This is a genomic window from Streptomyces sp. NPDC047081 (assembly GCF_040643775.1).
Lineage (GTDB): Bacteria > Actinomycetota > Actinomycetes > Streptomycetales > Streptomycetaceae > Streptomyces.
The window spans coordinates 1-114,536 of record NZ_JBEYUY010000025.1 but is presented as its reverse complement, the minus strand read 5'-3'; the positions used below and the strand labels follow the sequence as shown (position 1 = coordinate 114,536).

The 114,536-nt window shown below is 71.1% G+C and carries 101 protein-coding genes and 1 pseudogene (1 of these 102 running past the window's edge); 67 read left to right on the top strand and 35 right to left on the bottom strand.

Annotated elements, in window-relative coordinates; genetic code table 11:
- From ABZ848_RS36325 to ABZ848_RS36290, 8 genes are all read left to right on the top strand, one after another.
- Positions 1–291, top strand: the final stretch of a protein-coding gene (locus ABZ848_RS36325; protein ID WP_360838865.1) for an enhanced serine sensitivity protein SseB C-terminal domain-containing protein. The gene continues 498 nt to the left of window position 1, outside the view; 291 of the gene's 789 nt are visible here — the last part of the coding sequence; its start codon lies off the left edge, out of view; the stop codon is at positions 289–291.
- 353 nt (positions 292–644) lie between these two features.
- On the top strand, positions 645–1,643 hold the full coding sequence (locus tag ABZ848_RS36320) for an ABC transporter permease (protein ID WP_360838863.1): 999 nt from the start codon (positions 645–647) through the stop codon (positions 1,641–1,643).
- 31 nt (positions 1,644–1,674) lie between these two features.
- A complete protein-coding gene (locus ABZ848_RS36315; RefSeq protein ID WP_360838862.1) occupies positions 1,675–3,426 on the top strand; it encodes an ABC transporter substrate-binding protein in 1,752 nt (583 codons plus the stop codon).
- A 90-nt stretch (positions 3,427–3,516) separates the two neighbouring features.
- Complete coding sequence (locus ABZ848_RS36310) at positions 3,517–4,527, top strand: ABC transporter permease (RefSeq protein WP_360838860.1); 1,011 nt, start codon at positions 3,517–3,519, stop codon at positions 4,525–4,527.
- Positions 4,524–5,606 carry an ABC transporter ATP-binding protein gene (locus ABZ848_RS36305; protein ID WP_360838858.1) on the top strand — a complete coding sequence of 361 codons (1,083 nt, stop codon included), beginning with the start codon at positions 4,524–4,526 and terminating at the stop codon, positions 5,604–5,606. The genes ABZ848_RS36310 and ABZ848_RS36305 overlap by 4 nt, the downstream gene beginning before the upstream one ends.
- Positions 5,603–6,844 (top strand): dipeptide ABC transporter ATP-binding protein, encoded by a 1,242-nt coding sequence (locus tag ABZ848_RS36300; protein WP_360838856.1) that lies wholly within the window; start codon positions 5,603–5,605, stop codon positions 6,842–6,844. Before ABZ848_RS36305 ends, ABZ848_RS36300 begins: the two co-directional genes overlap by 4 nt.
- Before the next feature lie 93 nt (positions 6,845–6,937).
- Complete coding sequence (locus tag ABZ848_RS36295) at positions 6,938–8,329, top strand: M1 family metallopeptidase (protein ID WP_360838854.1); 1,392 nt, start codon at positions 6,938–6,940, stop codon at positions 8,327–8,329.
- Between the two features lie 23 nt (positions 8,330–8,352).
- Positions 8,353–9,009 (top strand): trimeric intracellular cation channel family protein, encoded by a 657-nt coding sequence (locus ABZ848_RS36290; RefSeq protein ID WP_360838852.1) that lies wholly within the window; start codon positions 8,353–8,355, stop codon positions 9,007–9,009.
- On the opposite strand, the gene ABZ848_RS36285 is transcribed toward ABZ848_RS36290, so the two are convergent.
- Positions 8,918–10,141, bottom strand: a complete 1,224-nt coding sequence (locus ABZ848_RS36285; RefSeq protein WP_360838940.1) for an alpha/beta hydrolase-fold protein — start codon at positions 10,139–10,141, stop codon at positions 8,918–8,920. The genes ABZ848_RS36290 and ABZ848_RS36285 overlap by 92 nt on opposite strands.
- 164 nt (positions 10,142–10,305) lie before the next feature.
- On the opposite strand from ABZ848_RS36285, the gene ABZ848_RS36280 reads away from it, so the two are divergent.
- A complete protein-coding gene (locus tag ABZ848_RS36280; RefSeq protein WP_360838851.1) occupies positions 10,306–11,169 on the top strand; it encodes a thioesterase family protein in 864 nt (287 codons plus the stop codon).
- On the opposite strand, the gene ABZ848_RS36275 is transcribed toward ABZ848_RS36280, so the two are convergent.
- Complete coding sequence (locus ABZ848_RS36275) at positions 11,156–11,752, bottom strand: TIGR03086 family metal-binding protein (RefSeq protein WP_360838849.1); 597 nt, start codon at positions 11,750–11,752, stop codon at positions 11,156–11,158. The genes ABZ848_RS36280 and ABZ848_RS36275 overlap by 14 nt on opposite strands.
- 120 nt (positions 11,753–11,872) lie before the next feature.
- Between ABZ848_RS36275 and ABZ848_RS36270 the strand changes: the two genes are divergently transcribed.
- Positions 11,873–12,850 (top strand): YafY family protein, encoded by a 978-nt coding sequence (locus tag ABZ848_RS36270; protein WP_360838847.1) that lies wholly within the window; start codon positions 11,873–11,875, stop codon positions 12,848–12,850.
- A gap of 150 nt (positions 12,851–13,000) precedes the next feature.
- Entirely contained in the window at positions 13,001–13,399 is a 399-nt protein-coding gene (locus tag ABZ848_RS36265; protein ID WP_360838845.1) for a hypothetical protein, read from the top strand.
- A gap of 80 nt (positions 13,400–13,479) precedes the next feature.
- On the opposite strand, the gene ABZ848_RS36260 is transcribed toward ABZ848_RS36265, so the two are convergent.
- Positions 13,480–14,106, bottom strand: coding sequence for a TetR family transcriptional regulator (locus ABZ848_RS36260; protein ID WP_360838844.1), 627 nt, complete (start codon positions 14,104–14,106; stop codon positions 13,480–13,482).
- Positions 14,107–14,251: 145 nt separating this feature from the next.
- Between ABZ848_RS36260 and ABZ848_RS36255 the strand changes: the two genes are divergently transcribed.
- The 3 genes from ABZ848_RS36255 to ABZ848_RS36245 all read left to right on the top strand — a co-directional run bounded on the left by ABZ848_RS36255 (position 14,252) and on the right by ABZ848_RS36245 (position 15,986).
- On the top strand, positions 14,252–14,407 hold the full coding sequence (locus tag ABZ848_RS36255) for a hypothetical protein (protein WP_360838842.1): 156 nt from the start codon (positions 14,252–14,254) through the stop codon (positions 14,405–14,407).
- A gap of 36 nt (positions 14,408–14,443) precedes the next feature.
- The gene (locus ABZ848_RS36250; RefSeq protein ID WP_360838840.1) at positions 14,444–14,722 is read left to right on the top strand and encodes a DUF4190 domain-containing protein; all 279 of its coding nucleotides are present in this window, start codon (positions 14,444–14,446) and stop codon (positions 14,720–14,722) included.
- 100 nt (positions 14,723–14,822) lie between these two features.
- Entirely contained in the window at positions 14,823–15,986 is a 1,164-nt protein-coding gene (locus ABZ848_RS36245; protein WP_360838839.1) for a cysteine desulfurase family protein, read from the top strand.
- Between the two features lie 94 nt (positions 15,987–16,080).
- Here the strand turns inward: ABZ848_RS36245 and ABZ848_RS36240 are convergent, their stop codons facing one another.
- Positions 16,081–17,850 (bottom strand): multicopper oxidase domain-containing protein, encoded by a 1,770-nt coding sequence (locus ABZ848_RS36240; protein WP_360838838.1) that lies wholly within the window; start codon positions 17,848–17,850, stop codon positions 16,081–16,083.
- Between the two features lie 185 nt (positions 17,851–18,035).
- Positions 18,036–18,719, bottom strand: a complete 684-nt coding sequence (locus ABZ848_RS36235; RefSeq protein WP_360838837.1) for an N-acetylmuramoyl-L-alanine amidase — start codon at positions 18,717–18,719, stop codon at positions 18,036–18,038.
- Positions 18,720–18,779: 60 nt separating this feature from the next.
- On the opposite strand from ABZ848_RS36235, the gene mnmA reads away from it, so the two are divergent.
- Positions 18,780–19,916: a tRNA 2-thiouridine(34) synthase MnmA gene (gene mnmA / locus ABZ848_RS36230; RefSeq protein ID WP_360838835.1), complete on the top strand. Its 1,137-nt coding sequence runs from the start codon at positions 18,780–18,782 to the stop codon at positions 19,914–19,916.
- Between the two features lie 17 nt (positions 19,917–19,933).
- On the opposite strand, the gene ABZ848_RS36225 is transcribed toward mnmA, so the two are convergent.
- Both ABZ848_RS36225 and ABZ848_RS36220 read right to left on the bottom strand, forming a co-directional pair.
- Positions 19,934–20,719, bottom strand: a complete 786-nt coding sequence (locus tag ABZ848_RS36225) for an alpha/beta hydrolase (RefSeq protein WP_360838834.1) — start codon at positions 20,717–20,719, stop codon at positions 19,934–19,936.
- Between the two features lie 37 nt (positions 20,720–20,756).
- Complete coding sequence (locus ABZ848_RS36220) at positions 20,757–21,080, bottom strand: DUF427 domain-containing protein (RefSeq protein ID WP_360838832.1); 324 nt, start codon at positions 21,078–21,080, stop codon at positions 20,757–20,759.
- Positions 21,081–21,130: 50 nt separating this feature from the next.
- Here ABZ848_RS36220 and ABZ848_RS36215 point away from each other — a divergent pair, with 50 nt between their 5' ends.
- From ABZ848_RS36215 to gatB, 9 genes are all read left to right on the top strand, one after another.
- Positions 21,131–21,670: a TIGR00730 family Rossman fold protein gene (locus ABZ848_RS36215; RefSeq protein WP_360838831.1), complete on the top strand. Its 540-nt coding sequence runs from the start codon at positions 21,131–21,133 to the stop codon at positions 21,668–21,670.
- Positions 21,671–21,717: 47 nt separating this feature from the next.
- Positions 21,718–22,407 (top strand): SDR family oxidoreductase, encoded by a 690-nt coding sequence (locus ABZ848_RS36210; RefSeq protein WP_360838830.1) that lies wholly within the window; start codon positions 21,718–21,720, stop codon positions 22,405–22,407.
- 38 nt (positions 22,408–22,445) lie between these two features.
- Complete coding sequence (locus tag ABZ848_RS36205; protein WP_360838939.1) at positions 22,446–23,402, top strand: methionine synthase; 957 nt, start codon at positions 22,446–22,448, stop codon at positions 23,400–23,402.
- A 15-nt stretch (positions 23,403–23,417) separates the two neighbouring features.
- Positions 23,418–25,610: an NAD-dependent DNA ligase LigA gene (gene ligA / locus ABZ848_RS36200; protein ID WP_360838829.1), complete on the top strand. Its 2,193-nt coding sequence runs from the start codon at positions 23,418–23,420 to the stop codon at positions 25,608–25,610.
- Positions 25,611–25,870: 260 nt separating this feature from the next.
- On the top strand, positions 25,871–28,111 hold the full coding sequence (locus ABZ848_RS36195; RefSeq protein WP_360838828.1) for a bifunctional diguanylate cyclase/phosphodiesterase: 2,241 nt from the start codon (positions 25,871–25,873) through the stop codon (positions 28,109–28,111).
- Positions 28,112–28,297: 186 nt separating this feature from the next.
- Entirely contained in the window at positions 28,298–28,594 is a 297-nt protein-coding gene (gatC, locus tag ABZ848_RS36190) for an Asp-tRNA(Asn)/Glu-tRNA(Gln) amidotransferase subunit GatC (protein WP_007384860.1), read from the top strand.
- Between the two features lie 6 nt (positions 28,595–28,600).
- Positions 28,601–30,097 (top strand): Asp-tRNA(Asn)/Glu-tRNA(Gln) amidotransferase subunit GatA, encoded by a 1,497-nt coding sequence (gatA, locus tag ABZ848_RS36185; RefSeq protein WP_360838827.1) that lies wholly within the window; start codon positions 28,601–28,603, stop codon positions 30,095–30,097.
- Positions 30,094–30,336 (top strand): hypothetical protein, encoded by a 243-nt coding sequence (locus ABZ848_RS36180; RefSeq protein ID WP_242766457.1) that lies wholly within the window; start codon positions 30,094–30,096, stop codon positions 30,334–30,336. Before gatA ends, ABZ848_RS36180 begins: the two co-directional genes overlap by 4 nt.
- A 15-nt stretch (positions 30,337–30,351) precedes the next feature.
- A complete protein-coding gene (gene gatB / locus ABZ848_RS36175) occupies positions 30,352–31,866 on the top strand; it encodes an Asp-tRNA(Asn)/Glu-tRNA(Gln) amidotransferase subunit GatB (RefSeq protein WP_360838825.1) in 1,515 nt (504 codons plus the stop codon).
- A gap of 58 nt (positions 31,867–31,924) precedes the next feature.
- Here gatB and ABZ848_RS36170 read toward each other — a convergent pair whose 3' ends face one another.
- Positions 31,925–32,734 carry a methyltransferase domain-containing protein gene (locus ABZ848_RS36170; RefSeq protein WP_360838824.1) on the bottom strand — a complete coding sequence of 270 codons (810 nt, stop codon included), beginning with the start codon at positions 32,732–32,734 and terminating at the stop codon, positions 31,925–31,927.
- Positions 32,735–32,920: 186 nt separating this feature from the next.
- Between ABZ848_RS36170 and ABZ848_RS36165 the strand changes: the two genes are divergently transcribed.
- From ABZ848_RS36165 to ABZ848_RS36135, 7 genes are all read left to right on the top strand, one after another.
- Positions 32,921–33,223: a hypothetical protein gene (locus ABZ848_RS36165; RefSeq protein ID WP_360838822.1), complete on the top strand. Its 303-nt coding sequence runs from the start codon at positions 32,921–32,923 to the stop codon at positions 33,221–33,223.
- Between the two features lie 179 nt (positions 33,224–33,402).
- Positions 33,403–35,631: an MMPL family transporter gene (locus ABZ848_RS36160; protein WP_360838820.1), complete on the top strand. Its 2,229-nt coding sequence runs from the start codon at positions 33,403–33,405 to the stop codon at positions 35,629–35,631.
- Positions 35,609–36,181 (top strand): GNAT family protein, encoded by a 573-nt coding sequence (locus tag ABZ848_RS36155; RefSeq protein WP_360838818.1) that lies wholly within the window; start codon positions 35,609–35,611, stop codon positions 36,179–36,181. The genes ABZ848_RS36160 and ABZ848_RS36155 overlap by 23 nt, the downstream gene beginning before the upstream one ends.
- A gap of 71 nt (positions 36,182–36,252) precedes the next feature.
- Positions 36,253–36,825, top strand: coding sequence for a hypothetical protein (locus ABZ848_RS36150; RefSeq protein WP_360838817.1), 573 nt, complete (start codon positions 36,253–36,255; stop codon positions 36,823–36,825).
- A 196-nt stretch (positions 36,826–37,021) separates the two neighbouring features.
- A complete protein-coding gene (locus ABZ848_RS36145) occupies positions 37,022–37,189 on the top strand; it encodes a hypothetical protein (RefSeq protein WP_360838816.1) in 168 nt (55 codons plus the stop codon).
- 218 nt (positions 37,190–37,407) lie between these two features.
- Positions 37,408–40,455 carry an AAA family ATPase gene (locus tag ABZ848_RS36140; protein WP_360838937.1) on the top strand — a complete coding sequence of 1,016 codons (3,048 nt, stop codon included), beginning with the start codon at positions 37,408–37,410 and terminating at the stop codon, positions 40,453–40,455.
- A gap of 30 nt (positions 40,456–40,485) precedes the next feature.
- Complete coding sequence (locus tag ABZ848_RS36135; protein WP_360838815.1) at positions 40,486–40,695, top strand: DUF6191 domain-containing protein; 210 nt, start codon at positions 40,486–40,488, stop codon at positions 40,693–40,695.
- A gap of 6 nt (positions 40,696–40,701) precedes the next feature.
- Here the strand turns inward: ABZ848_RS36135 and ABZ848_RS36130 are convergent, their stop codons facing one another.
- Together ABZ848_RS36130 and ABZ848_RS36125 are read right to left on the bottom strand one after the other, a co-directional pair.
- Positions 40,702–41,853 carry a PQQ-dependent sugar dehydrogenase gene (locus ABZ848_RS36130; RefSeq protein ID WP_360838935.1) on the bottom strand — a complete coding sequence of 384 codons (1,152 nt, stop codon included), beginning with the start codon at positions 41,851–41,853 and terminating at the stop codon, positions 40,702–40,704.
- Positions 41,854–41,997: 144 nt separating this feature from the next.
- Positions 41,998–42,996 carry an aldo/keto reductase gene (locus ABZ848_RS36125; RefSeq protein ID WP_360838814.1) on the bottom strand — a complete coding sequence of 333 codons (999 nt, stop codon included), beginning with the start codon at positions 42,994–42,996 and terminating at the stop codon, positions 41,998–42,000.
- A gap of 75 nt (positions 42,997–43,071) precedes the next feature.
- Between ABZ848_RS36125 and ABZ848_RS36120 the strand changes: the two genes are divergently transcribed.
- The 6 genes from ABZ848_RS36120 (at position 43,072) to serA (ending at position 53,110) form a co-directional block, all read left to right on the top strand.
- Complete coding sequence (locus ABZ848_RS36120; RefSeq protein WP_360838812.1) at positions 43,072–44,022, top strand: 2-hydroxyacid dehydrogenase; 951 nt, start codon at positions 43,072–43,074, stop codon at positions 44,020–44,022.
- Between the two features lie 451 nt (positions 44,023–44,473).
- A complete protein-coding gene (locus ABZ848_RS36115; RefSeq protein ID WP_360838810.1) occupies positions 44,474–47,470 on the top strand; it encodes an EAL domain-containing protein in 2,997 nt (998 codons plus the stop codon).
- Positions 47,471–47,713: 243 nt separating this feature from the next.
- Positions 47,714–49,561, top strand: coding sequence for an acetolactate synthase large subunit (locus tag ABZ848_RS36110; RefSeq protein WP_360838808.1), 1,848 nt, complete (start codon positions 47,714–47,716; stop codon positions 49,559–49,561).
- A 21-nt stretch (positions 49,562–49,582) separates the two neighbouring features.
- A complete protein-coding gene (gene ilvN / locus ABZ848_RS36105) occupies positions 49,583–50,107 on the top strand; it encodes an acetolactate synthase small subunit (RefSeq protein WP_242766471.1) in 525 nt (174 codons plus the stop codon).
- A 116-nt stretch (positions 50,108–50,223) separates the two neighbouring features.
- The gene (gene ilvC, locus ABZ848_RS36100) at positions 50,224–51,222 is read left to right on the top strand and encodes a ketol-acid reductoisomerase (protein ID WP_360838806.1); all 999 of its coding nucleotides are present in this window, start codon (positions 50,224–50,226) and stop codon (positions 51,220–51,222) included.
- 298 nt (positions 51,223–51,520) lie between these two features.
- Positions 51,521–53,110, top strand: coding sequence for a phosphoglycerate dehydrogenase (gene serA, locus ABZ848_RS36095; protein ID WP_360838805.1), 1,590 nt, complete (start codon positions 51,521–51,523; stop codon positions 53,108–53,110).
- 144 nt (positions 53,111–53,254) lie between these two features.
- Here the strand turns inward: serA and ABZ848_RS36090 are convergent, their stop codons facing one another.
- Complete coding sequence (locus ABZ848_RS36090; protein ID WP_360838803.1) at positions 53,255–54,802, bottom strand: MFS transporter; 1,548 nt, start codon at positions 54,800–54,802, stop codon at positions 53,255–53,257.
- A gap of 97 nt (positions 54,803–54,899) precedes the next feature.
- Here ABZ848_RS36090 and ABZ848_RS36085 point away from each other — a divergent pair, with 97 nt between their 5' ends.
- Positions 54,900–55,487: a TetR/AcrR family transcriptional regulator gene (locus tag ABZ848_RS36085; protein WP_360838802.1), complete on the top strand. Its 588-nt coding sequence runs from the start codon at positions 54,900–54,902 to the stop codon at positions 55,485–55,487.
- Here the strand turns inward: ABZ848_RS36085 and ABZ848_RS36080 are convergent.
- From ABZ848_RS36080 to ABZ848_RS36060, 5 genes are read right to left on the bottom strand one after another with little or no spacing between them, the layout of a single operon-like run.
- Complete coding sequence (locus tag ABZ848_RS36080; protein WP_360838800.1) at positions 55,441–56,151, bottom strand: dipeptide/oligopeptide/nickel ABC transporter ATP-binding protein; 711 nt, start codon at positions 56,149–56,151, stop codon at positions 55,441–55,443. The genes ABZ848_RS36085 and ABZ848_RS36080 overlap by 47 nt on opposite strands.
- Positions 56,148–57,170: an ABC transporter ATP-binding protein gene (locus tag ABZ848_RS36075; protein ID WP_360838799.1), complete on the bottom strand. Its 1,023-nt coding sequence runs from the start codon at positions 57,168–57,170 to the stop codon at positions 56,148–56,150. The genes ABZ848_RS36080 and ABZ848_RS36075 overlap by 4 nt, the downstream gene beginning before the upstream one ends.
- Entirely contained in the window at positions 57,160–58,914 is a 1,755-nt protein-coding gene (locus ABZ848_RS36070) for an ABC transporter permease subunit (RefSeq protein WP_360838797.1), read from the bottom strand. Before ABZ848_RS36070 ends, ABZ848_RS36075 begins: the two co-directional genes overlap by 11 nt.
- Positions 58,911–60,416 carry an ABC transporter substrate-binding protein gene (locus ABZ848_RS36065; RefSeq protein ID WP_360838795.1) on the bottom strand — a complete coding sequence of 502 codons (1,506 nt, stop codon included), beginning with the start codon at positions 60,414–60,416 and terminating at the stop codon, positions 58,911–58,913. The genes ABZ848_RS36070 and ABZ848_RS36065 overlap by 4 nt, the downstream gene beginning before the upstream one ends.
- Positions 60,417–60,455: 39 nt before the next feature.
- On the bottom strand, positions 60,456–61,661 hold the full coding sequence (locus ABZ848_RS36060; protein WP_360838794.1) for an MFS transporter: 1,206 nt from the start codon (positions 61,659–61,661) through the stop codon (positions 60,456–60,458).
- A gap of 47 nt (positions 61,662–61,708) precedes the next feature.
- On the opposite strand from ABZ848_RS36060, the gene ABZ848_RS36055 reads away from it, so the two are divergent.
- Entirely contained in the window at positions 61,709–63,121 is a 1,413-nt protein-coding gene (locus tag ABZ848_RS36055) for a PLP-dependent aminotransferase family protein (protein ID WP_360838793.1), read from the top strand.
- Here ABZ848_RS36055 and ABZ848_RS36050 read toward each other — a convergent pair.
- Together ABZ848_RS36050 and ABZ848_RS36045 are read right to left on the bottom strand one after the other, a co-directional pair.
- Entirely contained in the window at positions 63,118–63,768 is a 651-nt protein-coding gene (locus ABZ848_RS36050) for an HAD family hydrolase (RefSeq protein ID WP_360838791.1), read from the bottom strand. The two genes, ABZ848_RS36055 and ABZ848_RS36050, sit on opposite strands and share 4 nt — an antisense overlap.
- Positions 63,753–65,003 carry a helix-turn-helix domain-containing protein gene (locus ABZ848_RS36045; RefSeq protein WP_360838789.1) on the bottom strand — a complete coding sequence of 417 codons (1,251 nt, stop codon included), beginning with the start codon at positions 65,001–65,003 and terminating at the stop codon, positions 63,753–63,755. The genes ABZ848_RS36050 and ABZ848_RS36045 overlap by 16 nt, the downstream gene beginning before the upstream one ends.
- A 128-nt stretch (positions 65,004–65,131) precedes the next feature.
- Between ABZ848_RS36045 and ABZ848_RS36040 the strand changes: the two genes are divergently transcribed.
- The 3 genes from ABZ848_RS36040 (at position 65,132) to ABZ848_RS36030 (ending at position 68,634) form a co-directional block, all read left to right on the top strand.
- On the top strand, positions 65,132–66,058 hold the full coding sequence (locus ABZ848_RS36040; protein ID WP_360838788.1) for a proline dehydrogenase family protein: 927 nt from the start codon (positions 65,132–65,134) through the stop codon (positions 66,056–66,058).
- A 38-nt stretch (positions 66,059–66,096) separates the two neighbouring features.
- Positions 66,097–67,728, top strand: coding sequence for an L-glutamate gamma-semialdehyde dehydrogenase (gene pruA / locus ABZ848_RS36035; protein WP_360838786.1), 1,632 nt, complete (start codon positions 66,097–66,099; stop codon positions 67,726–67,728).
- A gap of 75 nt (positions 67,729–67,803) precedes the next feature.
- Positions 67,804–68,634 (top strand): alpha/beta hydrolase, encoded by an 831-nt coding sequence (locus tag ABZ848_RS36030; RefSeq protein ID WP_360838784.1) that lies wholly within the window; start codon positions 67,804–67,806, stop codon positions 68,632–68,634.
- A gap of 204 nt (positions 68,635–68,838) precedes the next feature.
- On the opposite strand, the gene ABZ848_RS36025 is transcribed toward ABZ848_RS36030, so the two are convergent.
- Both ABZ848_RS36025 and ABZ848_RS36020 read right to left on the bottom strand, forming a co-directional pair.
- A complete protein-coding gene (locus tag ABZ848_RS36025) occupies positions 68,839–69,039 on the bottom strand; it encodes a DUF5988 family protein (RefSeq protein WP_360838783.1) in 201 nt (66 codons plus the stop codon).
- Positions 69,040–69,090: 51 nt separating this feature from the next.
- The gene (locus ABZ848_RS36020; protein WP_360838781.1) at positions 69,091–70,038 is read right to left on the bottom strand and encodes an NADP-dependent oxidoreductase; all 948 of its coding nucleotides are present in this window, start codon (positions 70,036–70,038) and stop codon (positions 69,091–69,093) included.
- 345 nt (positions 70,039–70,383) lie between these two features.
- Here ABZ848_RS36020 and ABZ848_RS36015 point away from each other — a divergent pair, with 345 nt between their 5' ends.
- Positions 70,384–70,515: a hypothetical protein gene (locus tag ABZ848_RS36015; protein WP_107056436.1), complete on the top strand. Its 132-nt coding sequence runs from the start codon at positions 70,384–70,386 to the stop codon at positions 70,513–70,515.
- A 53-nt stretch (positions 70,516–70,568) separates the two neighbouring features.
- Here the strand turns inward: ABZ848_RS36015 and ABZ848_RS36010 are convergent, their stop codons facing one another.
- Positions 70,569–72,137, bottom strand: coding sequence for a metallophosphoesterase family protein (locus ABZ848_RS36010; RefSeq protein WP_360838780.1), 1,569 nt, complete (start codon positions 72,135–72,137; stop codon positions 70,569–70,571).
- Between the two features lie 142 nt (positions 72,138–72,279).
- Between ABZ848_RS36010 and ABZ848_RS36005 the strand changes: the two genes are divergently transcribed.
- From ABZ848_RS36005 to ABZ848_RS35990, 4 genes are all read left to right on the top strand, one after another.
- A complete protein-coding gene (locus ABZ848_RS36005) occupies positions 72,280–73,323 on the top strand; it encodes a 3-isopropylmalate dehydrogenase (protein ID WP_360838779.1) in 1,044 nt (347 codons plus the stop codon).
- Positions 73,324–73,578: 255 nt separating this feature from the next.
- Positions 73,579–74,667, top strand: a complete 1,089-nt coding sequence (locus ABZ848_RS36000) for a branched-chain amino acid aminotransferase (RefSeq protein ID WP_360838778.1) — start codon at positions 73,579–73,581, stop codon at positions 74,665–74,667.
- Between the two features lie 59 nt (positions 74,668–74,726).
- A complete protein-coding gene (locus ABZ848_RS35995) occupies positions 74,727–77,816 on the top strand; it encodes a CHAT domain-containing protein (RefSeq protein ID WP_360838777.1) in 3,090 nt (1,029 codons plus the stop codon).
- Positions 77,813–78,304 carry a hypothetical protein gene (locus tag ABZ848_RS35990; protein ID WP_360838776.1) on the top strand — a complete coding sequence of 164 codons (492 nt, stop codon included), beginning with the start codon at positions 77,813–77,815 and terminating at the stop codon, positions 78,302–78,304. Before ABZ848_RS35995 ends, ABZ848_RS35990 begins: the two co-directional genes overlap by 4 nt.
- On the opposite strand, the gene ABZ848_RS35985 is transcribed toward ABZ848_RS35990, so the two are convergent.
- The gene (locus ABZ848_RS35985; protein WP_360838774.1) at positions 78,247–79,686 is read right to left on the bottom strand and encodes a cytosine permease; all 1,440 of its coding nucleotides are present in this window, start codon (positions 79,684–79,686) and stop codon (positions 78,247–78,249) included. The two genes, ABZ848_RS35990 and ABZ848_RS35985, sit on opposite strands and share 58 nt — an antisense overlap.
- Positions 79,687–79,821: 135 nt before the next feature.
- On the opposite strand from ABZ848_RS35985, the gene ureA reads away from it, so the two are divergent.
- From ureA to cimA, 7 genes are all read left to right on the top strand, one after another.
- Complete coding sequence (gene ureA / locus ABZ848_RS35980; RefSeq protein WP_360838773.1) at positions 79,822–80,517, top strand: urease subunit gamma; 696 nt, start codon at positions 79,822–79,824, stop codon at positions 80,515–80,517.
- Positions 80,514–82,223 (top strand): urease subunit alpha, encoded by a 1,710-nt coding sequence (locus tag ABZ848_RS35975; RefSeq protein ID WP_360838772.1) that lies wholly within the window; start codon positions 80,514–80,516, stop codon positions 82,221–82,223. The genes ureA and ABZ848_RS35975 overlap by 4 nt, the downstream gene beginning before the upstream one ends.
- An 8-nt stretch (positions 82,224–82,231) precedes the next feature.
- Positions 82,232–83,245: an agmatine deiminase family protein gene (locus tag ABZ848_RS35970; protein ID WP_360838770.1), complete on the top strand. Its 1,014-nt coding sequence runs from the start codon at positions 82,232–82,234 to the stop codon at positions 83,243–83,245.
- Between the two features lie 10 nt (positions 83,246–83,255).
- Complete coding sequence (locus ABZ848_RS35965; RefSeq protein ID WP_360838768.1) at positions 83,256–83,861, top strand: TetR/AcrR family transcriptional regulator; 606 nt, start codon at positions 83,256–83,258, stop codon at positions 83,859–83,861.
- Between the two features lie 121 nt (positions 83,862–83,982).
- Entirely contained in the window at positions 83,983–85,266 is a 1,284-nt protein-coding gene (locus ABZ848_RS35960; protein WP_360838766.1) for a hypothetical protein, read from the top strand.
- Between the two features lie 13 nt (positions 85,267–85,279).
- Entirely contained in the window at positions 85,280–86,578 is a 1,299-nt protein-coding gene (locus tag ABZ848_RS35955) for a hypothetical protein (RefSeq protein ID WP_360838764.1), read from the top strand.
- Positions 86,579–86,923: 345 nt separating this feature from the next.
- Complete coding sequence (cimA, locus tag ABZ848_RS35950; RefSeq protein WP_360838762.1) at positions 86,924–88,528, top strand: citramalate synthase; 1,605 nt, start codon at positions 86,924–86,926, stop codon at positions 88,526–88,528.
- A 22-nt stretch (positions 88,529–88,550) separates the two neighbouring features.
- Here cimA and ABZ848_RS35945 read toward each other — a convergent pair whose 3' ends face one another.
- Genes ABZ848_RS35945 through ABZ848_RS35935 form a run of 3 tightly spaced genes read right to left on the bottom strand, consistent with a single transcriptional unit; the run spans position 88,551 to position 91,416 of the window.
- Positions 88,551–89,036, bottom strand: coding sequence for a hypothetical protein (locus tag ABZ848_RS35945; protein WP_360838761.1), 486 nt, complete (start codon positions 89,034–89,036; stop codon positions 88,551–88,553).
- Positions 89,030–89,515, bottom strand: coding sequence for a hypothetical protein (locus ABZ848_RS35940; RefSeq protein ID WP_360838759.1), 486 nt, complete (start codon positions 89,513–89,515; stop codon positions 89,030–89,032). Before ABZ848_RS35940 ends, ABZ848_RS35945 begins: the two co-directional genes overlap by 7 nt.
- A 35-nt stretch (positions 89,516–89,550) precedes the next feature.
- Positions 89,551–91,416 carry a ricin-type beta-trefoil lectin domain protein gene (locus tag ABZ848_RS35935; protein ID WP_360838758.1) on the bottom strand — a complete coding sequence of 622 codons (1,866 nt, stop codon included), beginning with the start codon at positions 91,414–91,416 and terminating at the stop codon, positions 89,551–89,553.
- A 137-nt stretch (positions 91,417–91,553) separates the two neighbouring features.
- Here ABZ848_RS35935 and ABZ848_RS35930 point away from each other — a divergent pair, with 137 nt between their 5' ends.
- Positions 91,554–94,565: a glycoside hydrolase family 3 N-terminal domain-containing protein gene (locus tag ABZ848_RS35930; RefSeq protein ID WP_360838757.1), complete on the top strand. Its 3,012-nt coding sequence runs from the start codon at positions 91,554–91,556 to the stop codon at positions 94,563–94,565.
- A 46-nt stretch (positions 94,566–94,611) separates the two neighbouring features.
- Positions 94,612–95,979: a hypothetical protein gene (locus ABZ848_RS35925; protein WP_360838756.1), complete on the top strand. Its 1,368-nt coding sequence runs from the start codon at positions 94,612–94,614 to the stop codon at positions 95,977–95,979.
- 5 nt (positions 95,980–95,984) lie between these two features.
- On the opposite strand, the gene ABZ848_RS35920 is transcribed toward ABZ848_RS35925, so the two are convergent.
- On the bottom strand, positions 95,985–96,425 hold the full coding sequence (locus ABZ848_RS35920) for a MarR family transcriptional regulator (RefSeq protein ID WP_360838755.1): 441 nt from the start codon (positions 96,423–96,425) through the stop codon (positions 95,985–95,987).
- Positions 96,426–96,547: 122 nt separating this feature from the next.
- Between ABZ848_RS35920 and ABZ848_RS35915 the strand changes: the two genes are divergently transcribed.
- Together ABZ848_RS35915 and ABZ848_RS35910 are read left to right on the top strand one after the other, a co-directional pair.
- Positions 96,548–97,621, top strand: coding sequence for an FUSC family protein (locus tag ABZ848_RS35915; RefSeq protein WP_360838753.1), 1,074 nt, complete (start codon positions 96,548–96,550; stop codon positions 97,619–97,621).
- Positions 97,599–98,159, top strand: a complete 561-nt coding sequence (locus tag ABZ848_RS35910; RefSeq protein WP_360838752.1) for a hypothetical protein — start codon at positions 97,599–97,601, stop codon at positions 98,157–98,159. The genes ABZ848_RS35915 and ABZ848_RS35910 overlap by 23 nt, the downstream gene beginning before the upstream one ends.
- 6 nt (positions 98,160–98,165) lie before the next feature.
- On the opposite strand, the gene ABZ848_RS35905 is transcribed toward ABZ848_RS35910, so the two are convergent.
- Together ABZ848_RS35905 and ABZ848_RS35900 are read right to left on the bottom strand one after the other, a co-directional pair.
- Complete coding sequence (locus ABZ848_RS35905; protein ID WP_360838751.1) at positions 98,166–98,834, bottom strand: response regulator transcription factor; 669 nt, start codon at positions 98,832–98,834, stop codon at positions 98,166–98,168.
- Entirely contained in the window at positions 98,831–99,973 is a 1,143-nt protein-coding gene (locus tag ABZ848_RS35900) for a sensor histidine kinase (protein WP_360838934.1), read from the bottom strand. Before ABZ848_RS35900 ends, ABZ848_RS35905 begins: the two co-directional genes overlap by 4 nt.
- A gap of 197 nt (positions 99,974–100,170) precedes the next feature.
- On the opposite strand from ABZ848_RS35900, the gene ABZ848_RS35895 reads away from it, so the two are divergent.
- From ABZ848_RS35895 to ABZ848_RS35885, 3 genes are read left to right on the top strand one after another with little or no spacing between them, the layout of a single operon-like run.
- Entirely contained in the window at positions 100,171–101,121 is a 951-nt protein-coding gene (locus ABZ848_RS35895; protein WP_360838750.1) for an ATP-binding cassette domain-containing protein, read from the top strand.
- The gene (locus tag ABZ848_RS35890) at positions 101,118–102,662 is read left to right on the top strand and encodes a DUF1349 domain-containing protein (RefSeq protein WP_360838749.1); all 1,545 of its coding nucleotides are present in this window, start codon (positions 101,118–101,120) and stop codon (positions 102,660–102,662) included. Before ABZ848_RS35895 ends, ABZ848_RS35890 begins: the two co-directional genes overlap by 4 nt.
- On the top strand, positions 102,659–103,402 hold the full coding sequence (locus ABZ848_RS35885; RefSeq protein WP_360838748.1) for an ABC transporter permease: 744 nt from the start codon (positions 102,659–102,661) through the stop codon (positions 103,400–103,402). Before ABZ848_RS35890 ends, ABZ848_RS35885 begins: the two co-directional genes overlap by 4 nt.
- On the opposite strand, the pseudogene ABZ848_RS35880 reads toward ABZ848_RS35885, so the two are convergent.
- Positions 103,383–103,550: pseudogene (locus tag ABZ848_RS35880) on the bottom strand (DUF397 domain-containing protein); the annotation flags it as partial. The gene ABZ848_RS35885 and the pseudogene ABZ848_RS35880 sit on opposite strands and share 20 nt — an antisense overlap.
- A gap of 17 nt (positions 103,551–103,567) precedes the next feature.
- Positions 103,568–104,389 (bottom strand): helix-turn-helix transcriptional regulator, encoded by an 822-nt coding sequence (locus tag ABZ848_RS35875; protein WP_360838746.1) that lies wholly within the window; start codon positions 104,387–104,389, stop codon positions 103,568–103,570.
- 112 nt (positions 104,390–104,501) lie between these two features.
- Between ABZ848_RS35875 and ABZ848_RS35870 the strand changes: the two genes are divergently transcribed.
- The gene (locus ABZ848_RS35870; RefSeq protein WP_360838744.1) at positions 104,502–104,906 is read left to right on the top strand and encodes an ATP-binding protein; all 405 of its coding nucleotides are present in this window, start codon (positions 104,502–104,504) and stop codon (positions 104,904–104,906) included.
- Positions 104,907–105,004: 98 nt separating this feature from the next.
- Here ABZ848_RS35870 and ABZ848_RS35865 read toward each other — a convergent pair whose 3' ends face one another.
- Positions 105,005–105,580: a PH domain-containing protein gene (locus ABZ848_RS35865; RefSeq protein ID WP_360838743.1), complete on the bottom strand. Its 576-nt coding sequence runs from the start codon at positions 105,578–105,580 to the stop codon at positions 105,005–105,007.
- 123 nt (positions 105,581–105,703) lie between these two features.
- Positions 105,704–106,291, bottom strand: coding sequence for a hypothetical protein (locus ABZ848_RS35860; RefSeq protein ID WP_360838742.1), 588 nt, complete (start codon positions 106,289–106,291; stop codon positions 105,704–105,706).
- A gap of 124 nt (positions 106,292–106,415) precedes the next feature.
- Here ABZ848_RS35860 and ABZ848_RS35855 point away from each other — a divergent pair, with 124 nt between their 5' ends.
- Positions 106,416–107,261, top strand: coding sequence for an SDR family oxidoreductase (locus tag ABZ848_RS35855; RefSeq protein ID WP_360838740.1), 846 nt, complete (start codon positions 106,416–106,418; stop codon positions 107,259–107,261).
- Positions 107,262–107,450: 189 nt separating this feature from the next.
- The gene (locus tag ABZ848_RS35850) at positions 107,451–108,896 is read left to right on the top strand and encodes an ATP-binding protein (RefSeq protein ID WP_360838738.1); all 1,446 of its coding nucleotides are present in this window, start codon (positions 107,451–107,453) and stop codon (positions 108,894–108,896) included.
- A gap of 2 nt (positions 108,897–108,898) precedes the next feature.
- Here the strand turns inward: ABZ848_RS35850 and ABZ848_RS35845 are convergent, their stop codons facing one another.
- Positions 108,899–109,582, bottom strand: a complete 684-nt coding sequence (locus tag ABZ848_RS35845) for a DUF899 family protein (RefSeq protein WP_360838737.1) — start codon at positions 109,580–109,582, stop codon at positions 108,899–108,901.
- Positions 109,583–109,705: 123 nt separating this feature from the next.
- Here ABZ848_RS35845 and ABZ848_RS35840 point away from each other — a divergent pair, with 123 nt between their 5' ends.
- The gene (locus ABZ848_RS35840) at positions 109,706–110,302 is read left to right on the top strand and encodes a YdeI/OmpD-associated family protein (RefSeq protein WP_360838735.1); all 597 of its coding nucleotides are present in this window, start codon (positions 109,706–109,708) and stop codon (positions 110,300–110,302) included.
- Here ABZ848_RS35840 and ABZ848_RS35835 read toward each other — a convergent pair.
- Together ABZ848_RS35835 and ABZ848_RS35830 are read right to left on the bottom strand one after the other, a co-directional pair.
- A complete protein-coding gene (locus ABZ848_RS35835; protein ID WP_360838733.1) occupies positions 110,259–110,897 on the bottom strand; it encodes a hypothetical protein in 639 nt (212 codons plus the stop codon). The two genes, ABZ848_RS35840 and ABZ848_RS35835, sit on opposite strands and share 44 nt — an antisense overlap.
- A 103-nt stretch (positions 110,898–111,000) precedes the next feature.
- Positions 111,001–111,555, bottom strand: coding sequence for a YceI family protein (locus ABZ848_RS35830; RefSeq protein WP_360838732.1), 555 nt, complete (start codon positions 111,553–111,555; stop codon positions 111,001–111,003).
- Between the two features lie 163 nt (positions 111,556–111,718).
- Between ABZ848_RS35830 and ABZ848_RS35825 the strand changes: the two genes are divergently transcribed.
- Both ABZ848_RS35825 and ABZ848_RS35820 read left to right on the top strand, forming a co-directional pair.
- On the top strand, positions 111,719–114,025 hold the full coding sequence (locus tag ABZ848_RS35825; protein WP_360838730.1) for a polysaccharide lyase 8 family protein: 2,307 nt from the start codon (positions 111,719–111,721) through the stop codon (positions 114,023–114,025).
- 154 nt (positions 114,026–114,179) lie between these two features.
- A partial coding sequence (locus ABZ848_RS35820) for a carboxyl transferase domain-containing protein (protein ID WP_360838729.1) occupies positions 114,180–114,536 on the top strand: 357 nt, incomplete at its 3' end.

The following is a 114,536-nucleotide window of genomic DNA, read 5'->3' as shown; positions in this document are numbered from 1 at the left end:
CTGCGCCGCGCCTGGGTGCAGCCGGCGCTCGGGGCGCCGTATCTCGCGATCGGTCTGGATGTATACGACACCAGCCCGCCGGCGGTCGATTCGGTGCGCGCGATGATGCAGCAGTCCATCGGCGCGGTCCCGGACGGCCTGCCCGTGTCGACCGTCGCGATGTCCGACGAGTACGACCCGGTGGCCCTCTGGATGCGGGCCGGCGCCCGTCCGTTCTACGACCGCGAGGCGCATGCTCCGGCGGCCCCGGCGGCCGGGTACGGATACCCGCCGGCCCAGGGCGGTTACTGATCAGAGGTCAAGGAACAGGAAAATCTGTTGTCGGCGATCGATCTTCGCGCGTAGACGTCCGGCCGTTACGGTCGACTCGCGCCCCACCCGTCCCACGGACTCCGTCCGGCACCCGTAAATGGCCGTCCGGATAACGGAATCCCCCAGTCGTCATCACGGTTGCGCATACTTTCTCCATCAGACCTGGCGCGTGATCGCGAGCGCGTTGAAGACTCCCCTCCAGACACGAGGTCATCGATCCTGTGAAGCGGGTACCGACCGGTATCGATCCAGGGATCAGCAGGTAAGAGAACCAAGCCGCCCACCGCGGCGGACAAAGGCCGGTCACCACCGGCGAGAGGGGTCAGGTCATTGTGACCGCACCGATCGAGACCACGGGGGCGGAAGCCGGAGCGCAGCCCGAGGCCGTGCTCGCCGGGGCCAAGAAGGGCCAGATCGAAGGCCGTTCGCTCAGCCAGATCGCCTGGACCCGGTTCAAGCGGGACAAGGTCGCCGTCGCCGGCGGCATCGTCGTCATCTGCCTGGTGCTGATGGCGGTCCTCGCCAAGCCGATCGAGTGGGTCTTCGGACTCGACCCCGACAAGTTCAACCAGGACCTCATCGACCCCGCGCTGCTGTCGCCCAAGGGCGGCTGGGGCGGCATGAGCTGGGACCACCCGCTCGGCGTCGACCCGCAGTACGGCCGCGACATGCTCGCCCGCATCATCGACGGCTCCTGGGTGTCGCTCCTGGTCGCGGGCGGCGCCACCCTGCTGTCGGTGATCATCGGCACCGTGCTCGGCATCATGGCCGGCTACTACGGCGGCTGGATCGACAGCATCATCAGCCGCCTGATGGACACCTTCCTGGCCTTCCCGCTGCTCCTGTTCGCCATCGCCATCTCGGCCTCGGTGCAGGACGGTTTCTTCGGCCTCAACGGCCTGCCGCTGCGCATCAGCGTCCTGATCTTCGTGATCGGCTTCTTCAGCTGGCCGTACATCGGCCGCATCGTGCGGGCCCAGACGATGACCCTGCGCCGGCGGGAGTTCATCGAGGCCGCCCACAGCCTGGGGGCGCGTGGCCCGTACGTCCTGTTCCGGGAGCTGCTCCCGAACCTCGTCGCGCCGATCCTCGTCTACTCGACGCTGATCATCCCGACGAACATCCTCTTCGAGGCGTCGCTGAGCTTCCTCGGAGTCGGCATCGCTCCGCCGCAGGCCTCATGGGGCGGCATGCTCAGCAACGCCGTGGATCTCTACACAGCGGATCCGCAGTACATGTTCGTGCCCGGTCTGGCGATCTTCATCACCGTCCTGGCATTCAACCTGCTGGGTGACGGGCTGCGTGACGCACTCGACCCTCGCAGCAAGTGATCCACCGATAGAGATAGAGGGGCTTCCTCACGTGAAGACGAGAAGGGTGACCGCCGCCGTCGCGTCGGTCCTGGCGCTCTCGCTGGGCGCCGCCGCATGTGGCGGCGGTGGCGGAAACAACAGCAGTGGTGGTGGCAACGCCAAGAAGGACGCGGCGCTGACCTCCATCGTCAACGCGTCGAGCAAGAAGGGAGGGACGGTCAGCCTCGAAGAGTCGGACGTGCCGGACTCGCTCGACCCGGGCAACACGTACTACGGCTTCGTGCAGAACTTCTCCCGCCTCTACGCGCGTACGCTCACGACGTTCAAGCCGGCCGCCGGCAAGGACGGCCTCACGGTCGTCCCGGACCTCGCCGACTCCCTCGGCAAGGCCAGCGCCGACGCCAAGACCTGGACGTACCACCTGCGCTCCGGCCTGAAGTACCAGGACGGCACGCCGATCACGTCCAAGGACGTCAAGTACGCGATCGAGCGCTCCAACTTCGCGCCCGAGGCCCTCTCCAACGGCCCCACGTACTTCAAGCAGTACCTGGTCGGCGGTGACAAGTACCAGGGTCCCTACAAGGACAAGTCGGCCACCGGCCTGAAGTCCATCGAGACCCCGGACGACCAGACGATCGTCTTCAAGCTGAACCAGCCGTTCGCCGACTTCGACTACCTGGCGACGTTCTCGCAGACGGCCCCGGTGCCGCAGGCGAAGGACGACGGCGCCAAGTACGTCCAGCACATCGTGTCCTCGGGCCCGTACCAGTTCCAGTCGTACGAGGAGGGCGCCAGCGCCGTCCTGGTCCGCAACAAGAACTGGGACCCGAAGACGGACCCGATCCGCAAGGCGTACCCGGACAAGATCTCGGTCAAGTTCAAGGTCAACGCGGTGACGGTCGACAACGACCTGCTCGCCGACAAGATCACGGCCGACCTCGCCGGCACCGGTGTGCAGCCGCAGACCCAGCCGAAGGTGCTGACCGGCAAGAACGCCAAGTCGACGGACAACTCCTACGCGGGCGCGCTGCAGTACCTGGCGCTGAACGTGAACGTGAAGCCGTTCGACAACATCAACTGCCGCAAGGCCGTGCAGTACGCGGTGAACAAGCAGTCCGTCCTCGACGCCGTGGGCGGCTCGCCCAAGGGTGACGTGGCCTCGACGCTGCTGCCGCCGTCGGTCAACGGCTACACCAAGTTCGACACCTACCCGTCGGCCGGCAACAAGGGCGACGTCGCGAAGGCCAAGGAAGCGCTGAAGGCCTGCGGTAAGCCGAACGGCTTCTCCACCACGATGACGGCCCGTTCGGACCGTCCCGCCGAGGTCGCGGCCGCCACGGCCGTCCAGAACTCGCTGAAGGCCGTCGGCATCAAGGTCGACATCAAGCAGTTCCCCTCCGGCAAGTACTTCTCCAACTTCGCCGGTGTCCCGAGCTACGTGCACGACCACAAGCTCGGCATCCTGTCGATGGCGTGGGGCGCCGACTGGCCGACCGGCTACGGCTTCCTTGAGCAGATCGTCGACGGCGGCGCCATCAAGCCCTCCGGTGGCACCAACCTGATGGAGCTGAACGACCCGGCCATCAACAAGGCCCTGTCCGAGGCGATCGCCAACACCGACACCGCCGCCCGCACCAAGGCCTGGGGCGACATCGACAAGATGGTCATGGACAACGCGTCCGTGGTCCCGCTGTTCTACCGCAAGAACCTGCTGTACAGGCCGGCGTCCGCGACGAACGTCACGGTGACGCAGGCGTACCTCGGCATGTACGACTACCTGCTGCTCAGCTCCTCGAAGTAGCAGCAGTCCGGATACCCCTGAAAGGCAGGTGAAGGCACCGGGTGGCCGGGACGGACACACCCCGTCCCGGCCACCCGGAGCCGGACAGCTGTGGCTGCGTACATCATCCGACGCGTCTTCGGCGCCTTGGTACTGCTGCTGGTGGTCAGCGCAGTCACCTTCGGCATCTTCTTCCTCGTCCCCCGCCTGGGCGGACAGACGGCCACCCAGCTGGCCACCCAGTACGTCGGCAAGGACGCCAACCCCGAGTCCATCGCCGCGATCAAGAAGAACCTGGGCTTCGACCAGCCCATCTACATCCAGTACTGGGACTACCTCAAGGGGCTCTTCGTCGGCGCCGACTACAAGTTCGGCCCCGATGCGACGCACTGCAGCGCGCCTTGCTTCGGGTACTCCTTCAAGAGTCACATCGAGGTCTGGCCGCAGCTCACGCAGCGCATCCCGGTCTCCTTCTCGCTGGCCGTCGGTGCGGCCGTGATCTGGCTGATCTTCGGTGTCACCATCGGTGTCGTCTCCGCGCTGCGCAAGGGCAAGCCGGTCGACCGCATCGCGATGTTCATCGCGCTGGCAGGCGTCTCCCTTCCGATCTTCTTCACCGGTCAGATCCTCAGCGGGCTCTTCGTCTATCAATGGCCCGTCTGGGAGAGCACCGACTACGTCCCCTTCACCCAGAACCCGGCCGACTGGGCCTGGCATCTGCTGCTGCCCTGGATCAGCCTCGCGTTCCTCTTCTCCGCCCTCTACGCCCGGCTCACCCGGGCGGGCATGCTGGAGACCATGGGCGAGGACTACATCCGTACGGCCCGGGCCAAGGGACTCAAGGAGTCGGTGGTCGTCTCCAAGCACGGCCTGCGGGCCGCGCTCACCCCCATCGTCACCATCTTCGGCATGGACTTCGGCACCCTCGTCGGCACCGCCGTCCTGACCGAGACCGTCTTCTCCCTGCAGGGCATCGGGGCGTACTCGATCCAGGCGATCCGCGACAACGACCTGCCCATCGTGATGGGCGTGACCCTCGTCGCCGCGTTCTTCATCGTCTTCTGCAACTTGATCGTCGACCTGGTGTACGCCGCCATCGACCCCCGCGTGAGGTACTCGTGAGCAAGCTCGAAAAGGCGGCCCTCGGCGAAGTCGCCACCGACGCCGCCCCGCCCGACGCCGACGCGTTCCTCTCCGTCCGCGATCTGCGCATCCACTTCGACACCGACGACGGCCTGGTCAGGTCGGTCGACGGGGTCAGCTTCGACGTGCAGCGCGGCAAGACGCTGGGCATCGTGGGCGAGTCCGGCTCCGGCAAGTCGGTCACCTCGCTCGGCGTGATGGGCCTGCACCGCTCGGCCAACGCCAAGGTCACCGGCGAGGTCTGGCTGGACGGCCAGGAGCTGATCGCCGCCGACCCGGACGACGTCCGCCGGCTGCGCGGCCGCAAGATGGCGATGATCTTCCAGGACCCGCTGTCCTCGATGCACCCGTACTACACGGTCGGCGCGCAGATCGTGGAGGCGTACCGGGTCCACCACGACGTCAACAAGAAGGTCGCCCGCACCCGGGCGATCGAGATGCTGGACCGGGTGGGCATCCCCGAGCCGAACCAGCGCGTGGACAGCTACCCGCACGAGTTCTCCGGCGGTATGCGCCAGCGCGCGATGATCGCGATGGCGCTGGTGAACAACCCCGAGCTGCTCATCGCGGACGAGCCGACCACCGCCCTGGACGTCACCGTGCAGGCGCAGATCCTCGACCTGATCCGGGACCTGCAGAAGGAGTTCGGCTCCGCGGTCATCATGATCACGCACGACCTCGGTGTCGTCGCCGAGATCGCCGACGACCTGCTCGTCATGTACGCCGGGCGGCCCGTGGAGCGCGGTCCGGCCGAGTCGGTCTTCGCCGAGCCCCGCCACCCCTACACCTGGGGCCTGCTCGGCTCGATGCCGCGGCTCGACCGCGAGGACACCGACCGGCTGATCCCGATCCAGGGCGCCCCGCCCTCGCTGATCAACGTCCCGGACGGCTGCCCCTTCAACCCGCGCTGCCCGTACGCCGACATCCCCAAGGACAACGTCACCCGCACGGTCCGCCCCGAGCTGACCGAGGTGGGCAGCCGGCACTGGGCGGCCTGCCACATGACGCAGGAGCAGCGGGAGCGTATCTGGACCGAAGAGATTGCGCCGAAGCTGTGAGCGACGAAAAAGAAGCGACCATCCCCGCGCAGAGCGACGCCGCCACCCTCACCAAGGGCACCGCCGACGGCGAGACCCTGCTGAAGGTCACCGGGCTCCAGAAGCACTTCCCGATCCGCAAGGGCCTGTTCCAGCGGCAGACCGGCGCCGTGCGCGCCGTCGACGGCCTCGACTTCGAGGTCCGCAAGGGCGAGACCCTCGGTGTCGTGGGCGAGTCCGGCTGCGGCAAGTCGACCATGGGCCGGCTGATCACCCGGCTGCTCGAACCGACCGGCGGCAAGGTCGAGTTCGAGGGCCAGGACATCACGCACCTCGGCGTGGGCGGCATGCGTCCGCTGCGCCGCGATGTGCAGATGATCTTCCAGGACCCGTACTCCTCGCTGAACCCGCGGCACACGATCGGCACGATCGTCAGCGCCCCCTTCAAGCTTCAGGGCGTCGAGCCCGAGGGCGGGGTGAAGAAGGAGGTCCAGCGGCTGCTGTCGGTGGTGGGCCTCAACCCCGAGCACTACAACCGCTATCCGCACGAGTTCTCCGGCGGTCAGCGCCAGCGCATCGGCATCGCCCGCGCGCTCGCCCTGAACCCGAAGCTGGTCGTCGCGGACGAGCCGGTCTCGGCGCTCGACGTGTCGATCCAGGCCCAGGTCGTCAACCTGCTGGACGACCTCCAGTCGGAGCTCGGCCTGACGTACGTGATCATCGCGCACGACCTCTCGGTGGTACGGCACGTCTCGGACCGGATCGCGGTGATGTACCTCGGCAAGATCGTCGAGCTGGCCGACCGGGACTCGCTGTACAAGGCGCCGATGCACCCGTACACCAAGGCCCTGATGTCGGCGGTGCCGATCCCGGACCCGAAGCGCAAGGCGGCCAAGAGCGAGCGCATCCTGCTCCGCGGTGACGTGCCCTCGCCGATCTCTCCGCCGAGCGGCTGCCGCTTCCACACGCGGTGCTGGAAGGCGACGGAGATCTGCAGGACGACGGAGCCGCCGCTCCTGGAGCTGAAGCCGGGCCAGCAGGTCGCCTGCCACCACCCGGAGAACTTCGAGGACCAGGCCCCGCAGGACACGGTGCTGCTGAGCGTGGCCAAGGAGGCGGCGTCGCTGGTCGCCGACGAGGTGCTGGCCGAGTCGGCGGCGACGTCGGCGGCGGTGGCGGCCGAGGTCGGCACCAATGAAGTGAGCGACGAGCCGACCGCCGAAGCGGAAGCCGACGGTCAGGAGTCAACCGACAAGTAACGCATGACAAGTTGGCAAAGTCATGCACATGACCGAGCGGGAGAGTAAAGAGTCGTCCGTGCCCGACTTATCGGCACACCGAAGGGACGACCCGTGAAACTCTCCCGTTCGGCACGCTTAGGAGCCGTCGTCACCGCGGCGGCTTCTTTCATGGTCATCGCGGCCTCCTCCGCCCCGGCCCCCGGCGCCCCCGGCCTCGGTGACCCCTACTTCCCGCTCCTCGGCAACGGCGGCTTCGACGCCCGCCACTACGACCTCGACGTGGCGTACAACCCGGACACCGACCGCCTGGACGGCCGTACCACCCTGACCGCCCACGCCACCCAGAGCCTCACCTCCTTCGACCTGGACCTCCAGAAACTGGAGGTCACCAGAGTCGAAGTCAACGGCAGACGCGCTGAGTTCACGCGCGACGGCGACGAACTGCGCATCACCCCCAAGGGAGTTCTCCCCAAGGGACGCGACTTCAAGGTCGCCGTCACCTACGGCGGCGTCCCCGAACCCCTCAACGGCCCCATCGTGTTCGGCTCCGACTACGGCTGGATGAAGACCACCGACGGCGTCTTCGTCGCCTGCGAACCCAACGCCGCCTCCACCTGGTTCCCGTCCAGCGACCACCCCGACGACAAGGCCACCTACGACATCCGCATCAAGGCCCCCAAGGGCCTGACCGGCGTCTCCAACGGCCGGCTCGTCTCGACGTACGACAAGGGCGACTCGACGTACGCCCACTGGCGCGAGAGCCGGCCGATGGCGACCTATCTCGCGACCGCCACCATCGGCAAGTTCGACGTGAAGACCGGCAAGACCCCGGCCGGGACGCCGATCTACGTGGCCATCGACCCGGTGCTGGCGAACAGCAACACCGTGGACGTGTACGCCGTCACCGCCGCCGCCACCGACTACTGGTCGCAGGTCTTCGGCCCGTACCCCTTCGAGGAGACCGGCGCGATCGTCGACGACATGCCCCAGGCCGGCTTCTCGCTGGAGGTGCAGACCAAGCCCGCGTACTCGGCGGTCCGCAGCGAGACGACCATCGTGCACGAGCTCGCCCACCAGTGGTTCGGCGACTCCGTGTCGGTGGAGCGCTGGAAGGACATCTGGCTCAACGAGGGCTTCGCCACCTACGCCCAGTGGCTGTGGGCCGAGCACCAGGGCACCCGCAGCGCCCACGACTCCTTCCTGGCCGCGTACAACGCCCGCGCCGCCGACAACCCGTTCTGGCAGATCACCGTCGCCGACCCGCAGCGCGACACCATGTTCGCCTCGGCGGTCTACCAGCGCGGCGCGATGACCCTGCAGGCCCTGCGGGAGCGGATCGGCGACACCGCGTTCTTCAAGCTGCTGCCCACCTGGACGAAGATCCACCGGTACGGCAACGCGAACACGGCCGACTTCATCGACCTCGCCGAGAAGATCTCCGGACAGCAGCTGGACGACCTGTTCCAGACGTGGATCTACACCACGGGCAAGCCCGCCCTGTAGTCACCCCCGAGTAAGAATGTGGGGTGCTTCAGCAACTGTTCAGCCCCTCCGTCCAGCACACGCTCGACCTCGTCGGCATCTTCGTGTTCGCCATCTCCGGCGCGCTGCTGGCCGTCCGCAAGAACTTCGACGTCTTCGGCATCGCCGTCCTCGCCGAGGTCACCGCGCTGGGCGGAGGGCTGTTCCGGGACCTGGTGATCGGCGCCGTACCGCCGGCCGCCTTCACGGATCTCGGCTACTTCCTCACCCCGATGCTCGCCGCGCTCCTGGTCGTCTTCCTGCACCCGCAGGTGGAGCGCATCCAGGTCGCGGTGAACGTCTTCGACGCGGCCGGCCTCGGCCTGTTCTGCGTCGCCGGGACGACGAAGGCGTACGAGTACGGGCTGAGCCTCACCTCGTCGGCCACCCTCGGCCTGGCCACCGCGGTCGGCGGCGGCGTTCTCAGGGACGTACTGGCCAACGAGGTCCCGTCCCTGCTGCGCTGGGACCGTGACCTCTACGCGGTCCCCGCGATCGTCGGCGCCACCATGGTCGTCCTGTGCATCCGTTACGACGCCCTCACCCCGGTCACCAGCGGGCTCGCGGTGGTCACCGCCTTCGTCCTGCGCCTGCTCGCGATGAAGTACCACTGGCGAGCGCCGCGTGCGTGGAACCGCCGGTCGACGGTTCGAGAGGAGTAGAGCTCCCGGCGTGCGCCCGGTGCTGGCCCATCTCGACCGACAGCCAGCGGAAGGAGGGGACCACCTGCGGCCGCCACAGCGCCATGGTGTGCCCGCCCGCGCTCTTCGGGATGAAGACCACGTGCACGGTCGTCGGCGCCTTCGCGGTCTCCTCCAGGGCGACGGCGGCCTCGTAGCCGTCGTGCGGCTGGCCGGAGAGGTACAGCGCGATCTTCGGCGGGGTGAGCTTCTTCTTCAGCAGCAGATAGGGGTTGTTCTCCTCGCGCAGGGTCAGGTTCTGCGCGGCCAGCGAGTTGCGCTCGCCGATCGGGTCGTTGTAGCCGGACATGCTCACCGCCGCCATGTACCGGTCGGGGTGCGCCACCGCCAGCTTCACCGCGCAGTGCGCGCCCGCCGAATAGCCGGACACCGCCCAGCCGCCCGGCGCCGGCAGGGCCCGGAAGTTGTCCATGACCATCTTCGGTACGTCGATGCTGAGCCAGCTGTCGGCGTTGACCGTGCCCGGGATGTTCGCGCAGCCGGTGTCCACGCCGGCCAGCAGGTTGGTGCGCGGGGCGACCAGGATGAACGGGGCCACCTCGCCGCTGCGCATCAGCGGGGCCAGCTGCCGGGTCGCGTGCATCGACCCGAACCAGGCCTTCGCCGAGCCGGGGTAGCCGGGCAGCAGCTCCACGACCGGGAACCTGTGGTGCGCGTACTTCGGCTCGCTGTACTGCGGCGGCAGCCAGACGTAGACCTCGGCGTTCACGCCCGAGACCCGGCCCTTGAGCTGGGTCTCGCGCACCCCGCGCATCCCCGGCCCGCTCGCCGCGGTGAACTGCTGCTTCACCTTGGGCAACCGTTTCAGCGCTATTCCGCCGGTGCCGTCGGCGCCCAGGTCGGCCGCCTGCTGCACATGGTTGCCCGTGCCGAGCAGGTCGGCCCAGTTGTCGTAGAGACTGTTGGCGTTGTTGACGAGGACGAAGACCAGCGCGACCGCCGTCCCCTGGGCGAACAGCAGCATCAGCATGCGGGCCGCCAGGCGCAGGGCTTTTGGCCCGCGCATCCGTGACCACAGGATCAGCGGTACGACGAGCGCGATCGCGAACAGCACGACCAGTGTGTAGAGGAACGGAGTCCCGGTGAGGCTCATGTCCCCATAGAGGGGCGGGGCGGGCTCCGGGTTGAGGACGAGTTCGGACACTTACCAAGAAATTGCCGGGATCTCACCCGGGCGATGGCCCCGGGACGGCAGTGTTCATGCGGCCGTAATCGTCAAAGCTACCGCTTAGTAATTTCCTGTTGTACCGTTCATCCATGCCAGAAGCAGCCACCGCCGCGCACGTCACGCGGGCCACGATCGGCGACAGCGAGTTCGACCGGGACACCGCGCTCACCCGGCGCGCGCCCGGCGTGTACGACATCGACCTCTCCGCGGGCTGGACCATCATCAACGCCGTGAACGGCGGCTATCTGCTGGCGGTCCTCGGCCGCGCCCTCGCGGACACCCTGCCGCACGCCGACCCGTTCACCATCTCGGCGCACTACCTGACCGCGTCCCAGCCGGGCCCGGCGGTCGTCCGCACCGAGGTGGTCCGCACCGGCCGCACCCTCTCCACCGGCCAGGCCTCGCTCTTCCAGTTCGACGACGAGGGCCACGAGGTGGAGCGCATCCGCGTCCTCGCCTCCTACGGCGACCTGGACGCCCTCCCGGACGACGTCCGTACGACGGCCGTGCCGCCGGCGTTCCCGCCGATCGAGGAGTGCTTCGGCCCCCAGGACGGGCCCGCCCCGGTCTCCGGCAGCTCGGCCATCGCCGACCGCCTCATGATCAAGCTGGACCCGGCCACCCTCGGCTGGGCGGTCGGCGCGCCCTCGGGCAAGGGCGAGATGCGGGCCTGGTTCGGCCTCGCCGACGGCCGTGACGCGGACCCCCTCTCCCTCCTGCTGGCGGTGGACGCGCTGCCGCCCACCGCCTTCGAGATCGGCCTCAAGGGCTGGGTCCCCACGGTGGAACTGACGGTCCACGTCCGCTCCCGCCCGGCTCCCGGCCCCCTCCGCGTCTCCATCACCACCCGCAACCTGGCCGGCGGCTTCCTGGAGGAGGACGCGGAGGTCTGGGACAGCGAGGACCGTCTGGTGGCCCAGTCGCGCCAGCTGGCGCGGGTCAGGCTGGGCTGAGGGCGACCGGATCCCGGCCCAGCCAACCCGCCAACTGCCGGTAGCTGTCGGCCCCTTCGGGGACCGGTCGGGCGGACGCGAAGGGGAAGTCCGCGCCCTCGCGGACCGGGTCCGGCAGTACCTGCCGGGCCGTCGCGAGGGCGAACTCCGCCAGTTCCGGGTCGAGTTCCACCGGGTGGCCGAGCGCGTCCGACAAGTCCCAGGTGTGGGTGACCAGTTCCATCACGTAACCGGCGAGAGCCGCCGCGCCCGGCACCTCGCCCCACGGCACCCGCACCGCCGCCGTCATCCGCTCGTCGCTCTCCCAGGCCCGCAGCACCCGCACCCGCACCTCGTCGTACGCGGCCGGCCAGCCGTCGTCGGGCACCCCCTCGACGAACGGCCGCACCTCGCCCCCGTCACCCGTCTCACCCGCCACCGCGATCCGCAGGGTGCCCCCGACGATGTGCGAGAGCAGTGTGCGTACGTCGAACTCGGTGCACGGGGTGGGGCTGTTCAGCCGCTCCGGCGTCACCGTCTTGATCAGTGCGGCCGTCTGCTCGGTGGCGCGGGTGTATATCGGGCGGGGATCCGTCACGTCCATGGTGGACCTCTCTGCTCTGTGATCCGTCTCGGTGATCCGTCGCCCAGAGGTTCCCCCACATAACCTGACAGTATCCGTCAGCATTTGCGGCGGGCCCGGACACGGCGGGATTCTGGTGCCGTGAAGTCCGACCGTCTGCTCTCGATCCTGCTGCTCCTGCAGACCCGCGGCCGCGTCCCCGCGCACGAACTCGCCGACCGGCTGGAGGTGTCGGTGCGCACGATCTACCGGGACGTCGAGGCCCTGTCGGCCTCCGGCGTGCCGGTCTACGCCGAGCGCGGCCGGCACGGCGGCATCGAACTGCTCGCCGGCTTCCGCACGGACGTCACCGGCCTCACCGCCGACGAGTCCCGCGCCCTGTTCATCCTGGCCGCCCAGGGCGCGCACGCCGCGCTCGGCCTGGACGCCGCCCTCGGCTCGGCCCTGCGCAAGGTGATGGCCGCGCTGCCGGCGCCGTACCGCCCGGCCGCCGAGGTGACCAGCCGCCGCATCCTGGTCGACGCCACCCGCTGGAAGGGTGGCCCGCAGAAGGCGGTCGACCTGGACGTCCTGCAGGACGCGGTCTTCGCCGACCGGCGCCTGAGGCTGCGCTACCGGCACAGCGGCGAGCAGGAGCCGCGGACGTACACCGTGGACCCGTACGGCCTGGTCTCCAAGGCGGGCGTCTGGTACCTGGTCGCCGACCGCCGTACGAAGCCGCAGCTCTTCCGCGCCGACCGGGTGCGCTCGGCCACCGTGCTGGCGGAGCCGGTACGGCGGCGGGCGGGCGTCGAACTCGCCGACGTCTGGGAGGTGTTGCGCCGCCAGGTCGAGGAGCGGCCCGGCGGACTCGACGTCACGGTCCGCGTCCGGCGCGACCGTCTCGACATGTTCCTGCGCCTGACCGCCGCGCAGTTGGCCGAGCTGCCGGACACCGAGGGCGAGGGGGAGTGGGTGACGGTGAAGCTGTCGTACGGCTTCCTGCGCGAGGCCCGCCCGCTCCTCCAGTTCGCCGACAACGTGGAGGTCCTCGCGCCTCCCGAACTGCGTGAGGAACTGGCCGCCGCGGCCGCTTCTGTCACGGACTTGTACCAGCGAGTAGTTCCGGTCGATTTCTGAAGTCGCAGGTGAGCGCGGTTTCTTGAGATCCTCTTTACCCGAATCACAGGCCGGGGACAGACCGCCCCCAAGGAAGCCCTAAGCGCCGTTGATTGAGTGCCCGCCTCAAGGCTCCCTCATCTTCCTTCATCCTCCTTGGAGTTGTTTCTCATGAAGCGTGTGCGTCTCGTCCCCGCAGTGGCCCTGCTGGCGCTCTCGCCTCTGGTCCTGGCGGCCTGCGGTTCGAGCGACTCCTCGTCGTCCTCGAACACCGGCAACTCCGGGCAGCAGCAGGCCTGTTCGGCACCGTCCGGCAACGCGTCCGGCATGCCCAGCGGCGCGCCCTCGGGTGCTCCGACCGGCAACTCGACCGCCAGGCCCACCGGCACCCCCTCGGGCATGCCGACCGGCTCGACCGGCGGCGGCCCCGGCGCGGGCCAGGGCGGCCAGGGCGGTCCCGGCGGTGGCATGGGCGGCGGCTGCGGCGGCGGCCAGGGCGGTCCGGGCGGCGGCGCGGCCCCCAGCGGAGCGCCGAGCGGCCAGCCGTCGGCCGCGTCGACCAAGAGCTGACGCGTTCCGTCGTGCGACAGGGGCGGCACTCCCGGTGAACGGGGGTGCCGCCCCTGTGTGTTGCCGTCTCGTGCTCGGTGTCAGTCCAGCCAGTGGTGGCGGCCGATGCTGATCAGCCGCATCTGGCGGGTCGCGACCTGCGTGACGCGCTCGCGGTCCTGTGCCGTGCCCTCCAGCGCCTCCAGGAAGAGGGAGGCCGTGATCAGCATCTGGTCCACGTAGAGATGGGCCAGCATGAGCAGGTCGTCCTCGCTCCAGCCCCTGGACTCCGGGTCCTTGGCGAGCTCGGCGCCCACCTCCTGGGCGAACCGGACGAGTTGGTCGCAGATCGCCTCCCGTACCGGCTGAACCCCGCCATGTCGCTCACGGGCGATAAACCGGACATGTGCGGGGTACGCGTCCACATGACCGGCGATCAACTGAATGGCGCGCGCTATCCGTTCCTCGCTGCTGTCCGCCGCGGTCACCGTCGTGCGGATCATCGGGTGCAGGCTGCCCAGCGCCTCCTCGACCAGGGCCACGCCGAGATCCGCGATGGAGCGGAAGTGCCGGTAGAAGGCGGTGGGGGCGACCCCCACGGCGCGGGTGACCTCGCGCAGGCCCAGGCTGCTCAGGCTCTGCTCCTCCAGCAGACCCAGCGCCGCGTCGAGCAGCGCCTGCCGGGTCTTCTGTTTCTGGGCCTGCCGGATGCCGAGGGTGTGACTCATGTCATCCAGTTAACAACTGTTCTCTGGATTTGGGAAGCCGGGTGGCGCGCTAGACTCTGTAGTCAGTGAACAAGTGTTACTACAACTGTTCACCCAACCGTAACGAGAGACGCCCACGGGACGTCTCGGAGGGGGATCGAATCCCATGCTGTTCCTCGTCGCCGCGCTGCTGCTGTTCGGTGCCGTGCTCGGCACCGTGGCCCACGCGCCGCTCACCTTCACCCTCGTCGCCGCCGTCCTGATCGCCGCCTGGCTCGGCATCTTCGCGCTCCGCGAGCGGCACGGCCGCCGCGCCCACTGACCGCACACCCCAGCGACTTCCAGGAGCTGACCCGTCATGCAACTCACCGCCCCTGCCACCGCCCGCCCGAACGCCGCCCCGACCCGCCGCGACGCCGACGGCATGGCCGTCGCGTCCTTCATCCTGGGCCTCATCGGCCTGCTGGTCCTGAACGTCTTCCTCGGCCCGATCGCCATCGCCCTGGCCGCGGCGGCCCTCTGGCGGGGCACCAAGCGCCGTGGCCGCGCCTTTCTGGGTCTGACCCTCGGCGTCGCCGACCTCGTGGTCCTGGCGATCGTGATGCAGATGTCCAACACGGTCTCGTGGAGCCTGTGACACCGGGGAAAACACGTTGAACGACGCCGGCCAAGGACCCTGAGGACGACAGGGCACGGCCGGGAGGCCCATCACCTCGGCCCCGTACAATCGTCGCACCATGGCATACCTCGACCACGCCGCGACCACCCCGATGCTCCCCGAGGCAGTCGAGGCGATGACGGCCCACCTGAACATCACGGGCAACGCCTCCTCCCTCCACGCATCCGGCCGCAGAGCCCGCCGTACGGTCGAGGAATCCCGCGAGACCCTCGCGGAAGCGCTCGGCGCCCGCCCCAGCGAGGTGGTGTTCACCTCCGGCGGCACCGAGGCCGACAACCTCGCGGTCAAGGGCCTGTACTGGTCCCGCCGCGACGCCGACCCGAACCGCACCCGGGTCCTCGCCAGCCCCGTCGAGCACCACGCCGTCCTCGACGCCGTGCACTGGCTCGGCGAACACGAGGGCGCCACCGTCGAGTACCTCCCGGTGGACCCCTACGGCCGGGTCCACCCCGACGCCCTGCGCGAGGCCGTCGCCCGCAACCCCGACGACGTCGCCCTCGCCACCGTGATGTGGGCCAACAACGAGATCGGCACGGTCCTGCCGGTGCGCGAACTGGCCGATGCGGCAGGGGAGTTCGGCGTCCCGCTGCACGCCGACGCGGTCCAGGCCTTCGGCCAGGTCCCGGTCGACTTCGCGGGGTCCGGCCTCGCCGCGATGACGGTCTCCGGCCACAAGATCGGCGGCCCGTACGGCATCGGTGCCCTGGTCCTGGGCCGTGAGCACACCCCCGTACCGGTCCTGCACGGCGGCGGCCAGGAGCGGCACGTCCGCTCCGGCACCCTCGACGTCCCCGCGATCGCCTCCTTCGCGGTCGCCGGCCGGCTCGCCGCCGAACAGCGCGAGTGGTTCGCCCGCGAGATCGGCGCCCTGCGCGACAGCCTGGTCGAGGCGGTGCGTACGGCCGTCCCGGACGCGATCCTCGGCGGCGACCCGGTCGACCGGCTGCCGGCCAACGCCCACTTCACCTTCCCGGGCTGCGAGGGCGACTCCCTGCTCCTGCTGCTCGACGCCCAGGGCATCGAGTGCTCCACCGGCTCCGCCTGCACCGCGGGCGTGGCCCAGCCCAGCCATGTCCTGCTGGCCACCGGCACCGACCCGGACCTCGCCCGCGGCACCCTCCGCTTCTCCCTCGGCCACACCTCCACTGAGGCCGACGTCGAAGCGGTGGCGAAAGCGATCGGCCCGGCGGTGGAGCGGGCCCGCGTGGCGGGGCTGAGCTGAACCGACGACGGGCCGGGGAGAGTCCGCCGACTCTCCCCGGCCCTTGACGAGGGGTCCGGCGCCCACGGGGGAGGCCGGCGTCGGACCCGTGGGACTAACCGTCCGTCGCGTCGGCGCTCGCGGACGCCGTCGCGGTCGAGTCGTCCGTCGCGTCCGCGGACGCCGACGCGCTCGCACTGGCCGTTGCGGTGGCCGTCGAGTCGGTGCTGTCGGACGTGTCCGTGGTGGTACTGGTCGAACCGTCGTCCGTGATCATGAGGGACGCCATCATTCCCTCGTCCTCGTGCTGCAGAAGGTGGCAGTGCAGCATGTACATGTACGTGTCGTCGGCGAAGTCGGTGAACTCCATCGCGATCACGATGGAACCGCCGCCGACCACCTCGTAGGTGTCGTACCAGCCGAGCTGGACGCCGGTCGGATCCTCTCCGTTGATGGAGATCAACTGGTAGGGGACGTCATGCAGATGGAACGAGTGCTCCAGCTGTGTGCTGTTCTTGATCGTCCAGATCTCCTTGGACCCCAGCGTGGTGCTGATCATGGCCATGGAGTCCATGCTGGTCCCGGCCGAGCCGTTGATCAGCATGGTGGCGCCGGAGTTGCCGAGGGTGATCGTCCGGGCGGTGAAGTCGCTGGTGTCGTACCGGTCGATGGTGTTGAGGGTGCTGGGCAGGTCGTCCGGGGTGTCGGTGCCACTGGCCGTGACCGCGAGGACGTCGAAGGTGCCGGAGCCGCCACGGATCCAGCCGGTGGTGACGACGGCCTGCAGGGTGACGTCGTCGGTGAGGTCCAGGACGAACTCGGCGCGGGCGCCGGCGACCAGGCGGATCGTGGTGACGTCGGCCGCTTCGGCGAGGTAGCCCTGGTCGGTGGCGATCTGGGTCAGGTTGCCGCCGTCGCTGCGCTGGATGGTGATGATGTCCGACGGGGAGGCGTTCAGACAGCGGAACCGGGTCCGGGTCTTGGTGGCGGTGAAGGTGAGGGTCGTGTCGTCGACGTTGGTCCCGTTCAGGAGCAGGGGGAATTCGGTGTCGGACTCGCGGTAGCCGGTCGCGTCGTACTTGATGTCTCCCGTGGTGTCCACGGCGAGGCACTGGAAGATGAGCGGGACGTCGTCCACGCCGTAGTCGCTGGGCAGCGCCGCGGAGGTGTCCGTGTCGTCCTCGACGATGATCATCCCGGCCAGGCCGTGCACGGCCTGCTGGGCGGTGGTGCCCAGGGCGTGCGGGTGGTACCAGAGAGTGGTCGCCGGGTCCTTGACCGTGAAGGTGGGGGACCAGGTCTCGCCGTCGGCGAAGGCGACCTGGGGGCCGCCGTCCATCTTGGGCGGGACGTGGGCGCCGTGGAAGTGCACGGTGGTGTCCGCGCCGATGCTGTTGGTGATGTTGAGCAGGACCACGTCCCCGTTGGTCCACTTCATGGTGGGACCGAGGAAGTCCTGGTTGTAGCCCATCGTGTCGCTGGTGACCCCGGAGAGCACCTCGTGGGTGCCGGTCTTGGCCTCCAAGGTGTACGTGGTGACGCTGTCGGAGGTGGTGCCCTCCAGCAGGTCCGGGATGGTCAGGGTCGCGGTGTTGGTCGCCGCGCCCGCCTTGTTCTTGCTTGCGTCGCTCAGCAGCGAGAAGGCCGCTCCGCCCGCGACGACGGCTCCGATCCCGGCCCCGGCCACGCCACCGAGGAACTGACGCCGGTGCAGGCCCTTGCCCCGGCGCCGTCCCGACTGGTCGGCCTTGCCGTGCTCGCTCTTGGCGGGAGCCGCCTTGCGGTGCCCGCCCTTGTCCTGCCTGTCCTTGCGGTGCCGGTCCTCGCTGCGATCGGGTTCGCTCTCTCTGTCCGCCTCGAAGGCGGGGTCCGTGGTGTGAGTCATGGGGCGGATCGTTGAACCAAGGACTGTGTAAGTACTGGGGCGTAGTTAGGAGGAAGCCGCGCGGGCTGTGAACGAGCCGTGAAACCTGAAGTGCTCCAACTCCCTTGAAGAAAAGCCAAGTTGAGGAAGTCCTGATCGCACGTGGAGCGAGGGACGCAACGGACAGGTCGTCACCCCGGAAGGCTTTACGACTTCGTTGTCGTCTTCGTTGACACCGCGGACCGCACGAGTCGTATATATCTCTCCCAGTCCCAGTAGGGCCCGGGGTCGGTGTGGTCCGTCCCCGGCACCTCCACGTGCCCGATGATGTGCTCCCGGTCCACGGATATCTCGTACCGCGCGCAGATCCCCGCCGTCAGCCGCGCCGAGGCGGCGTACATCGCGTCCGTGAACGAGGACCTGCGCTCCACGAAGCCCTCGTGCTCGATGCCGACGCTGCGTTCGTTGTACTCCCTGTTGCCCGCGTGGAAGGCCACGTCGAGCTCGCGGATCATCTGGGTGACGCGGCCGTCCTTGCGGACGATGTAGTGGGCCGCGGCCCGGTGGCCGGGGTCCTGGAAGACCTTCACCGCGCTCGCGTAACCGCCCTGGGTGACATGGATGACCACCCGGTCTATCGCGTAGTCGTCCGGGCGGTCCGCGCGCCGGTAGTTCGCCGGCGAGGCCGCGATCCAGCGCGCGCCCCGGAAGTCCACCGCGCCCGCCACCCGCGGCCGCTCCACGCCCGGCAGCCGCCACCACAGATGGGCCAGCTCGTCGCGCGCGAGCGCGGCCGTGCCGACGGCCGCCGCCGCGCCGCCGACGATCAGCGCACGGCGCCCGAGCCGCCGGTCGGCATCCCGCTCCGAGTCCCGTTTCGTGTCCCCCATGTGATCGTCAACGGATACTCGTGGGCTCCGGTTCCCGCGGGCCTTTACTCTTGAAGGGCTATGACTGACACCCCGCAGCGCCCCCGCCCCCTTCGCGTACTCGCCGCCATGTCCGGCGGGGTGGACTCCGCCGTCGCCGCCGCCCGCGCCGCGGACGCCGGCCACGACGTGACCGGCGTCCACCTCGCGCTCTCCGCGAACCCGCAATCGTTCCGGACCGGCGCGCGGGGCTGTTGCACCATCGAGGACTCCCACGACGCCCGCCGCGCGGCCGACGTCATCGGCATCCCGTTCTACGTCTGGGACCTCGCCGACCGCTTCAAGGAGGACGTGGTCGACGACTTCGTCGCCGAGTACGAGGCCGGCCGCACCCCGAACCCCTGTCTGCGCTGCAACGAGAAGATCAAGTTCGCCGCCCTGCTCGACAAGGCCCTCGCCCTCGGCTTCGACGCGGTCTGCACCGGCCACTACGCCCAGGTGATCGTGAACGACGACGGCACGCGCGAGCTGCACCGCGCCTCCGACATGGCCAAGGACCAGTCGTACGTCCTCGGCGTCCTGGACGAGCGCCAGCTGGCCCACGCGCTCTTCCCGCTGGGCGACACGGTGACGACCAAGGACGAGATCCGTGCCGAGGCCGAGCGCCGTGGCCTCGCCGTCGCCAAGAAGCCCGACTCGCACGACATCTGCTTCATCGCCGACGGCGACACCCAGGGCTTCCTCGCGAACCGCCTCGGCAAGGCCGAGGGCGACATCGTCGACGAGTCCGGCACCAAGGTCGGCACCCACGAGGGCGCGTACGGCTTCACCATCGGCCAGCGCAAGGGCCTGCGCATCGGCACCCCGGCCCCCGACGGCAAGCCGCGCTACGTCCTGGACATCTCACCGGTGGACAACACGGTGACGGTCGGCCCGGCCGCCGCCCTCGACGTCACCGCCCTCACCGCGATCAAGCCCCGCTGGTGCGGCACGCCCCCCTCGGGCCCCGGCACCTACACCGCCCAGCTCCGCGCCCACGGCGGCGAGACCGAGGTGACCGCCGAACTGATCAACGGCACCCTGGAGGTCACCTTCACGGAGCCGGTCCGCGGAGTGGCCCCCGGCCAGGCGATCGTCCTGTACGACGGCACGCGTGTCCTGGGCTCGGCGACGATCGCGACGACCACGCGCGCGAGGACGACGACTTCGGTCGCCTGACGGGGGCCCGGGCTTCCTCAAGTCGCGCTGAGGAAGAACTCCGCCAGCACCGGCGCGAGGGCGTTCGGATCGACCATGTGGGTCTGCCCTTCCAGCACTTCGTACGTCCCCCGGGGCGCGGTTTCGGCCACGGCGCGGGCGGCCTCGCGCAGCCACTCCGGGCTCGCGCCGCCCGCGACGGACAGCACGGGCACGCCGATGGCGGCCAGCCGCTCGCGCGGCACCAGTCCCCCCGCCATCACCGCGTCGTCGTACGCCAGACTCGGCGCGATCGCCTCCATGCCGGGCCACATGGGGGAGTTGCGGGCGCCCTGGATCATCTCCTCGGCCAGACCCGTGAGCCGCAGGAAGTGCTCGACGGCGTCGCCGGGCCGGCCCTGGGCGAGCGCCGTCGTGAGGTTCTGCGTGTACTCGGCGCGCTCCTTGGCGCCGGTGTCGTCCAGGGCGAACGGCACCTCGTACACGGCGACGGAGCGCAGCGGCAGCCCGCTCGCCGCCGCCTCCAGGACGAGCGCGCCGCCGGACGAGATGCCGTACAGCGAGGCCTCGCCGCCCACCGCGTCGACGAGCGCGGCCAGGTCCTCGACCTCGCGGGCCACCGCGTACGGAGCGGTGTCACCGCTCGCGCCACGGCCCCGGCGGTCGTAGGCGACGACGCTGAAACGGTCCCCGAGGAGCCCCGCGAGGGGCGCCACGGTGGCCCCCGTCGACATGGCCCCGCTCACCAGGATGATCGCGGGGCCCTGACCGGTGCGCTGGTACGCGATGGGGGTGCCGTCGCGCGAAAGGGTCTTCTTGTCCATGTCTGAGGAGACTCCCCCATGGCGGGGATTTAATCGCTCACGACACTTCGACTTCGTAGAAGCAGAGGTGGTCCTTGATCTCCGCGACGTCCGGCTTCGGGTCCGGGTACGCCCACACCAGGTCCGGTGCGTCCGGCAGCGACCAGTAGGACGCCGTGCCCTTGAACGGGCAGTAGGTGTGGGTGTCGGAAGGGCTCAGCAGATCGAGTCGTACGTCCTCGGCGGGTAGGTAGTAACGCACCGGACTGCCCGTCTCCCTGAGCACGAGGGGCCGTTCGCTCTCCGCGAGGATCTGGTCGCCGTGCACCACGCGCACGTGCTGGTCGCCTTGCTCGATGGTGATCGTGTGTCCTTGGGCCATACCGGAAAAGCGTTCGCGGGGCCCCGGTTCTTCCCGCGTACGGTGGCCTCATGCGAATCTGCGTCTTCCTCTCCGCCGCCGACCTCGACGAGCGATACACGCGCCCCGCGCGCGAGTTCGCGAAACTGCTGGGCAAGGGCGGGCACACGCTCGTGTGGGGCGGTTCGGACGTCGGGCTGATGAAGGTGGTCGCGGACGGCGTGCAGGAGGCCGGAGGGCGGCTCGTGGGGGTCTCGGTGGAGTTCCTGGCCGCGAAGGTGCGCCCGGGCGTCGACGAGATGGTGATCGCCAAGGACCTCGCCGAGCGCAAGAAGCTGCTCCTGGAGAAGGCCGACGCCGTGGTGATCATGGTGGGTGGCGCGGGGACGCTCGACGAGGCGACCGAGATCCTGGAGCTGAAGAAGCACGGGCACACGGACAAGCCGGTGGTGCTGCTGAACACCGCGGGCTTCTACGACGGCCTCAAGGAGCAGTTCCGGCGCATGGAGGACGAGGGCTTCCTGCCCGTGCCCCTGACCGAGCTCGTGTTCTTCGCGGAGGAGCCGGTGGGGGCGCTGGCCTACCTGGAGGAGAGCCGGGGAGTCGAGTAGGCGACCTGGGGAGCCGCGCGGGTGCCGGCGGGTGCGAGCATGGCCGCATGGCTACACATGTGATCACCGGAGCCGGCTCCGGCATCGGCGCGGCCGTCGCCCGCCGCCTCCACGCGCGCGGGGACGAACTCGTCCTGCACGCGCGCGACGCGGGCCGCGCCAAGGAGCTGGCCGCGGAGTTCCCCGGCGCCCGGACGCTGGTCGGCGACCTGGCCGACCCCGACAAGCTGTCCTGGGCCTTCTCGCACCAGACGCTGCCGGACCGCGTGGACTCGCTGCTGCACATCGCCGGTGTGGTCGACCTGGGCCCGGTCGGCGAGCTCACCCCGAAGACCTGGCGCCACCAGCTCAACGTCAACCTGATCGCGCCCGCCGAGCTGACGCGCCACTTCCTGCCGCAACTGCGCGCCGCGCGCGGGCACGTGGTCTTCGTCAACTCCGGCGCCGGTCTGAACGCCCACGCCGACTGGTCCGCGTACGCCGCCTCCAAGCACGGCCTCAAGGCCCTCGCGGACTCGCTGCGCCACGAGGAGCACGGCAACGGCGTCCGCGTCACCTCGGTCTACCCGGGGCGCACGGCGAGCCCGATGCAGGCCAAGGTCCACCAGCAGGAGGGCAAGGAGTACGACCCCTCGAAGTGGATCGACCCCGAGTCGGTCGCCACGGCCGTCCTCATGGCCGTCGACCTGCCCAGGGACGCCGAGGTCAACGACCTGACGGTGAGGCCGGGGAAGTGAGCGAGTTCGGCTTCGGCGGCGCCACCGGCGTCGGCTCCATGCCCGGAGGGGACGCCCGGGAGGCCGCGAAGACGGTCACCGGCACCTTCGAGGACTTCCCCTTCCTGCCCGAACTGCCCGCCCGCGGCCCCGGCGCCGACATGATCGGACGCACCGCCGGCATGCTCGTCGAGCTGTACGCGCGCGTGGAGCCCAGCGGCTGGCGGCTCGGCGACCGGCCCGGCCGCGACACCAAGCGCGCCCGCTCCTGGCTCGGCGAGGACCTGGACGCGCTGGAGGAGTTCACGCAGGGGTACGAGGGGCAGCTGAAGGTGCAGGCGGTGGGTCCCTGGACCCTGGCCGCCGCCCTGGAGCTCAGGAACGGCGAGGTCGCCCTCTCCGACCCCGGCGCCTGCCGCGATCTGGCCGGCTCCCTCGCCGAGGGCCTGCGGCTGCACCTCGCGGAGCTGCGGCGCCGCGTGCCCGGCGCCCAGCTGGTCCTCCAGCTCGACGAGCCCTCCCTGACCTCCGTCCTGCGCGGCCAGGTGAAGACGGCCAGCGGCTACCGCACCCACCGTGCCGTCGACCGCCAGGTCGTCGAGGCCGCCCTCCGCGACGTCGTGGGGGTTCACGGCGACGGCCCGGTCGTGGTCCACTCCTGCGCACCGGACGTCCCGTTCGCCCTGCTTCGGCGGGCGGGCGTGGCGGCGATCTCCTTCGACTTCACGCTCCTCACCGAGCGTGACGACGACACGATCGGCGAAGCGGTGGAAGGGGGTACCCGGCTCTTCGCAGGTGTCGTGCCGGGCACGGACGACCGATTGTCAGACCCTGCCGGTAGCGTCATGGGTGTCAGGACGCTGTGGCGCAGGCTGGGGCTGCAACCGGGGCTTCTCGCGGAGGCGGTCACGGTCACGCCGTCGTGCGGACTCGCGGGGGCTTCCCCCGACTACGCGCGCAGGGCACTCGCCCACTGCGTCCGGGCGGCGAGATCCCTCGCGGACAACCCAGAGTAACGGGAGGACAACACGGTGGCCGGCGAAAAGCAAGCGGAGACGACGGTGCCCGCCGAGGCACGGGAGCAGCACGCGCAGCTCGCTGAGCAGATCGAGGAGCACCGCTTCCGGTACTACGTGAACGACGCCCCGGTCATCAGCGACGCGGACTTCGACAAGCTCCTGCGCTCCCTGGAGGCGCTGGAGGAGAAGCACCCCGAGCTGCGGACGCCGGACTCGCCGACCCAGAAGGTCGCGGGGGCGTACGAGACCGAGTTCACGGCGGTCCAGCACCGCTCGCGCATGCTCTCCCTGGACAACGCCTTCAGCGACGAGGAGCTGGCCGCCTGGGCCGAGCGCGTCGCCAAGGACGTCGGCGGGCCCGACTACCACCTCCTGTGCGAGCTCAAGGTCGACGGCCTCGCCGTCAACCTCACCTACGAGCACGGCCGTCTCACCCGCGCGGCGACCCGAGGCGACGGCCGCACCGGTGAGGACATCACCCCAAATGTACGCACAATCAAGGAGATTCCGGACAGGCTGAAGGGTGACAAGGTCCCCGACGTCGTGGAGATCCGCGGCGAGGTCTACTTCCCGATGGAGAAGTTCGAGGAGCTCAACGCCCGCCTGGTGGAGGCCGGCGACAAGCCCTTCGCCAACCCGCGCAACGCTGCGGCGGGTTCACTGCGCCAGAAGGACCCGCGCGTCACCGCGGGCCGCCCCCTCCACATGGTCGTGCACGGCATCGGCGTCCTGGAGGGCTTCGAGGGCCTGACCCGCCTGTCCCAGGGCTACGACCTGCTCAAGACCTGGGGCCTGCCCACCTCCACGCACAACAAGGTGGTCGACGACCTCGACGGCGTAAGGGAGTTCATCGCGTACTACGGCGAGAACCGCCACTCCGTGGCGCACGAGATCGACGGCGTGGTCGTCAAGCTCGACGAGATCCCGCTCCAGGGCCGCCTCGGCTCCACCTCCCGCGCCCCCCGCTGGGCGATCGCGTACAAGTACGCGCCGGAGGAGGTCAACACCAAGCTCATCAACATCCGCGTGGGCGTGGGCCGCACGGGCCGGGTCACTCCGTACGCCCAGGTCGAGCCGGTGACGGTGGCCGGCTCGGAGGTCGAGTTCGCCACCCTGCACAACCAGGACGTCGTCAAGGCGAAGGGCGTCCTGATCGGCGACACGGTCGTGCTGCGCAAGGCCGGTGACGTCATCCCGGAGATCCTCGGCCCGGTCGTCGACCTGCGGGACGGCAGCGAGCGCGAGTTCGTGATGCCGGCCGAGTGCCCCGAGTGCGGTACGGCGCTCCGGCCGATGAAGGAGGGCGACGTCGACCTGCGCTGCCCCAACGCCCGCACCTGCCCGGCCCAGTTGCGCGAGCGCCTGTTCTACCTGGCAGGACGCAAGGCGCTGGACATCGAGCACTTCGGTTACGTCGCCGCGGCCGCCCTGACCAAGCCGCTGGAGCCGGCCGACCCGCCGCTGACCGACGAGGGCGACCTGTTCGACCTCACCGTCGAGCAGCTGCTGCCCATCAAGGCGTACGTCCTCGACCAGGACAGCGGCCTGCCCAAGCGCGACCCGAAGACGGGCGAGGAGAAGGTCGCCACGGTCTTCGCCAACCAGCAGGGCGAGCCGAAGAAGAACGCGCTCGCCATGCTGGAGAACATCGCCGCGGCCAAGGAGCGCCCGCTCGCCCGCGTCCTGACCGGTCTGTCGATCCGTCATGTCGGCCCGGTCGCCGCCGAGGCGCTGGCCCGCGAGTTCCGCTCGATCGAGCGCATCGAGCAGGCCTCGGAGGAGGAGCTGGCCAACACCGACGGGGTCGGCGGGATCATCGCCGCCTCCCTCAAGGAGTGGTTCGCCGAGGAGTGGCACCAGGAGATCCTCCGCAAGTGGCGGGCGGCCGGCGTGCGCATGGAGGAGGAGGGCTCCGGCGAGGACGAAGGCCCGCGCCCGCTCGAGGGGATGACCGTCGTCGTCACCGGCACTCTCGAGCACTTCACGCGCGACGGGGCCAAGGAGGCGCTGCAGAGCCGGGGAGCGAAAGTGACCGGTTCGGTTTCGAAGAAGACCTCTTTCGTTGTCGTGGGTGACAATCCTGGTTCGAAGTACGACAAGGCGATGCAGCTCAAGGTGCCTGTTCTGAACGAGGAAGGGTTCAACGTCCTGCTGGAACAGGGACCCGAAGCGGCGGCCGAAGTGGCACTCCCCACAGAGGAGTAGCGGTTGAAGGTCACCCGATCGGCGCATACCAGATGCATACGGGTGGCCGGGTCGCATTCGGGCAACCGTGGACGACCGCTGCCCGTGGAAGCCTTCTGCGGCCTACTGTTGAGGTGTGCGCCTGCCGTGCCCAGCTGCGGTCGGGGCATCCCCTTGCTCCTGATGAGCAAGGGGAAGGGTTTTCCAACGCGGCCGACGTTGATGGATGTCGGGCATCGGGCCGCGTGGCGTGGGCACCGCCGGCTGTGAGAGGGACGGGAATGGAACCGACCGAGAGCGCCGCCCCTGACTCACGGCTGCGCCGCCTCAGGGTCGCCGGTGCCTGGCGGGCGAGCCGGTGGACCGTGCGGCCCCCGGCGCGTCCGGCCGCCGAGGGGCGGGGCACCGGACAGTACACCGTGACGGACACCCGCGGTGTGCCGCCGCTCACCTCCGGACACAACCACGGCCTGCCCGACGCGGAACACGAACGGCACCTGTCCTGGCCCGCGCTGCCCGCGGCGGTCGTCGGCTCGGCCGCCTTCGTCCTCGGCGCCGGCTTCTACCGCGCCTTCACCGGCACGCACGCGCTCTTCCCGTCCGGCAGCGTCGGCTGGTCCCTCGCGGTCCTCACCGGCATCATCGTCGGCCACCTGGTCATGCTCGGCCGCTCCCGCTGGTGGGGCGGCACCGGCTCCGGCGCCGCCCTCACCCTCGCCGTCCTGCTGCTCTACGGCTGGGTGCCGGCCGGCATGGTCAGCCTCACCGTCGTCGTGCTGGTCGGCATAGCCCGGCGCAACCGCTGGCGGCAGGGCGTCCTGCACGGCGCCGTGGACATCCTCGGCATCGCCGCCGGCGCCCTCGTGCTCGGCGTCTTCGGCCGCGTGCCGTCCGTGGAGAAACCCTGGAACCCGGACGCCTGGACCCTCTACACCGCCCCCGAGGTGGTGCTGGTCGCCGCCGCCTACCTCCTGGTCACCCGCGCCCTGCTCTGGTACCTGCACGCCCCGCGCCACCGCGGCCTGCCCACCGTCGCCCGCACCGCCCTGGTCAGACAGGGCCTGGTCGCGGTCGCGCTGCTCGGCATCGCCCCGCTGGTCTGCGTCGTCGCCGTCGCCCAGCCGGTGCTGCTGCCGCTGTTCTCCATCCCGCTGGTCGCCCTCGACTCCACCCTGTGGATTGCCCGCGCCCGCGCCGAGGAACAGCTGCGCGACCCGCTGACCGGACTGCCCAACCGGCAGTGGCTCCTCGAGCGCATCTGGACCGCGCTGGACGACGCCGAGCGGATCGGCGCCCGCGCCGCCCTGATGCTCATCGACCTGGACCGCTTCCGGTCCGTCAACGACACGCTCGGGCATCTCGCCGGCGACCGGCTGCTGCTGCAGATCGCGGACCGGCTGCGGGCCGCCCTGCCGCGCGGGGCGGAGGCCGCGCGGCTCGGCGGCGACGAGTTCGCCGTGCTGCTGCCGGTCGCCGACTCCACGACGTCCGCGACGCGGGTCGCCCGCGGCCTCGTCGCCGAGCTCAGCTCACCCCTCGACCTGGACGGGCTCACGCTCGTCCTGGAGGCCAGCGCGGGCGTCGCGGTCTTCCCCGACCACGCCCTGGACGCGGAGGGGCTGCTGCGGCGGGCCGATGTCGCGATGTACCAGGCGAAGCGGGACCGTACGGGCGTCGAGGTGTACGAGTCGAAGCGGGACTCGAACACCCCGGACCGGCTGGGGCTCCTCGGCGATCTGCGGCGGGCGCTGGACGCGCACGAGGTGCAGCTGCACTACCAGCCGAAGGTCCGCTTCGACGGACAGGTCGCCGGCCTGGAGGCACTGGTCCGCTGGGTGCATCCCGAGCGGGGGAAGGTGCCGCCGGACGAGTTCATAGCGATCGCCGAGTCGTCGGGGCTGATGCCCCATCTCACCGAGTACGTGCTGGAGACGGCGCTCGGGCAGGTCGCCCGGTGGCGGGCGCAGGGGCTGCATGTGCCGGTCGCGGTCAACGTGTCGCCGCGGGACGTCCACACGCCGGGGTTCGCCGGGTCGGTGGCGGCGCGGCTGGCGCGGCACGGCGTCCCTGCCGGGGCCCTGCAGCTGGAGATAACCGAGCACGTCCTGCTGGAGGATCCGCAGCGGGCGGCCGACACCCTGGCCGGGCTGACCGGGCACGGCGTGAAGATGTCCCTGGACGACTTCGGTACGGGCTATTCGTCGCTGGTGCACCTGCGGCGGCTGCCGGTCAGCGAACTGAAGATCGACCGGTCCTTCGTGGCGCGGCTAGCGGTCGACGCCGAGGACGCGGAGATCGTGCGGTGCACGGTCGACCTGGCGCACTCGCTGGGCCTGCTGGTCGTCGCGGAGGGCGTCGAGGACGACGAGACGTGGGAGCGCTTGCGCGACCTGGGCTGCGACGCCGTACAGGGCTGGCTGGTCGCGGCCGCGATGCCGGCCGAGGAGACGACGGCGTGGCTGCGGGCGCGGGGGTCGCGGGGTTGGCAGCGGCCAAGGGCGGCTTTGCCGGCGGCGGAGTGAACGCCCCCTAGGGGCGCAGGCTGTATCGATCTGCGGTCCGCCGCGCGGGCGCGACGAGCCACAAGGGACCCGCAGCCGCCGAACAACGCAGTCCCGGCACCCCCTCCGAATTCGTTTAACGGCCGGAGGCCCTCGCCCCCTAGGATTGGGCCCAAACCACACACACTCACCCCAGAGGAACGCTGCATGCCTGGCATCACGCGCGAGGAGGTCGCCCACCTCGCCCGGCTGGCGCGTCTGGAGCTGAAGCCCGAAGAGCTCGAACACTTCGCGGGACAGCTGGACGACATCATCGGCGCGGTGGCCCGCGTCAGCGAGGTCGCCGACCAAGACGTACCGCCGACCTCGCACCCGCTCCCGCTGACCAACGTCATGCGGGCGGACGAGGTCCGTCCGTCGCTCACCCCCGAGCAGGCGCTCTCCGGCGCCCCGGCCCAGGAGCAGCAGCGTTTCAAGGTGCCGCAGATCCTGGGGGAGGACTAAGAAGTCATGACGGACAACATCATCAAGCTCACCGCCGCCGAGACCGCCGCGAAGATCGCTTCCGGTGAGCTCACCGCGGTGCAGGTCACCGAGGCCCACCTGGCGCGGATCGAGGCCGTCGACGAGAAGGTGCACGCCTTCCTGCACGTCGACCGCGAGGGCGCCCTCGCCCAGGCCCGTGCCGTCGACGAGAAGCGCGAGCGCGGCGAGAAGCTCGGGCCGCTCGCCGGTGTCCCCCTCGCGCTCAAGGACATCTTCACCACCGAGGGCATCCCGACCACGGTCGGCTCGAAGATCCTCGAAGGCTGGATTCCGCCGTACGACGCGACCCTCACCAAGAAGCTGAAGGCCGCCGACGTCGTCATCCTCGGCAAGACCAACATGGACGAGTTCGCCATGGGGTCCAGCACCGAGAACAGCGCGTACGGGCCCACCGGCAACCCGTGGGACCTCACCCGCATCCCCGGCGGCTCCGGCGGCGGCTCCTCCGCCGCGCTGGCCGCGCACATGGCGCCCCTCGCCATCGGCACCGACACCGGCGGCTCCATCCGCCAGCCGGCCGCCGTCACCGGCACGGTGGGCGTGAAGCCGACGTACGGGGCGGTCTCCCGCTACGGCATGGTCGCCTTCTCCAGCTCCCTCGACCAGGGCGGCCCCTGCGCCCGTACTGTCCTGGACGCGGCCCTCCTGCACGAGGTCATCGCCGGGCACGACCCGCTCGACTCCACGTCGATCGACGCACCGGTCCCGCCGGTCGTCGAGGCCGCCCGCAACGGCAGCGTCGAGGGCATGCGCGTCGGTGTCGTCAAGCAGTTCCGCGGCGAGGGCTACCAGGCCGGTGTCATCCAGCGCTTCGACGAGTCCGTCGCCCTGCTGAAGGACCTCGGCGCCGAGATCGTCGAGCTGGACTGCCCGTCCTTCGACCTGGCGCTCTCCGCGTACTACCTGATCGCGCCCTCCGAGTGCTCCTCCAACCTCGCCCGCTTCGACGGCCTGCGCTACGGCCTGCGGACCGGCGACGACGGCACCCACTCGGCCGAGGAGGTCACCTCCCTCACCCGTGAGGCGGGCTTCGGCCCCGAGGTGAAGCGCCGGATCATGCTCGGCACGTACGCGCTGAGCAGCGGTTACTACGACGCCTACTACGGCAGCGCGCAGAAGGTCCGCACGCTCATCACGCGCGACTTCGAGAAGGCCTTCGAGCAGGTCGACGTCATCGTGTCGCCGACCACGCCGACCACCGCCTTCCCGATCGGCGAGCGCGCCGACGACCCGATGGCGATGTACCTCGCGGACCTCTGCACCATCCCGACCAACCTCGCGGGCAACGCGGCGATGTCGCTCCCGTGCGGTCTGGCGCCCGAGGACAACCTCCCGGTGGGTCTGCAGATCATCGCCCCGGCGCTGAAGGACGACCGTCTTTACAAGGTCGGCGCAGCCGTCGAGGCCGCCTTCGTGGAAAAGTGGGGGCACCCGCTGCTCGAGGAGGCTCCGTCGCTGTGACCAAGGCACTGACCAAGGCCCAGGACTTCAAGAAGTCCAAGTCCGGTACGTACGTGTCCATCGCCACCACCGCCTTCGGCGCGATCGGTGTCGCCAAGAGGATCAAGAAGGCCCGTGCCGAGCAGGACACCCTGCGGCTGATCGACGCCACCGTCTCCGCGGTCGCGATCGTCACCGGCCTCGCCATCCTGTACCGCGAGCTGAAGCGGCTGGGCGACGACGACGTCCTGCTGGGCTGAGAGGGAAGTTTCACCGTGACCACCACGACCGACCTGGTGTCGTACGAGGACGCGCTGGCGTCGTACGACCCCGTCATGGGCCTTGAGGTCCATGTCGAACTCGGCACCAAGACCAAGATGTTCTGCGGCTGTTCGACCGAGCTCGGTCAGGACGCCAACACGCAGACCTGCCCCACCTGCCTCGGCCTGCCCGGCGCGCTCCCGGTCGTCAACGCGATCGGCATCGAGTCGGCGATCAAGATCGGTCTCGCGCTGAACTGCGAGATCGCCGAGTGGTGCCGCTTCGCCCGGAAGAACTACTTCTATCCGGACATGCCGAAGAACTTCCAGACCTCCCAGTACGACGAGCCGATCGCCTTCAACGGCTACCTCGACGTACAGCTGGAGGACGGCGAGACCTTCCGCGTGGAGATCGAGCGCGCCCACATGGAGGAGGACACCGGCAAGTCGACCCACGTGGGCGGCGCGACGGGTCGTATCCACGGCGCGTCCCACTCCCTGCTGGACTACAACCGCGCAGGCATCCCGCTCATCGAGATCGTCACCAAGCCGATCGAGGGCGCGGGCAAGCGCGCTCCCGAGGTCGCGCGGGCGTACGTTCGTGAGCTCCGCGAGGTCATCCGGGCGCTCGGCGTCTCCGAGGCCCGCATGGAGATGGGGCAGATGCGCTGCGACGTGAACCTGTCGCTGCGTCCGAACGGCACCGAGAAGTTCGGCACGCGCTCCGAGACGAAGAACGTCAACTCGCTGCGTTCCGTGGAGCGTGCGGCCCGCTTCGAGATCCAGCGGCATGCCGCGGTGCTCAGCAGCGGCGGGACGATCATCCAGGAGACCCGGCACTTCCACGAGGACACGGGGTCGACGACCTCGGGCCGCGTGAAGGAGGAGGCCGAGGACTACCGGTACTTCCCGGAGCCCGACCTGGTCCCCGTGGCCCCCTCGCGCGAGTGGGTCGAGGAGATCCGCGCCGGACTGCCCGAACTGCCGCTGGCCCGCCGCAACCGGCTGCTCGCCGAGTGGGGCGTCTCCGCCACCGACATGCAGGCGATCCTCAACGCCGGCGCCCTGGACCCGATCGTCGCCACCATCGACGCCGGTGCCGACGCGGCCTCCGCGCGCAAGTGGTGGATGGGCGAACTGGCCCGCAGCGCCAACGAGTCGGGCAAGTCGCTGGACGAGCTGGCCATCACGCCGGTCCAGGTCGCCCGCGTCTCCGAGCTGGTCTCGAAGGGTGACCTGAACGACAAGCTGGCCCGCCAGGTCATCGAGGGCGTCCTCGCGGGCGAAGGCACCCCGGACGAGGTCGTCGACAAGCGCGGTCTGAAGGTCGTCTCCGACGAGGGTGCTCTCGGCGCCGCCGTCGACGAGGCCATCGCCGGCAACCCGGGCATCGCCGACAAGATCCGCTCCGGCAAGGTCGCCGCGGCCGGCGCCCTGGTCGGCGCGGTCATGAAGGCCACCCGCGGCCAGGCCGACGCGGCCCGCGTCAAGGAGCTGATCCTGGAGAAGCTGGGCGTCAGCGAGGGCTGAGCAGCAGCACACGGTACGGCCCCGGAGGGATCCCCTCCGGGGCCGTAACGCTTTCTGCCTACTTCTCCTTACGGCGTCCCACGACGCGTACGAAGCCCAGCGTGCGGCCCTCGTCGGCGCGGACCATCTCGCCGACCCGGCGGGCCATCGTGCGGTGGAACTCCTCCGGGCTCTCGTCGGCGACGATCTCGCACCACAGCAGCCAGTGCTTCCAGCCGTCCGGCTGCCAGTCGGCCGTCTCGACCTCGACGGCGCCGCTGCGGGTCCAGTGGCGGCGCCACCAGTCGGCCGAGTGGAAGCACCAGAAGTCGGGCTCCCACCAGGACTTGAGGTGCTCCGGCGGTTCGGCACCCGTCAGTTCCTCCCGAACCGCCGGCATGACGACGCCGATCCGGCCGCCGGGCTTGAGCAGCCGGGCGAGGGTGGGCAGGTAGAGGTCGGCGGTGCCGAAGTACTGGTACGCGTCGATGCTCACGATCGCGTCGAAGGTGCTCTCCGCGAAGGGCAGGTCGTGCGCCTCGGCGTGGACCGGCTGCACGCGGTCGGCGAAACCGGCCTCGGCGATGCGCCCGGCGTTCTCGTCGGGCTTGACCCACAGGTCGGCCGCGGTGACCTGGGCGTGGAACTCCCGGGCCAGGAAGACCGAGGTCATCGCCCGGCCGCAGCCCAGGTCGAGCACGCGCGCACAGGGGCGCAGGGTGTCCAGGCCGAGGGCGGGGGCCAGCCATTCCAGCAGCCACAGGGCGTTCGGGCCCATCTGGTTGTCGACGGTCCAACGGGCGTCGTACTGGCTGCTGCGCGGGTAGTCCGGGTGCGTCACCCGGTCAGTCAGAGGGTCGTTCGAGGTCCTGGCGGTGATGTCGGACATCGGTGAACGGGCTCCTTGGGATCTTCGTAGTGGAAGTCGATGCGTAGGAGCTCGGTCGGACCTTCAAACAATGCACCCGCTTCGGTCGTCGGCGAGGGGCCGGTGACGGCTGACCAGCGGAAGCTAGCAGTTGTGTGGTCCGGGCCGCAGCCGGTTTCTCAGGAGGACGCGCTAGGCTCGCCCGCCATGAGCGGACGAGATGATTCCGAGATACGGGACGTCGAGGACGTGATGGACACGGCCTACGACGCCCGCCGGGCCCGCTGGACGGCGGCCGGCACGGGAACGCTGCTGACTCTGGCGGGCCTTGCCGCGTCCCTGCTCCGGCTGACCGGGTCGGCCCCGGCCGTGGTGCCGGGCGCCTACGGCTTCGGCGCCGCCATCTGCGCGCTGGCCGCGGTGCTCGGCTCCCGGGGGCGCACCCGGCGGGCACTGTGGCTGCTGATCGTCGGGGTGATGGTGATGGCGCTGGGGGACCAGTTCGACTGATTCGGCCGAGGTGACAGAGTCGCCGTTACTGTCCTGTGATCTGCCTCCCACTCTTGTGAATCGGCGCACGAATGGCGTAAACGATCTTTTCTGCCTGCAAGAGTGTTCTCTCCTTGCTCATGCGTTCTTTGCGGGCTGTTCCCGGTCAAAGATCCATATTTCGCCCCGGGAGCTGGTTCGTGGCAGCCCTTGCACGCTGGTGTGTTCGGCACCGTCTCGTCGCGGTCGCGATGTGGCTTCTCCTGCTCGTCGGGGTCGGCGCGGCCGCCGCTGTCACCGGCTCGGCGTACTCGAACGACTACGAGGCCCCCGGCACCGAGTCCGGCGCCGCCACCAAGCTGCTGCAGCAGGGCTTCCCGGGACTCGGCGGCGACAGCGACACCGTCGTCTGGCACACCGCCTCCGGCAGCGTCCGCGCCGCCGACGTCGAGCAGACGATGACCGACACCCTCGACAAGATCGCGGACCTGCCCGGGGTCGCCTCCGTGAGCAGCCCCTACGACGGTCAGGGCGCCGGCCGGATCAGCGCCGACGGGCACACCGCGTACGCCACCGTCACCTTCGAGGACCGGGCCGAGGACATCGACAAGTCCGAGGCGGAGGCCGTCGTCCGCACCGCCGAAGCCGCCGACGCCGACGGGCTCCAGGTGGAGCTCGGCGGCAGCGCCGTCGCCCTCACCGAGTCGTCCGGCGGGCATGTGGCGGAGATCGTCGGTGTGGTCGTGGCCGCCGCCGTACTGTTCCTGGCCTTCGGCTCGCTCGCCGCCTCCGTGCTGCCCATCGCCACCGCGCTGGTGAGCGTCGGCACCGCCTACGGCGCGATCGTGCTGCTCGGGCACGCCATGACGGTCGCCGACTTCGCGCCCATGCTCGGCATGCTGATCGGGCTCGGCGTCGGCATCGACTACGCCCTGTTCATCGTGACCAGACACCGGCGCGGGCTGAAACGCGGGCTGTCGGTCACCGAGGCCGTCACCAACGCCGTGGCGACGACCGGACGGGCCGTGGTCTTCGCGGGTGCCACCGTTTGCATCGCCCTGCTGGGGATGCTGATCCTGCGGCTCAGCTTCCTGAACGGCGTCGCGATAGCCGCCTCGCTCACGGTCGTCCTGACAGTCGCCGCCTCCGTGACGCTGCTGCCCGCCCTGCTGTCCTTCATCGGCATGCGCGCCCTCAGCCGGCGCGAGCGGCGACGGCTGGACGAGCACGGGCCGCAGCCCGAGCTGCCGACCGGGTTCGCGCACCGCTGGTCGGCGTTCGTGGAGCGCCACCCCAAGGTGCTCGGCGTCGTCGCGCTGGTCGTGATGACCGTCCTCGCGCTGCCCACGCTCTCCCTCCACCTGGGCACCTCCGACCAGGGCAACGACCCCAAGTCGTCCACCACCCGGCAGGCCTACGACCTCCTCGCCGACGGCTTCGGACCCGGCGTCAACGGGCCGCTGACGGTGGTGACGCGCGTCGACGGCGCCGAGGACAAGCTCGCCCTCGACAACCTCGACGCCACCATCCGCACCACCGAGGGCGTCGCCTCGGTGACCCCGGTGACCTACGACACCGGCGGCGACACCGCGTACTTCACGATCGTCCCGACCTCCGAACCCCAGTCGCAGAAGACCAGCGACCTCGTCGACCGGCTGCGCACCGAGGTGCTGGCGCGCGCCGAGACCGGCACCTCCCTCGACCTGAAGGTCGGCGGTGTGACGGCGTCGTACGACGACTTCGCGGACGTCATCGTCGGCAAGCTGCCCCTGTTCGTCGGGGTCGTCATCGGCCTCGGCTGTCTGCTCCTGCTGCTGGCCTTCCGGTCCATCGGCATCCCGGTCAAGGCCGCCGCGATGAACGTGGCCGCGGTCGCCGCCGCCTTCGGCGTCGTCGTCGCGATGTTCCAGTGGGGCTGGGGCAGCGAACTGCTGGGCCTCGGCCGCGCGGGCCCGATCGAGCCCTTCCTGCCCGTGATCATGGTCTCGGTCCTCTTCGGCCTCTCCATGGACTACCAGGTGTTCCTGGTCAGCCGGATGTACGAGGAGTGGCTGGAGACCGGCGACAACCGGCGCGCCGTACGCGTCGGCCTCGCCGAAACGAGCCGGGTGATCAACTCGGCGGCCGTGATCATGATCTCGGTCTTCCTCGCCTTCGTGCTCAGCGGCGACCGCGTGATCGCCATGTTCGGCATCGCGCTCGCCTCCGCCGTCGCCCTGGACGCCTTCGTGCTCCGTACGCTCCTCGTCCCGGCCCTCATGCACATGCTCGGCGGCGCCAACTGGTGGCTGCCCCGCTGGCTCGACACCCGTCTGCCCCGCATCAGCATCGAGCCGCCCGAGTGCCGTGCCGCCCATGAGAGGCTCACTGACGTCGTGGCGGAACTGGAGAAGGAGCAGCGGGGCGATGTACGCGATATCCCTGGGTGACGACGGGGCCGAACTGCGGCCGCTGGAGCCCTGGCACGCCGAGGAGTTCCTGGCGAACCTGGAGCGCGGGCGCGAGTTCATCGGGCAGTTCATCCCGTTCGGGCAAGGGGCCGTGGACGTGCCCTCCGCACGCGAGACGCTCCAGCGGTACGCCGACATGCGCGCCGCCGACACCGGCTCCTACCACGGCATCTGGCTGGACGGGAAGCTCGTCGGCGGCGTCCTCACGCTGAACTTCGACGCGGCCGCGGGCAACGCGGAGGTCGGCTGCTGGCTGGAGCCCGCCGCGGCGGGTCGCGGACTGATAACGCGCGCGATGCGATTCCTCATCGACTGGGCCGTCGAGGAACGCGGCATCCACCGCGTCGAATGGATCGCTGCCTCGGGGAACGTGCCCAGCCTGAACGTGGCCCGGAGGCTCGGATTCAGCCGCGATGGCGTACACCGCGAGGCATACCCCTATGGTGGGGTGCGGCACGACTCGGAGGTGTGGTCGATTCTGGCCCCGGAGTGGCGTGAAGCACGCGGGCGTGCCGCGAACAACCAATAGGCAGAGGGCTCTGTGGACCGCTCCGGCGAACACTCAGAGACCTCTCATCCAGCGTCCGTACGGTGCGAGGTATGGGAACCACCAAGACTGATGACGAGGCCGTGACCGAGGCCACCGAAGTGAAGCCCGACGAGGAGACGGTGGACACCACCGCAGCCGAGACCGAGGAGGAGGCGTCCGTCGAGGCCGACCTTGTCGAGGACGACCTCGTCGAGGGCGGTTCCGAGGGCGACGAGGAAGGCCCCACCGGCGTCGGCCAGGGCGCGGCAGCGGTCGTCTCCGCCGCGCTCGGGTTCGTCTCGCTCAGCGGCAGCTGGGTCGGCACCATCGCCTCCGCCCGCCAGGAGCTCAAGGGCCAGCTGGAGTCGCAGACCTCCTCGTCCGCGAGCATCGCCAAGCTGCTCGACCAGGGGTACTACCAGGCGTGGCACGCCACCGCCCTGTGGGCCGGCGTGTTCGCGCTGCTCGCCCTGGTCGTCGGCGCCGTCGTGCTGATCCGTCCCGCGTTCGGCGCTCCCGGCAAGCCGCAGCCCGCCTGGATCAAGTCCGTCTCCTGGGGCGGTGTCGCCCTCGGTGTCATCGGCCTGCTCCTGGCCGTCCTCAAGTACACCGACGTCCTGCTCGGAACGGTCTCCAGCAGCTGAATCACCGCAGGTCACGAGGGGCCTTAGGGCATCCGTAAGCACCTTACGGAGCCCATGAGGCCCCTCCGGCGCGTCTAAGGCCCCCCGCACCCCCGAAGATGCGGAACTCTCCCGATGTGGCGCACCCCCCTGGGAGACGAAGGTTGAGGCATCGCAGAAAGCGACACCGGAAACCGACTCTCACGAGGGACACACCATGTACGAGTACGAGATCTCGCAGATCCGTTCCGCCGAGCTCATCCGCCGGGCCGAGCAGGAGCGCATGGCCCGCGAGGCCTCCCGCACCCGCCGGGCAGCCCGCCACGAAGCCGAGAAGGAGTCCCATACTCCGCGCCTTCGCCGGCTGCGGTCCCGCACCGCATGAGCGCCCGGCTCAGGGAGGACGGCCCCACGGGGGAGGGCCGTCCTCAAGAACACGACAGCCGTACGACCACACGATCCCCGACTCCGCCCCTGCCGCACCTGCCCGCGGTGGGGGCGGCCGTGTACGCGGGGGCCGGAAGCGCCCTCGCGAGCACCGGCGCCGCTCGCACGACTCTTCTCCCGGCGAAAACGAGTGCCGCACTGTCCGACCCGCGTGCGATGCTCGGGCTCGTGGAGACCAAGTCCGTCAGTCCCGTGTTCGTCGGCCGAAGCGAGGAGCTGGCCACTCTGAACGAGGCGCTCGCGCGGGCCGCCGCGGGCGAGCCCCAGGCCCTGCTGATCGGCGGCGAGGCCGGCGTCGGCAAGACCCGGCTGGTCGAGGAGTTCGCCACCGCGGCCTGCCGCGAGGGTGCCGTCGTCGCGCTCGGCGGCTGCGTCGAGATCGGCGCCGACGGCCTGCCCTTCGCCCCCTTCTCCACCGCCCTGCGCGCCCTGCGCCGCGAACTGCCCGACGAGCTCGCCGCCGCGGCCGCCGGACAGGAGGAGGAGCTGACCAGGCTGCTCCCGGAGATCGGCGACACGTTCACCGCCCAAGGGGCCGGCCGGCACGACGAAGAGGGCATGGCCCGGCTCTTCGAGCTCACCGCCCGCGTCCTGGAGCGCGTCGCCGCCGACCGCACCGTCGTCGTCGCCCTGGAGGACCTGCACTGGGCCGACGCCTCCACCCGCCACCTCCTGGCCTACCTCTTCCGCACCCTGCGCACCGGCCGCCTCGTCGTCCTCGCCACCTACCGCGCCGACGACATCCACCGCCGCCACCCGCTGCGCCCCCTGCTCGCCGAACTCGACCGCCTGCGCACCGTCCGCCGCATCGAGCTCGCCCGCTTCAACCGCGAGGAGGTCGGCCGCCAGATAGCCGGCATCCTCGCCGCCGAACCGGACCCCGGCCAGGTCGACGACATCTTCGAACGCTCCGACGGCAACGCCTTCTTCGTCGAGGAACTCGCCGTCTGCGCCACCGAGGGCTGCCGCGCCGGCCTCACCGACTCCCTGCGCGACCTGCTCCTGGTCCGCGTCGAGGGGATGCCCGAGAGCGCCCAGCGGGTCGCCCGGATCGTCGCCGAGGGCGGCTCCACCGTCGAGTACCGGCTGCTCGCCGGCGTCGCCCGGCTCGCCGAGGACGACCTCATCGAGGCGCTGCGGGCCGCGGTGAACGCCAACATCCTGCTCCCCACCCCGGCCGGCGACGGCTACCGCTTCCGCCACTCCCTGGTCCGCGAGGCCGTCGGCGACGACCTGCTGCCCGGCGAGCGCTCCCGCCTCAACCGCCGCTACGCCGAGGCCCTGGAGGCGGACCCCACGCTGGTCCCCGCCGACGAGCGCGTCATGCGCCTGGCCAGCTACTGGTACCACGCCCACGACCCGGCCAAGGCCCTGCCCGCCGTCCTCGACGCCTCCGTCGAAGCCCGCCGCCGCCATGCCTACAGCGAACAACTCCGGCTCCTGGAACGGGCGATGGAGCTGTGGGACACCGCCCCCGAGACCGTCCGGGACGAACTGCGCCCCATCGACTACACCGAGGTCTACCCGCCCTGCGGCTGCGACCCCGCCACCACCCCGCTGCGCTACCTCGACCTCATGGCCGAGGCCGCCGTCGCCGGCCGGCTGTCCGGGGAACGCGAACGAGCCCTGAAGATCACCAAGCGCGCCCTGCACCTCCTGGAGGACGAGGGCGACCCCCTGCGCGCCGCCTGGTTCTGGGTCCAGCGCTCCCGCCTGGTGCAGGCCCAGGCCCGCGGCGACGGCTGGAAGGAACTGGGCACCGCGCAGGAGCTGGTACGCGGCCTGCCGCCCTCCGAGGTGCACGCCGAGGTCCTCGCCAACGTCGCCAACTGGTCCATGCTCCACGAACCCGGCCCCGAGGCCCTGTCGGCCGCCGAGCGGGCCGTGGAGTACGCGCGCATGGTCGGCGCCCGCGAGATCGAACTGAACGCCCGCCTCACCCTCGGCGGCCTCATCGTCGACGCGGGCGACCTCGACGCGGGCCTCGCGGAGATGTACGAGGTGAAGCAGCGGGCCCTGGAGGAAGGCGTCGCCTACGTCGCCGGCCGGGCCTATGTGAACCTGCCCTCCGAACTCGAAGGGGTCGGCCGGGCCGCCGAAGCCGTGACACTCCTGGAGGAGGGCATCCCCTTCACCCGGCGCTTCGGTCTCCTCGACACCGAGGCCTGGGTGTGGGCGAACCTCTCCAAGTCCCTCTACTTCCTGGGCCGCTGGGACGAGTCCGCCGACGCCGCCAGGAACGCCCTGCGGGTGGGCCACAGCGCGAAACCGCAGGGCGCCGGCGCCCTCTGCCTGGCCCATCTCGCCCTGGGCCGGGGCGACCTGACCGAGGCCGCCCGCCAACTGACCGCCGCCCGCGACTATCTCGGCACCCACGACACCATGCCCCAGCAGTCCTTGCCCCTGGCCCGCATCGCGATCGGCGTGGCGGCCGGCGAGGGCCGCCTGGTGGACGTCCGCACCGAGGTCGCCGGCTCCCTGGCCGCCGGCTTCCCGCCCGGCACGGCCCGCTACGGCTGGCCGCTGCTCCTCGCCGCCGCCACCGCCGAGGCCGACGCCCGCGCGCTGCCCGTCGCCGGACCTGGCCGGGCCGAGGCACTCGCCCGCATCCTGGAGGCCGCCAAGAAGGTCACCACCGGCGCCCCCGTCTGGCTAGCCCACGAACGGTGGGTCCGCGCCGAACTCGCCCGCGCCGAGGGCCAGGACACCGCCGACACCTGGTCCGACGTGGTCACCGCCTTCGAATGCCTGGACCGCCCCTACGACCTCGCCCGCGTCCGCCACCGCCTCGCCGAGGCCCTGCTCACAGCGTCCGCCGGCGACGACGAGCGCGACCGCGCCCGGGAACTGCTCCGCCTCGCCCACGCCGTCGCCGAGCACCTCGGCGCCTGCCCGCTCGCCGACTCCGTCGCCCTGCTCGCCCAGCGCGCCCGCCTCGCCCTGACCCGCGTCCCGGACCAGCGGCCCGCCGACCCGGCCGAGGCCCTCGGCCTCACCAGCCGGGAGCGGGACGTGCTGCGCCTGGTCGCCGCCGGCCGCACCAACCGCCAGATCGCCGAGGAACTCTTCATCTCCCCGAAGACGGCGAGCGTCCATGTGTCGAACATTCTGGGCAAGCTCGGCGTCTCAGGAAGGGGAGAGGCGGCGGCGGTGGCCCACCGGCTCGGCCTGTTCACCGTCGACGCCCTCGGCCCGGCACGGTAGGGGACCTACAGGGGAGGCACCGTGTTCAACATGTTCGAGGAGCTCTTCGCACCGGGCCGCAAGCACACCCACGAGGAGAAGAAGCGCCTGGAGCTGACCCGCGAGGACGTGGGGGACAACGACCCCGGGCGTGGGCCGATAGACCTGGAGTCCGGGAAGGTCGTGGTACGCCGGCCGAAGCCGAGCGAGTCCGACGCCGACCCGGACGCCACCAGCGAGCCGGACGCCAGCGAGGACTGACGGGCCCTACGTCACCTCCAGCTCCAGGATCCGGTCGTCCCCGCTCTTCGGTGTGCCCCTGCCGTCCGTGTTGCTGGTCGTCACCCACAGCTTGTCGCCGCCCGCCGAGACCACCGTGCGCAGGCGGCCGTACTTGCCCTCCAGGAAGGCCTGCGGGGCCGCCGAGGCCACCGTGCCCTTCAGGGGGATGCGCCACAGGCGCTGGCCCTTGAGGCCCGCCATCCATATGGAGCCCTCGGCGTACGCGATGCCGCTGGGGGAGGCGTCGTCCGTGTGCCACTGGGCTATCGGGTTGTGGTATTTGGCGTCCGAGGACTTGCCCTCGGCGTCCGGCCAGCCGTAGTTGTCGCCCGGCTTGATCGCGTTCAGCTCGTCCCAGGTGTCCTGGCCGAACTCCGAGGCGAACAGGCGCTGTTTGGAGTCCCAGGCCAGGCCCTGCACATTGCGGTGGCCGTAGGTGTAGACCGGGGAGTCAGGGAACGGGTTGCCCGGGGCCGGCTCGCCCTCCGGGGTCATGCGGAGGATCTTGCCGCCGAGGGACTTCTTGTCCTGGGCCAGGCCGCGGTCACCGCTCTCGCCCGTGCCCGCGTAGAGCATCTTGTCCGGGCCGAAGGCGATCCGGCCGCCGTTGTGGATATAGCCCTTGGGGATGCCCTTGAAGATCGTGTCCGGTGCGCCGAGCTGCTCGCCGGCCGGCTTCTTCGGGTCGTACAGCATGCGGACGATGCGGTTGTCCGAGGCCGAGGTGAAGTACGCGTAGATCATGTGGTCCGAGGCGTAGTCCGGGGAGAGGGCGAGGCCGAGGAGGCCGCCCTCGCCGGCCGCGGAGACGCCGGACACCTTGCCGAGCTCGGTCTTCCTGCCGGTCTTCACGTCGACCTTGGTGATCGTCCCCTGGTCCCTGGAGGCGACGAGCAGGGCGCTGTCGTCGGGGAGCGGGGCGATGCCCCAGGGGGTGTTCAGCCCCGTGGTGACCGTGCGCAGCACCTTCACCGAGCCCTTGGCGGGCGGGGCCTGCTCGGCCGCCTGCTCCGAGGGCGAGGAGGCCGCCGTCGTACTGCCCGGTGGTGTGCTGCCCTCGTCGCCCGGTGATCCTCCTCCGTCGGAGGAGCAGCCGGCCGTCAGCAGGAGGGCGGTCGCGGCCAGTACGGCCGGCACAGCTCGTCGTAGCACGGTCTTGGTCCCTTCGGCGCGGCGGTCCAGCGGCAGGTTCTACTTGTCTTACACCGCTCGCGCCGCGCAGGTTCCCGATCTCCGGACCCCGAATCCCGAATCCCGGGCCCCACGGTCACGGGTTCGCTCTCAGTCCCAGGATCCCCGTGCGCCCGGCAGGTCCGCCACCTCGGCCAGTTCCTCGGCCGTCAGGGACAGGTCGGCCGCCGCCGCGTTCTCGGCCGCCCAGCGCCCCTGCTTGGTGCCCGGCACCGGGACCACGTGCCGGCCCTGCGCCAGGACCCAGGCGAGCGCGACCTGGGCGGGTGTGACGTCCTCGCCGTGCCGGCGGGCGATGCGGCGCAGGCCCGCGACGATGGGCTGGTTCGCGGCCATCATCTCCGCGGTGAAGCGGGGGTGGCGGGCGCGCAGGTCGTCCGGTTCGAAGCCCTCGCCGGGGGTGAGGGTGCCGGTCAGGAAGCCGTTGCCGAGCGGCATCGCGGCCAGGAAGCCGACGCCGCGGGCCTCGCACCACGGCAGCAGCGTCTCCAGTGCCTCGGGCGACCACACCGACAGCTCGGCCTCGACCGCGCTCACCGGGAACACCTGCTGAACACGCCGGAGCTGCTTGATCGTCGCGTCGTGCAGCCGCCCGCCCGAGCGGCGCCCGCCGCGCGCGCCCACCGCGCACAGCCCCAACGCCCGTACCTTTCCGGCCTGTACGAGCTCCGCCATCGCGCCCCACGTCTCCTCGACGGGGACCTCCGGGTCCGCCCGGTGCAGCTGGTAGAGGTCGATGACGTCGGTCTGCAGGCGGCGCAGTGAGGCGTCGCAGGCGCGCTTCACATAGCCGGGGCGGCCGTTGGCCACGATGTGCTGTTCGCCGACCAGCAGGCCCACCTTCGTCGACACGAAGGCGTCCGCGCGCCGCTCCTTCAACACCCGCCCCACCAGCAGCTCGTTGGTGAACGGGCCGTACATGTCGGCCGTGTCGAGGAGCGTCGAGCCCGCGTCCAGTGCCCGGTGCACCGCCCTGAGCGACTCCTCGCCCCGCTGCCGCGACCCGCTGTACGCCCAGCTCATCGGCATGCACCCGAGGCCGACGGCCCCCACCGCGAGTGCCCTCGCGCCGATCGTCCTGCGCTCCACCTGCCCGTGACCCTCCCTCTGCCGAGCCCCCAACCTAACCTCTACGCCCGCACGGACCTGACATAGCCTCCTGTCATGACTGCTGACGTGTGGCTTCCCATCCCGGCCGAGGAGATCGAGGGGCTTCCCGAGGGCCCGCGGTACCGCTTCTGGGACGGTGGGGACGAGTACCCCGCCGACCCCGCCGACTGCGTCTACTACGTCGTCCCCTACATGAAGCCCGCGGAGGTCGCCGTACGCCCCCTGGCGCGGCTGAGTTCCGTACAGGCCGTCCAGACGCTGTCCGCCGGGATCGACGCTCTGCTGCCGAACCTTTCCGACCTGCGACCGGGCGTTCAGGTGTGCAACGCGCGTGGGGTGCACGAGGCGAGCACCGCCGAGCTCGCGCTCACGCTGATCCTCGCCTCGCTGCGCGGTGTGCCCGACTTCGTGCGGGCGCAGGAGCGCGGGGAGTGGCTCGGCGGGTTCCGGCCCGCGCTCGCCGACAAGAACGTGCTCATCGTGGGGTACGGCTCGATCGGATCCGCGATCGAGGACCGGCTCGTGCCCTTCGAGGTCGCGCGGGTGGCGCGCGTCGCGCGCTCCGGGCGCACCACGGCGCGCGGCCCCGTGCACCCGCTCACCGACCTGCCCGCGCTGCTCCCCGAGGCGGACGTCGTCGTCCTGATCACGCCCCTCACCGAGTCCACCCGAGGTCTCGCCGGCGCCGACTTCCTCGCCCGCATGAAGGACGGCGCGCTCCTGGTGAACGTCTCCCGCGGCCCCGTCGTCGACACCAAGGCGCTGCTCGCCGAACTGGAGAGCGGCCGCATCACCGCCGCCCTCGACGTCACCGACCCCGAACCCCTGCCCCGCGAACACCCCCTGTGGCGAGCACCCGGCGTGCTCATCAGCCCCCATGTGGGCGGACCCACATCCGCCTTTCTGCCGCGCGCGAAGCGACTCCTTGTGAACCAGCTGACACGTTTCGTGAACCGGGAGCCCCTCGGAAACGTGATCCTGACGACAGGCGCAAACAGCGCGTGACACCGATGAGTTGAGCGTCCGGCGCGCGATCCGCGGGACGGGCGTAACAGGCGCGCAATCCGTTTCCGGTACCCTCCGCAACCTTCCGGGCGCATTGCGTGTCCGTATCCCCGCTGGCCGTCACGGAGCGTAGAGGAACTATGTCCCTGAGTGACGAGACTGGTGTATCGTCCCGACAGGGGCTGCGCCGCGCACCGTTCGGCGCCGGGGATGGACATTTCAGACTGTGAGGGGGGCGACGGGCGATGCACGGCCTATGGACGAACGATCCGACGCGGCGGGGCCGCCGACGGCGACCCTGGCGTTCACCCGCGCGCAGACGCGGTCATCACGGCGGCCACGGCTGCCGGCACAGCCATCACCACTGCAGGCACGGCAGCCGCAGGAGGCATGCCGATCCAGCGCACCGGGACCCGAGGGACCCGGGAGCGACGCGGACCTGGAGGGCCCGGTGAGCTCGCCGCCGCCTGCCACGACCACCCTGGACGGAGCGCTGCGGGCACAGCCTTCGACAGGGGCGCTGCTGTCCCGTCCGCCGGTCGCCGGCGGCGGCAGGAGCCTGGTCCATCAACTCCTCCTGGCCCTGGTCTGCGCGGGATACGCCGTCGGTTCCGCGCTCGGCTGGGGTTCGGAGGAACTCGCCGACATCATGGGCGACTTCGGGCTGAGCGCCGCCGCGGGCGCCGCAGCCGTGTCCTGTTTCCTCTACGCCCGCAAGCACTGCGTCCGCTTTCGATCCGCCTGGCTGCTCTTCGCCCTCTCCTCGGCGATGGTGGCCCTCGGCAACGCGGTATGGGGGTGGTACGAGGTCGTCCTGGTCGAGGACGTCCCCTCGCCCAGCTACGCCGACCTCTTCTTCCTGTGCTTCGCGCCCTCCGCGATCGTGGGGCTCCTGGTGCTGGCCAAGCGGCCGGTGACCAAGGCCGGTTGGGTCTGCCTGGTCCTGGACGCCTGGCTGATCGGCGGCTCCCTGCTGACGATCTCCTGGAGCCTCGCCCTCGCCAAGACGGCCGAGACCGACGGGACGAGCGTCGCGCACACCGCGCTGCTGCTGGCCTACCCGCTGCTGGACATCGCCCTGGTCAGCGTGGTGCTGGCGCTGCACTTCAGGCGCTCGGTGGCCAACCGCGCGGCCGTCAACACCGCCATCGGCGCCCTCGCGCTGACGGTCATGTGCGACGCCCTGTTCAGCCTGCCCATGCTCCACAACAGGTACCACTCGGGCCAGTTGCTGGACGCGGGCTGGTTCGCCGGTTCGCTGCTCCTCGCGTACGCGCCCTGGTCCACGTCCCGGCACGCGGGCGTGCAGGACGCCGAAGGGCACACGCGCGTGGTGCACGAGCACGTGCCCGGCCAGCGCGGCGGCGGCCACCAGCACCACACCCCCGCACCCGGAGGCGAGCCCGGCCGCTACCCGTCCGCCCGGCCCATCGCGGGCTCCCTGGCCGCGCTCACGCCCTACCTCGCCGCCGCCGTCTGCACCCTGGGGATCCTCTACAACGTCCTCAACGGCCGCAGCGTCGACCGCGTCGTGCTGATCACCGGCGGCACCGTCGTGCTCGCCCTCGTGGTCCGCCAGGGCATCATGCTGCTCGACAACATCACCCTCACCCAGGAACTGGCGCAGAAGGAGAACCACTTCCGCTCCCTGGTGCAGGGCTCCAGCGACGTCATCATGATCGCCGCGCCCAACGGCATCCTCCGGTACGTCTCCCCGGCCGCCGCCGGGGTCTACGGACGGCCCGCCGAGGAGCTGGTGGGCACCGAACTGGCCAATCTCATCCACCCGGAGGACCTGGGCTGCGTGGTGCACGAGGTGCGCCGCTTCCTCGCCGCCAGCCCCCAGGAAGAACCCACCACCCGCATCGAATGCCGCTTCCGGTCCGGCGGCGGAGGCTGGCTCAACGTCGAGTCCACCGTCAACCGCCACCACGGCGGCCTCATCTTCAACAGCCGGGACGTGACCGAACGGGTGCGGCTGCAGGCGCAGTTGCAGCACAACGCCGAGCACGACCCGCTCACCGACCTGCCCAACCGCGCTCTGTTCACCCAGCGCGTCCAGCAGGCCCTGTCCGGCCGCCGGGCCGCCGACCGGGTGTCCCTGCGCGGTACGGCCGTCCTCTTCATCGACCTCGACGGCTTCAAGGCCGTCAACGACACGATCGGGCACCAGGCCGGGGACGAGCTGCTCGTCCAGGCCGCCCGCAGACTCCAGGACGCGGTCCGGCAGGGCGACACCGCGTCCCGGCTGGGCGGCGACGAGTTCGCGGCCCTGATCGTCGGGGACGGCACCCGTGACCGCTCCGCACGCGAACGGCACATCCTGGAGCTCGCCGACCGCCTCAGGATCACGCTCTCGCAGCCGTACCTCATCGACGGCAACGATGTCCGCGTCGCCGCGTCCATCGGCGTCGCCTTCGCCGAACAGGGCCTCGGGGCGGGCGAGTTGCTGCGCAACGCCGACCTCGCCATGTACCGCGCCAAGGCGGGCGGCAAGGGCCGCGTCGAGCTGTACGCCCCACAGATGCAGCAGGACGTCGTACGGAAGGCGGAGCTGGCCACGCGGCTGCGGGCCGCACTGCACGACGGCGAGTTCGCGCTGCTGCACCAGCCCGTGGTCTGTCTGGAGGACGGCCGGATCACGTCGGTCGAGGCGCAGGCGCGCTGGCGGTCCTCGCAGGGGGTGCTGTTCACCCCTGCCGAGTTCCTGCGGGTCGCCGAGGACAGCGACAAGACGCAGGAGCTGGGCCGCTGGATCCTGGAGGAGGCCGTGGAGCAGGCCGCCGAGCGGACCGCGACGGGGCTCGCCGTGCCCGTGGCGGTGCGGATGAGCGCCCGTCGGCTGCTCGACCGGTCGATGCCGCTCGGCTCGGTCGAGGCGCTGCTGACCCGGCACGGGCTGCCGTCCGGGGCGCTGCTGATCGAGTTGTCCGACACCGATCCGAAGGTCCCCCTGGACGAGCTGGAGCGCAGACTCGGCGCCCTGCGCAGGCTCGGTGTGCGCATCGCTCTGGACGGCTTCGGCAGCGGGTATGCGGCGATCACCGCGCTGCGCAGACTCCCCGTCGACGTGCTGAAACTCGACCGCAGTCTGGTCGAGGGCGTCGTCGAGTCCGCGCGGCTGCACAAGATCACCAGCGGGCTGCTGCGGATCGCGAGCGACCTCGGGCTGCAGTCCGTGGCCGACGGCGTGGACCTGCCCGAGCAGGTCGTGGCGCTGCGCGCGATGGGCTGCACCCACGGGCAGGGCATGGCGTTCTCCGCGCCGCTGGACGAGTACCGGCTGCGGCGGGCGCTCGGATCCGGCCGTTATCCGGTGCCGCACGGCCCGATCGAGCCCGCGTTCGCGGGCGGCGGCTCGTCGGTGTACACAGGAGGTGTACCGGCCGTCCTGGGAGGCGGAACTGGACTGCGCTCACATAATGAGACTCCCGTCCCACCCACTTGACACGTGGTGCGCGTCGGGGGGAGGGTCAGTGCCATGCGCACCCGAATTCTCGTACTTGGAAAGCGCGTCGGCTGAAGCTGGTGACGTCCGGACGGACCCGGAACTCCCAGCGACCACTCCCGGCGCGCTCCCCTCGCTTGCCTTACGGCACGAGGGGTTTTTTGTTGCACAGGCACCCGCCGAACGGCAACAGAACCCCGCACAAACCTCGCAAAAACCCTCAGCATCGAGAAGAGACTGACGATGACCGAGCAGGCCACCGGGGCCCACCATCCGCAGCCGCGGCCCCGATCCGGAGGACAGCAGTCCGCCCCCGAGCACGTCACGGGTGCGCAGTCCCTCATCCGCTCTCTCGAGGAGGTCGGGGCCGACACCGTATTCGGCATCCCCGGCGGTGCGATCCTTCCCGCGTACGACCCCCTGATGGACTCGACCCGGGTGCGCCACGTCCTGGTCCGGCACGAGCAGGGCGCCGGCCACGCGGCCACCGGCTACGCGCAGGCCACCGGCAAGGTCGGTGTCTGCATGGCCACCTCGGGCCCGGGCGCGACCAACCTGGTCACGCCGATCGCGGACGCCCACATGGACTCGGTGCCGCTCGTGGCGATCACCGGGCAGGTGGCCTCCAAGGCGATCGGCACGGACGCCTTCCAGGAGGCGGACATCGTCGGCATCACCATGCCGATCACCAAGCACAACTTCCTGGTCACCAAGGCCGAGGACATCCCGCGGATCATCGCGCAGGCCTTCCACATCGCCTCCACCGGCCGGCCCGGCCCGGTCCTGGTCGACATCGCCAAGGACGCCCTCCAGGCGAAGACCGTCTTCCAGTGGCCCCCGGTCATGGACCTGCCCGGCTACCGCCCGGTGACCAAGCCGCACGCCAAGCAGATCCGCGAGGCAGCCAAGCTCATCACCGCCGCCAAGCGGCCGGTCCTCTACGTCGGCGGCGGTGTCATCAAGGCACAGGCCACCGCCGAGCTGAAGGTCCTCGCCGAGCTCACCGGAGCGCCCGTCACCACCACCCTGATGGCGCTCGGCGCGTTCCCCGACAGCCACCCGCTGCACGTGGGAATGCCGGGCATGCACGGTGCGGTCACCGCCGTCACCGCGCTGCAGAAGGCCGACCTGATCGTCGCCCTCGGCGCCCGCTTCGACGACCGCGTCACCGGCAAGCTGGACAGCTTCGCCCCGTACGCCAAGATCGTCCACGCCGACATCGACCCCGCGGAGATCGGCAAGAACCGCGCCGCGGACGTGCCGATCGTCGGTGACGCCCGCGAGGTCATCGCCGACCTGATCCAGGCCGTGCAGAAGGAGCACAGCGAGGGCAACCAGGGCGACTACAGCGCCTGGTGGAAGGACCTGTCCCGCTGGCGCGACACCTACCCGCTCGGCTACGACCTGCCCGAGGACGGCACCCTCTCCCCGCAGCAGGTCATCGAGCGCATCGGACAGCTCGCGCCCGAGGGCACGATCTTCGCCGCGGGCGTCGGCCAGCACCAGATGTGGGCCGCGCACTTCGTCCAGTACGAGAAGCCCGCGACCTGGCTGAACTCCGGCGGCGCCGGGACGATGGGCTACGCGGTCCCGGCCGCGATGGGCGCCAAGGCCGGCGCCCCGGACCAGACGGTCTGGGCGATCGACGGCGACGGCTGCTTCCAGATGACCAACCAGGAGCTCACCACCTGCGCCCTGAACAACATCCCGATCAAGGTCGCCATCATCAACAACGGCGCCCTCGGGATGGTCCGCCAGTGGCAGACCCTCTTCTACAACCAGCGGTACTCCAACACCGTGCTGCACTCCGGGCCCGAGGACCTCAACCCGGACGCCCGCGGCACCCGCGTCCCCGACTTCGTGAAGCTGTCGGAGGCCATGGGCTGCCACGCGATCCGCTGCGAGTCCCCGGACGACCTCGACAAGGTCATCGAAGAGGCGAACTCCATCAACGACCGGCCCGTCGTCGTCGACTTCATCGTCCACGAGGACGCGATGGTGTGGCCGATGGTCGCCGCCGGCACCTCCAACGACGAGATCCTGGCCGCCCGGGACGTCCGCCCCGACTTCGGCGACAACGAAGACGACTGAGCGAGAGAGACGTAAAAGATCATGTCCAAGCACACGCTCTCCGTCCTGGTGGAGAACAAGCCGGGCATCCTCGCCCGGATCGCGGCCCTCTTCTCCCGCCGCGGCTTCAACATCGACTCGCTCGCCGTCGGGGTGACCGAGCACGCCGACATCTCCCGCATCACGATCGTGGTGAGCGTCGACGCGCTGCCGCTGGAGCAGGTCACCAAGCAGCTCAACAAGCTCGTCGAGGTGCTGAAGATCGTCGAGCTGGAGCCGGCCCAGGCCGTCCACCGTGAACTCGTTCTGGTGAAGGTCAAGGCCGACAACGAGACGCGCTCCCAGATCGTCGAGATCGTCCAGCTGTTCCGCGCCAAGACCGTGGACGTCTCCCCGGAGGCCGTGACGATCGAGGCCACCGGCTCCAGCGACAAGCTGTCCGCCATGCTCAAGATGCTGGAGCCGTACGGCATCAAGGAGCTGGTCCAGTCCGGCACCATCGCGATCGGCCGCGGCGCCCGCTCGATCACCGACCGCTCGCTGCGCGCCCTCGACCGCAGCGCGTAAAGCTGTAGTGGTGTACGGGCGGTTTCGGCCGCCCGTATACCGAGACCCCGAGACTTCACTTCCGACCGCCGTCATACGGTGGGACGCAACACCTGCACTCAAGGAGAGAACCCAAAGTGGCCGAGCTGTTCTACGACGCCGACGCCGACCTGTCCATCATCCAGGGCCGCAAGGTCGCGGTCATCGGTTACGGCAGCCAGGGCCACGCCCACGCGCTGTCGCTCCGCGACTCGGGTGTCGACGTCCGCGTCGGTCTGCACGAGGGCTCCAAGTCCAAGGCGAAGGCCGAGGAGCAGGGCCTGCGCGTGGTGACCCCGGCCGAGGCCGCCGCCGAGGCCGACGTCATCATGATCCTCGTCCCGGACCCGATCCAGGCCCAGGTCTACGAGGAGTCCATCGCCCCGAACCTGAAGGACGGCGACGCGCTGTTCTTCGGCCACGGCCTGAACATCCGCTTCGACTTCATCAAGCCCCCGGCCGGCGTCGACGTCTGCATGGTCGCCCCCAAGGGCCCGGGCCACCTGGTGCGCCGCCAGTACGAGGAGGGCCGCGGCGTTCCGTGCATCGTGGCCGTCGAGCAGGACGCGACCGGCAACGGCTTCGCGCTCGCCCTGTCCTACGCCAAGGGCATCGGCGGCACCCGCGCCGGCGTCATCAAGACGACCTTCACCGAGGAGACCGAGACCGACCTCTTCGGCGAGCAGGCCGTCCTGTGCGGTGGCACCTCCGCCCTGGTCAAGGCCGGCTTCGAGACCCTGGTCGAGGCGGGCTACCAGCCGGAGATCGCCTACTTCGAGTGCCTCCACGAGCTGAAGCTGATCGTCGACCTCATGTACGAGGGCGGCCTGGAGAAGATGCGCTGGTCCGTCTCCGAGACCGCCGAGTGGGGCGACTACGTCACCGGCCCGCGGATCATCACGGACGCCACCAAGGCCGAGATGAAGAAGGTCCTCGCCGAGATCCAGGACGGCACCTTCGCGCGCGAGTGGATGGCCGAGTACCACGGCGGCCTGAAGAAGTACAACGAGTACAAGCAGCAGGACGCCGAGTCCCTGCTGGAGACCACGGGCAAGCAGCTGCGCAAGCTGATGTCCTGGGTGGACGAGGAGGCGTAAGCCGAGCGCTCCGCGACGGTGCCGTGAGCTGGTGGCGCCGTCGCGGGGCTCTGCCCCGGACCCCGCTCCTCAATCGCCGGAGGGGCTACAAAATGGCGCTTCTCGTCCGGGTGATCCTTCCAAAGAGGCACGGGACGACCTCTCCGGCGCCACTACACTGCCGTACTACATACGCGTCAGGCCCACAGCGTCGTGCGTCTTCCACGCGGCTCAAGCGGCCCACCGGGTCGCGACACCCCTCCACCGCCTGCGGCCGTCGGGACGGCCGTCCGCATGCATTGGACTTGTGAGGACTCACGTGAGCTCGAAACCTGTCGTACTCATCGCTGAAGAGCTGTCGCCCGCGACCGTGGACGCGCTCGGCCCGGACTTCGAGATCCGGCACTGCAACGGAGCGGACCGAGCCGAACTGCTCCCGGCCATCGCCGACGTCGACGCCATCCTGATCCGCTCGGCCACCAAGGTCGACGCCGAGGCGATCGCCGCCGCGAACAAGCTGAAGGTCGTCGCACGAGCCGGCGTCGGCCTGGACAACGTCGACGTCTCCGCCGCCACCAAGGCCGGCGTGATGGTCGTCAACGCCCCCACCTCGAACATCGTGACCGCCGCCGAGCTTGCCTGCGGTCTCCTCGTCGCCACCGCCCGCCACATCCCGCAGGCCAACGCCGCGCTGAAGAACGGCGAGTGGAAGCGCAGCAAGTACACGGGCGTGGAGCTCGCCGAGAAGACCCTCGGTGTCGTCGGCCTCGGCCGCATCGGCGCGCTGGTCGCCCAGCGCATGTCCGCCTTCGGGATGAAGGTCGTCGCCTACGACCCCTACATCCAGCCCGCGCGCGCCGCGCAGATGGGCGTCAAGGTCCTGTCGCTGGACGAACTCCTTGAGGTCTCCGACTTCATCACCGTCCACCTCCCGAAGACCCCCGAGACCATCGGCCTGATCGGCGACGAGGCGCTGCGCAAGGTCAAGCCGAGCGTGCGCATCGTCAACGCCGCGCGCGGCGGGATCGTCGACGAGGAGGCGCTGTACTCGGCGCTGAAGGAGGGCCGGGTCGCCGGCGCCGGTCTCGACGTGTACGCGAAGGAGCCCTGCACGGACTCCCCGCTCTTCGAGTTCGACCAGGTCGTCGCCACCCCGCACCTCGGTGCTTCGACGGACGAGGCGCAGGAGAAGGCCGGTATCGCCGTCGCCCGCTCCGTGCGCCTCGCCCTCGCCGGTGAGCTCGTGCCCGACGCGGTGAACGTCCAGGGCGGCGTCATCGCCGAGGACGTCAAGCCGGGCCTGCCCCTCGCCGAGCGCCTCGGCCGCATCTTCACCGCGCTCGCCGGCGAGGTCGCGGTCCGCCTCGACGTCGAGGTGTACGGCGAGATCACCCAGCACGACGTGAAGGTGCTGGAACTGTCCGCCCTCAAGGGTGTCTTCGAGGACGTCGTCGACGAGACGGTGTCGTACGTCAACGCCCCGCTGTTCGCGCAGGAGCGCGGCGTCGAGGTGCGGCTGACCACGAGCTCGGAGTCGGCCGACCACCGCAATGTCGTCACGGTGCGCGGCACGCTCGGCAGCGGCGAGGAGGTCTCGGTCTCCGGCACGCTGGCCGGCCCGAAGCACCTGCAGAAGATCGTCGCGGTCGGCGAGTACGACGTCGACCTCGCGCTCGCCGACCACATGGTGGTGCTGCGGTACGAGGACCGTCCGGGTGTCGTCGGCACGGTGGGCCGCATCTTCGGCGAGGCGAGCATCAACATCGCCGGCATGCAGGTGTCGCGTGCGGTGGCCGGCGGTGAGGCGCTGGCGGTGCTGACGGTGGACGACACGGTGCCCTCCGGGGTGCTGGCCGAGGTCGAGGCGGAGATCGGGGCGACGTTCGCCCGCTCGGTGAACCTGGTCTGAGGCGCCGGCTCCTGGGGGCTCCGCCCCCAGACCCCCGGAACCTTTGCCCACCCACGCCCGACTCGGTTGGCTGAAGGGTGAGCGAGAAAACTGACATGTGAACGCCGGACGGGCCGAGTGCCCGTCCGGCGTTCACATGTCCCCCTACTTGTCGCCCACGTGAATCCCGCGCAGCGCCCTCGCCGCGACCACCGCCGCCCCCGCCAGAATCACCGCCCCCGCGATCGCCGCCCCCTGCATCCCGCTCGTGAACGCCTCCCGGGCCGCCACCGCCAGAGCGTCTCCCGTGCGCCCCGGCAACTGCCCGGCCACCGCCAGCGCCCCGCCCAGCGTCTCGTGGGCCGGTGCCGGAGCCGTACCCGGGATCTCGTTCCGGTAGATCGCCGTACCGATGGAGCCGAGCACCGCCATCCCCAGGGCGCCGCCGAACTCCGAGCCCGTCTCCATCAGTGAGGATGCCGAGCCCGCCCGTTCCACCGGCGCGTTGCTCATCGCCAGGTCGGTGATCTGCGAGATGACCATCACGATGCCGGAGGCGAGGACGCCGCACGCGGCCAGGACCAGCCAGAGGGAGTCCGTTCCGGCGAGGGCCAGCAGCGCGTAGCCCGTCGCGGCGGTCACGAAGCCCGCGGTGACGACGTAGGCGCGGTTGACGCCCTTCTGGACCAGGGCTGTCGCCAGCGGGGCCGCCATGCCGATCGGCACCGAGGGGAGCAGCGCCCACAGGGCCGCCTCCATCGCGCTCTTGTCGAGCACCGACTGCAGGTACTGCGTGGTGAAGAACGCCGAGCCCATCATGCCGAACGTGGCGACCAGGTTGAGCGCGACCGAAGGAGCGAAGCCGCGGCCGCGGAACAGGGCCGGGGAGATCATCGGGGAGGCCGCGGTGCGCTGGCGGTGGACGAAGGCCGCGGCGAAGAGCAGACCGACGGTGACCGAGACGACGTACTGCGCGTGCCAGCCCTCGGAGGGGATCTCCTTCAGGCCGTAGATGACGGGGAGTACGGCGGCCATCGACAGCGGGACGCTCAGCCAGTCGAAGCGGCCGGGGTTGGGGTCCTTCGACTCCGGGAGCAGGAACGGGCCGAGGACCAGCAGCAGGGCCATCGCCGGCAGGTTGACCAGGAAGACCGAGCCCCACCAGAAGTACTGGACCAGGACACCGCTCATCACCGAGCCGAGCGCGACGCCCGCCGTCATCACGCCGGACCACAGCCCGATCGCCTTCGCGCGCTGGCCGGGGTCGGTGAACATCGTGCGGATCAGCGCCATCGTCGACGGCATCAGGGTCGCGCCGCCGATGCCGAGGATCGCGCGGGCCGCGATCAGGGTCTCGGCGCTGTTCGCGTAGGCCGCGGTCAGGGAGGCGGCACCGAAGGCGGCCGCGCCGATCAGGAGCAGCTTGCGGCGGCCTATGCGGTCGCCCAGCGAGCCCATCGTCATCAGCAGGCCGGCCAGGACGAAGGCGTAGATGTCGAAGATCCACAGCTGCTGGGTGCCGGTCGGCTCCAGGTCCGCGCTGATCGCGGGGATCGCGAAGTAGAGGACCGAGACGTCCATCGAGACCAGCAGCAGCGGGAGCATCAGCACGCCCAGTGCGGTCCATTCGCGGCGGCCGGCGAGCGCGCCGGCCGGGGTTGTGGTGGTGCTCGTCGAGTCCATCGAGTCCATCGAGTTCGTCGAGTTCGTCATGACTTTGAATGTACGGGCGTCTTAAACGCTTGTCTAGAACGATTGTATAAGTCATGCGTATAGGACGGCTGTATGGATCCGGAGTAGGGTGTCGGGCATGGGACACCGCGAGGATCTGCTCGAAGGCGCCAAGCGCTGCCTGCTGGAGAAGGGGTTCGTGCGCACCACCGCGCGCGACATCGTGAAGGAGTCGGGGACGAACCTGGCGTCCATCGGCTACCACTACGGGTCGAAGGACGCGCTGCTGGTGCAGGCGTACGTCTCGTTGATCGAGGGGCTCGGCGACAGTTTCGACCCCGGCTGGGGTGCGGGTGACGTGAGCGCGCCCGCCGGGTCGCTGGAGCGTTTCCAGGAGGTGTGGGCGAGCATCATCCGCTCGCTGCCCGAGTCCCGGGCCGTCTGGATGCTGAGTCTGGAGATCATCGTCAACGGGGAGCGGCTCCAGGAGGTGCGCACGCTGCTGGCCGAGGCGCAGGAGCAGGGCCGTTCGGGGATCGTGCCGATGTTCAACGGCGTCCCGGAGGACGAGCTCGACAAGGAGACCGTCGACACCGAGGGCCGCTTCTACCAGACACTCCTCAACGGCCTCGTGGTGCAGTGGCTCTTCGACCCGGACTCGGCGACGAGCGCCGAACAGCTCACCGAGGGCCTGCGCCGGGTGATCGGGGGAGTCGGGGAGGGCTGATCCGCCCCTCCCGCATCTCCAGCACCCGGTCCGCGAAATGCCGTACGACCGCCCGGTCATGACAGATGAACAGATATCCGAGGCCGAGGTCGTCCTGGAGGTCGGCGAGCAGGTTCAGGACGCCGGCCCGCACGGACGGGTCCAGCGCCGACACCGGTTCGTCGAGGACGAGCAGACGCGGCTTGGAAGCCAACGCCCTTGCGATTCCGGCGCGTTGACACTGTCCGCCGGAGAGTTCGTACGGGCGGCGGTCGCCGTACGACGGGTCCAGGCCGACGCGGTCGAGGAGCTCGGCGACGCGGGCCGGGCCTTCGGCCCTGTCCCAGCGGCCCTGCACCTTCAGGGGCTCCGCCACGGCGTCGCGGATGCGGTGGCGGGGGCTGAGTGAGCCGTACGGGTCCTGGAAGACGTATTGCATACGGCGGCGCAGGGGGCGGAGTTCGCGCTCCGGGAGGCTCGTCAACTCCCGGCCCTCGAAGTGCACTTCGCCCGCATCCGGGCGGCGGAGCTGCAGCACCGCCAGCGCGGTCGACGACTTGCCGCAGCCGCTCGGGCCGTTGAGGGCGAGGGTCTCGCCGGGGGCGAGGGTGAAGGACACGTGGTCCACGGCGGTCACGGAGCCGTGGCGGACGACCAGATCGCGGACGTCGAGCAGCGAGTTCATGCCGGCCCCTTGAACAACTCGGCTGCCAGGCGAGGCACTTCGTCCCAGCGGTGGCAGGACACGCGACGCCCCTCGGTCGTCCACGGCTCGGGCATCTCGCGGTGGCAGAACTCCGTGGCGAGCGGGCAGCGCGGGGCGAAGGCGCAGCCCGGGGGGAGTGCGGTCGGGACGGGCGGGGTGCCGGGGAGGGTCGGCAGGCGGCGTCGGCGGGGGAGGTCCTCGCGGGGCAGCGACGCCAGCAGGCCGGCCGTGTACGGGGCGAGCGGTCGGCCCAATAGCCGTGCCGCCGGGCCCAGTTCGACCTCGCGTCCGGCATACATCACGAGCACGCGGTCCGCGTGCCGCCGTACGGCTTCCACGTCGTGGGTGACCAGCACGAGCGCCGCGCCGAGCGTCTCTCGCTGCTCGGCGAGGACCTTCAGCACCTGGTCGCGGCGCTCCTCGTCCAGGGCGGTGGTCGGCTCGTCGGCGATCAGGATGTCCGGTTCGTTGATGGTGGCCATGGCGATGACCGCGCGTTGGCGCATGCCGCCGGAGTACTCGTGGGGGTGGGCGCGCGCCTTGCGGGCCGCGTCCGGGATGCCGACCCGGTCGAGGGCGGCGATCGCGCGGGCCTTGGCTTCCTTGCGGGGGAGGCGGGTCACCGACCTTATGGCGGCGGCCAGTTGGGCGCCTACGGGGTGGACGGGGGAGAGGGCGGAGAGGGCGTCCTGGGGGACGAGGGCGATGCGGCGGCCGCGGACGGACCGCAGTTCGGCGGGCGTGGCGGTCAGGAGGTCGAGAGGCGGCGACCCCGGTGTCTGCCGCAGCCGCACGCTCCCGCCCGTCCTCGCGCCGCCCGGCACCATCCCCAGCAGCGCCCGCGCCGTGAGGGACTTGCCCGCGCCCGACTCGCCGACGAGGGCGAGGACTTCACCGGGGTGGACGTCGAAGGAGAGGCCGCGTACGGCTTCGATTCCGGCGAAGGCGATGCGTAGATCGCGTACGGAGAGCAGCGGTTCAGCGGAGTCAGGCGTCAACGTGGCGTGTCCTTCCAGGAGTTCGGCCCCGCGCGTACGCCGATGCCGTCACCGCGAGACCGGCCAGCAGGGCCAGGGCCGTTGCCGGGGCGAGGGCGGCCCACGGGGCGCGTTCCACGTAGGCGCGGGACTCGTCGAGGAGGAGGCCCCACTCGGGGGCGGGCGGCTGGGCGCCCAGGCCGAGGAAGCCGAGGGAGGCCAGGGCCAGGGCGATGCCGGGCAGGCGTAGGAGGGCGTGGCGGGCGACGGGCGCGGCGACGCACGGGAGGACGTGCCGGGTGAGGATCCACGACGGCGGTGCGCCGATGGCCCGTTGGGCCAGGAGGAAGGAGGACGCCCGTACCTCCTGGACGAGTGCTGCCGCGTGCGCCGCCAGCGGGGGCCAGGAGATCAGGGCGACCGCGAGGGCCGCGCCGCCGGTGCCGGGGCCCGCGGCCGCCGCGACGAGGATACCGACGATCACCGGAGGGAGGGCGTTGGCGATGTCCGCCGCGCCGGCCGCGACGCCGGGCAGGAAGCCGAGCGCCAGAGCGAGGAGCAGGCTCAGCAGGCATACGGCGGCTGCCGTGCCGACGGTCGGGGCGGCGCCGTGCCCGAGGCGGGCGAGGACGTCGCGGCCGAGGCCGTCCGTGCCGAGCGGGTGGGACCAGGAGGGGGCGGCGAGCCGGTTCGCGGTGTGAACGGCGTACGGGTCGCGGAGCAGGCCCCAGCCGACGGTCACGGTGAGGAGTGTGAACAGGGTCAACACGATCGCGGGGTGTGAACGGAGTGGTCGGACGGGCGGCAGTGAAAGGCCGGCGTCACGCAGGGCCGGACCCAGCAGCCAACGTCGTGTGAACGCCGCCGTGGCGCCCACGGCCAGCCCGAGCAGCAACAGCGCCAGCACCGCCCCCTGGAGCAGCGGCAGATCCTGCGACTTCGCCGCGCCCAGCGCCGTACGGCCGATGCCCGGCACGGCGAACACGGTCTCCACCGCGACCGCGCCACCCGTCAGCCCGACGGCCACCATCCCGAACTGCGGTACCAGCGGCGGCAGTACGCGCCGCAGCGCCGCCGCCGAGATGAGCGTCCGGTTCACGCCCGCGCCCCGCCACAGCTCCACCCACCGCTCGTCGAGCACGGCAGGCAGCGCGTCCGCGACCAGCCGCCCGAGCAGCCCGCCCGCGGGCACGCCGAGGGCGAGCGCGGGCAGCACCATGTACTCGGGACCCTGCCACCCGGACGTCGGCAGCCACCGCAGCCACACCCCGCACACCAGCAACCCCACGGTGGCCAGCAGGAACTCGGGCACGGCGGCCAGCATCGCGGCCGAGGCGCCGGCCGACCTCCGCCCCCGTACCAGCACGGGCGCGACGAGCGCCCCCGCGAGCACCAGGGCCACTCCGAACGCGGCGCCCATCAACGCCAGCGACACCTGGAGCCCGGCCACCACGGACGGCAGCACATCGCCGCCCGAGACCCAGGAGACCCCCAGATCACCGCGCACCAGATCCCCGGCCCAACTCCTCAGCAGGGAAAGGGGCCCGGCATCCAGCCCGAGATCACGCCGTACGGCGTCCAGGGCCTCCCGCGTGGGTTCCTGCTCGGCGGACCGCGCGCGCAGGACGGTCAGGGCGGGGTCCCGGCCGGAGAGCCAGGGGAGGAGACCGACGGCGGCGAGGACGGCGAGGAGGGAGAGGGCGCGGGTGAATCCGGAGGCCGTGAGGGAGAGTGCGCGGGTCAACCCCGCCTCGGGCGGCTTCACTTGACGTACGTGTCGGCCGTGACCAGCTGCCGCTCGCGCGGGTCGTGGGCCGCGTCCACGACCCCCTTCGCGTCGCCCTGGATCACCCGCTCGTGGAGCATCGGCACGGCGGCGTCGGTGGCGAGTACCGCCGCCTCGGCCGCGACGACCGCCTTGCGGCGGGCCTCGCCGGTGCGGGTCCCGGCCGCCTGCTTCAGGGCCTTGTCGACCGTGGGGTCGGCGAGTTGGGCGATGTTGAAGGAGCCCTCGGAGGCGAAGTCGCTGTAGAGGTACGCGGCCGGGTCGCCGGAGTCGAGGACCGTCGCGCGGGACAGGACGAACGCGTCGAACTCGCCCGCCAGCGCGTCGGATTCGATGTTGGCGTACTCGCGCACCTCCAGCCGCACCCTGAACCCGGCCTGCTGGAGCTGCTGTTGGAGCGCCGCCGCGACCTCGGGGAGCTCGGCGCGGTCGGTGAAGGTGCCGATCGTGACGGTCTTCCCGGCGGGGGAGGCGGACCTGGCACGCCGGACCGGCGTACGCAGCTCGGCCGCCCACGGCGGCGCGGGCCCCAGCAGCCCCTCGGCGACGTCGGCCCGCCCCTCGTACACGCCCTCCACGATCGACTCGGCGTCGATCGCATCCCGGGCGGCGGCCCGCAGCGAGGCGTCCTTGAACGGGCCCTTCCCGGTGTTGAGGTACAGGGTGTTGGTACGTGGCATCGGGACCTCCGTGACCAGGTCCTCGTCGAGCAGCGCGGCCTGCGAGACCGGGACCGCCTCGACGATGTCGGCCTCCCCGCTGCGCAGCGCCGCCGCGCGGGCCGTGCCGTCGGGCACGAACTTCACGTCGATTCCGGGGGACTTGGCCTTGCCGCCCCAGTAGTCGTCGTAACGGTCGAGGGTGGCGGCGGAGGTGCCGGCGACGGAGACGAGCTCGAAGGGGCCGGTGCCCGCGCCGAGCGGGTTCACCGTCTTCCCGGTGTACGCCCTCGCGGCGAGGATCGACAGCTGCGGCGAGCTGAGCCGTTGCGGGACGAGTGGGTCCTCGTCGGCCGTCGTGACGACGACGGTGTCGGCGTCCGCGGCCTTCGCGGTGAGGGCGACGCCGTCCAGGATGCGGGGCTTGGGGGAGGCGGTCGCGGCCCGGGTGAGGGAGCGGACGACGGCCTCGGCGGTGAGCCGGGTGCCGTCGTGGAAGGTCACGCCGTCACGTATCTCGAAGCGCCAACTCCGGCCGGACTGCGTCCACTTGGTGGCGAGTGCGGGCCGCGCGTCGCCGTCCTCGTCCAGCGTGACCAGCGTCTCGGCGGTCGACCAGCGCGACAGCTTGAACGCGTCGTCGGACAGCGGGGACAGCCCCGAGCGGGGCGGCTGCATCATCGCGACGCGGATGCGGCCGCCGTCATCGCCGGCCTCGGTGGAGGTGCCCGAAAGGCATCCGGTGAGCGGGGCGGACGCCAGGGCGGCCGGGAGCAGGTGGCGGGCAGGCGCACGGGGCCCTCCGGGTGAAGGGGTGGTCAAGGGGTGAGGGCGCCGACGTTAGCATGATGACAATCGTTTTCAGTAACGAGTGTGGTGGCGATCACGCACGACCGGTGCGAGCGCGCCCAGCATCAGCAGTGCGGTCATCGCGAAGGCCCACGGGTAGCCGGTCAGGCCCGCCAGCACGCCGAAGCCAGCGGCGCCGACGCCCATGCCGCCGTCGTACGCGAGGTTCCAGAGTGCGCTGACGGTGCCGTACGAGGAGGCGGAGACCCGGGCGTACATCAGGGTCAGCGTGGCGTTCTGGGCGATGCCGAAGCCCGTGCCGAACAGGGCGGTGCCGGCCAGGACGGCGAGCGGGCTGCCGGTCGCCGCGGTGAGCAGCACACCCGCGGCCGACAGGAGCAGGCCGGGCAGCACGAGCCGGGCGCTGCCGTGCCGGTCGCCGTGGCGGCCGGCCAGCCAGCGGGCCACGGTGGAGGCCGCGGGCTGCACGAACAGGGCCACCGCGACGACGCCGGAGGAGGCGGCGGGGACGGCCAACGGGAGGAAGGTGACCAGGATGCCGGTGGCGGTCGCGGTGGAGGCGAACACGAGGACGGGGCGGAGGAGGGGGCCGGTGCGGAGGCCGCGGAGCACGCCGAGGGGAGGCTTCGAGTCTTTTGGCGCCCTTGTGTCCGTCGACCGCCCGCCCCTGTCCGGCAGCCCGAGCACCGACACGATCGCCGCCAGCGACACCGCGCCGCCGATCACCGCGACCGTCCCGTACCCCGCGTGGCCCGCCAGCCACATGCCCAGCGGCAGGGTCACCAGTGACGGCACGCCGGAGACCACGCCCACCAACGCCAGTCCCTCGCCCCGCCGTTCGGCCGGGATCAGCGTCGCGGTCAGGGCGCCGCCCGCGACGATGGTGAGCGCGAAGCCCAGGCCCCGTACCAGGCACACAGCGACGATCCAGGCGGCGTTCCCGGAGACGGTCAGCACCAGGGCCGGGGCGCCGAGCAGGAACAGGCCCGCCATCAGGGTCGCCCGGTAGCCGTGGCGGGCGACGAGGCGCGGGGTGGCCAGTTCACCGAGGACGGTGGCCAGCATCAGGGAACCGGTGGCGAGGCCCGCCGCGCTGCCGCCGCCCGCCTCCGCCGCGTAGGCCGGCACCACCGACAGCAGCAGGAAGAAGCTCGCGCTCGCGCCGATCATGCTCACGAAGCGGAGCAGCAGGGGGCGGGACAGCAGGGGTGGCCGCGCGGTCGAAGCGGTGGCCGTCATGTCCGTCGTAGGCGTCATACCGTCGACGCTAGAGACGGACCGGCCCTCCGCTAAGCTCCAATTCCATGCCAGTGCAGTGGGCCGGTTTGTCACCCGAGCTGCTCCTGACGGTCGACCGGGACAGCGGCGACCGCCTGTGTGCCCAGCTGGAACGGCAGCTGCGCGACGCGATCCGCACGGGCCGCCTGCAAGCCGGCGAACGCCTCCCCTCCTCCCGCGAGCTCGCCCGCCTCCTGGGCCTGTCCCGCGGCCTCGTCCAGGACTGCTACGCCCAGCTCCAGGCCGAGGGCTATCTCGTCACCCGGGTCGGTTCGGCCACCCGCGTGGCCGAGTGCGCCCAGGTGCCGGAGTCCCCCGCGCCGCCCGCGCCCGACCCCCGCTCCCGCCTGATCGCCGACTTCCGGCACGGCGTCCCGGACCTGACCTCCTTCCCCATGGCCGACTGGCTGTGGGCGACCAGGGAGGCCGCCCGGGCGATGCCGACGTCCGAGCTCGACTACGGGGATCCGCGGGGGAGTTCGGCGCTGCGCGAGGTGGTGGCCGGGTATTTGCGCCGGGTGCGCGGGGCCGCCGCCGATCCCGCGCGGACGGTGATCTGCTCCGGGTACGCGCAGGGACTGCACCTGGCGCTGCGGTCGTTGGCGCGGGCCGGGGTACGGGTGGTGGCGTACGAGGATCCGGGCGGGCCGGACACGGCGACGGCGGCCGCGGAGGCGGCGGGCCTGACGGCCGTACCGGTGCCGGTCGACGAACTCGGCGTCGACGTACGGGCGTTGGACGCCTCCGGCGCCCGGGCGGTGATCGTCTCGCCGGCCCACCAGTGGCCGACGGGCGTCGTACTGGCGCCGGACCGCCGACACGCCCTCATCGACTGGACCGGACGCCGGGACGCCTACGTCATCGAGGACGACTACGACGCGGAGTTCCGCTACGACCGCGAACCGGTCGGCACGCTCCAGGGCCTGGCCGCGGACCGGGTCATCTCCATCGGCACGGTCAGCAAGTCCCTTGCCCCCGCCCTGCGCCTGGGCTGGCTCCTCTGCCCACCGGCACTCACCACCCCGCTCACCGACCTCAAGCGCATCGCCGACCGCGGCTCACCCACCCTCGACCAGCTCGCCCTGGCCCACCTGATCGAGTCCGGCCGCTACGACCGCCACCTGCGCCGCATGCGCTCCGTCTACGCCACCCGCCGCACGGCCCTGCTCTCCGCCCTCACCCAACACGCCCCGGCGGTAAGCCTGTCGGGCCTGGCGGCAGGCTTCCACGCGGTGGCCCACCTCCCGCACGACACGGACGAGCAGACCGTCGTACGTCAGTCACGCATCCGCGGAGTGGCCCTGTACGGCATGAGCGCCTGCCGCGCCTCGGGAGCGACGAGCCCACCCCAGCTCGTCCTGGGCTTCGGCAATGTGACGGAGCGTGCGATCGGGGAGGGAATCGCGGCTGTGGCCGATCTCCTGTGCGGGGAGGGCTAGTTGGCCGTAAGGGCGAAGTGGAGGGCGGTCGCTGTGTCGGCGGCGATCCGCGTGGGCCGATACGCGGTTTCCGTCCACGGCCGGCCACCGGACACCCACACACTCCGCACCCCGACACCGACCGCACCCTGGATGTCGGCATGCGCGGAGTCACCGATCACCCAGGCACCTTCGAGGCCGGCGCCCACGGCCGCTGCCGCCGCCTCGAAGACCTCCGGCGCGGGCTTCTTGTATCCGACCGCCTCGGACACCACCCACCCGTCCACGAGCCGGTCGAGACCGGTGCGGCGGATCTTCGTCTCCTGTTGGACGACCCGGCCGTTGGTGACGATCACGCAGGTCCAGCCGCCCGCACGGGCCCTGGCGAGAGCGTGGCGCGTGGGCTCGGGCAGGGTGACGTGCTCGGCGGCGCCCCGGTCGAGGAAGGTGCGGACGGCGGGCTCGGGGACCGTGGTGCCGTAACGCCGGCTCATGGCCCGGGCGACTTCCCGCCGTGGTGTGTAGCCGCTCGCGTCAAGGGCCTTGAGCCAGGTCAGGTCGTCGGCGGGCAGCGCGTGAGCCGCCAGGAAGGCCGTCGCCGCCTGCTCGAAAGCGGCGTCCCTGTCGACCAGCGTGTTGTCGAGGTCGATCATCAGCAGAGCCGCCATGCCTCCAGCCGGGCCCCCTTCAAGGCCATGTGCAGCAGGAGGCGGTCCTCGCCGTCGGCCAGGTCGAGGCCTGTCAGTTGTTCGACTCTTGAGAGGCGGTAGTAGAGGGTCTGGCGGTGGATGCCGAGTTCGGCGGCCGTGCGGGCCGCCTGGCCTGCGCAGTCCAGGTAGGTCTCGGCCGTGCGGGCGAGTTCGCGGTGGGCGGGGGAGAGGAGGGGGTGTGCGGCGGGGTCGTGCGCGGCGTTCGGGGGGAGTGCCGTGAGGAGGCGGTACGGGCCGATCCTCGACCACTCCGCCACCGGGCCGAAGCGGGGTTCCGCGAGCGCCGCCCGCGCTGACGCCGACGCCTCCTGCCAGGCCGTACCCAGGTCGGCGAGGCCCCTGCGCGCGGCGGCGATCCCGGCGGCCGTTGCGTTGACTTCGTCCCCAGTGCGACTTGCACCCAATGACCGCCCCCGCTCCACCAAGCGCCCTGCCGCCGTAGCAGCCGGCGTGAGTACGTCCGTCGAGCGCAGGCGGACCAGCAGCGCCAGGGAATGCGAGGCCGGGCCCCACGGCACCGTGCACAGCGCCGTCGCGCCCGGCACCGTGCGGACCGACGGGGCGTCGTCGGGGTCGGCCGAGGGCCAGGGAGCCACGCAGACCACCGTGTGGGGGCCGTCGGCCCGGGTGCCCAGGGCCGTGCGGAGGTCGGCGATCGCCATGTCACGCTGCCAGCCCCGCTCGGCGACCAGCACCGCCCGCAGCTCCCGGCTCAGGTCCGCCCCGTGCTGCGCCTCGTCCGCGAGCAGCGCGCCGATGCGGGACGTCACCTCCATCGCCGCCGTCAGTTGCGCGTCCGTGGGACCGGGGTCGTAGTCCAGCAGCCAGACGTAACCGAGGACGACACCCCGATGGCGTACCGGGAGGCAGATCCTGCCCCGGTAGACCCCGGCCTCCGGGGTCGGCGGGATGCGCACCGGACCCGTCGCCCGGGTGATGCCGAAGCCCTCGAACCACGAGCGGACCGCGGCCGTGGAGCGCCGGGTCAGGATCGAGCGGGTGCGCACCGGGTCCAGGGCCGACGCGTCCAGGTCGCCCTCACTGTCGTACACCCCGAAGGCGATCAGCTCGAAGTCGCGGTTCTCCAGGGTCGCCGGCGCGCCGAGGAGCTCGGAGATCTCGTCGACGAGTTCCTGGTAGTCGCCCATGAATGATGCCGCCTCGGACGTCGTCACCGTGCCATTCTCCCGCATCCCACCGGCCCCTTCATACATCTGTCTGAGATCTGTGGCACGGATGCGTGACAGCTGTCGATGGCCCACGATCGGAGGGATCCTTAGGTTTCACGGTGGTTCTGTCTGCTCGTTTGTGGAGGTGCCCCGTGCTGGGTCCCGTGATTCTCGCCGCGTCGCGCAGCGACCGGATGCGACGCCTGATCTCGGCGGCCCCGGTGACCAAGCAGGTCGTCGACCGCTTCATCCCGGGCGAGTCGGTGGACGACATCGTGCCGATCATCCGGGACCTCACGGACCGGGGCCTGGAGCTGACGATGGACGTCGTCGGCGAGGACATCACCACCCCGGCGCAGGCCGAGGCCGCCCGGGACGCGTACCTGCGGCTCGTCGAACGGCTCAAGGACATGGAGCTCGGCGAGCGCGTCGAGATGTCCGTCAAGCTGTCGATGTTCGGCCAGGCGCTGGAGGGCGGTCACGAGCTCGCGCTCGCCAACGTGCGGCCCGTCGTCGAGGCCGCCGCCGCGATCGGTACGACCGTGACGCTCGACGCCGAGGACCACACCACCCTCGACTCGATGTTCGCCGTCCACGAGGAGCTGCGCCGCGACTTCCCGCAGACCGGCTGCGTCATCCAGGCCTACCTCTTCCGCACCGAGGCCGACGCCCGCCGGCTCGCCGCGGCGGGCAGCCGGGTGCGGCTGGTGAAGGGCGCGTACAAGGAGCCCGCCGAGGTCGCCTACCAGCAGAAACACGAGATCGACAAGGCGTACGTCCGGATCCTGCGGATTCTGATGGACGGCGAGGGGTATCCGATGGTCGGCTCCCACGACCCCCGGCTCATCTCCATCGCCCAGGAACTCGCCCACCGCGCCGGCCGCAAGCCCGACGAGTACGAGTTCCAGATGCTGTACGGCATCCGGAGCGACGAACACCTCCGCCTCGCCGCCGAGGGCCACCGCATGCGCGTCTACACCGCCTACGGCACCGACTGGTACGGCTACTTCATGCGCAGGCTCGCCGAAAAGCCGGCCAACCTGCGCTTCTTCGTCCGCAGCATGCTCAGCAAGGGCTGAACCCGAACACCCGCTCAGTACAAGGAGTTACGGATCTCATGGACGCTGTGACCCAGGTCCCCACCCCCGTCAACGAGCCGGTGCACGGCTATGCCCCCGGCTCGCCCGAGCGCGCCCGGCTGGAGGCCAGGCTCAAAGAGCTGGCCGAGAACCCGCTGGAGCTGTCGATGACCATCGGCGGCGAGAAGCGGCTGGGCGGCGGTGAGCCCTTCCAGGTGGTCCAGCCGCACAACCACAAGGCCGTCATCGGCACCGGCCGGCACGCCACGCAGCAGGACGCCCAGGACGCCATCGACGCGGCCCTCGCCGCCGCCCCCGCCTGGCGCGCGATGGCCTTCGACGACCGCGCGGCGATCATCCTGCGCGCCGCCGAGCTGCTGTCCGGCCCGTGGCGCGAGACGATCGCCGCCTCCACCATGCTCGGCCAGTCCAAGACAGCCCAGCAGGCCGAGATCGACGCCCCCTGCGAGCTCATCGACTTCTGGCGCTTCAACGTCCACTACGCCCGCAACATCCTCGCCGAGCAGCCTCCGGCCAACTCCCCGGGCGTCTGGAACCGCCTCGACCACCGCCCGCTGGAGGGCTTCGTCTACGCGATCACGCCCTTCAACTTCAGCGCGATCGCGGGCAATCTGCCGACCGCTCCCGCGCTCATGGGCAATGTGGTGGTCTGGAAGCCGTCCCCCACCCAGACCCACGCGGCCGTCCTGCTGATGCAGCTGCTTGAGGAAGCCGGTCTGCCCAAGGGCGTCATCAACCTCGTCACCGGCGACGGCATCGAGGTCTCCAAGGTCGCCCTGGAGCACCGCGACCTCGCCGGCATCCACTTCACCGGCTCCACCAGGACCTTCCAGTACCTGTGGAAGACGGTCGGCAACAACATCGAGAAGTACCGCTCGTACCCGCGTCTGGTCGGCGAGACGGGCGGCAAGGACTTCCTCGTCGCGCACCCGAGCGCCGACCGCGCGGTCCTCAAGACCGCCCTCACCCGGGGCGCCTTCGAGTACCAGGGCCAGAAGTGCAGCGCCACCTCCCGCGCCTACATCCCCGCGTCCATCTGGAACGACGGTTTCCGCGAGGAGTTCGCCGCCGAGGTCGACTACCTGACCATGGGTGACGTCACCGACCTGTCGAACTTCATCGGCGCCGTCATCGACGACCGCGCGTTCGCCAAGAACAAGGCCGCCATCGACCGCGCCAAGCAGGACCCGACCTGCACCATCGTCGCGGGCGGCTCCTACGACGACTCGGTCGGCTACTTCGTCCGCCCGACCGTCGTAGAGTGCAGCGACCCGGAGAACGAGGTGTTCCGCACCGAGTACTTCGGCCCGTTCCTCGCCGTGCACGTCTACGAGGACGACAAGTACGAGGAGATGCTGACCCAGATGGAGTCCGTCTCCGACTACGCGCTGACCGGCTCGGTCATCTCCAACGACCGCGCGGCGGCGGCGTACACGATGGAGAAGCTGCGCTACGCGGCCGGCAACTTCTACATCAACGACAAGTCGACCGGCGCCGTCGTCGGCCAGCAGCCCTTCGGCGGCGGCCGGGCCTCCGGCACCAACGACAAGGCGGGCGCGCCCCAGAACCTCCTGCGCTGGACCTTGACCCGGGCCATCAAGGAGACCCTGGTCGCACCGACCGACTACACCTACCCGCACATGGGCTGACACCCGCGGACGCGGAAACGGGCCAGGTCTGCCGGACCTGGCCCGTTCGCATGCCCGTGCGGGCAGACTGGCGCCATGGAGACGGTGATCACGGACGACGGCGTACGGCTGTGGGCCGAGCGGTCCGAGGGACCGGGCGAGCCGCTGGTGCTGTGCCACGGCGGCCCCGGGCTGTGGGACATGTTCGGGGACGTCGCGGAGCTGCTGGCCGACGTGACACCCGTGGTCCGGTGGGACCAGCGGGGATGCGGGCGTTCGGAGCGGTGCGCCGGGCCGTGGACGACCGAGCGGTTCGTGGCCGATCTGGACGCCGTGCGGCGGCACTTCGGGGTGGAGCGGATGGCGCTGCTCGGGCATTCCTGGGGCGCCCAGCTGGCGTTGAGCTATGCGCTGGCCCGTCCGGAGCGGGTGCGGGTGCTGTTGTACGTGGCCGGTACGGGCATCGGGCCGGTCACGGAATGGCACGGCGGCTTCGAGGCGAACCTCCTCGCCCGCCTCGGTGAGGATCCCGAACGGCTCGCCCGCTGGCGGGAGTTGGGCAGGGACGACCGGGAGCGCGCGGTGATCCAGTGGTCCGCCGAGTTCGAGGACCGGGCACGGGCGGTGGAGCAGGCGGAGCGGATGGCGGACCCCTGGTTCGGGATCAACCTCGACTGCGGCCGGGAGCTCAACGACGAGACCCGGCGCACCTGGGGCACCCCCGAGCTGTACGAGGCCTGCGCCTGCCTGGACGTGCCCGTGCACATCCTCGACGGCGCCCACGACATCCGCCCGCGCTCCGCCGTCGACTCCCTGGAGCGCGCGCTGCCCCAGGTGCGCAGGGCCGTGTTCCCCGACGCCGGGCACCTCCCCTGGGCCGAGGACCCCAAGGGCTTCCGCGAGGCGGTCGCGGCGGCGCTGCGCTGAGCGCTCCGCTGGAAGAGCAGCGAGGGGTTGTCGGTCGGCTGCGGCGCCGTCGTGGCTGGTCGCTCCCCCACGCTCGGCTTCGCTCGCGCGGGGGACCCCCATCGCGGCCGAGCCGCACATCGACACAGCTCCGCGCCCCTGGCGGCGTTGCCGCTGCATCGTCTTGCGGCTCCGCCGCGGGGCAGCCGACTTCCCCGGGACCGCTCAGCTCGGCAGCTCCGTGCGCTCCCACCACTCGTACACCGGCAGCGTGCCCTGGGCCGTGTCCGAGCGTCGTGGGGTCGCCCTGAAGTGCTCGTATCCGCCGAGGAATTCGACCTTCACGTCGTTGCCGGGCGGCGGGACCGGGACGATCCGGTCGGGCAGGTCCTTCGGGCCGCCTTCCAGCAGTGCCTTGTCGTTCATGACCTCACCGTTCCCTTCGTCGTGTGCGATCGGTCGATGGAGTGCGTGCGGTCAGTCCGGCAGGACCAGGACGAGCCTTCCCTTCGCGTGGCCCGCCTCGGCCAGCTCGTGTGCCTTGGCCGCCTCCGCGAACGGGAGGGCCGCCTCGACGTGGATACGGATGCGGTTGTTCGCCAGCAGGGCGGCGATCTTGGCCAGGCGCTCTCCCGAGGGCTCCGCCTCGACGACCGCGAAGCGCATGCCGCGGGCCTCCACGTCCTCCGGGGACAGGCCCAGGTCGCCGGGGAGCGCGCAGACCAGGAGGCCGCCCGGGCGCAGGGTGCCGAGCGTACGGGGGCCGTAGTCGCCGCCGACCAGGTCGAGGGCCACGTCGATGTCCCGTACGGACTCGGTGAAGTCGCCGGCCGTGTAGTCGTGCGGCTCGTCCGCGCCGAGTTCGCGCAGGAAGCCGTGCCGGTCGGCGCGGGCGGTGGCGACGACGTACGCGCCCTCCGCCTTGGCCAGCTGCACCGCCGCGTGGCCGACGCCGCCGGCCGCCGCGTGGATCAGCACCCGGGTGCCGGGCCCGACCCGGCCGATGTCGATCAGCGCCTGCCAGGCGGTGAGGGTGGCCGTCGGGGCGGCGGCAGCGTGCACGTGGTCGAGGGTCGCGGGCTTCGCGGCGAAGTGCGCGGCCGGCGCGGTGAGGTGCGTGGCGTAGCCGCCCGCGTGGACCTTGCCGAAGACCTCGTCGCCGGGGCGGAAACGGGTGACGTCCGCGCCGACCGCCTCCACCGTGCCGGAGACGTCCCGGCCCAGCGTGAACGGGGGCTCGCCGTACAGCGGCGCCGTCCCGGAACGGATCAGCAGGTCCACCCGGTTGACCCCGGCCGCCCGCACCCGCACCAGGACCTCGCCGGGCGCGGGCACCGGCAGCGGACGTTCCTCGGCCTCCAGGACCTCCGGGCCGCCGAAGCGGCGCTGGGTGATCACGGTCGCGCGGGCGTGCTGCGTGGCCATCGGGTCTCCCTCCCGAACGGAACCGGACCGGCCCGGGCGGCGGGCGTGGCCGCCCTCGTCCATCGTCCTGCGCACCGCCGCACTCCGGTACCCGTCACCGTGAAAGCCCAGCTCAGAGCCGTGTGACCCAACCCACCGTCTCAGATAGTAGGAAGTCCGAGTAATTGTGGAGACAGGCCGGGGGTGCTCCCTTACTTTTGTAGAAGCCGAACGTCTCGCTCGACCAAGCGAATGGCGGTCGTGAGCGCGCCCCGTGCAGGCAACCCCTGCGGCACCGCTCCCCGCCCCATCCGGCGTCTCGTAACCCCCTTCCGCACTCCCGGATTTCGAAGGAGTCGATTTCCCATGGCCGAGACGACCGCACGCCGCCGAGTCCGTCACATCTCCCGCACGAGCGAGTCCGACCGCAAGAACGCCGCAGCCGCCCTCCAGCGCGCCCTGGACCGCAGGGACAACGGCGGTTCGACCGGCCACTGAGCCGGGCATCACCAACAAGCCGGGAGCCGCACCCGCCGGGGTGCGGCGCGGACTCAGGTCCCGCGCCGCACCTCGAAATGGTCGATGCGCTCACCGCTCTGCGCCAGCGCCGACACCGTGAGGGCCGGCCGGGAGCCGCCGACCGCCTCCACCGAGAGGAACGAGAAGCCCCGGTAGCGCACCCGCGACCACTCCACGGTCTCCTGCGTGGAGGACTGCGACTTCTTCCACTGGAAGGTGTCGACCGAGTCGTGCCGCGTCACGTGCCCCTCGTAACTCTCCTTCACACCCGTCGGGAAGCCGTACAGATCCCGGCCGCCGCCGCCCGCCGTGACGTAGACGATCCCGTCGCGCGTCGGGTCGGTCGAGGCGCCGATGGGCACCGCCCGGCCGACCGCGCCCCCCGCCTTGACGGCGTCCGTGCGCTCGTACACGTGGTTGTGCCCGTTGATCACCAGGTCCACCTGGTGCTTCGCGAACACCGGCAGCCACTCCGCGCGTACCCCGCCGTCGGAGGCGTGCGAGGACGTCGAGTACGCGCAGTGGTGGAAGAAGACGACGAGGAAGTCGACGTCCTTCGACGCCCGCAGCTCACCCAGCTTCTGGTCCAGCCACTTCGTCTGCTTCCCGCCCGTGTAGCCGTAGTTGGCGGGGATCTCGTACGACACGTCGTTGGCGTCCAGCGCCACGAAGCCGACGTTGCCGTACGTGAAGGAGTACACGCCGGGCGCGGTGCGCGCGTCGAAGCCGCTCTCCGGGAGCGACCAGCGGGCCAGCTGGCCGCCGTAGCCGTCCGGGGAGTACCAGGCCTCCATGTCGTGGTTGCCGGTCGTCACCATCCAGGGCACGGACCGGGCGACCGACTCGTTCTGCTTGAGGAACTGGTCCCAGTACGAGGGGTCGTAGCCGTCCGACTTCTGGCCCCGGCCGTTGCCGTCGGCGTAGCAGATGTCGCCCGCGTGCAGGTGGAAGGCGGGCTGCCGGCGCAGCAGGACATGGTCGTTGGCGGCGGCTGCCTGGCTGACGCCCTGGTCGCCGAAGGCCGTGAAGACGAACTTCTCGGCCGTGGCGGGCGCGGTGCGGAAGCTGGAGATCGTCGAGCGGTGCGCGGGAGAGGCCGGGTCGAAGCCCTCGTGTCCGACGCCGTAGTAGTACGTCGTCCCGGGGCGCAGACCGTCCAGGGCCGCGTGCACGTAGTACTGCTCAAGGGCCAGGCGTACGCCGCTGACGCCCGGGGTGTGCAGGTCGCGGATCTCCGCCTCGGCCTTGCGGCTCAGGTCGTCGGGCTTCAGGCCGATCCGCACGTACGGCTTCTTCACCGCGAGCGGCACCTGCCAGGACACCCGCATCTGGGTCTTGGGGTCGGCACCGAAGGCGAGGTGGCGGCCGAAGGGGGAGACGGCCGAGCCGTGCACCTTCGAGGTCGCGGGCGACGGGCCGGCGGTGCTTCGTGCGCCCGTACCACTGCCGCCGCAGCCCGCCAGCAGTCCGCCCGCCGCCACCGCGCCCGCCGTCACCAGCGTGCGGCGCCGCATCAGCTTCGTACGCAGGTACTCGTGCTGCTCGGCCATGCTCATCCGGCGCGCGAGCTGCGGGGGAATGCCGAAGTCGGGTATGTCCATGGAAGGGAAGTTCCCAGCGAATCCCAACGCCCGCCATACGTAGGGGTGAACGCGTGGCGACTTGTTGACGCCGACGGCCGCCGGGTCGTCCGTATCGCGGACAGCGCATGTCATCCCATGGGACGAGGAGTAGGGTGCCGACATGTCTCGCAGCATCAATCTCGCAGTGATCCCCGGTGACGGCATCGGCCAGGAGGTCGTGGCCGAAGGTCTCAAGGTCCTCTCCGCCGTCCTTCCGCAGGATGTGAAGCTGGAGACCCAGGAGTACGACTTCGGGGCCAAGCGCTACCACGCCACCGGTGAGACCCTCACCGACGCCGACCTCGACTCGCTCAAGCAGCACGACGCGATCCTGCTGGGCGCGATCGGCGACCCGAGCGTCCCTTCCGGCGTCCTGGAGCGCGGCTTCCTGCTCAAGCTCCGCTTCGCCTTCGACCACCACGTCAACCTGCGGCCGAGCAAGCTGCTCCCGGGGGTTGCGACCCCGCTCGCCGGTGAGCCGCAGATCGACTTCGTCGTGGTCCGCGAGGGCACCGAGGGCCCGTACACCGGCAACGGCGGCACCATCCGCAAGGGCACCGAGCACGAGGTCGCCACCGAGGTCTCCGTGAACACGGCCTTCGGTGTCGAGCGTGTCGTGCGGGACGCCTTCGCCCGCGCGCAGGCCCGCCCGCGCAAGAAGCTCACGCTCGTCCACAAGAACAACGTGCTGACCTTCGCCGGTCACCTGTGGACGAACATCTTCAACAAGGTGGCCGCGGAGTTCCCCGAGGTCACCACCGACTACATCCACGTCGACGCCGCGACCATCTACCTGGTCACCGACCCCGGCCGCTTCGACGTGATCGTCACCGACAACCTCTTCGGCGACATCATCACCGACCTCGCCGCGGCCGTCTCCGGCGGCATCGGCGTCGCGGCGAGCGGGAACATCAACCCCTCCCGCGAGTTCCCCTCGATGTTCGAGCCGGTCCACGGTTCCGCGCCCGACATCGCCGGTCAGGGCAAGGCCGACCCCACCGCCACCGTCCTGTCCGTCGCCCTGCTCCTGCGCCACCTCGGCTACGACGCCGAGGCCGCTCGCGTCGAGGAGGCCGTCACCGCCGACCTCACCGACCGCCAGGGCAAGCCCGCCCGCTCCACCTCGGAGATCGGCGACGCGCTGGCCGTACGAGTAGCCGGCTGACCCCGCCGCTCCTCGAAACTCTTCGAAGCCGCCGGGTCGCATCCGCACCCGGCGGCTTCCCCTGTGTCCCCGCCGGGTGCCACCATCATCCCCGGGTCGCATTCACGCCGTTTTCTTCCATGGCACCCCGCGCGCGATAATCGAACGCGGAGCCGTGGAATGAGGGAATGCTCGGACGTCCTAGCACTGGTCACTGACAGTAAAAGGGCGTGAGCGCGGCCCCGTCACTACACAACCGGTGAAGGACAACCACTCATGACGACGCCCACGATCGAGCTCAAGCCCTCGGCCTCGCCACTTTCCGACGCGGAACGCGACGCGATCCTGGCGAACCCCGGGTTCGGCCGCCACTTCACCGACCACATGGTCGTCATCAAGTGGACCGAGGGCCGCGGCTGGCACGACGGCCAGCTCGTCCCGTACGCGCCGATCTCCCTCGACCCGGCCACCATGGTCCTGCACTACGCGCAGGAGATCTTCGAGGGCCTCAAGGCCTACCGCCAGCCCGACGGCTCCGTCGCCACCTTCCGCCCGGACCGCAACGCCCTGCGCTTCCAGTCCTCCGCCCGCCGCCTCGGCATGCCCGAGCTGCCCGTCGAGACCTTCATCGAGGCCTGCGACGCGCTGGTGAAGCAGGACGAGGCCTGGGTCCCGGCGCACGGCGGCGAGGAGTCGCTGTACCTGCGCCCGTTCATGATCGCGACCGAGGTCGGCCTGGGCGTCAAGCCGGCCAACGAGTACCTCTTCCTGGTCATCGCGTCCCCCGCCGGCGCGTACTTCCCCGGCGGCGTCAAGCCGGTCTCCATCTGGGTCTCCGAGGACCACGTCCGCGCGGTGCCGGGCGGCATGGGCGACGCCAAGACCGGCGGCAACTACGCCGCCTCCCTGCTCGCCCAGGCCGAGGCCGCCGCCGAGGGCTGCGCGCAGGTCTGCTACCTCGACGCGGTCGAGCGCAAGTGGGTCGAGGAACTCGGCGGCATGAACCTGTACTTCGTGTACGGCAACAAGATCGTCACGCCGACCCTGACCGGCTCCATCCTGGAGGGCGTCACCCGCGACTCGCTCCTCCAGGTCGCCCGTGACCTCGGCTACGAGGCCGAGGAGGGCCGCATCTCGGTCGACCAGTGGCAGCGCGACTCCGAGAACGGCTCGCTGACCGAGGTCTTCGCCTGCGGTACGGCGGCGGTCATCACGCCGGTCGGCACGGTGAAGCGGACGGGCGCGGAGTGGCGGCAGACGTCCGGGGAACCGGGCGAGGTCACCCTGAAGCTGCGGGACGCCTTGCTGAACATCCAGCGGGGCACGGCCGAGGACAAGCACGGGTGGATGCACCCCCTGGGCTGACACCCGAAGCGCGAAGTCGATGAAGAGAGGCCCGTCCCAACCCCGGGGCGGGCCTCGGCATGGCATGGTGGGAGGCCGGGCGGAAGGGCGGGGAGAAGACGGCCTTGGAGACGCTGGACTTCCATGTGGAGATCGGCACGGGGAGCGGGGACGACCGTGATCCGGGCCGCCCGCGCAGCTACGAGGTCACTCTGCGCGGATCCGACGGCGACGAGGCGTCCGAGGTCAGGCCCTTCCCGCTGACGCCGGGCGAACTGCGCGCCCTGGACACCACCGTCCCGCACGCCGTCCTCAGCTCCGCCGCCCGGCTGCGGCGCACCGCCACCGACGACGAACGGCCGGTACGCGAACTGGGCCGCCGCCTCTTCGACTTCCTGCTGGGCGGCAAGGGCCGGCCCCTGCTCACCGCCGCCCGCCACCGCGCCGTCCGCGAGGACCGGCCCCTGCGCATCGTGCTGCGCGTACGTCCGACCGAACTCGCCCGGCTGCCCTGGGAGTTCCTCTTCGACGAGGACGGCTACCTCTGCCAGACCACGCCGCTGGTGCGCCGACCCGAAGTCGGCATGCCCGAGCGGCCTTTGCCGGTGGAACCGCCGCTGCGGGTGCTGTGCATGGCCGCGCTCCCCGACGACCGGGAGCCGCTCGCGGTGCGGGCGGAACAGGAGTGGCTGGACCGGGCCCTGTCCGGACTGCGCCGGCAGGGACTGATCGACGTGACGTGGACGGAGGGGCCGACCTGGCGCGACCTGAGTGCCGCGCTGCGCGACCGGCACTGGCACGCCTTCCACTTCATCGGGCACGGCGGATTCGACGCGGCCGGGCAGGAGGGCACCCTCGCGCTCGCCGACGACGACGGCGGTACGTATCACCTGGGCGCGGACGGGCTCGTCATGCTCCTGTCGCGCCAGACCTCGCTGCGGCTGGTCGTGCTCAACGCCTGCGAGACGGGCCGTTCGGCCGACCACGACCCCTTCTCCAGTGTGGCGGGCGCGCTGATGCGCAGGGGCCTGCCGGCGGCCGTCGCCATGCAGTACCCGATCTCGAACGACGCCGCCGTCGAGTTCAGCCGTACCTTCTACGAGTCCCTCGCACACCGTCGGCCGGTCGACGAGGCCGTGACGGAGGCCCGGCAGACGATCCGCCTCGCCCGGCGCGGGACGCTGGAGTGGGGTACGCCGGTGCTGTTCATGCGCTCGCTGGACGGCCGGCTCTTCGACCTCGCCACGACCGGCGCGCCCGTCCCGGCCGCGGCCGAGGTGGAGGACCTGTACGTGGAGGGGCTCGCCGCCCTGCGCCGGGAGCGCTGGCAGCGGGCCGTGGAGATCTTCCGCGAGGTGACGGTCCGCGACCCCGGGCATCCGTACGCGCGCGCCAAGTACGACGAGGCTCTGCGGCTGCGTCGGCTGCACGCCCTGTACGAGGCGGGCCTCGCCGCGGCCGAGCAGCAGCGGTGGTCCGAGGCCGTGGAACACCTGGAGGCGGTGGCCACCGCCGACCCCGGCTTCCGCGACGCCCCCGCCCGCCTCGCCGAGGTACGACGCCGAGCAGCGGCCGCCGCCCTGCGCGCCGAGGCCCGCGCCCTGCACGCCGCCGGGGAGTGGGAGGCGGTAGTCGCCACCGGCGACGAACTGGCCGCGCTGCTCCCGGAGAACCCGGACCCGGACGGCCTGGTGACGGAGGCGAGAAACCGGCTCGCGACCGGGCCGAGCATGCCTGAGGAACCGCCACCGGTCGAGCATGCGGCCGCTGTGGAGGGGCCGCCGCTGGTCGAGCACTCGGTCGGGGTGGAGGGGGTGCCGCCGGTGGGGTCGTCGGTTGCCGTGGAGGAGGCGCTGCGGGAAGCCTCGTCGGTTGCTGCGGACGAGGCGTCGCGGGAGGGGTCGTCGGTCGCTGGGGACAGGGCGCCACGGGAAGACCCGTCGGTCGCTGCGGACGGGGCGCCGTCGGTGTTCCCCGTGGGGCGTGGGTCCGGCCTCGCTTCCGGTTCTCCCGTGGTGGAGCGGGCCGCTGTCACGCGGGTGATTTCGGAGTGGACGCCTCCTGTGGTTCCGGACCGGGTCGCGCCTGCCGGTCCCTTCGTCCCGAAGGCCTCCTCCAACTCGTCCACGGCGCGCGGGAGCGAGTCGCCGGACCGCGACGCGCCCATCCGTCTCCCGGGCCGTCCCCTGAACTTCGCGTTCAGCCCGGACGGCGCACGGTTCGTCATCGGCTGCGCGGGCCGGAAGGCCGTGGTCTCGGACGTCACCGACGCCGGTGCGTGGCGGGTGATCCGGCACGGCACCACCCTGGAGCGGCTCGGGAAGCTCGTGCGCGACGACGAGACGCCGCTGGTGACGGCGCTCGCCCCCGGCGGCCGTCAGCTCGTGACCTACGCGAAACCGACGGTGCGGACGTGGGACGTGGACACCAGGTCCCCGCTCGGGCAATGGCCGATGGACGCGCCGGGCAGCTGTGTCGCCCTCGGCCGGGAGGGCCTCAGCGCCCTGGTTTTCACCAAGGCCCCGAGCGCCCACCACTGGCGGGTCTCCCGGGGCCAGCCCCACGATCTGGTCGGGCAGGAGACCGAGGTCGCCCTCGCCGTCGCCTCCCGGGACGGCACGATGTTCGCCACCGTGGACGCCCCCATCGACCTGGGCCTGAGATGGGTGCGGGCCGCGGAGGGAATCCGCATCCCCGCGCGTGAGCTGCGGGTGCGCGTCTGGGACGCGGCCACCGGCCGGATGCTGGCCGACCGGAGCTGCGGGACCGACGTCATCCGGGTGGCGCTGCACCCGCACAACACCGCCTTCGTGACGGGCCACAGCGACGGCACGGTCCGGCTCTGGGGCCCCGAGGGAGAGGGCGCCGAGGTGGCACGGGTCGGCGCCGTCTTCTTCCTGGACGTCGCCTACGACAGCGACGGCACCCGGCTCGCCGTGGCCACCGAGGAGTGGGTCACCGTGCGGGAGACCGGCACCGACGAGGTGGTGTGCTCCCGCCGTTACCGGAACGGCTGGAAGGCACGCGCGGTGGCCTTCGGCCCCGACGGCCGCGCCCGCGCGCTCGTGTCGCGTGATCACGAGGTCTGGCTGACCACGGTCGACCGAGTGGCCGAGGGGAACCGCATCGAGGACCTCACCCAGCCGGACCGACCAGGAGCAGCCCCGTGAACGACCGTGTCCCCGGCACTCCCCTCCCCACCGTCGACCTCTTCGTCGACGAGACCGCACCCGCGGGCCACGAGACCCCGCTCGTCGAGGCGCTCGGCTCGCTGGGCTTCCGGGTCCGCGCCCGCGCCCTGCCCACCCGGCGCCCCATCGAGCAGCTCGCCTGGGCGGTGCTGATCGTCCTGCCGTTGCAGGCGTTCCTGAGCGCGCTCGGCGGCAAGGCCGGGGAGGACGCGCACCGCGGGCTGAGGAGCGCCGTCCGAAAGGTGCTGCGGCGCGGACCCGAGGCGGCGCCGCGGGAAGAGCCGGCCACCGTCCTCCTGCAGGACCCGGAGACGGGAGTCCGCATCATCCTCGGCCCGCACCTCGACGACGCGGCCTACCGTGACCTGCGCGCCCTCGACCTGACGCGCTTCACCCACGGCCCGGTCCGCTACGACCCGGCCGAGGCGCGCTGGCTCTCCGACGTGGACGAGGCGACCCTCGGCTGAGCCCCCCGGTGCCGGGCGAGCACGAGATACACGGCGCCCCCGACCGCCCCCGACAGCAGGAAACTGCAGTCCACCCCGCCCGTCAGCGACAGCAGCGGCCCCTCGTACGACGGCAGCGACACCGCCAGCAGGCCCGTGCCCGCGCCGATCGCCCAGGACGCCGTCGCCACGATGTTCCAGCCGCCCCGGTACCAGTAGATCCCGCCCCGCGCGCGGCGGTTGAAGACCTGGAGGGCGTCCGCGTCGTACACGCCCCGGCAGCGGGCGAAGCCGATGAGGGTGATGACCGCCCAGGGCGTGCCGATCGCCGTCAGCAGCAGGACGAAGGATGTCATCGCCGACTGGGCGTCCCAGGTGTAGTGGCCCGCGAAGACGCAGATCGTCGCGACCACCGCGACCGCGCAGGTGGCCCGGGCCCGGGAGGCGCGGGGCAGGATCGCGTCCAGGTCGAGGCCCATCGAGTAGAGCATGAGACCCGCGTTTCCGACCGAGCCCGCCGAGGCCGCCAGGAGGAGCGGGACCAGGTACCAGCTGGGGGACGCGGACACCAGCGGGCCCGCGTAGTCGAGGGCCGCGTGGGCCGCGTACGCCGTGAAGGTGCCGAAGAGCTGGGGGATCAGCAGGCCTGCGGTCAGGCCGAGCCATGTCGCGTGCAGGACGCGCCGCGAGCTGTGGCGGGCCGGGGAGATGTAGCGGGTGTAGTCGCCCAGGAGGGTGATGAAGGCGATGGGGCCCGACAGGCCCGCGGCGACCGTCGCGAGCAGCCACGTCGGCCAGTAGCCGCCCAGCAAGTAGCCGCCGGTTCCCGGGAGTTCGGCGGTCGTGAAGTGCGGGGCGTACGCGATCACGCCCAGGGCGAGCAGGGCCGTCATGCCGATCGCCAGGATCCGGGACATGGCGAGGAGGACGCGGTAGCCGTAGACCGCGCCGGCGACGGTCGCCGCGGCGAGAAGGCCGTACACAGTGCCGTATGACATATCACTGGCCCGTACACCGAACAGCCGGCCCAGCACCCCCACCATCACATCCCCGCCGATCCACACCGTCAGCGCCGTGTAGCCGAGGGCCAGCAGCAGGCCGACCAGCGAGCCGACCAGCCGGCCGCGCACGCCGAACTGGGCGCCGGAGGAGGTCGAGAGGTTCGTCGCGGTGCGCAGGGAGATCAGGGCCAGGGGCGCCGTCAGCGCCGTGCCCGCCAGCGTGCCGACGACGATCGAGCTGACCGACGACCACCGGCCGAGGCCGAACGACGGCGGCAGCCAGCCGAAGACGATCACCCCGAAGCAGAGGTTGGAGCCGAGCAGGATCGACACCAGGTCGCGCGGCCCGCTGACGCGTTCCTCGTCGGGGACGGTGTCGACCCCGCGCTGTTCTATCGGCATGGCTGGGCTCCTCCTTCTTAGAGTGACGTTCAAAGTGACGTTCGTTTTGAAATCTGAACCAGAGAAGCAGCTGCGTCAAGCTTTTCGGATCGCGGATTCATTGATTAGAGTGTTGTTCTAAAGGAGGGATACGGGATGAGACTGACCCCCACGGAACGCGACCGGCTGCTGCTCTTCGGGGCCGCCGAGCTGGCCCGGGCCAGAAGGGCTCGGGGCCTTCGGCTCAACGTGCCGGAGGCCACCGCGCTGATCGCGGACACCGTGTGCGAGGCCGCCCGGGACGGGAAGCGGCTCGCGGAGGCCGTCGAGGCCGCCCGCTCCGTGCTCGGGCCCGCCGACGTGCTGCCCGGCGTCGCGGACGTCGTCACCGAGGTGCATGTCGAGGCCGTCTTCGACGACGGTTCACGGCTCGCGGTCGTCTCCGACCCCATCGGGGGCGGGCTGGGCGCGGACGCTCCCGGCGCCCTGCTGCCGGGACCCGGGCACGCCGAGCCGGAGGCGGCCGTACGGATCACGGTCACCAACACCGCGACCGTGCCCGTCTCCGTCACCTCCCACTTCCACTTCTTCGAGGCCAACCCGCGCCTGGACTTCGCAAGGGAGGCGGCCTACGGGATGCGGCTCGCCGTGCCCGCCGGGTCGTCCGTGCGCTTCGGGCCGGGGGAGAGCGCCGAGGTCGGGCTGGTGCCGATCGGCGGCGAGCGGATCGCGGTCGGGTTCGCCGGGCTCGTCGACGGGGCGCTGGACGCGCCGGGAGCGCGCGAAGAGGCGCTGCGCAGGGCCGCCGCCTGCGGATATCTGGGCGTCGTGACGGAAGGAGACCCGCGATGAGCCGCCCCGGAGGCCACCCCGCCGAAGCCCGCCGGCTCAGCCCGTACGAGTACGCGGCCACCCACGGCCCCCGCGCCGGCGACCGTATCCGCCTCGGCGACTCGGGGCTGGTCGTGCGCGTCGAGTCCGACTCGCAGGTGTACGGCGACGAGTTCCTGGCCGGGTTCGGGAAGACCGCGCGCGACGGGCTGCACCTCAAGGCCGCCGCCGTGCGGGAGACCTGTGACGTCGTGATCAGCAATGTCGTCGTCATCGACGCCGTGCAGGGGATCCGGAAGGTGTCGATCGGGATCCGTGAGGGACGGATCTGCTCGATCGGACGGGCCGGGAACCCGGACACCCTCGACGGCGTCGACGTCGTGGTCGGCACCGGTACCTCGATCGTGTCCGGCGAGGGGCTCATCGCCACCGCCGGGGCCGTCGACACCCACGTCCACCTGCTGTCCCCGCGGATCATGGAGGCCTCGCTGGCCTCCGGCGTCACCACGGTCATCGGGCAGGAGTTCGGCCCGGTGTGGGGCGTCGGCGTCAACTCGCCCTGGGCGCTGCGCCACGCCTTCAACGCCTTCGACGCCTGGCCGGTCAACATCGGCTTCCTGGGCCGGGGTTCGTCCTCGCACGAGGCCCCGCTGATCGAGGCACTGGCCGAGGGCGGGGCGTCCGGGTTCAAGGTGCACGAGGACATGGGCGCCCACACGCGGGCGTTGGACACGGCTCTCCGGGTTGCCGAGGAGCACGACGTCCAAGTCGCCCTGCACAGCGACGGGTTGAACGAGTGCCTGTCCGTCGAGGACACCCTCCGCGTGCTGGAGGGGCGGACCATCCACGCCTTCCACATCGAGGGCTGCGGCGGCGGGCACGTCCCGAACGTGCTGAAGATGGCCGGAGTCGCGAACGTCATCGGCTCCTCCACCAACCCGACCCTGCCCTTCGGGCGAGACGCCGTCGCCGAGCACTACGGCATGATCGTCTCCGTCCACGACCTCAAGACCGACCTGCCCGGCGACGCCGCCATGGCCCGCGACCGCATCCGCGCCGGGACCATGGGCGCCGAGGACGTGCTGCACGACCTGGGCGCCATCGGCATCACCTCGTCCGACGCGCAGGGCATGGGCCGGGCGGGCGAGACGGTCCGCCGTACCTTCGCCATGGCCGGGAAGATGAAGGCCGAGTTCGGCGCACCGGACGACCACGACAACGAGCGCGTCCTGCGCTACATGGCCAAGCTGACCATCAACCCGGCCATCGCGCACGGGCTTTCGCACGAGGTCGGCTCGATCGAGGTCGGCAAGCTCGCCGACATCGTGCTGTGGCTGCCGGAGTACTTCGGCGCCAAACCGCAGCTCGTCCTCAAGGCCGGGTTCCCGGCGTACGGCGTGGTCGGCGACCCGAACGCGGCCACCGACACCTGCGAACCCCTCGTGCTGGGCCCGCAGTTCGGCGCGCACGGCGCCACGCCCGCCGAGCTCTCCGCCGCCTTCGTCGCACGGGCCGCCCTCGACCAGGGCAACGACACCATGCCGACCCGGCGCCGCAGGGTCGCCGTCCGCGGCACTCGCGGTATCGGCCCCGCCGACCTGCGGCTCAACTCCCGTACCGGAGCGGTGGATGTGGACCAGCGCACCGGCCTGGTCACCCTCGACGGAGAGCCGCTGCACTCCGAGCCCGCCGACTCCGTCTCCCTCAACCGCCTCTATTTCCTCTAGGACCCCCGATGACCTACCGAATGCCCGCCGAGTGGGCCCCGCACGAGCGCACCTGGATGGCGTGGCCGGGCCCGAACCCGACCTTCACCGACGGCGAGGAGCTGGCCGCCGCCCGCGTCGCCTGGGCGTCCGTGGCCCGCGCGGTGCGCCGCTTCGAGCCGGTGACGATGGTGCACGGGCCCGGACAGGCCGAGTCCGCGCGCGAGTTGCTCGGCCCGGACGTCGAGCTCGTGGAGCGGGAGCTCGACGACGCGTGGATGCGGGACATCGGCCCGACCTTCGTCACCGACGGGCGTGAACTGGCCGCCGTGGACTGGGTGTTCAACGGCTGGGGCGCCCAGGACTGGGCCCGCTGGGAGCACGACTCCAAGATCGCCCGCCAGGTCGCCGACCTGGCCGGGGTGCCGGTGCTGAGCAGCCCGCTGGTCAACGAGGGCGGCGCGATCCACGTCGATGGCGAGGGGACCGTCCTGCTGACGGAGACGGTCCAGCTCGGGCCCGAGCGCAACCCCGGGTGGAGCCGCGAGGAGGTGGAGCGGGAGATCCACGCGAGGCTCGGCACCCGCAAGGCGATCTGGCTTCCGCGCGGCCTGACCGGCGACTACGGCACGTACGGCACCCGGGGCCACGTCGACATCGTCGCGGCCTTCGCCCGACCGGGCGTGGTGGTGGCGCACTCCCAGCCCGACCCCGCGCACCCCGACCACGAGGTGACCCGGGAGATCATCGGCCTGCTGAAGGCCCAGACCGACGCCCGCGGCCGGAAACTGGAGGTCGTCGAGGTCCCGGCTCCCACCGCGCTGGAGGCCGACGGTCACTGGGCCGACTACTCCTACATCAACCACTACCTCTGCAACGCCGGCGTCGTACTGTGCGCCTTCGACGACCCGCGCGACGAGATCGCGGCCGGCATCTTCCGCCGGCTGTTCCCCGAGCGGACGGTGACGCTGGTGGACGCCCGTACGATCTTCTCCGGCGGTGGGGGCATCCACTGCATCACGCAACAGCAGCCCAGGATCTAGGAGCAGACGGATGGCCGGTGCGCGCAGGAACGCGCCGCCCCGCGAGGACGTCCTCGCCGCCGCCATGGGCATGATCGCCGAGCGCGGGCTGGAGAAGCTCACCATGGCGGCGCTCGGCCGCGAGGTCGGGATGAGCAGCGGGCACCTGCTCTACTACTTCCGCTCCAAGGACGAGCTGCTGCTGCGCACCCTGGAGTGGAGCGAGGGCCGGCTCGGCGCCGAGCGGGGACGGCTGCTGGCGCGGGCGGGCACGGCGCGTGAACGGCTCGATGCGTACGTCGACCTGTACGTCCCCGACGGGCACCGCGACCCGCACTGGACCCTGTGGCTGGAGGTCTGGAACCGCTCGCAGAGCGCTGCCGTCGAATCGGCCGCGCGCGAGCGACAGGCCGCGATCGAGGGCGTCTGGCACCGGGACCTGGTGGCGCTGGTCGCGGAGGGGGTGTCCCGGGGCGAGTTCCGGCCGGTCGACCCGGACCGCTTCGCGACCCGGCTGCGGGCCCTGCTCGACGGCTTCTCCATCCATGTGGCGGTCGGGCTGCGCGGCACGGACCGGGCGCAAGTTCTCGGCCACGTACGGGAGTTCCTGGACGACAGCCTCCTCGCGGACGTCTGACCACGCGCCCGGGTTGTACTCAATTCGGGGGATTGCCCTGTGTCGAGCGGTGCGCTTGTCTCGAAGGAGCCCTCGGCGCGGGGCCGGGGGACGAGCGTCAACGGGGAATTCAGGGGGAATCGTGTTCAGAGCCATGCGTGGGGTGTCCGTCGTGGCGGTCGCGGGGGCGGTCGTCGCGCTGACGGCGGCGTCGGCCTCACCCGCGCCGCAGCCGGGGCGGACCGAGCGGGTCACGTTGTCGGCCACGGGGGAGCAGGGGAACGAGAACGCGTACGGGCCCGAGTTCAGCGCGGACGGGCGGTTCGCGGCCTTCACCGCGTACGCGTCCAACCTCGTACCGGGCGACACCAACGGAAGCTCCGACGTCTTCGTGCGCGACCTGCGCAAGGGGACCGTCGAGCGGGTCAGCGTCGCCTCGGACGGCACCCAGGCCGTCGGCGGCGAGTCGGACGTGCGGGGCATCAGCGCCGACGGACGGTACGTGCTGTTCAGCTCCAACGCCGACAACCTCGTCCACTGGGACAACCCGCCCACCAACGAAGCGGCCCAGGACATCTACCTGCACGACCGCCGCACCGGCAGGACCAGACGGATCAGCGTCGCCCTCGACGGCGGCTCCGCCTTCACGGCCGCCGCGGTCATGTCGCCGAACGCCCGCTTCATCGCCTTCAACGCCAAGGCCGACCGCATGGAGCAGAACCCCGGCGACCTCTTCGGCGCGGTGTACGTCCTCGACCGCCGCACCGGCACCGTCCAGCGCGTCAGCAACCGGGACCGCCTGACCAACCCGGCGCTGCTGCAGGGCATGAGCGCCGACGGCCGCTACGTCTCGTACACCCAGCTCGTGCCGCGCAGCGCCAACGGTGCCAGCTGGGTGCACGACCGCCGCACCGGCACCGAGGAACGCGTCAACGTCAAGGCGGACGGCACCCCGGCGGACCATGCCGCGGACACGGGCTCGCTCTCCGCGGACGGCCGGACCATCGCCTTCCAGTACTGGGGCGACGACCTGGTCCCGGGCGAGACCCCCGACGGCCAGGCCCACCTCTACGTCCGCGACCTGCGCACCGACGTGACCCGGCGCGTCGACCCCGGGTCCGCCGGTGAGCGGCTGCCCGGCTACCCGAGGCTCAGCCCCGACGGACGGTACCTGGCGTACGAGGCCGAACCCTCGCTGGCGGACGGGCGGTTCGGGCCGGCCAACGTCTACCTCCGCGATCTGCGCACCGGCTCCACCCGCCTGGTCAGCGAGTCCGCCGCGGGCGGCCCCGTCACGGACGAGTCGGTGGCGGTGTACTCGGTGAGCACGGGCGCGCGGCGCATCGGGCTGGGCAGTTACTCCGCCCAGCTCGTCGAGGGCGACACCAATGGTCATTACGACGGCTTCGTCCGCCGTACGCACTGACAGGGGGACTTCCATGCAACTCACGCGACGCACAGCCATGTTGAGCGCCGTCGCCCTGGTGGCCGCGCTCTCGGCGACCGCTGCCCCGGCCGCCGCCCACACCGATGCCGCACCGCCCCGGACCTCCCGGGCGAGCACCGGCAGCGGCGGACACCAGGCGGACGGCGCCTCCTCCACACCCGCGATCAGCGCCGACGGCCGTTATGTCACCTTCGTCTCGTCCGCCGACAACCTTGTCAAGGGCGACCGGAACGGCGTGGCCGACGTCTTCGTCAAGGACCTGCGCACCGCCCGCACCGAGCGCGTCGCCACGGGCCCGGCCCAGGACCCGCGGCTCAGCGCCGACGGCCGCTACGTCGTCCTCGCCACCAAGGCCGCCCTGGCCCGCGACGACGACAACGGCCTCGACGACATCTACCTCGTCGACCGCAGAACCCATCGCACCCAGCGCATCAGCCACGGCCACGCCGTCACGACACCGACCTTCGCGCTCAACTACGAGCCCACCATCAGCGCGAACGGCCGTTACGTCGCCTACAGCACCGCCGCCCCGGACGCGGCACCGGGCGACACCAACGGCCGCGACGACGTGATCGTGCACGACCGGAAGACCGGCAAGGACGAGCTGGTCGCCTACGCCACCGACGGCACCCTCGGCGACAGCGACTCGTTCCTGACCTCGCTGAGCGCCGACGGCCGCTACGTCGCCTTCACCACCGCCGCCCAGCTGGACCCGGCGCACGAGTGGACCCACGCCACCAACGTGTACGTCCGGGACCGGGCCACCGGCACCACCGAGCAGGTCAGCATCCCCACCCGGTTCGTCTACAAGAACAGTTCCTGGGGGCCGTCCATCAGCGCCGACGCCCGCTATGTCGCCTTCTCCTCGAACGTGAACAACCTGGTGCCCGACGACACCAACAAGACCGGCGACACCTTCGTCTTCGACCGGCAGCTCAAGACCACGCGGCGGGTGAGCACCGCCGCCGACGGCACCCAGTCCGACGGGCCGAGCAGCGGCGTCAGCCTGACCGCCGACGGCAGCCGGGTCGCCTTCGTCTCGTCCGCCGACAACCTGGTCCCGGGCGACACCAACGGCGTGGCCGACGTCTTCCTGAAAGACCTGCGCACCGGCGCCGTCGAACGGATCAGCCTCGCGGCCGACGGCACCCAGTCCGACGGCCCCGCCGACGCCGTGTCCCTGAGCGCCGACGCCCGCGCCGCGTTCTCCGCCACGGCCACGAACCTCGTCCCGGGCGACACGAACGGGGTCGCCGACATCTTCGTGTCTCGTCCGACGGGACACAACTGACCGCGCCATCCGCTGAACCCCCAGAGGGTCCGCCGAGGCTTCGCCCGGGGTTCGCATTCTGAGACGAGGGTTCGCGCGGGGGCGGGTTGTGCCAGACTGCCCCCGTGCTCTCGTTCGCCATGATTATTGGCAGCAGGCGCGCCGGTCCGCAGTGACCGCCACGTACGACCAGGTACGGGCGGACACCGTCGTCCTCGACCCGCGCGCAGACCTCTCGCACCCGCGAGAGGTTTTTCGCTTTTCTGGCCCACCTGCAGCCGGAGGCAACGCGCGAGGGATCATTGGAGGACGGTGGAGCCGGTCATTCCGGTACAGACCGAGATCCAACACAGGAGCCTTGACACCATGACCGAAACCAGCGAGCTCGACGATTCGTTCCACGTCTTCGACACCACCCTGCGCGACGGCGCGCAGCGTGAGGGCATCAACCTCACCGTCGCCGACAAGCTCGCGATCGCACGGCACCTGGACGACTTCGGCGTGGGCTTCATCGAGGGCGGCTGGCCCGGCGCCAACCCGCGGGACACCGAGTTCTTCGCCCGCGCCCGGCAGGAGATCGACTTCAAGCACGCCCAGCTCGTCGCCTTCGGCGCCACCCGCCGCGCGAACGCCAAGGCGAGCGAGGACCCGCAGGTCAAGGCGCTCCTGGACTCGGGCGCCGAGGTGATCACGCTGGTCGCCAAGTCCCACGACCGGCACGTCGAACTCGCCCTGCGCACCACGCTGGAGGAGAACCTGGAGATGGTCCGCGACACCGTCTCCTACCTGCGCGAGCAGGGCCGCCGCGTCTTCGTCGACTGCGAGCACTTCTTCGACGGCTACCGCGCCAACCCGGAGTACGCGAAGGCCGTCGTACGGGCCGCCTCCGAGGCCGGCGCCTCCGTCGTGATCCTCTGCGACACCAACGGCGGGATGCTGCCCGCGCAGGTCCAGGCCGTCGTGTCGACCGTGCTCGCCGACACCGGCGCCCGGCTCGGCATCCACACCCAGGACGACACCGGCTGCGCGGTCGCCAACACCCTCGCCGCCGTCGACGCGGGCGCCACCCACGTCCAGTGCACGGCCAACGGCTACGGCGAGCGCGTCGGCAACGCCAACCTCTTCCCGGTCGTCGCCGCCCTGGAGCTCAAGTACGGCAAGAAGGTCCTGCCCGAGGGCGCGCTGCGCGAGATGACCCGTATCTCGCACGCCATCGCCGAGGTCGTGAACCTCACGCCGTCCACGCACCAGCCGTACGTCGGCGTCTCCGCCTTCGCCCACAAGGCCGGCCTGCACGCCTCCGCGATCAAGGTCGACCCCGACCTGTACCAGCACATCGACCCCGAGCAGGTCGGCAACACCATGCGGATGCTCGTGTCCGACATGGCCGGCCGCGCCTCCGTCGAGCTCAAGGGCAAGGAACTCGGCGTCGACCTCGGCGGCGACCGCGAGCTGGTCGGCCGGGTGGTCGAGCGGGTCAAGGAGCGCGAGCTCAAGGGCTACACGTACGAGGCGGCGGACGCGAGCTTCGAACTCCTCCTCCGCGGCGAGGTCGAGGGCAAGCCCCTGAAGTACTTCCAGGTCGAGTCCTGGCGGGCCATCGTCGAGGACCGCCCCGACGGCACCCACGCCAACGAGGCCACGGTCAAGCTCTACGCCAAGGGCGAGCGCATCGTCGCCACCGCCGAGGGCAACGGGCCGGTCAACGCGCTCGACCGCGCCCTGCGCGTCGCCCTGGAGAAGATCTACCCCCAGCTCGCCAAGCTCGACCTGGTCGACTACAAGGTCCGCATCCTCGAAGGCGTCCACGGCACGCAGTCCACGACCCGCGTGCTGATCTCCACGTCCGACGGCTCGGGCGAGTGGTCCACGGTGGGCGTGGCGGACAACGTCATCGCCGCGTCCTGGCAGGCGCTGGAGGACGCGTACACGTACGGCCTGCTGCGGGCCGGGGTGGAGCCCGCGCAGTAACTCCGCCCGTTCCAGGGGCGGTTCAGCACGAGTCCTCGGCGAGCTTCTCGAACTCGCCGAGGCTCATGGCCCGGTCGTCGGCCCAGACCTGGCCGGGCTTCAGCCTCGCCAGATCCCTGGCCGTGAACGTCACGACCCCGGTGTAGTCGTAGTTGTCCTCGGCCTTCCCGAAGGCGAGCACATAGGTGTACGACGACACCAGCCGCTGCTTGCCGGCCGCCTTGGCGTGCCAGGCGGCCGGCGGCGAGAACAGCGGGAACCCGGCGTCGGCGCCGTGCCGCTTGCCGGGCACCTCCCAGCCGGACAGGTTCCGGTCGTCGCCGTCCGGCGCCCCGGAGAGCGACAGCCCCTGGATCAGATCGTCCCCACACGGCCGCAGCAACGCCTCCGGCGCCCCCGAGCCGTCCAGCCGCACCGCAGCCAACGGCAGATCGACGGCCCCACACCCGCTGAGCAGCAGCGCACCGGCGACGACCCCCACCAGGGCCACCGCCACCCGCCTCAGCACTTGTCACTCACGAGGTCGTCGAAGCCGTCCCGGCTCATCGCCCGGCCGTCGGCCCAGACCTGGCCGGGCTGGAGGCCGGCCAGGTCCTCGGAGGTGAAGGTGAGCGAGACGTTGTACGCGTCCCAGCCCCGGCCGCCGGAGATGTCCAGGTAGTAGCTGGCCCCGGTCGACAGCCGCTGGGGACCGTACGTCCTGACCCCGAGCGAGCCGGGAGGGGAGAAGAGGGGGAAGGACGTCCTGCCGACGCGGGCATCGGTCGTCTGGAACCACGAGGTGCCCGGGTCCGCGCCCGCGTCCCCGGCACCGCTGAACAGGTGCAGCGGACCGATCCGGTCGTCCCCGCAGGGCCGGACGATCGCCACGGGCTTCCCGTCCTCGTCCAACGACACGGCGGCGAGCGGCAGTTCGGCCGGACTGCACCCGCCGAGCAGCAGTCCCCCCACCGCCACCCCCACCGCCGTGACTCCCGTACGTCTCATGCCCCGCCCCCCTCAACGGCGGGACACGGCCCGCCCTACTGCAGCCGCCACTTCTGGTTGGCTGCTCCCGTGCACGACCAGATCTGGGCCCGTGCCCCGTTCGCCGAGGAGTTGTCGGTGACGTCGAGGCACTTGTTCGCCGCCGTATTCACGACATCACCCGTCGAGGCGTTGTACGACCACCGTTGTGCACCGGTCCCATTGCAGTCGTACAACTGCACCTTCGCCCCGTCGGCCGTCGACGCGGACGTCACGTCGAGGCACTTGCCGAGCGCCTGGACGGAACCGTCCGCCTGGACCGTCCACTGCTGCGCGGCCGAGCCGTTGCAGTCGTAGAGCTGCACCGCCGTACCGTTCGCGCTCGAACCGCCCGCCACGTCAAGGCACTTGCCGGCCAGACCCACGAAGGCACCCGACTGGCCGCCCCCGCCGGACTGCGCCCCCGACCAGGTGAAGGTCGCCGACGTCTTGCCGGGCAGGGAGTAAGTCGCGTGCTGGGAGCCCCAGTTGATGGTCACCGTCTTCGCGGCGGAGCCGTCGTTGTAGGCGATCAGCGCCTTCGAGCCGTCCGGGTTGCGCCATGCCACGTTCGGCACGGCGGAGGAGGCCGTCGAGGCGATCCGCTGCGCTCCCGGCCGTACGAACTTCGTCAGGTGGCCCATCGTGTAGTACTCGACCGTGTAGTCGACGGTCCCGCTCGCACCGTCTCCGTTGTGCACGGTGATCAGCCCGGTGCAGGTGCCGCAACCCCCGTTGTGCGGGCCCATGTTCTGGTCCACGGCCAGCGACCACTTGGTGACCGACTTCGCCCAATTCCTGGTGTAGTCCACGATGTTGAGCATGTCCTCGCGCTGCTGGTTGGCGATCCACGTCCCGCCCGAGTGCTCGGTGCCGAACGCGTCCAGCGACGGGTACTGGTTGTGCACGGACGTCTGCTTGCCGACGTCACCGCCGTACCCGTGCCAGGCGATCCCGCCGAAGTTGGGGTGGTTGCGGATCGCCGCGTCGTCGACGGAAGCGGCCGCGTAGGAGTCGTAGACGTCCCAGTTCCAGTCGTGGGCGAGGACCTTGGTGGACAGGCCCGCCGACTGGAGCTTCGGCAGCAGCTCGCTCTTCAGGAAGTACTGGAGCCCGCTCGCGTTCCAGCTCATCGAGGGATAGCCGGAGCAGCAGGTGGGCTCGTTCTGCGGGGTCACGTAGGAGACGTTGACGCCCTGGTCCCGGTACGCCTGGAGGTACTTCACGAAGTACGAGGCGTACGCCCCGTAGTCCTCCGCCTTCAGCCAGCCGCCGTTGAGCGAGCCGCTGTCCTTCATCCATGCCGGTGCCGTCCATGGCGAGGCCATGACAGTCAGAGAGGGGTTGAGCTGGAGGGCCTGCTTGGTGAGCGGCACGACATCCGCGAGGTCGTGCGCGATGGAGAAGCTGTTCAGGTTCGGGTCCGTCTGCCCGGCCGGCACGTCGTCGTACGTGTACCCGAACCGCGCCAGGTCCGAGGCGCCCATCGGATTGCGCAGGAACGACAGCCCGATCCCGTCCGTCGGCGAGAACAGCTTGCGCATGGTCGCGTCCCGGGTCGCCTGCGACAGCGCCCCGCTGCTGTTCATCAGCCAGGCCGCGGTGTCCGTGAAGGAGGCACCGCCGCCGGTGAAGGTCTGGTAGCGGGTGTTCTCGTCGACGGTGATGTTCTCGCCGCCGCCCCCGGTCCCGGACTGGAAGGCGAACGGTGTCTGTGCCTGGAGGCCGCGTGTGACATGGCGTCCGGCGGAGTCGTCGGTGGTGGTGAGCCAGGCCGTGACCTGCTCGCCGGCCGCGTGCGCAGGGGTCGCGGCCGCGGTGAGGCCGGCGGTGGAGAGGAGTCCGGCCAGCAGCAGCCGGACCGTGCGGGGGGTTCTCCTCATGCTGTTGTCGCCCTTCCCGAAATGTCTGACGTGGCGTCTTGACGGGTCTGTGGGCCGTTAGTTAACTCACGGCGTGATCTAAGTCCTGAGTGAACCAGAGAGTCGAGGGATGGTCCATGCCAAGGGAAAGATGGTCTGTGCCAAGAACCGCTCTGCTCGTCACCGCGGCCCTCCTGGCCGCCGCGCTGCCGCTGTCCTCGGCGCACGCCGCCGACGACCCGGCCCCCACCCCCGTAGACCGCTTCGAGGGCGAGGTCCCCTTCGCCTCCCAGCCCGCCGAGGGCATCTTCACCTGGGGGAGCGACAGCGACGACCCGCCCGCACTCCAGCTGACCGTCCGCCCCGACGCCCCCGAGGGCGAGAAGGTCCTCACCGGCACCTACGACATCAGCGGCTACGGCGGCTTCACCCACGACTTCGCCGCGACCGAGCCCGCCCACGACTGGTCCGCCCACAAGGGCATCCGCTTCTGGTGGGACGGCCAGAACAACGGCAAGAAGACCGCCTTCGAGATCAAGGACGGCGGCGCGAACGGCGAGGCCTCCGAGCTCTGGACGACCTCCTTCACCGACGACTTCACGGGCTGGAAGCAGATCGAGATCCCCTTCACCGACTTCGCCTACCGCACCGACTACCAGCCCGTCGGCGGCATCGACCACGTCCTCGGCCTCACTCAGATGTGGGGGTACGCCGTCACGCTCCCGGTCGGCGTGCACGGCCGGTTCGCCATGGATGACGTCGAGTTGTACGGCAAGGCCGACCAGGCGCTCCGGGCCTCCGTCACCACCGACTCCGCCGTCTACCCGGTCAAGGAAGGCGGCACGGCCACCGTCAAGGTCACCGTCGCCACGACCGGCTCGGCCCCGCTCGACGACCCGGTGACCGTGACGTACGAGACGGCCACGACCGGGACCGCCGACCCCGGCAAGGACTACACCCCGGTCTCCGGCACCCTCACCTTCCCGGCGGGCACGGCCTCCGGCGCCGCACGGACGATCCAGGTGCCGACCCTGCGCGACAAGTCCGCCGAAGCCGCCGAGACGATCCCGCTCAAGCTCACGGTCACCGGCGCCAAGGCCCCCGCCGAGACACCCCAGGTCGTCGTCGACGCGCACGGACTGCCGTATCTGGACGCCAAGTTGCCCGTGAAGAAGCGCGTCGCCGATCTCCTCTCCCGGATGTCCCTGACGGAGAAGGCCGGCCAGATGACCCAGGCCGAGCGCGGCGCGGTCGGCGACGGAGCCGACGTCACGGCCTACGACCTCGGCTCGCTCCTCTCCGGCGGCGGCTCCACGCCCACGCCCAACACCGCCGAGGCCTGGGCGAAGATGATCGACGGCTTCCAGCTCCGGGCGCAGGCGACGCGGTTCCAGATCCCGCTGATCTACGGCGTCGACGCCGTCCACGGCCACAACAACCTGGTCGGCGCCACGATCATGCCGCACAACATCGGCATCGGCGCCACCCGCGACCCCCAACTCGCCCAGCAGACAGGCGCGGTGACGGCCAGTGAGGTCCGCGCCACCGGAGTCCCCTGGGACTTCGCCCCCTGCCTCTGCGTGACCCGCGACGAACGCTGGGGCCGCTCCTACGAGTCCTTCGGCGAGGACCCGGCCCTGGTCAAGGACATGGAGACCATCATCCAGGGCCTCCAAGGGCGGGCCGACGGAAGGGACTTGAAGGACGACGACAAGGTCCTCGCCACCGCCAAGCACTTCGTCGGCGACGGCGGCACCGAGTACGGCTCCTCCACGACCGGCACGTACACGATCGACCAGGGCGTCACCAAGGTCACCCGCCAGCAGCTGGAGGCGGTCCACCTGGCGCCGTACCAGACCGCCGTCGACCGCGGCATCGGGACGGTCATGCCGTCCTACTCCTCGCTCGACATCCTCGGCGACGGACAGGGCCCGGTGAAGATGCACGCCCGCGCCGACATGATCAACGGCGTGCTCAAGGGCCGTATGGGCTTCGACGGGTTCGTGATCAGCGACTGGAACGCCATCGACCAACTCCCCGGCGACTACAAGGCCCATGTGGACACCTCGGTCAACGCGGGCGTCGACATGATGATGGTGCCGTACTCCTACAAGGACTTCACCGCGACGCTCGTCGACGAGGTGAAGGCGGGACGCGTCGACGAGAAGCGGATCGACGACGCCGTGTCCCGCATCCTCACGCAGAAGTTCCGGCTCGGCCTCTTCGAGAAGCCGTACGCCGACACCAGCGGCGCCCCGGCGATCGGTTCCGCGGCGCACCGGGCCGTCGCCCGGCAGGCCGCCGCCGAGTCACAGGTGCTGCTGAAGAACAGCGGGAGCGTGCTGCCGCTGAAGAAGGGCCAGAAGGTGTACGTCGCCGGGTCCAATGCCGACGACCTCGGCAACCAGACCGGCGGCTGGACCGTCACCTGGCAGGGCGCGTCCGGCACCCACACCCAGGGCACGACCATCCTCGCCGGGATGCGCAAGGACGGGGACGTCACCTACTCCAAGGACGCCTCCGCGCCCACGGCCGGCTACGACGTCGGCGTGGTCGTCGTCGGCGAGACCCCGTACGCCGAGGGCGTCGGAGACGTCGGCAACGGGCACGACCTCCAGCTCTCCGCCGCCGACAAGGCGGCCGTCGACAAGGTGTGCGCGGCCATGAAGTGCGCGGTGCTGATCGTCTCCGGGCGGCCGCAGCTCATCGGCGACCGGCTCGGCGACATCGACGCGCTGGTGGCGTCCTGGCTGCCCGGCACCGAGGGCGACGGCGTCGCCGACGTCCTCTACGGCAAGCGGCCCTTCACCGGCCAACTCCCCGTCACCTGGCCCAAGTCGGAGGCCCAGCTGCCGATCAACGTCGGCGACACGGCATACGACCCGCAGTTCCCGTACGGCTGGGGCCTGACCACGCTGGCCAAGGTGCCGGAGGGCGGCACGGCGACGCTGAAGGCGCTCGCGGTGGCGGCCGGAGCCGCGGAGAAGGCCGGGGCGGACGAGGCGGGCCGCGCACTCGTCACCAAGGCACGGCTGATCGTCCAGCGGAAGGTGGGGGAGAACATCACAGAGGCCAACGCCAAGCCCTTCGCCGACGCGGACCACCTCTCGCTCACCGGACGGTACGGAGCGGCCGTCCAGCGGCTCCTGGAAGCGTGGCAGGCTGCCTGACCTGCCTGGATGCCCAGTTTTGGGAGGCTTCGGGTAGCTTCGATACATGAAGGCCGTCGTACGGACCCGAAGCCTCCCAGGACTGCTGCTGGCCCTGGCGCTCGCGCTCCTGGCCCTGACCGCACCCCGCGCCGAGGCCGCCACCAGCGTCTCGACGATCGCCGAGGCCCTGCGCAAGAGTCCGGTGTACGTCGACCCGGCGGCCTCGGCCCAGCTGTCGGCCGGTGACGCGGACGCCCTGGCCAAGAAGATCAAGGATGCGGACAAGCCCCTGTTCATCGCGGTCCTCCCGGCCGGCTATCCGACCGCGAACCTCTTCCAGAACCTGCGCACGGCCACCGGGATCACGGGCCTCTACGCGATCCGCCTCGGCGACCGCTTCGACGCGCGCGCCGACTCGGCGGTCCTGCCCCGCACCGCCGTCCAGAACCTGGTCACCAGCGTCCAGGGCGAGCGGAACGCCGACACCCAGCTGACCGACTTCACCGACAGCGCGGTCACCAACATGGGCGGCTCGGCCCCGTCGAGCTGGGGCTCCTCGTCCGGCGACAACGGCGTCTCGACCACCGCGCTGATCGCCGTGGGCGCGGTGCTCGTGGCGGGCGGCGCCGGCGCGTACACGCTGGTGCGGCGCAACCGACGCCGGCACGCGGAGGAGCAGCGAGCGGCCCTGGAGCGGTTGAGGGTCGTGGTCGACGAGGACATCACGGCCTTCGGCGAGGAACTGGACCGGCTCGACTTCCACCCCGCGGAGGCGGGCGCCGACGACGCCATGCGCGCGGACTACGAACGCGCGCTGGACGCCTACGAACAGGCGAAGTCGTACATGGCGTCCGCGACCAAACCGGAGGACGTCCGGGCCGTCACCCAGTCCCTGGAGGACGGCCGTTTCTCCCTCGCCCAGCTGGCCGCCCGCCGCGAGGGCCGCGCGCTGCCCGAACGCCGTCCGCCCTGCTTCTTCGACCCCCGGCACGGCCCCTCCGTCGCCGACGCCACCTGGACACCGCCGGGCGGCGCCCCGCGCGAGGTCCCGGTCTGCGCGGCCGACGCGACCCGCCTCGCCGACGGCCGCGACCCGGTCGTCCGCGAGGTCGACACGGACGCCGGCCGCCGCCCGTACTGGGACGCGGGCCCGGCCTACGGCCCCTGGGCCGGCGGCTACTTCGGCGGGGGCCTCCTCCCCGGCCTCCTGGTCGGCACCCTCCTGGGCAGCATGATGTCCGCCCCGGCCTATGCGGCCGACTACGGCACTGGCTACGGCGACTTCGGCGGCGGCTACCAGGGCGGCGACGTGTCCGGCGCGGACTTCGACACGGACGACTTCGGCGGCGGTTTCGGGGACGGCGGGGGAGGAAACTTCGGCGGGGGCGGGGACTTCGGAGGAGGCGGCGGGGACTTCGGCGGAGGCTTCTGAGGCGCTCAGTCGCCTTCCCGCGGTACGTCGGCGTCCGCCAGCCGTTCCATGATGTCGGCCGCCAGTCGCAGGACCCCCTGCTCCGTCGGGCCGAGCAGGGTGAGCGCGCCGGCCAGCCAGGCGTCCCGTTCCGCCATGTCCCGTGCCAGTGCCCGGCGGGCCTCCTCGGTCAGGGACAGTACCGACTGGCGCCGGTCCGTCGTGCTCGGTGAGCGCAGGATCAGCCCGTCCGCCTCCAGTTCGGCGAAGACCCGCGTCAGGGACTGCGGGCGCTGCCGCTCGGCCGTCGCGATCTCGCCGGGTGTGGACGGGCCGTTGCGGTGCAGGTGGCCGAGGACCGAGAGCTGGGTGGGGCTGAGGGCCCCGTCGCCGCGTTCGTGCCGTAGCCGACGGTTGAGGCGGACGATCGCGTGCCGGAGGCGGGCGGCTTCGGGGAGGTGGTCCATGGGGGAGATCGTACGGGAACATTTACTACGCGAATACTTACTACCTGGATCGCGACGACGCCCGTAATATCAGGGAAGTGGCCTCTAAACTAATACGCAACGCTTACGAAGCTGCCCTCACCATGACCGCTGTCCTCCTCTGCTGGGCCGCCGCCCTCGCCCTGGAAGGAGCCGTCGGACTCCACACCGACGTGCTCGTCCTCGCCGTCGCCCTGACCCTCACCCTCTCCGCCTCCCAGCGCACCGCCGACACCCGCCGCCGGCTCACCGCGCTCGTCGTGCTGCCCGTGACCGCCGGCGCCTCGATCTTCCTCGGGCGGCTGATCGCCTCCCACTACGTGCTCGGCGCCGCCGTCTACACCGCGGGGATGGCGTTCGCGATCTGGATCCGGCGTTACGGCCCCGCCGCCACCAAGGCCGGCACCCTGCTGGCCCTCCCGCTCGTCGCCCTGCTCGTCGTGCCCGGCCCTGCCCTGCCGCGCGAGGCGCAGAGCGGGCTGGTGACCTGGTTCTGGTCGGCGTTGGTCGGGGCGGTCGCGTGCGGGTGCGTGTGGCTGGTGCAGGGGGCGGGGGACCGTTACGGGCCCTGGCGCGCGGACCCGGCTCCCGAGCAGCCGCGCCGCCGCTCCCGCCTCCACCCCCGCCCCAGCACCCGCATGGCCCTCCAGATGGCCGTCGGCCTCGCCACCGCCTTCGCCGTCGGCCATCTCCTCTTCGACGACCACTGGCCCTGGGTCGTCCTCACCGCGTACGTCGCCGCGAGCGGCAACCGCGGCCGGACCGACGTACTGCGGAAGGGGATCCAGCGGCTCGCCGGGGCCACCCTCGGCACGCTGCTCGCGACCGGCGTGGCGGCCGTCGGCGCCACCGGGCACGCCTCCGTGGCGCTGATGTTCGCCGTCCTGGGCGTCGCCCTGTGGCTGCGCCCCCTCAACTACGCCTACTGGGCGGCCGGCATGACCTGCGCCCTCTCCCTCCTCCTCGGCTACTTCGGCCAGGACGCCCAGCACCTCCTCCCGACCCGGCTGGAGGGGATCGCCGTAGGTGCGGTGCTGTCGGTGGCGGCGGCGTGGTGGGTGCTGCCGGTGCCACGCAGGCGTACGGCGAGTGCTGACCGAAAAGGGGCCGATCGTCCGATGTCCATCGGCCGCCCACGCCTCCTACGCTCTCGGCATGGTGAGTCCACCCGAGGGTGACGACCGCGGCACCGTGGAGATCCTCGACACCGAGCGCCCCCTGCTCCGCGAGCGCTGGCTGTCGCTCTCCCGCCGAGGCCGCGTCCTCGTCACCGCCTCGGCCTGCGCGATCGCCCTCACCGGCGCCCTCGGCTACGTCGTCGCCACCCGCCCGCCGCCACCTCCGCCCGACCCGGTCGCCGCCACCAGCATCCGGATCACCGACGTCCGCATCCCCGACGGCACCTCGGACTTCGACATCACGCTCCGCGCGGCGGCCACCTCCCCGGTCACCTTCGTCGGGACGAGCGAGGGTTACGGCAACCTCGTCCTGTACGTCAGCCCCGTCCCCGGCACCTCGCTGACGGCCGGCGAGGCGGCGACCCTGCACGCCCGCGCCATCGTCTGCACCTGCCACAGCCCGCTCCCGCCCCGCGGCACACCCCTGCTGTTCGTGACCCTGCGCAACGGTCACGGCGAGGGGCGGGCCCAAGTCGTCCCCACCGCCGCCCAGTTCGACAGCATCGGGCGCGCGGTGCGCAAGGCCTGCGCGAACTGAGGCGCGTCAGCTCGTCCGGGGTACGACGAGCCCGGACTCGTACGCCATCACGACCGCCTGTGTACGGTCCCGCAGCCCCAGCTTGGACAGGATGCGGCTGACGTGCGTCTTCACGGTCTGCTCGCCGACGTGCAGGCGCTCGGCCAGCTCCGGGTTGGACAGGCCCTGGGCGAGCAGGCGCAGGACGTCCGTCTCGCGGGGGGTGAGGGCGTCGAGCGTGCCCCGGGCGGGGGCCTTCGGCCGGATCCGGGCGAACTCGGCGATCAGCCGCCGGGTGATCGCGGGCGCGAGCAGCGCCTCCCCGGCGGCGACCACCCGCACCGCCTCGAACAGCCGCTCCGCGGTCACGTCCTTGAGCAGGAACCCACTGGCCCCGGCGGCGAGGGCGTCGTACACGTGCTCGTCGAGGTCGAAGGTGGTGAGCACGAGGACGCGCGGCGCGTCGGGGGTGGTGTGGAGCCGCGCGGTGGCCTGGATGCCGTCCATGACCGGCATGCGTACGTCCATCAGCACGACGTCCGGCCCTTCCTCGCGGCAGACCCGCACGGCCTCGGCGCCGTCGCGGGCGGTGCCGACGACGGTGAAGTCGGGCTGGGTGGCGAGGAGTCCGGCGTAACCGACGCGGACGATCTCGTGGTCGTCGGCCACCACGATGCGGATGCCGGCGGCGGTCATGCGAGGGCCTCCGCGTGGACCGGGAGGCGGGCCTCGACCAGGAAGCCCCCGCCGGGGGCGGGGCCGGTGCGCAGGGTGCCGCCGACGGTGGCCGCGCGTTCGCGCATGCCGAGGAGGCCGTGGCCGGGGACGCCGGGGGCGGTCGGGCCGGGCCCGTTGTCGCGCACCCGCACCGCCAACTCGTCGTCCCCGTAGTGGAGTTCCACGTCCACGGCCGCGCCCGGCGCGTGCCGGCGCGCGTTGGTGAGGGCCTCCTGGACGATCCGGTACGCGGTGACCTCGACGCCGGGATCCAGCGCGGCGACCGGTCCGCTGACGATCAACCGCGTCGCCGAACCGGCCGCGTCCCGTGCCTCGTCCAGCAGCTCCAGGAGCTGCCCGAGCCCCGGCTGCGGCCTGCGCTGCACGCCGGTGTCCGCGTCCTCGCGCAGCACGCCGAGCAGCCGGCGCATCTCGGTCAGCGCGGTGCGCGCGGTGTCGCCGATGGCCAGGAAACGGGCGGCGCCGTCGGGCGGCAGACCGGCGGTGGTCAGCCGGGCGTTCTCGGCCTGTACGGCGATCATCGAGATGTGATGCGCGACGACGTCGTGCAACTCCCGTGCGATACGCGCCCGTTCACCCCGGGCGGCGTGTTCGAGGAGGGTGTCCGCGAAGGCCTGCTCGGTCGCGCTGTGGGCGAGGGCGGTGCTGCGCACGTGGTGGGTGACGCCGGTGGCCGCGGCGGCGGAGGCGAGCGTGGCGAGCAGCACGGCGACGATCCGGGTGGCGTCGTGGTCCGTGAACAGGGCGACGGCGACATACGGCACGACGAGCACCCCGGCGAGCAGAGGCCGCCCGGCCCGGGCCGACACGTACACGCACACGAGCTGCGCGCCGGCGGCCCCCACGGTGAGCGCCTGGAACGGCACGAGCGCCAGCACACAGGCCGCGCTGACGGCGACGAGGGCCGCACTCCGCCCACGGTCCCGCCCGGCCTCACCCCCGAGCACGAAGACGAGCGGCAGGGTGGTGGCCAGAGCGAGCAACAGCACGACGGCCAGACTGGACCCGGGATCCCCACTCCGCAGCAGCCCTTCACCCACGGCGAGCAGGGCGAGGCCGGCGGAGACGCCGACCGGCGACCGTACGCTGTTCCTCAGGACCGTCCGCCACCTTTGTCCCGCCGCGACGGCGAGCACCCCCGCGGCGGAGTCCGGCGGTGCCGAACCGGCCGGTACCCATCTCTCCTCGCCCACCCGGCCATTGTCCCCACCCCCCACCCACCCGGCGTCCCCCGCGCGAGGGACCTCCCCGGTGTGACGACACCCGTGCCCCGCGCCCCCTAACGTCCCTCGACATGAGCGACGCAACCATCGAAGTGCTCGGTCTGCGCAAGCGGTTCGGCCGGACCCTAGCCGTCGACGACCTCTACTTCACGGTCGAGCCCGGCACGGTCACCGGCTTCGTCGGTCCCAACGGCGCCGGCAAGTCCACCACCATGCGGGCCCTCCTGGGCCTGGACGCCCCGGACGAGGGCAAGGCACTCATCGGGGGCCGCCCCTACCACGCCCTGCGCACGCCCCTCCTGGAGGTCGGCGCACTCCTGGACGCCGCCGCCCTGCACCCCGCCCGCCGCGGCCGGGACCACCTCCGCTGGCTGGCCCACTCCCACGGCCTGCCCAGGCGCCGCGTGGACGAGGTCCTCGACCAGGTCGGCATGGACAGCGCCGCCCGCCGCAGGGCCGGCGGCTACTCCCTCGGCATGCGCCAACGCCTGGGCATAGCGGCCGCGTTGCTCGGCGACCCCCCGGTCCTCCTCCTCGACGAGCCCGTCAACGGCCTGGACCCCGAGGGCATCCAGTGGATCCGCGGCCTGCTCCGCCACCTCGCGGCGGAAGGCCGGGCCATCCTCGTCTCCAGCCACCTCATGAGCGAACTGGAGGACACCGCCGACCACTTGGTGGTCATCGGCCGAGGCCGGCTCATCGCCGACACCGCCGTCGCCGACCTCCTCGCCGCGGCCTCCGGCGACCGCGTACGCCTGCGCACGGACGCCCGTACACAGGCGATGGAACTCCTCGCCCGCGAGGGCGCCACCGTCGCCGTGAGCGACCGCGACACCCTCACCGTCGACGGCCTTCCCGCCCGCCGCATCGTGGAGCTGCTCAACGCCTCGGACATCGCCTTCACCGAAGTGGGCGCCCACCGCGCGACCTTGGAGGAGGCGTACATGGAACTCACCAGGAACGCCGTCGAGTTCACGTCCACATCCACGTCGAACACGGACAGCGGCGAGGTGGCCCCGTGACGACGACACCGACCCGCAGCGCCGCCCCGTACCGCTCCCGGCTGCACCCCGCCACGGCCGGCTTCGGCCGCCTCCTGCACGCCGAGTGGACCAAGTTCCGTACGGTCCGCGCCTGGACGCTCGTCCTGGCCGTCGGCGCCGTGGTCACCGTGCTCATCTGCCTGCTCGGCGCGAACGGCTCCAGCATCAGCGGCGGCGGCCACGACACCCTCGGCCCCGAGGGCAAGGAGGTCGTCGACGTCTTCCGCTACACCCATCGCCCGCTGACCGGCGACGGCACGGTCACGGTCCGCGTCACCGGCCTGAAGAGCGCCGACGGCAGGACGCTCGAACCGTGGGCGAAGGCCGGGCTGCTGGTGAAGCGGAACCTCACCCCCGGCTCCGCGTACGCGGCGGTCCTGGCCACCCCCGCCCACGGCGTCCGCGTGCAGTGGGACTACACCCACGACACGGCGGCCTCGGACACGGACGTCACGACCACCCCCCGCTGGCTCCGCCTGACGCGGACCGGCGACCACGTCACCGCTTACGAGTCGGCCGACGGCCGCACCTGGACGAAGATCAGGGACGTACGGCTGCCCGGCCTCCCGCACACCGTCCAGGTCGGCGTGTTCGTGGGCACCCCGGCCCACGAGGACGTGCGGCGGGCCTTCGGCGGCACCAGCGAGACCTATGCCGGCGGCCAGGCCACCGGCACCTTCGACCACCTCGCCCTCCAGGGCACGTCCACCTCCGGCGACTGGAGCAGCACGGACATGGGCCCGGCCGCCCCGGACGGCCAGGCGCCCGGGAACGCCCCGCCCGCCGGCACCACCACCGTCTCCGCGTCCGGCACCTACACCCTCACCGGCCACGGCGACATCGCACCCGCCCAGGACGGCCCCGACACGGTCCAGATGAGCTTCCAGGGCGTCTTCTTCGCGGTCCTGTTCATGGTCGCCCTCGGCACCCTGTTCGTGACCGCCGAGTACAAACGGGGCCTGATCCGTACGACGTTCACGGCGACCCCGGCCCGCCTGAAGGTGCTGGCGGCGAAGGCGTTGGTGATCACCGGCGTCACCTTCGTGACCGGCCTAGCGGCCATCGCGGTCGGCTTCACGATCGCCCAGCACGCCCTGCGCGGCAACGGCTTCAAGCCCCCGGAGTTCCCCGAACTCTCCGTCCTCGACAGCCCGGCCCTGCGCGCGGTGGTCGGCAGCGCGATGCTGCTCTCCCTGGTGGCGGTCCTGGCCCTGGCCGTGGGCGTGGTCCTGCGCAACAGCGCGGGCACGATCGCCACGGTCGTCGTCCTGGTGATCCTCCCGCAGATCCTCTCCTTCGCCTTCCCGCTCCCGGCCGCCCAGTGGCTGCTGCGGGTGACCCCGGCGGCGGCCTTCGCGATCCAGCAGGGTGTGACGCGCTATCCCCAGGTGAAGTACAACTGCCTCCCGGAGAGCGGCTGTTACCCCTTGACCCCCTGGAACGGCTTCGCCGTCCTGGCCGCCTACACGGCCGCGGCCCTCCTGCTGGCCGCCTGGAGTCTGCGCCGGAGGGACGCGTGATCCGCTGCCTGCACGCGGAGTGGACCAAACTCCGTACCCTGCCCAGCACTTGGTGGCTCCTGGCCGCGACGGTCGTCCTCACGGTGGCCGTCGGCGCGGCGGCGGCCTCCTCCCTCACCACGCAGATCTGCCGCACCCCCGAGCCCTGCCACGAGGACACGGTCAAGCTGAGCCTCACGGGAGTCTGGCTCGGCCAGGCGACCTGTCTCGTCCTCGGCGTGCTCTCGATGGGCGCGGAGTACGGCACGGGCACGATCCGCACGACGCTGACCGCGATGCCGAAGCGCTGGCGTGTCCTCGCGGCGAAGGCGGCGGCCCTGGCCCTGCTGACGGCGGCGACGGGAGCGCTGGCGATCACCACCGCTCTCTGGACGGCGAAACTGATCCTCCCCGTCCACGGCCCCACCCTCCGCGCGACGACGGGCTCGATCCTCATCCTGGCCCTGGTCGCCGTCCTCGGCCTGGCCCTCGCCACGCTCCTGCGGGACACGGCGGGAGGCATCATGCTCGGCCTGGCCCTGCTCTACATCGTCCCGCTGACGATCGACCTCATCCACTCACCCACCTGGCAACACCGCCTCCAACGCTGGACCCCCATGCCGGCGGCCCTCTCCATCCAGGCCACCCGCGACTTGAACCACCTGCCGATCGGCCCATGGCCCGGGCTGGGCGTACTGGCCGCCTACGCGGTGGGGTTGCTGGTGTTCGGCGGCGCGGTGCTCAGGATGCGGGACGCGTGAGCGCGAGGAAGCGGTTCCAGGTGGCGGGGGTGACGGTGAGGACGGGGCTGTCGGTGACCTTGGAGTCGCGGATGTGGACGGCGGAGGGGCGGGTGGCGAACTCGACGCAGTTGCCACCCTCGTTGCTGCTGTAGCTGGACTTGCGCCATGCCAGTGCTGCGGTGTTCATGACTCTCCTAGCAGTCCATTCAAGAGGCGCACGCTCTCGGCGGGAGAGAGCGCCTGTGACCGCAGCATTCCATACTTGTGGTGATAGTCGCTGACCTCGTCGGGATCGTCGACCAGGAAGCTTGCGCGCTGTACTTCCAGGTAGGCGAGACGCTCGTGGGTGGGCGTCTCCAGCAGCGTCATCGGACCCGCGAGCCCCGCGTGCGGCATCCGGTCCATGGGCATGATCTGCATGCTCATGTGGACGGGAGCGGTGTATTCCAGAATCTGGCGGATCTGCTCGCGCATGACCTCCGGACCGCCGACCTGTCGGCGCAGGATGCTCTCCTCCAGGATGAAGTGGCCTACGGGGGGTCGGTCCCGCTGCCAGATCAACTGCCGTTCCATGCGGGCGCTCACCCACCCTTCGGCCGTGTCGCTTCCGAGGGCGGGATACCGGGAGTCGAACGCAGCCCGGCAGTACGCCTTGGTCTGGAGCAACCCCGGCACCATCTGAGTCTCGTACGCGAGGATCCCGACCGCTTCCTGCTCGTGGTCCACGAGCCCCTGTGCGAACTGCACGATCTTCTCCCGCACCGGCAGCCTGGCCACCAGCACGGCCAACGCCCCACCCGTCCCCAGCAGTTCGTCGAACTGCTCGGCCCGATCCGGCTGAAGCGCCATCCGCCCCTGCTCGATGGACCCCACCGTGTCCACCGACAGCCTGGCCACCTCCGCGAACTGCTCCTGCGTAAGCCGCGCCTGCCTCCGATAGTGGGCGACCAGCGCCCCGACCGCCTGCCACGAACCGACCTTCTTGGTCCTCTTCGCCACGTGCATGCGAGTCCCTTTCCCCCGTGCGCACCCGAACTCCTCGTAGTGGACTCGTAGTAATCAGAACTACGACTTCACTCACTGACCCACTGTAGTCACACACAGTGACAATGGCCGCATGAACCCGGAATCCCAACACCCCCACACCCGCGAGGCGTTCTACCGCCGGGACCGCAGATCGGTACGCCTGGCCCGCGAGTTCACCCGCAAGGCCCTTACGGACTGGGCCCTGAACGACCGCACGGACGACGTACTCCTCTGCGTGAGCGAACTGACCACCAACGCCCTCCTCCACGCGGTCCCCCCGGGCCGAGGCTTCCGCCTCCACCTGACCCTCCACCCGGACGGAGTCCTCCGAGCCGAGATCCACGACAGCGGCCCCGGCGAACTCCGCTTCGGTGACATGTCCCCGGACTCGGAACACGGCAGGGGGCTACTCCTCGTGACGCTGCTGGCGGACAAGTGGGGGGTGGGGGAGCGGAACCCCGGCAAAGTGGTGTGGTGCGAGTTCGCCGTGGGCTAGGCCTGGGGACCGTTCCTCAGCTGCCTGCGGTACGAGGTGATCGCGGTCAGCGCGAAGACCAGAGGTACCAGCCCCAGGGCCACGAGCGGGTGCACCACCTATGCCACCGCCAACACCGTCAACGGGATGAGCGCCAGTATCGTGATGCCCGTGCCTGCCCACAGGGCCTTCCGGCGCGCCTCGCCCCGGCCGATGAGGACCGCGGCCGCCGGGTCGGGCGACCAGTCCGCACCGCGCAACTCCTGCCACGCCGTCGTCAGCAGGGCGAGTTCCCACTCGACATCGACGTGCAGATCGTCGACGTACGGCAGTATCCCCCTGCGGCCGTCCCGGCCGTAGACGTACACGACCACGCCGGGCGAAGGGCGCTCCGCATGCGTTGCCTCCGCCCTGATGTCCTGGATGTCCTCCCAGGCCAGTCGTCGGCGCCTGATCATGCCGCGCGCATGGATCGCCTTCAGGTCCGCCGTGGTGGAACAGCGAAGGACGGCATAGCTGAGCCACCCCGTGAGCGCCACCCACACGACGGCGACGGACAGGACGACCGAGGCGGACACGTCGTCGGCCAGCATCCCCCCGAGGAGGCTCACCGTGCCGCCGGAGATCACCAAGAGGAACACGAGCACCCGGGACCGTCTCATCCGGTACTCGCGCGGCAGTAACTCCTCCCCCACATCCCACCCCCTGCTCGGCGGCCCTCCGGGACCATCCGTCGCGGGGCACTATGGTGGCGCCCCAACTCCCTTGTGTCGAGCGCTTCTTGACACCACCGGACCAGCGGAGCCCAAGTGTCCGCGTCATGCCTCCTGCAGGCTTGCCGCCAGGCGAACAGCCGCGTCGACCCGCGCGTTCAGCGCCACGAAATCCTCCGGCCAGCCCGCGTACCGCACGCGCAGTTCCCGGCCGCCCATCGCCACCGACGCCACGCCCTGCGGCAGGCCCAGTCGATGGAGCTCCCGGTACCGCAGTCGTGCGGGCGACCGCTCCTCGCGGAGGCGGACCAGCACTGTCGTGTGCCAACTGGTCTCCGCCTCGGGATCCCAGTCCTGGGAAGAACAGCTGATGCTCACCTCGACGCCGTCCCGGTGGCCCACGGCCAGCAATGTGGACGCCGCCGGGTCGGTCTCGCAACGCCCTGCGTTGAGGCTCGCCCAGGCGAGCAGGCTCACGCGGCTGCTCTCCCACCGGTCCGCATCGCGCTGTACGTCTCCCAGCGACACGACGGCGAGCAGAATCCCGATCACGACCGTGCCGGTGGCGAGGAGCACCATCACCTGCCACGGAAATCGCCAGACCAGCTCGTAGACGAGGAGAAGCACCGCCCCGAGCCCTCCGACGGCCGCACCCACGATCAGCGTGTCCCGCGCATCCTTCGCAAGGCGCATGTCATGCAGTAGACCACCGCTTGCCGTTCAGGGCCAGGCGTGCCCGGCCGCTTACCGTGGTGGCTGACCGGGGAGCACTCCAGCCCTCGGCCGTGCCAGTCACCCGCGACCAGAAAGAACCCCGATGACCTCCCCGAAGACAGTCCTCATCACCGGCACCTCCTCCGGCATCGGCCTGGCCGTCGCCCTCGGTGCCGCGCAGGCCGGCTGGACCGCCGTCGCGACCATGCGGGACACGCGCAAGGCCGAGGCCCTGCTCAAGGCAGCAGCCGAGAACGACGTCGCCGACCGCATCCAGGTCAAGCGCCTGGACGTGACCGACCCCGAGAGCGTCACCGCCTGCCTGGACGAGGTCGTCGCGGAACACGGCCGCCTCGACGCACTGGTCAACAACGCCGGCGCCGCCCAGGTCGGCACCATCGAGCAGAGCAGCCTCGACGACGTCCGCGCCGCCATGGAGGTCAACTTCTTCGGCGTGGTCGCCGCCACCCGCGCCGCCTTGCCCCACCTGCGCGCCGCCCGGGGCCGGGTGATCACCGTCACCAGCGTCGGCGGAGTCGTGGGCCAGCCCTTCAACGAGGCGTACTGCGCCGCCAAGTTCGCCGTCGAGGGCTTCATGCAGTCCCTCGCCCCGGTCGCCGCCACCGTCGGCGTCGACGTCACCGTCGTCGAACCGGGCGCGGTGGCCAGCGAGTTCGTCGCCAACCTCGGCCTGGACGTCCCGGCCCTGCTCGCTGCGGCCGGCCCCTACGCCCCCGCCCTCCAGGCCTACATCGCCCGCACCCAGCAGTCCTTCGGCAACGCCCAGACCCCGGCCGAGGCCGCCGCCCCGATCATCGACGCCCTCACCGCCGCCCACCCGCCCTTCCGCATCCAGACCTCACAGTGGGCCCGCGACTTCACCGCCACCACCCTCACCGACCTCGACGGCTCGGCGGTCCAGACGCTCACCGACACCTGGGTCCGGTGAACCGCCCCTGAGCGAACGGGAGCCCAGCAAGGCGCTGCCTGATCCGCCATTGTGGGCGAGACCTGAGTTGATCGTGACGTCTTCCATCGCCGGGCGTTATAGGAAACGTACTTCCGGGAAATACACTTCCCTGAGCATGGGAGACGCCCGATGCCCCGCCCTCGTCCTCACCTCGCCAAACCCGCTGACATGTTCGCCCGTGACTGGGAATGGAGCGAACTCACCGCCTTCGCCGCCGACGAGGGAGCCGAGGCGACGATGGCCGTCGTCTCCGGGAGACGACGGCAGGGGAAGTCCTTCCTCCTGGACTCGCTCGCCCGGGCCGCCGGAGGGTTCTACTTCTGTGCGTACGAAGCGACAGAGGCCGAGTCGTTGCGCCGGTTCGGCGAGGAGTTGGGGCAGTACACCGGGAGCATCGGACCCGTGCGGTTCGATCGTTGGGAGCAAGCCGTCGACGCGCTGCTCGCGCTCGGGAAGGACCGCCCCCTCCCGGTCGTCATCGACGAGTTCCCGTACCTGGCCAGGGCTACCCCCTCGCTCCCTTCCATCATCCAGGTCGCCTACGGCCCCCGCCGCCCGGAGCGCTTGCAGTCACGCACCCGCCTGTTGCTGTGCGGCAGTTCGCTCTCGTTCATGGGAAAGCTGCTCAGCGGCACCTCGCCGCTGCGCGGGCGCGCCGGTCTCGAACTCGTGGTTCATCCCCTCGACTTCCGGCAGGCCGCGGCCTTCTGGGGAATCGACGACCCACGGCTCGCGACGCTCGTGCACAGTGTGGTCGGCGGAACCCCCGCGTATCGCAGGGAGTTCGTGCGCGACGACACCCCCGCCGACCTCGACGACTTCGACGCCTGGGTCTGCCGCACCGCCCTCTCGCCCCGATCACCGCTCTACCGCGAGGCCCGATACCTCCTCGCCGATGAGTCGGATCTCCGGGACCGGGCGCTCTACCACTCGGTTCTCGCGGCTCTGGCGTCCGGCAATGCCACGGCCGGCCGGATCGCCGGCTGCCTGGAGCGTCCCACCAGCGACATCACGCACCCCCTGACGGTCCTGCAGGACTGCGGCCTCGTACGCAAGGAAGCGGACGCGTTCCGCCGGAACCGGAGCGTGTACCGCGTCGGCGAGCCGCTCATCGCATTCGACCACGCCATCTCGCGGCCCAGACTCGCCCTGCTGGACCGAGGCATGGCCGAACAGGTCTGGGAGAGTTCCCGGGCGCGCTTCCTCTCCGGCGTCGTCGGACCGCACTTCGAGCAGATCTGCCGTGAGTGGGTGGCCCATTTCGCGGCACCGGAGACCTTCGGAGGCATGCCGATCGACGTTTCGTACGGCACGGTTCCCGACCAGTCCGAGCGCATCAGCCATGAGATCGACGTGGTCGTACGAGGCGCCGTGGGCCAGGACAACGGGGTGCTGCTCTCCCTCGGGGAGGCCAAGTGGGACCAAGTCATGGGTGTGGCACACCTGGAGAGGCTGCGCCGTGCGAAGTCGCTTCTGGCCGACCGGGGCACCGACACCTCGGCCGTACGACTGGCTTGCTACAGCGGCGCGGGATTCACCGACGAGCTACGAGCATCCGGGGACCGCGGCGAAGTCGTGCTGGTGGACCTGCAGCGTCTTTACGGCGGCGACTGATCTCAGTAATTCAGATCGGGGTACCAGTCCCCACGGCCGCCCGGCGTCAGATCCAGCAGATGCCACACCGGCGCCAGCAGGTCGATGCCGCGCTCCTTGATGTCCCCGGCCATCCGCGGGTGCGCCGAGTAGAAGTGGCGGACCGTGCCGTCCCCGTCCCGGGTGAACACCGAGACCGTGGAGTCCTGTTCGCCGTCCTCGTCCTCGCTGCCCGTGTCGTACTTGAACGTGCTGTCGCCGCAGCTCAACAGCCGCAGCCCGGCCCAGCCGCGGTTGCGCGCGTGCTGCCGGAGGGTGGCGGGGTCGGCGGCGGCCGCGATCACGAATTCGGCGATGCGAGTGACGTGCCGGGCGATGCCGTTGAAGCCGTCGATCCACAGCGTGCACATCGGGCAGGGGTCGGTCTGCTTCTTGCCGTACATGAACTGGTAGACGATCAGCGGGCGTTCGGGACCGGTGAACAGCTCGCTCAGCCGCACCTCGCGGACCGGGGCGTCGCCCGCGTCCAGATCGGCCGGGCCCTCGAGGAAGACGTAGTCCTCCAGCGGCGGTCCCGGCGGCAGCGCCCGCCGCTGCGCCGCGACCTGCTCCCGGTGGCGCATCAGCTCGATCTCGGCCAGGCGCAGCTCCTCGCGGGCGGCGAGGTACTCCGTCGACTCTCCGGTCAGTCGGGTGTGCCGCAGCATCCGGTCCTCCTGGGGTCGGTCGGTCTGTCGCTCGTCCCCCGTTCCCCGGCGGCTCAAGTCTATGGCCGACAGCGCAGGGGATGGAGGACGGAAACTGACCTACTTCCCTCCTACGGTTTCCTCATGACCCCTCACGACGCGCTGGAAGCCCTGGCCTTCTCCACCGCCCCCAACCTCGACACCTGGCTCACCGCCCACCCCGCCCCGCACCCCGGCCTCTGGGTCAAGGTCGCCAAGAAGGGGTCCGGGATCGTGTCCGTCGGATGGGACGAGGTGAATGACGTCGCTCTCTGCCACGGCTGGATCACCGGGCAGCGCAAGGCACTTGACGCGTCGTACTACCTGCAGAAGATCACCCCGCGGCGGCGGGGCAGCGTCTGGTCGATGGTCAATGTGCGGCGGGTGGCCGAGCTGAGCGTCGACGGGCGGATGCGGCCCGCGGGGCTCGCCGAGGTGGCCGCCGCCCAGGCCGACGGGCGGTGGGCGGCGGCCTACGCCCCGCAGGCCGAGGCCGTCGTGCCGCCGGACCTCGCCGCCGCGCTGGAGCACGACCCGCGGGCCGGCGCCGCCTTCGACGCGCTCGGGCGGACCGACCGGTACCAGGTGATCCACGGGCTGCTCACGGCCCGTACGGCCAGAGGGAGGGCGGCCCGGCTGGCGGCCGCCCTCGCCCGGCTCAGTCGTCCAGCACCTCGCGCGCGAACTTCAGCAGACCGCTGAAGTCGATCGCCCCGGGATCCCCGTGGTCGTTCTCGGGGACGTGCGTGTGACCGCAGACCCCCTTGAAGGCGTTCCACTCGCGCCCGCTCATCCGCTGCCCGGCCCTGCTGCCGAAGGACGTCGGATACGGCGGCCACAGCGCCGGACCGCGCAGCGGAACATCGTGCTCCTCGTGCATCCAGGCGAGGAAGCGGGCGAGTTCGAGCATGGCCCACGCGGGGGCCTCGGGCCAGAAGACGTGCGCCTTGCCCGCGGCCGTCCACTTCCTGTGGGTGTCGGGGGAGCACGTGCCGACCAGTTCGGCCTGGCAGACGTTGAGGGTGTTCGTCTCCACGCCGCCGGAGAGGTTCCGCAGCGCACGCGAGGAGACGTCGATGTCGAAGTGCTGGTACCACTTCAGCTTGCGCGTGGTGAGGTCCGGCACCGCCGTGAGGTTCGGCGCGATGGTGCCGCCGTCGTAGTCGGGTAGCGTGCGGCCCTCGGTGGTGTGCAGGACGACGACGTTGACCTCCATCGCGTCGCCCGGGAAGCGTTTCTGGTACCAGTGCGTGCGGTCGGCGTGTGGATAGCGCTGTGGTCCTGACTTCTCGGTCATGTGTCCCCCTGGGTCTCAAGCCCTCACGGACATGACCGAGCGCCCGCCCTCCTGATACAGGGAACACCTGTTCAGGGGACGGGCGCTCACGCGTCGCGAGACGTCACGCGTTCTTGATCGCCGAGATGTCGAAGTTCAGCTTGATCTTGTCGGAGACCAGCACGCCACCCGTCTCCAGCGCGGCGTTCCAGGTCAGGCCCCAGTCGGAGCGCTTGATCTCCGCCTTGCCCTCGAAGCCCACGCGCTCGTTGCCGAACGGGTCCTTCGCGGCGCCGTTGAACTCCAGGTCGATGGTGACCGGCCGGGTCGTGCCGAGGATCTCCAGGTCACCGGTGATCCGGTAGTCCTCGTCGCCGAGTGCCTCCGCCTTGGTGGAGCGGAAGGTCATCGTCGGGAACTCGTCGATCTTGAAGAAGTCGGCGCTCTTCAGGTGGCCGTCACGGTCGGCGGACCCGGTGTCGATGCTCTCCATCTTGACGTCGATGGACGCCGTCGACGCGGACGGGTCGCCGCCGTCCAGGTGCAACGTCCCGCTGAAGTCGAGGAACTTGCCCTTGACGTTCGTGACCATGGCGTGGCGGACGGTGAAGCCGATCGTGGAGTGGGCCGCGTCGATCGTGTAGTCGCCGGTCAGTGCGGTCAGGTCGGGGGTCGCCATCACAGGCTCCTTCGGAGTGATGTGGTGATGTTGAATGTTGAACTACTCAACGGGAACGACCGTAGACCTATTCCCTGGAAGTTTCAACATCATCGGCGGGTGTTGGCGCGGTTACTCTGAGCTGGTAGATGCCCATGGCATGAACTCTCCTCGCAGAGCCCTCATGAGACCCACCCGCCGAGCAGTCCTCCTCGCCGCCGCACTCCTCGCCGCGACGGCCCCCACCGCCCGCGCCGCCGACCCCGACCCCTACGGCGCCCTCCGCCTGCGCTGGCTCGACCTCGCCCTCGGCACCGGCTACGACCCGACGACGGAGCCGTACGCCGCCCGTCTGGCCCGCACCGGCGAACTCGCCCGCGCCGCCCAGGCCACCATGACGCCCACCCCCACCTCCCTCTGGCCCGGCTATCCCTACGACCCGCCGGCCGGCATCACCCAGAGCTACAGCCGCCTGTGGACCATGACCCAGGCCTACGTCCAGCAGGGCACCGGCTCCACCGGCGACCCGGCGCTCCTCACGGACGTCCTGCGCGGCCTCGACCACCTCGCCGCCACCGTCTACAACCCCACCACCACGCGCTACGGCAACTGGTGGGAATGGCAGATCGGCAGCCCACGGCTCCTCATGGACATCACGGCCGCCCTGTACGGCCAACTCACCGACGCCCAGCGGGAGTCCGCCTGCGCCGCGGTCGACCACTTCGTCCCCGACTCCATGCTCACCGACTACTCCGGTACGTCGACCGGCGCCAACCGCGTCGACCTGTGCCGCTCCGTCGCCCTGCGCGGCATCCTCGGACGGGCCCCGCAGAAGATCGCCCTCGCCCGTGACGCCCTCTCGCCGGTCTTCCCCTACGTCACCCAGGGGGACGGGCTCTACGCCGACGGCTCGTTCGTCCAGCACACCTGGGTCGCCTACTCGGGGACGTACGGACAGGTCATGCTCGACGGCCTCGGGCGCCTGTTCACCCTCCTCGCGGGATCGCCCTGGGAGGTCACCGACCCGAACCGGCAGATCGTCCTCGACAGCGTCGAGCACGCCTACGCGCCCCTGATCCACGACGGGTTGGTGATGGACAGCGTCAACGGCCGTGCCATCAGCCGCGGTTACCTCAAGAGCGACGACCTCCACGTCATGCGCAGCGACCACTTCCACGGCCAGGGCATCATCGCCGCGATCGCCCTGCTGGCCGGCGGCGCGAGCGCCGAGGAACGCGCGCGCTGGCAGTCGTACATGAAGGGCTGGATCGAACGGGACACCGTCACACCGATTCTGACGGCCCCTCAGTTCGGGGTGGCGGACCTCGCTCGCCTGAAGGCGGTCGCCGACTCGTCCGTCCCCGTCGCCCCCGAGCCGCTCGGTCACCGCCTCTTCGCGGCCATGGACCGCGCCGTCCACCGCGGCCCCGGCTTCACCGCGAACATCTCGATGTGCAGCGACCGCATCACGTACTACGAGTGCGGCAACGGCGAGAACCCGCGCGGCTGGCACACGGGCGCCGGAATGCTCTCCTGGTGGCCGGCGGGACGGAGCGACCAGTACACGGACTGGTTCTGGCCGACGGTCGACTGGTACCGCCTTCCCGGTACGACGGTCTCCACCCTCCGCCTTCCCGACCGCGCCGGCGGCGAGTGGGGCGCCCCCAAGCCGGACGTCCGCTGGGTCGGCGGCACCACCGACGGCGAGTACGCGGCCGTCGGCCAGCACCTCAAGGGCCTCGGCTCGACCCTGGAAGCCCGCAAGTCCTGGTTCTGCACCGGCGACGCCGTGATCTGCCTGGGCGCAGGCATCACCTGCACCGACGGCGTCCCGGTGGAGACGGTCGTCGACAACCGGAACCTCGGCGAGGCCGGCACGGCGGAGTTCGTACGGGGCACGGGCTGGGCCCAGCTGGAGGGCCACGGCGGCTGGCTGTTCCCGGGCGGCGGCGACCTGCGCACCCTGCGCGAGGACCGCACCGGCGCCTGGTCCGACATCAACACCACGAGTACGGCCGAGCGGGCCACCCGGCGCTGGCAGACCCTCTGGCTCGACCACGGCACCGACCCGGCCGACGCCACGTACCTCTACGTCCTGCTGCCCGGAGCGTCCCGCCGTACCACCGTCCCCCGCGCCGCCGACCGGCACTGGCTGTCGGTCCTCGCCAACGACGCCGACTGCCAGGCCGTCCGCGTGCCCTCGCTCGGTCTCACGGCCGCGAACTTCTGGCAGTCCGGCAGCGCGGGTCCGCTCACCGCCTCGGCGCCCGCGAGCGTGCTCGTCCGGCGGCACGGCCGTACCGCTACCCTCTGCGTGAGCGAGCCGACCCGTACGGGCGAGCCGGTCGAGATCTGCTGGGACCACCCCGTGCGCGGGGTCGTACGGGCCGACGAGTCGGTCGAGGTGCTGGCCGTCGGACGGCGGCTGACGGTCCGGGTTACCCCAGGCGTGTCATGTGCGACTCACCAATGTGAGGTGTCCCTCGGGTGACGCCTTTGTGTGACCCCGACAACGGGGAAGCCCTCTGAGCAGTCGGAAAGGCTGCATGCCGCCGAGGTTCTGTTCAGTGGTACCAGGAAAACGGGCCGGAGACTGTACGGAGTCGACGGCTCGCTTTCCTTGGTGTGCTTCGTAAGGTCGCTACATGACCGTTTTGGATGAGGCGCCGGGTGAGCCGACGGACGCACGCGGGCGAGTCGCCGAGCTGCACGAGATCCGTGCGCAGGCGCTGGCCGGCCCGAGTGAGAAGGCGACCGAGGCACAGCACGCCAAGGGCAAGCTGACCGCGCGCGAGCGCATCGAGCTGCTGTTGGACGCCGGCTCCTTCCAGGAGGTCGAGCAGCTGCGCCGGCACCGGGCCACGGGCTTCGGCCTGGAGGCCAAGAAGCCGCACACCGACGGTGTCATCACCGGCTGGGGCACGGTCGAGGGCCGCACGGTCTTCGTCTACGCCCATGACTTCCGCATCTTCGGCGGCGCGCTGGGCGAGGCCCACGCCACG

Excerpts from the sequence above, each read along its gene's own strand:
- ABZ848_RS36285 (WP_360838940.1), bottom strand. The coding sequence starts at position 10,141 with ATGAGCCTCACCGGGACTCCGTTCCTCTACACACTGGTCGTGCTGTTC.
- ABZ848_RS36280 (WP_360838851.1), top strand. The coding sequence starts at position 10,306 with ATGCCAGAAGCAGCCACCGCCGCGCACGTCACGCGGGCCACGATCGGC.
- ABZ848_RS36275 (WP_360838849.1), bottom strand. The coding sequence starts at position 11,752 with ATGGACGTGACGGATCCCCGCCCGATATACACCCGCGCCACCGAGCAG.
- ABZ848_RS36265 (WP_360838845.1), top strand. The coding sequence starts at position 13,001 with ATGAAGCGTGTGCGTCTCGTCCCCGCAGTGGCCCTGCTGGCGCTCTCG.
- ABZ848_RS36260 (WP_360838844.1), bottom strand. The coding sequence starts at position 14,106 with ATGAGTCACACCCTCGGCATCCGGCAGGCCCAGAAACAGAAGACCCGG.
- ABZ848_RS36255 (WP_360838842.1), top strand. The coding sequence starts at position 14,252 with ATGCTGTTCCTCGTCGCCGCGCTGCTGCTGTTCGGTGCCGTGCTCGGC.
- ABZ848_RS36250 (WP_360838840.1), top strand. The coding sequence starts at position 14,444 with ATGCAACTCACCGCCCCTGCCACCGCCCGCCCGAACGCCGCCCCGACC.
- ABZ848_RS36245 (WP_360838839.1), top strand. The coding sequence starts at position 14,823 with ATGGCATACCTCGACCACGCCGCGACCACCCCGATGCTCCCCGAGGCA.
- ABZ848_RS36240 (WP_360838838.1), bottom strand. The coding sequence starts at position 17,850 with ATGACTCACACCACGGACCCCGCCTTCGAGGCGGACAGAGAGAGCGAA.
- ABZ848_RS36235 (WP_360838837.1), bottom strand. The coding sequence starts at position 18,719 with ATGGGGGACACGAAACGGGACTCGGAGCGGGATGCCGACCGGCGGCTC.
- mnmA (WP_360838835.1), top strand. The coding sequence starts at position 18,780 with ATGACTGACACCCCGCAGCGCCCCCGCCCCCTTCGCGTACTCGCCGCC.
- ABZ848_RS36225 (WP_360838834.1), bottom strand. The coding sequence starts at position 20,719 with ATGGACAAGAAGACCCTTTCGCGCGACGGCACCCCCATCGCGTACCAG.
- ABZ848_RS36220 (WP_360838832.1), bottom strand. The coding sequence starts at position 21,080 with ATGGCCCAAGGACACACGATCACCATCGAGCAAGGCGACCAGCACGTG.
- ABZ848_RS36215 (WP_360838831.1), top strand. The coding sequence starts at position 21,131 with ATGCGAATCTGCGTCTTCCTCTCCGCCGCCGACCTCGACGAGCGATAC.
- ABZ848_RS36210 (WP_360838830.1), top strand. The coding sequence starts at position 21,718 with ATGGCTACACATGTGATCACCGGAGCCGGCTCCGGCATCGGCGCGGCC.
- ABZ848_RS36205 (WP_360838939.1), top strand. The coding sequence starts at position 22,446 with ATGCCCGGAGGGGACGCCCGGGAGGCCGCGAAGACGGTCACCGGCACC.
- ABZ848_RS36195 (WP_360838828.1), top strand. The coding sequence starts at position 25,871 with ATGGAACCGACCGAGAGCGCCGCCCCTGACTCACGGCTGCGCCGCCTC.
- gatC (WP_007384860.1), top strand. The coding sequence starts at position 28,298 with ATGCCTGGCATCACGCGCGAGGAGGTCGCCCACCTCGCCCGGCTGGCG.
- gatA (WP_360838827.1), top strand. The coding sequence starts at position 28,601 with ATGACGGACAACATCATCAAGCTCACCGCCGCCGAGACCGCCGCGAAG.
- ABZ848_RS36170 (WP_360838824.1), bottom strand. The coding sequence starts at position 32,734 with ATGTCCGACATCACCGCCAGGACCTCGAACGACCCTCTGACTGACCGG.
- ABZ848_RS36165 (WP_360838822.1), top strand. The coding sequence starts at position 32,921 with ATGAGCGGACGAGATGATTCCGAGATACGGGACGTCGAGGACGTGATG.
- ABZ848_RS36155 (WP_360838818.1), top strand. The coding sequence starts at position 35,609 with ATGTACGCGATATCCCTGGGTGACGACGGGGCCGAACTGCGGCCGCTG.
- ABZ848_RS36150 (WP_360838817.1), top strand. The coding sequence starts at position 36,253 with ATGGGAACCACCAAGACTGATGACGAGGCCGTGACCGAGGCCACCGAA.
- ABZ848_RS36145 (WP_360838816.1), top strand. The coding sequence starts at position 37,022 with ATGTACGAGTACGAGATCTCGCAGATCCGTTCCGCCGAGCTCATCCGC.
- ABZ848_RS36140 (WP_360838937.1), top strand. The coding sequence starts at position 37,408 with ATGCTCGGGCTCGTGGAGACCAAGTCCGTCAGTCCCGTGTTCGTCGGC.
- ABZ848_RS36135 (WP_360838815.1), top strand. The coding sequence starts at position 40,486 with ATGTTCGAGGAGCTCTTCGCACCGGGCCGCAAGCACACCCACGAGGAG.
- ABZ848_RS36120 (WP_360838812.1), top strand. The coding sequence starts at position 43,072 with ATGACTGCTGACGTGTGGCTTCCCATCCCGGCCGAGGAGATCGAGGGG.
- ABZ848_RS36110 (WP_360838808.1), top strand. The coding sequence starts at position 47,714 with ATGACCGAGCAGGCCACCGGGGCCCACCATCCGCAGCCGCGGCCCCGA.
- ilvN (WP_242766471.1), top strand. The coding sequence starts at position 49,583 with ATGTCCAAGCACACGCTCTCCGTCCTGGTGGAGAACAAGCCGGGCATC.
- ABZ848_RS36090 (WP_360838803.1), bottom strand. The coding sequence starts at position 54,802 with ATGACGAACTCGACGAACTCGATGGACTCGATGGACTCGACGAGCACC.
- ABZ848_RS36085 (WP_360838802.1), top strand. The coding sequence starts at position 54,900 with ATGGGACACCGCGAGGATCTGCTCGAAGGCGCCAAGCGCTGCCTGCTG.
- ABZ848_RS36080 (WP_360838800.1), bottom strand. The coding sequence starts at position 56,151 with ATGAACTCGCTGCTCGACGTCCGCGATCTGGTCGTCCGCCACGGCTCC.
- ABZ848_RS36060 (WP_360838794.1), bottom strand. The coding sequence starts at position 61,661 with ATGACGCCTACGACGGACATGACGGCCACCGCTTCGACCGCGCGGCCA.
- ABZ848_RS36055 (WP_360838793.1), top strand. The coding sequence starts at position 61,709 with ATGCCAGTGCAGTGGGCCGGTTTGTCACCCGAGCTGCTCCTGACGGTC.
- ABZ848_RS36050 (WP_360838791.1), bottom strand. The coding sequence starts at position 63,768 with ATGGCGGCTCTGCTGATGATCGACCTCGACAACACGCTGGTCGACAGG.
- ABZ848_RS36045 (WP_360838789.1), bottom strand. The coding sequence starts at position 65,003 with ATGCGGGAGAATGGCACGGTGACGACGTCCGAGGCGGCATCATTCATG.
- pruA (WP_360838786.1), top strand. The coding sequence starts at position 66,097 with ATGGACGCTGTGACCCAGGTCCCCACCCCCGTCAACGAGCCGGTGCAC.
- ABZ848_RS36030 (WP_360838784.1), top strand. The coding sequence starts at position 67,804 with ATGGAGACGGTGATCACGGACGACGGCGTACGGCTGTGGGCCGAGCGG.
- ABZ848_RS36025 (WP_360838783.1), bottom strand. The coding sequence starts at position 69,039 with ATGAACGACAAGGCACTGCTGGAAGGCGGCCCGAAGGACCTGCCCGAC.
- ABZ848_RS36020 (WP_360838781.1), bottom strand. The coding sequence starts at position 70,038 with ATGGCCACGCAGCACGCCCGCGCGACCGTGATCACCCAGCGCCGCTTC.
- ABZ848_RS36015 (WP_107056436.1), top strand. The coding sequence starts at position 70,384 with ATGGCCGAGACGACCGCACGCCGCCGAGTCCGTCACATCTCCCGCACG.
- ABZ848_RS36010 (WP_360838780.1), bottom strand. The coding sequence starts at position 72,137 with ATGGACATACCCGACTTCGGCATTCCCCCGCAGCTCGCGCGCCGGATG.
- ABZ848_RS36005 (WP_360838779.1), top strand. The coding sequence starts at position 72,280 with ATGTCTCGCAGCATCAATCTCGCAGTGATCCCCGGTGACGGCATCGGC.
- ABZ848_RS36000 (WP_360838778.1), top strand. The coding sequence starts at position 73,579 with ATGACGACGCCCACGATCGAGCTCAAGCCCTCGGCCTCGCCACTTTCC.
- ABZ848_RS35995 (WP_360838777.1), top strand. The coding sequence starts at position 74,727 with ATGGCATGGTGGGAGGCCGGGCGGAAGGGCGGGGAGAAGACGGCCTTG.
- ABZ848_RS35985 (WP_360838774.1), bottom strand. The coding sequence starts at position 79,686 with ATGCCGATAGAACAGCGCGGGGTCGACACCGTCCCCGACGAGGAACGC.
- ureA (WP_360838773.1), top strand. The coding sequence starts at position 79,822 with ATGAGACTGACCCCCACGGAACGCGACCGGCTGCTGCTCTTCGGGGCC.
- ABZ848_RS35975 (WP_360838772.1), top strand. The coding sequence starts at position 80,514 with ATGAGCCGCCCCGGAGGCCACCCCGCCGAAGCCCGCCGGCTCAGCCCG.
- ABZ848_RS35970 (WP_360838770.1), top strand. The coding sequence starts at position 82,232 with ATGACCTACCGAATGCCCGCCGAGTGGGCCCCGCACGAGCGCACCTGG.
- ABZ848_RS35965 (WP_360838768.1), top strand. The coding sequence starts at position 83,256 with ATGGCCGGTGCGCGCAGGAACGCGCCGCCCCGCGAGGACGTCCTCGCC.
- ABZ848_RS35955 (WP_360838764.1), top strand. The coding sequence starts at position 85,280 with ATGCAACTCACGCGACGCACAGCCATGTTGAGCGCCGTCGCCCTGGTG.
- cimA (WP_360838762.1), top strand. The coding sequence starts at position 86,924 with ATGACCGAAACCAGCGAGCTCGACGATTCGTTCCACGTCTTCGACACC.
- ABZ848_RS35940 (WP_360838759.1), bottom strand. The coding sequence starts at position 89,515 with ATGAGACGTACGGGAGTCACGGCGGTGGGGGTGGCGGTGGGGGGACTG.
- ABZ848_RS35935 (WP_360838758.1), bottom strand. The coding sequence starts at position 91,416 with ATGAGGAGAACCCCCCGCACGGTCCGGCTGCTGCTGGCCGGACTCCTC.
- ABZ848_RS35925 (WP_360838756.1), top strand. The coding sequence starts at position 94,612 with ATGAAGGCCGTCGTACGGACCCGAAGCCTCCCAGGACTGCTGCTGGCC.
- ABZ848_RS35920 (WP_360838755.1), bottom strand. The coding sequence starts at position 96,425 with ATGGACCACCTCCCCGAAGCCGCCCGCCTCCGGCACGCGATCGTCCGC.
- ABZ848_RS35915 (WP_360838753.1), top strand. The coding sequence starts at position 96,548 with ATGACCGCTGTCCTCCTCTGCTGGGCCGCCGCCCTCGCCCTGGAAGGA.
- ABZ848_RS35910 (WP_360838752.1), top strand. The coding sequence starts at position 97,599 with ATGGTGAGTCCACCCGAGGGTGACGACCGCGGCACCGTGGAGATCCTC.
- ABZ848_RS35905 (WP_360838751.1), bottom strand. The coding sequence starts at position 98,834 with ATGACCGCCGCCGGCATCCGCATCGTGGTGGCCGACGACCACGAGATC.
- ABZ848_RS35895 (WP_360838750.1), top strand. The coding sequence starts at position 100,171 with ATGAGCGACGCAACCATCGAAGTGCTCGGTCTGCGCAAGCGGTTCGGC.
- ABZ848_RS35875 (WP_360838746.1), bottom strand. The coding sequence starts at position 104,389 with ATGCACGTGGCGAAGAGGACCAAGAAGGTCGGTTCGTGGCAGGCGGTC.
- ABZ848_RS35870 (WP_360838744.1), top strand. The coding sequence starts at position 104,502 with ATGAACCCGGAATCCCAACACCCCCACACCCGCGAGGCGTTCTACCGC.
- ABZ848_RS35860 (WP_360838742.1), bottom strand. The coding sequence starts at position 106,291 with ATGCGCCTTGCGAAGGATGCGCGGGACACGCTGATCGTGGGTGCGGCC.
- ABZ848_RS35855 (WP_360838740.1), top strand. The coding sequence starts at position 106,416 with ATGACCTCCCCGAAGACAGTCCTCATCACCGGCACCTCCTCCGGCATC.
- ABZ848_RS35850 (WP_360838738.1), top strand. The coding sequence starts at position 107,451 with ATGTTCGCCCGTGACTGGGAATGGAGCGAACTCACCGCCTTCGCCGCC.
- ABZ848_RS35845 (WP_360838737.1), bottom strand. The coding sequence starts at position 109,582 with ATGCTGCGGCACACCCGACTGACCGGAGAGTCGACGGAGTACCTCGCC.
- ABZ848_RS35840 (WP_360838735.1), top strand. The coding sequence starts at position 109,706 with ATGACCCCTCACGACGCGCTGGAAGCCCTGGCCTTCTCCACCGCCCCC.
- ABZ848_RS35835 (WP_360838733.1), bottom strand. The coding sequence starts at position 110,897 with ATGACCGAGAAGTCAGGACCACAGCGCTATCCACACGCCGACCGCACG.
- ABZ848_RS35830 (WP_360838732.1), bottom strand. The coding sequence starts at position 111,555 with ATGGCGACCCCCGACCTGACCGCACTGACCGGCGACTACACGATCGAC.
- ABZ848_RS35825 (WP_360838730.1), top strand. The coding sequence starts at position 111,719 with ATGAGACCCACCCGCCGAGCAGTCCTCCTCGCCGCCGCACTCCTCGCC.